Genomic DNA, 102,113 nt, shown 5'->3' with positions numbered 1-102,113 from the left:
GTAAGCGTCCGGCGAAGGCACTTGGCTGAGTTGGTCTACGACGATGATCAACTCGCGTCGATAGGCACGCAGCGCAAAGTCTTTGCCTCTGCGTAGGCAGAATCGTCGCAGCACGATTTCGCTTGGGCACAATTAGGGAATTCGACAGCCTGGCCTGCACGTGGCTGTTGTTGATTTTGATAGACGTCACACAGGGTGAATAATCGATTCCTATCCATGGAACTCAGAGAGCTTTTACTATATTCATCATGAGTGTGCGGATCCACCGATAGCCGGCGTCATGGTGCGTTCGTTCATGCCAGGCCAACATTTTGCTGAAGCCTGGAATTTCAACAGGCGGCTCCAGTACGGTTAACCCATCATCGTGTACTGCCAGTCGGCGGGGCACTACAGCTATCAGATCGCTGACCCTCAGAATTTCTGGCAACACCAGAAAGCTTGTTACCGATACCGTGACCCGTCGTGATTTACCAATCTTCCTCAACGCTTCATCTGTAACACCCTGAAACCTCCCTCCCGATGGAGAAACTAGGATGTGATCCAATGCGCAAAAGCGATCCAACGATAGCTTTTTTTTTGTGGCATCCGGATGATCAGATCGCATTACACATACATAGCTTTCCTCAAACAACAGTTTGGCGTGTAGCCCAGACGCAGCTGCCTCAACGGTAACTAGAGCCAAGTCGATATCACCTCGATCCAGCTGAAGCTGGAGTCCTTGGTTATCAATCGGAAGAACTGAAACCCGAATGTTCGGAGCTAGCTGCCTCAGCGCGCTTAGGAAAGGAACTACGATTGCTCGCAACGCATAGTCGGTCGAGGCAAGCTTTACGATCATGTTGGCAGTTAAAGGATCGAAGGCTTGGGGCTGAAGCATGCCTTCGACATCGGCGAGAAGTTGTTTGACCGGCATCGCTAGCTGTTCCGCACGCAACGTCGGCACGATACCGCGTTGGGCGCGCACGAAGAGGGGGTCATCAAAGCTTTCACGTAGTCTGTTCAGCATGCCGGTCACTGCCGGTTGGGTGAGCGCCAGGCGATCAGCCGCGCGGGTCACACTGCGCTCATCGAGTAAGGCATCCAGTGCCTTGAGCAGATTGAGATCCAGCTTTCTGATATCAGATTTCATGATGTCGTAAATAATTTATCACGATTGGAATTATTTCAAGCTACCACTCATTCTGATGCCAATCCATTACATCAGGTGTCAAATCCCATGAACGAGATATTCTGGCCCCAAGGCTATCTGCCCGGCTTTACCGAGAATTTTGTGTCTAATGAAGTAATCGTCGTTGGCTTGACCGCAGCGCAAATCTGGCCGCTGCTCAGCCAGGCAGCGAAGTGGCCGACCTATTACAGCAACTCGGCAAACGTCATTTTTCACGACCATACCGAATTGGATTTGCAGGACGGAGTGCGCTTTTACTTCGAGACATTTGGTTTTCCCGTCGAAGCACAATGCAATGAATATATCCCTCCTACCTCATCCACTCCTGGGCGGATCGCATGGCACGGGTGGGCAGGCCAAGGCGACACTCGATTGGATGTCCATCATGCATGGCTAATTGAAGATCTATCGCATGGCCGAGTCCGCATCCTCACCCAGGAGACCCAGAAGGGTAAACCGGCTGAAGATCTAGCAAAGGCCAAGCCCAATCCAATGATCAATGGACACCAGGATTGGCTTGATGGGTTGGTGAGCGCCGCTCGTGAGGCCAAGCAAGTATGATGGCGAGCTAACGACTTTGCGTAGCCGTGTCCTCTGTTAGTAGGGATAGAAGCGCTAAACGGCGAAAGCTACGGTAATCATGATTGACTGAACCGGGACTGTCGACCGTTCTAGCCAAGAACCCTGAACTGAGAGTCGGCTCTGCGCTGTATCTAGCAACCCATATGCAGCAGTGTTCGCTCAAACAGGCTTCCAATAATGCGGCAGTAATTGACCAATCTCACTTGCCCGCTGCGTCGGCAGCCGCGTTAGTACATCTTTGAGATAGGCATATGGATCATGACCATTCAGTCTCGCAGACTGGATCAAACTCATGATCGCCGCCGCCCGTTTGCCGCTTCGTAGCGACCCTGCGAAGAGCCAGTTCTTGCGTCCAAGAGCCCATGGCCGAATCTGATTCTCGGCCCAATTGTTGTCAATGGGAACGGCCCCGTCATCGAGGTAGCGCGATAGCGCTGCCCAGCGTTTCAGGCTGTAATCCAGTGCTTTGCTGATAGCCGAACCTTCGGGCACAAGACCACGCTGGGCGATCATCCAGGCATGCAGCATATCCATTACTGGCACGGCTTTTTCTTGCCGTATTCGGTGCCGTAAATCCGGCCCCAAGTTGCGCACTTCACTTTCGATTTCGTAAAGCAACTGGATGTAGCGCAGCGCCTGTTCGGCGAGCATGCTCTTGTTGGTGGCATGCAATTCGAAGAACTTACGCCGGGCATGGGCCATGCAGCCGATCTCGGTTACACCGAGTTCGAAGCTGGCCTTGTAACCGCCAAAATCATCACACACCAGCTTGCCCTTCCAGTCTTGCAGGAAGTTGCGAGCATGCTCACCGGCGCGGCTGGGGCTGAAGTCGTAGACGACAGCTGCTGTTTCGCAGAATTGGCTGGTGGCGTAGGCCCAGACATAAGAACGGTGGGTTTTCTTCGAGCCTGGCGCGAGCATCTGCACCGGTGTTTCATCCGCGTGGACGACCTCCTGGCCGAGCACTACGTCGCGCAACGCATCGAATAGAGGCTGCAACTGCACGCCAGTAACGCCAACCCATTGAGCCAACGTTGAACGTGGAATCGCCAAGCCAGCTCGACCAAAGATCGACTCCTGGCGGTAAAGCGGCAGATGGTCAGCAAACTTCGCGATTATGACGTGAGCAAGTAGCCCAGCAGTCGGGATGCCCTTGTCGACGACCTGCGCCGGAACCGGCGCCTGGATCAGCGTTTCGCAGTCATCGCAGACCCACTTGCCACGAACATGACGCTCGACGGTGAATACGCCGGGCGTGTAATCGAGTTTCTCGCTGACGTCCTCACCGATGCGCTTGAGTGCGCAGCCGCATTGGCAGTGAGTATTGCCCGGTTCGTGATGGATCAACGTGCGTGGAAACTCTGCCGGCAACGCAGTGCGCTTAGGCTTCCGCTTTTGCTCGGTCGGCGACGGATCGGCTTGCAAGGCTTGAAGCTCTGCTTCAATCGCCGCGATATCGGTATCTATCAGGTCATCGAGCAAGCTGGCCTGCTGCGGATTCAGCTGCTCGCTGCGCTTGGCAAACTTCAAACGCTTGAGTTGTGCGATCTCGTGGGTCAGCTTCTCGATCACCGTTTGGTCACGATTGATCTTCTGGCCCATCGTGTCAACCGTCTTACCCAGAATGTCGACTTGATGGTCGAGAGTCTCAACACGCTGCATCAACTGCGCCGCCAACGCGCGCAGTTGTTCAGGATTCAGGTGGTCGAGATAGGGGAAAGTCATGGTGCCGATTTTGCCAGAGCAGACAATTCGCGGCGATAGAGCGATAGGCTAATGGCAGCCGTTAAAGCAGTGTGATCGCGCTGCCGGAGCCCGTGCGCTGCCATGGCAGGCCCAATACCAGGGCATGTAGTTGCTCGGTATCCAACTCCATTTCAGAGCCATAGCGAATGCCTGGCCAGTGGAACTTACCTTGGTTCAATCGGCGAGCAGCCAGCCAGATACCGAAGCCGTCATGCACCAGAACTTTCATACGAGTGGCCCGGCGGTTGGCGAACAGATAAGCACAGTGCGGCTTCGCCGCACCGAACACCGCGATCACTCTGGCCAGCGCAGTCTCGGTGCCAGCGCGCATGTCCATCGGCTCGGTGGCAAGCCAAATGGAGTCAATGCGGATCATCGCAGCAGGTCTCGAAGAAAGTTTACGCAGGCAGCAGCACTTTCGGTCGGCCAATTCACTTTGACGGCGCCGCGCGGGTGTGGAATTTCGAGATAGATAATGGCTGGGGTGACATCCGGTCGTGACGCCGACGACGGCAATGTCATCGGAATAAAGGCAGGTTGCACGACAACACTATTTTGCGATTGCAGCCGAATCCACTTATGGACGAGGTTCGCGTTGAGGCTATGGCTCAACGCGACACTGGCAATTGAAGCGCCAGGCTGGGCACATTCTTGAATGACCTGAGCCTTGAAGGACTTGGAGTAGGAACGGCGTTGTGGCTGCATGAAATACCCGCTTAAAAGGCTGGAACTGGTGCCCACTTAAATTTAAGTGCACACCATGTCCTGGCTTCGAGGGGTTGGGTAGATGACTTGGCCGGACGCATACACCGGCAGTACTGGGGAAGTAATAAACACCATAAAAAAAACCGCTCATTGGCCTGAGTAGCTGTTAGCGCGGCCTAGTTGGGGTTAGCGAATTTCGCCCCTCGACGAACCAAAAGGTAAGTCAGCCCAATTCACCACTGACAGTGATGTTAAGCAAACTTTATGCACTGGCTGACAACGCGCTGGCATCGCGCCTTGCGTGACAAACAATCAAAGGAGGGCGCGATGTAATTCCAAGAGGACGGCGACCAATGTCATAGGAGCCTTACTCCAGAAAGCTGGAGCCTCGCCACACCTCTATGTACTTCGCTGCCAGATGCTCTATTGATTGGAAATCACCGCTGTCGTCGGAGTTTCCTAGCGCAGCGCCATCCAAAGCTAATGCCGAGCATCAGAAAGCCACGTTGAATGCCCAAGCCCCGAATGGAAAATCGAGCCTTTACCGCCGTGACGACTCTGTACCAAAATACCCGGGGCAAAGCCCAAGGCGTCGACTACCGTGGTAGCTCACCCAGTACGGTAACTTTGGGCATCGATAACTGCATCGCCCTCAGGCACCTCGCGCGCGCTGCTCAGGCCTGGCTGCACATTGTCCGTTGTAGCCGACAATACCAGCGGTGAAGGAACGTTACAGTGCAGTCATCTAGTGGATGACTAAATGAAGAGCCGTCGCCGTCCTCATCAGCATGACGATCAACTTGAAAAGAGATGAAACCTAAAGGACGGACTTGTAGTAGAAATGATATTACGCTCAAGGCTGCTACCATGTAGAGCAAGCAGAACGCGGACGCCGTTTGACCCGATAATTTTTTGCGTCGGCTCCAATTAGTTGGGGAGCGACATTCCGCTGCTGTGAGCAGCACTCGGAGTACGCACGAGACCTGCAGAGTATGAGTACCAGTAGGCTCGTGAGGAGCGTGATGGAGGCGATTTAGCTGGTGGGCTTGGGGGTAAAACGTACACAGAGCACATTGGCGGGAGGGATGATGATCGCCATGCCCACGATGTAGTGGGCCGACCAAAGCGAGCATCTCATACCCATCGTATACGCTGTAGATTCACTCGATGATCATATCAGACGTCCTCAAACGTTAAATGCGGCTGAACCGCTAACAGCGACCTTCTAGAACCAAATATCAACGGGTTTTCGAAATGAACTAGAAGCAATAATTTCTCACTCCGAGAACATGAAGTGCGAACCACGAAATGTCGACAAGACGTCCATAGCTAAAATGTTTTCATGCAACGCCCAACTTAGTTCAAAGAAAGGAGACCCAGAACTTCCTATGTGAAGGGGAATCTGAGTCGAGCTGAGTATGAGTTCCTGTGGAATAATCGCCATAATTTCGAAGGTTAACAGATTTAGCGAGCTCGCCAGCCTTTCAACCAGCGTATGAGATTCTTGATCATCTAGCGCCTGTAACCGAAAGCCTGTCAGTGATAATTCGTCATCTGGCGAATGCATGGCGGGCTTAAGTAAAAGCAAGCCAGCTACCATCCTTATTGAAAAGTGAAGTGCACGGCACCGGTTAAGTAATCCATCCAGCTCTGTCGACTTATCAACTGCACCATCGGAAAAGCATCGTAACTGAGCCATCAGCTTCCTACGGCCTCCTAAAAATAAACAAAATTTTGGCATCAATATCGGTTTAAAGTTATACCCAATGCACCTAACACATCTTCTTCAATTGCACAGCACGCAACCAACCTCGTATAAACTTCATCGATATCTTGTTGACTTTCTATAAGCGCCGGCATGAAGCACTCAAAGGTTTCATGCATTAACTCATGCACGACTTGAATAGCCTCCCTTGCGCCTTTAAAGCGTAGGCTCAACTCACCCAGCGCCAACAACATGGCCTCGTCAGCTGTAACATCAAGATCGAGTGCTGACTGCTCGAGAAAGTATAGCTCGTTCAACAACTCGGCCTTCTCAGGAACATTATTTGGCATCCGCATTATAACCATTTTAAAACTGGCAATATTCATGTGATACAAGCGCAGACTTACCCGCACCTCCTCGTAAGCGAAGATAATATTGTTAGCTAACGCCACGCAACCATCTACCCTTTTGAGGTAGTTAGCCACCGCTTTCCGAAAGTCATTCTCTGATTCAATCATTCTGATTAGTAAGTTCTAGGCTTGAGAAGACAAAGCTACACCATATCTAACAATGGATGTATATACGCCCGAAATATTCATCGCTTTCTTCGCATAAATTTCGTTTTTTTCTGCATCTAAACGTAAAAGCCATGTAAAGCCTCGCCCGATCTCTAAACCACGCCCGACTATCAAGTCCTACGACATACCTTTTGCTTTATACTGCGCCTGGAAAGGTGTTGCCCCGTATCTATCTTTGTAATATCGAGAAAACAGCCCTATATCTCCGAATCCCCATCGCATAGCGATTTGCTGCCAACTGCTGCAAACACTTTCGTCGTGAAGATCCGCGTGAGCGCCAGCTAAGCGTATAATCCGAAGATACTGAGTCGGCGATACTTGTTTGTGGGCCTTGAATAAAAGCTGAAGATTTCTCACACTCGTGCAAGCATAGATTGCCACCTCACTGATAGAAATATCTTCACCGGCGTGAGAATGCATGTATTCGATGGCTCGCACTAGATGACGAGGTGCAAGCGGTACGGGGTGGAGTTTTTGTGTAGAACTATAGTTGTGAGGAATATACTCTAACAAAGTTGATATCAATGCCTGCTTCATGTAACCCAATGCCAATGGAGATTGTAAGACCTGATGACAGTGCATTCCATTTTTGATAGATCCAATTATGGAATTAAGCAAAGGCCAGATTCTGCGATCATTATTTAGAATAGGTTGAAACTCCAACCGATTCGTGCAATAAATGCCATGCGCAACCTCTAACTCCTTCATCAGAAGCTTAGCGTCGATCATGATGGTATCCGTATGCGTGCCACGTGCAAACTGCCCTTGGACTAGTCTCGAACTATCAATAACACATAACTGCTGACTCGCACGAATTGTGCCTTGTTTATTCATCTCCCATATAGATTCGCCACGATGAGTAAATGTCACAAAAAAAGAATCAGTTTGCTGCTGCTTTTCAAAACCCCAGCCGGAACTACTTGCTGTGGAGCATATAAACATACTGCCTAAGCTGTAAGTAATTTTCTTATAGTCTAATGGAGAGCTATCGGTGAGCCTCAGCGCTGGTGAAAGCCCGCAATTATTATAATACATCCATAATGATTCTTCATCTTTAAGATGCACTTTAGATATTGAAAAATTATTCACAGCAAGCCCATTAATAGAAGATTAATAAAACCGACTTTTACAACCGATCGAAGCTATTGGTTCAAATCCTTCCTACCGCTTGAGGTCATCCATTTCTACGACATACAAATGACCAAAGTAAATAGAAAAACGAAACGATAGCAGAAAAAACGAAAATCTTTCTGCAAATGCTTTCGACATAAGGTTCTCCTGTTGCGCAATTTTCAGACGGAGGCATTCGTGAATAATGATCGAATAGCCCATCAGGTCGCGGTACCAAAAAAAACGCACTAAACGAAAAAAAAGTGAATAAAACGACAACTGAAACTATTTTAGGTGATTTTATTTGCCTCTTCAGCTTTAAAAATTTAGGCTGTAAATTGTTGATCGCGAGGAATTATTATTCGAAGGAAAACACAAGCTAATTAGCCACAAAGCTATCCAGTTCGTGCGCTAGCATTGCAAATGCAGCTCATTAATGAATTCAGCTATTCATGGCAAAGGTGATCTTGATGAATAAAAACGATGAGTTTCGATACACCCTTCATCATGCCTTAGTAGCGTTAGACTGCGCAACAGTGGAAATGATGAAGCTTGTGTGCCGCGGTGTTTCACTTGATAGTTCTGAGTGGTCAAAGGTGTTAAGCCTCCATTCTGAACGCTACAAAATATTACAGGAAATGCTTTTTCCGCTCGAACACGCCACAAGTGAGCCTATCATGCCGCACGTGTGTGAATATGACTAAAACCTTTAAAACATCAGGCTCTGGATAGATACTTAATGATTCGCACAACGCATTATAAAATTGACTATTTGCTACACGATCAAAGCAAGTGCTTTTATATTTTTTGTGCTGACATGAATGAAGCAATCGCTTGGCATATGGCTGCTGCCGATGCGGGTTATGCAGAACTCCCAAAATTCAGAAGAAGATCGACCTCTATCATGAGTAGATTTCACGCGGAACAGCACGGAATTTCTTCCGTCACTTGGAAGGCCGCGTGAGTCACACTGCGTTGCAGAGTGATTATTAAAGTTTCATGTTCTCTTTTTTAGACTACCAGACGTCCAAGGAGCCTTCGCACCTAGATGGGTTGTACGGAAAATTAGCTACACCACCTTAATGAGACATATTGTATGGCGTTCATTTCAAGAGAGACGGTAGAGTTTCTTACCTATGTTGAGATTTCCCTGTTCAAAAATTGCGAATGGAACACTTTATACAAGCACGACGGAGTGGCGCCGGTCGCTGGAATTTATCGTTGCCAAGGCTGTGGACACGAATTTGCAACAAGTCAAGGTCTGCCTTTTCCCCAGTCGCATGAACATCCTAGTGATAATGCACGTAAAATCCAATGGCGCTTAATTATTAAAGCCAATCAGAAAAGGTTTTTTTGAATACACCAGGCGAAACGTTTGAAGTCAGTAAAGAATTCAGCCCCGGTGCTAATTAGAAACACAGAAAAATACCGACAATTTTTTTACTCGCGACGCTTAGGTTAATCGCAACAACTCGGTAGTGAAGCGCGTTGCCTGTTTTCGAACTCTCTGCACTATCCGCTCCTAGACTGGATAGGTCAGTGCTCAACTGATACGGGTGACTACGGCAGGATGGGGTTGGAAGCGGTGTCCAGCTCCTATTACCAACCCCATCAAGAGTAGCCATGACTTGGCAGCTAGTCTGAGAAGGACTGGCTCCTAGCCTACCCAGCTTATTGCAGTTTTCGGAATGACCTCCGACTCGTCGAGCTTCGAAGCGAACATGCTCACCGCCTCAACGGCGTCGCTGGTGCCGCTGCGTATCTGAAGAATTACTGAGCCTGCTTGATCTGCAAGACCTACGCCGCGCTGTGCTCCCTCTTGAGTGGCGTTCATGCTGGCAACTGCATCACGGGTTTCAGATAGGATCTTCCCGATCATTTCGGCAATTTCTGCTGTTGAGCGGCTCGTACGCCCGGCCAGTTGCCGAACTTCATCGGCCACGACCGCGAAACCTCGACCCTGGTCGCCCGCCCGAGCTGCTTCGATCGCGGCGTTAAGGGCCAGCAGATTGGTCTGATCAGCAATCGCCCGAATAGTATTGACGATGGTTGAGATTTGGTCTGAGCGATCACCCAACTGACTAACAAGCCGCGCGGACGCACCAATGCTTTCCGCTATCTGACGCATCTCTCTGGCTGTCTCGTGAATGACTTGGGCGCCCTGTTCGGCTACTTTCTCTGTTTCCGCTGAAATGTGGTAAGCCCGAGACGCACCGCGCGAATCTTCCTCAAAGCGCTCGATCCGCTCGGAGATATCACTGGCAAATTTGACAATCTTCAGCAGCTTACCGTCAGCGTCGTAAACCGGATTGTACGTCGCTTCTAGCCAAACCACCCTGCCGTGCTTGCCGACACGTTTGAACTGTCCACCGAAGAACTCACCTGCATTCAATCGACGCCAGAACTCGCTGTACTCGCTACTATTGATCAGACTTGGCTCGCAAAAGAGCCGGTGATGCTTTCCCTTAAGCTCATTTAGCCCATAACCCATGGTGTGTAGGAAATTGGCATTGGCTGAAAGAATATTGCCATTAAGATCAAACTCAATAACAGCCATGGCACGATCCAATGCTGCCAGCTTACCCCGAGTCAGTGCTTCTTCAGCGACTTTACTCGTCACATCCAGGGCGTATTTGACGATCCTATCCACTTGACCGAAATCATCAAACACCGGGTTGTAACTGGCTTCGAGCCAGACGATCTGTCCTATAGCGTTAACTCGTTGGAAGGCGCCCGAGACGAATCTACCCCTGCGCAGTTGCGACCAAAATTGATTGTAATCTTCGCTACTAGCCAATGTAGAGGTGCAGAATGCGCGATGCGATTTACCGACCAATTGCTCCGAGCTATAGCCCATGACGGTGAGAAAATTTTCGTTGGCTTGCAGCACCTTACCGTCAAGGTCAAACTCGACTACCGCCATGGAGCGGCCCAGTGCTTCAATCAATCCCTTGTAACGCACCATTTCGGCCCTCGTGGCCTCTAGTTCTTTTTTGATAGATTTGTTGAACATGGACTGACCCTCGGTTGCTGACAACGGACGCTGAAATAATCATCGGCAAGCGATTTAAGAACTTAATGGATGAGCACGAATATAATTTGAAGTCAATTTTTTTGCCTTTACTACCGGTTAAGCAAAATAAAGGCAATGAACCATAATAAATAGGCCGCAAACTTATACTTTGCTGACTGTGAACGTAAGGATACCGCGGGCTTATTAGACCATCTGCGGCTAGTATATTCTGGAGACATTTGGCTTCTTGCTGGGCGCCTCCCTTTTTCGTGCCGGCTAAGGCGCAAAAATATATCATGGAATTATAAATGAATATTGCAGCGCGCCCCAACTCTATAAAACCCAAAGTAGAGGCGCGTTGCATATACTGCAAATCAAAAGTCTTCTCCTAGACTTTGAACTGTTTAACCAACTCAGTCAAGCGAATTGCTAATTTTGAAAGTTCGTTGCTGGCGGTCATAGTTTGATGAGCCCCATCGCTGCTTTGGATAGCCAGATTACGAATACTGATCAAACTTCTATCGACATCCCGCGCGACATAAGCCTGTTCTTCAGAAGCTGCCGCGATTTGAATGTTTCGGTTGTTAATCTCTAATACAGAACTAGCTATCAGACGCAATGAGTCACCAGCGCCTTCAGCGGTAATACGAGTATTTTGCACCTCATCGGTGCTTTTTTGTATGGCCTCCACGGTGATGGACGAGCCAGATTGAATCGCCGCTATCATTTGCTCGATTTCTTGGGTAGATATTTGGGTTCTATGAGCAAGTGCACGCACTTCATCCGCAACGACAGCAAAACCTCTACCCTGCTCACCTGCCCGTGCCGCTTCAATTGCAGCATTCAATGCCAAAAGATTAGTTTGCTCGGCTATCCCACGAATGACGCTCAAAACCTTGCTAATATCTTGGGCTTGTTCCGCCAACGCTAAAACTTGCACCGATGAGTTTTCGACATGACCCGTCAGCACTTCCATGGCAGCCAATGTCTCAGCAACACGTTCGTTCCCTATATCTGCGGACGCACTTGAACCTCGCGCCGCTTCAGAAGTTGATGCAGCGTTACGTGCGACCTCCTCTATAGCAGAAGTCATTTCGTTCACTGCGGTGGCAGCCTGCTCAATCTCGCTGTTCTGCTGCTGAAGCACTCTGTCCGCATCCTCAGTAACGGACATCATCTCCACAGCCGCAGTGCTCAACTGCATAGATGCGCCAGATATCTCTTGAATTGTAGATCTGAGATTGGATGCCATCACGTTGAGTGCTACCATGAGTCGAGATGCTTCATCATCGCCAACAATCATTAACTGGCGTGACAGATTTCCTGACGCTATCTCCTCTGCAAACTCAAGCGACTCAGTGATCGGTTTGACGATACTGTGGGTTAAAGTAACAGCGAGAAAAACCGTCAATACAAGTGCGCTGACGATAACAACTATTAGCACTTGCAAGCTCCGCTGGTAACTTGCCGCAGCTTCAGAACCTAGCTCTTTGGCTTGCAGCGCGATAAACTTCCTGATGATCGTGAGCTTTTCTTGAAAAGCACTCGCTCGCTCAGCTTGTTCTGTATTAGCAAAAACCAGAGCTTTTTCATGATCAGTCTCATTCATATTTAAAAGCTTAAATAATCCATCAATATAAGCATTCATCTTGTCTTCCGCTTCAGAAAACTGAGCTCGGTCTTGCTCACCATAAATCAAATTTGAACGATAATAATCGCTGTTTTTCTTCATGCTTTCGAGCGCGGCCCTCACTTTTGACTCAGCAGCTTCTTTCGCTAGTTCATTAGTATTTGCAAGTAGCCTGATGCTTTCGAGTCGAGCGCTTAGTAATGCAATTTGGATATCGTCGATAACTTGCGTGCTAGGTAGAGCGTTCTCCTCTAATACCTGACTGGCCGAGCGGAGATGTCCCAATTGCAAATAAGAGAACACGCCTATACCGACAAGTATTGATACAATGACACCGAAGAAAAGTGAGGCTCTACCAGAGATTTTGAGATTTCTAATACTCATGTTAACACCTGAAAAACACGTATGAAGATTAATTATACAGACCACTACTTACGCACCTAGCTCTTGCATTCACATAAATCACCTTACCTATGCACATCACAATCTTGAACCAACTATTTAGATCCCCTACCACCCAAGCTTAACGCAGGGCTATTAAGGGCCTATCTTACACACTGCTCTCATCCAAGAGACATTAAGAATCAACGAACATATGGGCCGTAACATCATCAAATTTTACGCAGCTCCAATGTCCCTCCCTTTTCCAACTCAAAATTTCTTTAAAAAAATCAGGTTTATTTGAAACCCCGCACACAAAACAGTTTTTATAATTTAGCAATATGCATGACTGGAAAATCTCCAGCTCCTCGCTGGGTGAATGGACTATAAAGCGCTCGCTCAATAAGCTCTAGGCTTCGAACAAGATAAAAATGCGTTTTTTTATATCTAGTGCGCATTTCTTTAAAAGGTATCTTTTTTCTGGCACCCAGCGAGCCAAGCCTTTAGCGCGCTCTTTTAGAGCCTGCACTTCCGCTTCGTCGGCCGCCACTGCCGTTCGGCCACATCGAAGCTCCGCGGAATTCTTCTTATCTCCAAGCTTGATGCACCGGCACTCGCCCTTCAAAGAGGCCCCGAGAACAACCGGATTGTCCGTCTACTTCCTCTCACGGTATAACGATTATCAAAATTGATTAGATTTTCCATAGCTTTAACAAATCACAATTAAGCACATAATAGAGCGCGTCGATTACGTTGAAATGTCGTGATTTTTTTGAAATTTTAAAGAACAGGCTTGGTCGATAGACCTGTGGGGTACTATCTATCAAGCTATCGAGAGTGACGTATGGAAATTTATATCGCTTCAAACCTCCTAATAGCACATGTAGATGAAGCTTCTGAGCATTTTAAAAATCATGACAACGACATGATAATCCACGAAGGTGAAGGTTCTAAATTTCACTATGCCAAAAAAGTATGTATTCTGGGTACTTCGTTCGTGAGCGTTTCATCAAGCAATTCCGGTTGGGGATACGCAACCAAGAACGAAGTTGATGGCTTTCTAATTTCCATTCCACACCACGGTTCAATTGAATGGAAAACAAACAACGGCAGGCATAGACTTACGGCGGGTGGAATTGCTATAACTGATCAGCGCGACGTGTTTTTAGGCAGCTACTCCCCTGGCATTCAATATACGACCATTTATATTTCTAACTTAGACATCACTAGGTATTTGACCTTGCTTTTAGGAAAGCCTCCAAAAACAAGGGTTTACTTTATGACTTACCAAGCCTCACCACCTCAAATTTCGTTCCTTCAAAATTTAGTAGGGACGATATTGAGCTTCGTTACTAATACATTACTATTAATCCAGAGCATTGCAGAAAGCTTGAAGGAAAGCTTAGTTGGGTTCGTGCTTTACAATTTTCCGAATAATTATAGTCGAACACTGCTTGATGTTAACAGTGTGGTACTTCCCACGCCACACTCCATAAAGATAGCAGCGGAGTTCATGAGGCATAATACCGATCCGCACTTGACGGTCGGTGAGGTCGCAGCGCATGCGGGCATGAGCATCCGGGCCCTACAAGGGGGGTTCAAGCGATATAAGCATACGACGCCTATTTTGTACCTGAGAACAGTGAGACTAGATAAAGCCAGATTCAAGCTTTTAAACGAGCCCGGCATCTCACCAAAGTCTGTTGCGTATGAGTGCGGTTTTCCTAATTACCAGATATTTTGTAAATACTATAATCAGGCCTTTTTCGAGCATCCTAATATCACGTTTGCCAAAGGGGTGACACGGAGTAAAAGCGATCCATAGAGCGCTGCTCTTGATGGCAGGCACTTATGAGTCTACATCCATAGGTTCGAACACTCTAGACTGTACTATTGTTGAATCATTGTTCGAACCTGTTGCTGGGACTCGCTCTGGTAGCTGCTCCCAGACGAGTCAAAAAGCATAGTGATTGCACTTTTCCTTCTACACTAAAACCATGGGAGTTTCGGTAGGTGTGTTGAACGTCTGCTTACCCGACACGTGCTGGTGCAGAATGTGTTCCTCAGACGATTACGTTTCGGCGTCAAACGCTTCAAGCGGGTCGCTTCCCTGGCACACAGCACTGCTGCCGCGATTGCGGCTAGGTAAATTACTACAATGCCTTACAGCATCCATGGATTAGCTGCTGGGCGCATGTTTCTCACACACCCGGGGCATCCGGGGATCCTCCTGACTCGAGTCGATACTCAATCATTAGGACTTCTGGTAATGTATTGGCGTTTTTTTCTACACGCGGTCTCGATATGCGAAAACAGATACTCCTGGTAGAAGATGATCTTAAGGATATTGAGCTAATACTAATAGCCTTGGAGCGAGCGCAGCTGTGGAAAGAAGTCATCATCCTGCGAGACGGTTTAGAGGCTGTAGACTACCTGCATCGGCGCAACGATTTTATGGGGCGTACTGATGGCAATCCTTCAGTGATTTTACTCGACTTGAAGCTTCCGAAAATTGACGGGTTCGGCGTCTTGGAGGCAGTCCGAGCTGATGAGCAAATGCAAAGCATCCCGGTCGCTATGCTCACCAGCTCGAATACGGAAATAGATGTAGGCCGTGCGTATGAGCTCGGCGTAAATGCATACGTCGTGAAGCCCAACGGGTTTAATGAACTCATCTCAGCTGTCTGTGAGTTAAGTCAGTTTTGGGCCGTGTTAAACGAACCGCCACCAGGTTCAACTCGCGCGGCGTTTGACCCACGCTAACTACTACGCTTGGGATATGAACCACAAGAGTCTGAGTGCGTAAGGTAGACGCGTCACCCTTTCGCCCATCAATCCTAAATGCCTGAAAGTAATTCTCTCAGGCATTTGAGCATCCAGTTAAGCAACTCGTAACTCAGCTCACTTTGAACCGTCCGACCAACCCCTGCTGCTGTTCGGCGAGGCGGCCAGTTCGAGGCTGGTAACGGCTGTCCGTTGAGCACCAGCGCTGATCTGGATGACCACAGTGTTGATGTCGTTTACGTTGCGGTGGATCTCCTCGGCAACCTGACTCTGTTGTTCGGCCGCCGAGGCCACTTGTATGTTGCTGTCGCTGACGGTCGCTATGCCCTCGGCTATCTCTTCCAGCAACTCACCCGCACGCACTACGTTGCTTGCGCCCTCTTGAGCCTTACCAAGGGTTTCCTGCATGGAAGTGGCGGCACGGTCGGAGCCAAATTGTAGATTGGCGATCATCTTCTGAATGCTGACGGTCGAATCCTGAGTCTTTTTAGCCAGATTCCGTACTTCGTCGGCAACCACCGCAAATCCACGACCCTGCTCACCCGCACGGGCAGCCTCAATGGCAGCGATCTAAAGCCAGCAGATTGGTTTGCTCGGCGACGCCACGAATTACATCCAGAACCGAAGAGATTGAATAGCTTTCACCCTTAAGTTCCTCAATGATCAGGGATGTTTGTTCAGCTTGAACCTCCACGCGACCTAAAACCTCATACCTCATACCTCATACCTCAATGATCACAGCTCAACGTAAAACCGTTCCTCAGACGACGACCCGAGCGCTTCGGATCTCACCAAATCAGCTATGAGCGTTAGCCGCTCTTCACCACCTTGAAAGACCTGGATCATACGATGTATTGCCTGCGCGTCCGCTGAGTTGCCAGCCGCTTCAAGGCGATCAGCGATTCGCAAAAGCTCTACAGATGACCATTTGAGGTCAGAGCTAATCCCTACAAGATCACGCCTCATCTGAGAGTTTGTACCACCTGGTGCCATCCTAATTTCCCCTTCCATGTAAAACGGGCCTTAGGCATCCGTTCGGATGCCAAATAAAAGTGCTTGAAAAGTCGCGTTGAAAGGTCAGAAATCTAAGCCCGAGAGTACAAATTCCAGCTGCAGATGCGACCCGAATCGCCGGGAGTGTCGTCGCCATGAGCTCCTACTTCAAGCTCCGATCAGTTGGACTACTCATTTCGCATTGACTGTCCATAGCTGGTCGATTTTCGTCGTGAAACTGCTGCTCATGAGATCACGCCGCATCGCCCAATCCGGCGCCGCCGGCACACTTGCCGCACGGAGAGTCCCCCGCCCCCAGCGATCATTGATTTCATCCAGCACGCTCATGACTTTGTCAGCCGCAGCTGGCTGCGAATAGGCGAACAAGTCATCCGTAAACTCACCCGGTTGACGAAGATCCATCAGCAGCACTTCGGCCTTGCTGTACTTGAAACCTGGTCGAAACAGACGATTGACTGCTTCGGTGGCAGCCTTGGTCATCAGCCGAACGTCGTTCGTGGGGTACGGCAATTCAACCAGGGCGCCGTTGGCGTATTTGGCTTCTTCAGGATTGAACATCCCAGTACGGATGCTGACCCGAATTTTTTTGCAAAGAGAATTCTGCGTTCTTAGCTTCTCAGCGGCGCGTTGCGTGTAGGTGGCAACCGCCTCCTTGATAGGCTCAATTTCAGTCAAGCGATTGCCGAACATCCGGCTACAACAGATTTCCTGCTTCGGCGGCTCAGCTTCCCCCAGCTCAAGGCAAGGCGTACCAGCAAGCTCGCGGGCTGTCTTCTCGATCACGACACTAAACTTCTGCCGCAGCGTCCAAGGATCGGCCTTCGCTAAGTCCATAGCTGTCCTGATACCCATAACTTCAAGATGCGCTTTCATCCTTTTGCCAACGCCCCACACCTCACCGACGTCCGTGTTTCGCAGCGTCCAGTCCCGGTTAAACGGATCGCAGATATCTACGACTCCACCCGTCTTCTTCAGGAGACGTTTCGCCGTGTGATTGGCTAGTTTCGCCAGCGTTTTGGTTCGTGCTATTCCAACACCAACTGGAATACCCGTGCGCTGGTAAATGGCGGAACGGATGGTGCGACCGAACGCTGTCAAGTCCCCAGAAATACCTGTCAGATCGGCAAACGCCTCATCGATGCTATAGACCTCCAGGGCTGGCACCATGGACTCGATAATCGTCATCACCCGCTCGCTCATGTCACCGTAAAGCGCGTAGTTACTGCTGAACGCGACGACGCCATTGCGACGCAGGTGATCCTTAATCTGGAAGTACGGCGCGCCCATCGTCACAAACTCTTTCGCATCGTAGCTGCGCGCGATTACGCATCCGTCGTTGTTGGACAAAACCACGATTGGCGTCTTGGCTAAGTCAGGTCTAAAGACTCGCTCACAGCTCGCGTAGAAGCTATTGCAGTCAATCAGGGCGAAGACAGGTTCAGGCCTTGTCATGATCGCGCACGCTGTATTTGACTACTCCCCAGATTACTAGCTCATCGCCTTCCATGACATACCGAGCTGGATACTTAGGATTCTCCGACTTGAGGATGACGTCCTTGCCTCGGATATGGAGGCGTTTGCATACAGGCTCGGTATTAAGTGCCGCGATCACGATGTCGCCATGAACAGCATCCAGGCTACGGTCAACGATGACCAAGTCCCCGCAATAGATGCCAGCGCCCTGCATGCTGTCACCTTCGATCTTTACCAGGTACACATGCGGCGCCCGGATGTCGAAAAGCTCGTCCAGCGAGATGTGCTTCTCGATGTGATCTGCCGCTGGCGAAGGGAAGCCTGCAGGCACATGGAAAGAGTAAAGGGGCAGCTTCTCGCCGCCTGCCGACAACGGGCCAAGGATGGTGACACTCATAATGCGAGCCTTGCAGTGGGTAGCTGTATGTATATACAGTTAACGTTCTCAGCCGCTTGCGGTCAATCTCATATGTAGGAAATTTCGACGGGTGACACCATGTGCGGACGTTATTCGATCTATGAATCGATGGATCACTACCTGAAGGAGCTTGCTCCCAAGCAGCTCGTGATCAATGGCTATGACCTCTGGCCAATCGAGCGTTACAACGTCGCGCCGACGACCCGCGTCGAAATCATCCGCCCCACTGAACAAGGGCTAAGCATCGACAAGGTGAAGTGGGGATGGGCGCCGTTTTGGGCCAAGGGAAAACGTCCTGATCCAATCAACGCAAGGGTCGAGACGGTCATAACAGGGAAATTCTTCAATCAGCTATGGCCCAATGGCCGCGTACTTGCCCCGGCAAATGGCTGGTTCGAGTGGGTAAAAGACCCTGACGATCCTAAGAAGAAACAACCTTACTTCATTACGTTGAAAGACCAGATTCCAATGTTCTTCGCTGGCTTGGCTGAAGTGCATCACGACCTGGAACCAGATGAGCGGGACGGCTTCGTCATCATCACGGCAGACAGCGATCAGGGCATGGTTGATATCCATGACCGCCGACCAGTAGTGCTAGATCCCGAGCACGCCAGGGAATGGGTAGACCCGGAAACCTCACCTGAACGAGCGCGAGAAATCGCACTGGAACACTGCCGGCCCACTGAGGATTTCCACTGGTACAAGGTTGGCAAGGATGTAGGCAATGTTCGCAACCAAGGGCCGCACCTGATAGAGCCCCTGTCACTGCCTTCGGATGTGGATGACTGACCGGGAGTTCCGATGTCTTGGGGGTTGAGCATGAATCCTGTGACGCCTGATGGCCGTTAGTTTGTTGTCAAAAGGCAACTGTGGCGGTGTTCCTACGCGGGCATCGTCCGGTTTTGGTCTACGGCCTTGGCGGATGCCCTCCTTGAGCAACACGCGGTATGGGTGCACACCTTTTTCGATCCTCACCAAGGTGCCGAAGGCGTCAAAAATAACTGCCTTGATCGCCATATCAACTTCCTTGCCTAGGTGTGGAGATTTCGACGTTTGAGCACAGCGAATGCTTCGGCGGTGCAGAAATCGACGTTCTCGTAATTGATTACCGAGAGGTCGACCAGGGCCTGTAGGGCGGTTGGATCAGTGATGTGGGCATAGTCCAAGACGCTCCAGCTCTTGATTTCCGTCTTGAGGATATTGGCAGCTTTAAACGGCAAGGTAGACATGGCTTCGGTCGTGCCTACCCTTGGATTTTCCCATCGATCAGCAGTATCCAGTTTCAGAAAGTAGCAGTTCACTTCCGCGACGTAGAGCAGCCGCGCGGAAGCGCGAAGGTTGAGCGATGTCGTCAACAGCTGCAGAACCGCACCCTCCCCGCGCACGGCGGCTACTGCGTCAATGTAACGGCTGGCACACAGCGGTAATTCTTGGCGTTTGTCGGTCATTGCTAGATCTCCAGCGTGATCTTGGCGGCAGCTTTGTTGGCGTTAAGCATTTCCCTACCTGAACAAGGGCTCTGGGAGCGCGATTACGATCGCTTCGATCACGATGCCTTATCCTCTATCGCCACGGTGGTGATCACCAAAATGGTTCTTCTTCCCTACTGTTCCTCTCTTCCACGGATCACAGCTCGCTGTTCCCGGAGCTGGCGCAGCACGTTACAGGCCAAGCCGATCTGCTGCAGGGCGAGCGGATGTTCCGAATGCTGGGGCACATCAACCGCCTGGTGTTCCAGAACATGGGCGTGAAGAAACACGGGCGCAGGAATCTCAGCTATGCGATGTACACCGGCGCAGATGTTGCCGTTGCACTTGGTCTGGCCGAGCGCAGTGGTTCTGTTAAAAACAATGTCAGCGGTACCGGATGGGAAAATGGCGAAAAAGTCTCAGTCGGTTGTTCGTACAAAGGCCGGGTCTGGTCGCGAGAGCAAGGCTCCATTCCGGCATTCGTACGTTGGTGCACAGAGGTAGGTGCCAAGCTTCTGGACGACAGCATCGTGGTTGACGACATCATTGCGAATGTTCTGATTCCTACGGAAGTTACAGGGTTTCCGAGGGACAGGATCGTGCTCACGGTCGAGTGGCCAGCCGAGATTATTGGCATTGCTGAAGACCGAGTCGTGCTGACCACCCTAGCCTTTCCGGCCGGCCTCCCCATCACCTTCGTTGACTTGCGCTACATCGATGTTGCGGCTAACAACATGCGGTTTTCATTGGCCAGCGACGAAACGGGCGACTTCTCCGAGTTTACGCTCACGGTCGGAGGCGAAAATGGTTACTCCGTCACGCAGACTGCAGGGGACGTTGTCGAACTAACTATAGGTAGAAGTTCGGGGCCATTGAGTCAGTATCTGAGCGAGTACCCGCCCCTAGTACGTTTCGTCGACCTGACCGAGCTGGACGGCAACATGCTCATCCAGCCCCAAGACCCAAGGCACCTGCAGATCGGAGAAGAACGATTCGAGGCCTGGGATTGGACAGGAGTCGACATTACCAAGGAATCTTACTGGAAGGATGATGTTTCCCGAGTCGACTCTGTCCAGTGGAAGGCCGCTCAACATTTCATCCAAGGTGGGTTTCACATTGTATTCGATGACGACGGGGCCGGCGAGGCAGCTGACCTCGTATGCCTCAAGGAAGAAAATGATCGCATCCGCCTTACCCTCATACACTGCAAGTACTCGGGTGGAAAGACTTCTGGCGAACGTGTGAAGGATGTCGTTGAGGTCTGCTCGCAGGCGATAAGGTCGGCGAAATGGAAGTGGCGTTTCTCCGAGCTTGGGAAGCACATTCAAGGTCGTGAAGATCGGCTGACGTCATTACTGCGTCCTACCCGTTACCTCGCGGGCAATGGGTTGATACTCAACGATTTGATCAAAATGGCACGATTCAGACCGATCGAGGCGGAGATCGCGATCGTCCAGCCAGGCCTCTCGGTACGTGATCGCACTGCTGACCAGAATTTGGTGCTTGCCGCCGCGGTGGCCTATCTAAAAGAAACGATAGGGTGCGATATGGATATTGTGTGCAGTGAATGAGTCGTGAGACGTGTACCTCTGAAGTATCGACGCCAGAGGCAAGGTAAGCTTGAGCACCTTTCCCCATGGCGGTCACCCAAAATGCAGGACTTTCTCGAGCGCTTTACCACGAAGAGCTACGAGCCTAGGGCGGAAGACCGACATCTACTGTTGAAGGTTCTGGAGAGCCTCGCCGAAAGCAACGCATACCCGGCTCACCTTCGAAGTGTATTTGACTCCCTTGTGGACGCATCGGGCGATGCCAAGGATCCCGATCTTCTCCGGAGAGCCGTTGGTTTAGCTGACGCCGTTGCGCCCCTCTGTTCGCCAGCCGACGCGTGCCTCATTCAATATTCGTGTTCCAACGCCTGGGCTGATCTGCACGCGCTTGATGCTGAAGGAACTGACCCTCGGAGACTGGATCACCCTGCTCTGCTCAAGCAGCTTTATTTCCTGCACGCAGCGATCCAACACGATGGATTCAAGGGGTTGGCTCCTGCACTTCGTGCGCGGATTTACTGCAACCTAGGCAATGCACTGAGTGTCTGTGGCCGATGGATTGAGGCTCTAGCTGAGTGGCGCAAAGCCTTGGTCGAGCAGCCCATTCTCGGCATGGCGTTGGGCAACCTTGGGGTGGGGCTATGTCGTTATGGCGACGCGCTTTATGACCCTGGGCATACCCACTGGTTCTTCGTCCACGCACGACGTCATCTTGAATCTGCAATTGAAGGCGGTGTCGGCCGCGACGGCGCAACCTATCCTGAGGCGATTGAAGCGTTCCGGTGGTACCAGACCAAGCTTGCTGAACAGGTCGACGAGGAGGATGACTCGCATCTGTTCGGACACAGCCTCGGCTCCTCCAAGGAGGAGCGGCGCTATCGCCAGTGGTGCTTGGATGCACAACTGTTTCTGAACCCTATGAATGATCTGGGTGCCCTGCCCGTCGCCGCTTATGATGTCTTAAGACTGCCTAACCATGACGCTCAGGTTGGGATTACCTACCTGGCGTTTTTCAATCAAATGAAGCAGGAGTACGGCTTCGCCCGTCATTGCCTATACCAGGGAGAGCATTCCCGATCGGTTCACCTAGCCGACAAGGGTTTGTCATTGGCTCACAATTACGACTATGCCCTGTACTCGATGGGACTAGAGCAAATTAAGACCGCATTCCGCAGCGCCTACTCGCTCTTGGATAAGATGGCTTACTTCATAAATGCCTACTGGCAGCTAGGGATACCTGAGCGCAGCGTGAGCTTTCGAACGCTTTGGTTTAAGCCTGTCAAAAAAGGTGCTCCCGCCGCCGACGCATGGGCAATTCGCGACGAATTCAAATCCACACGCAACTCTGCACTGCGCGGCCTATATTGGGTGTCGCAAGACATCTACTCCAAGGTACTCAAGGACGTCGCCAGACCAGATGCCAAAGCGCTGGACGAGTTAAGAAATCACCTTGAGCACAAGTACGCCAAGGTAGTGGACGCTTTTCATTGGATTTCAGGCGCATCGGAGCGCCAGGTCGATGATCTCGCATTCGTCATTGATAGGGATGATCTGGTTGCCAAGACGCACCTGATCATGGCGCTGTGCCGAGCTGCCCTGATCTACCTCTGCCTCGCCATGCACCACGAGGAGTCACAGAAGGGGCGTAATGACGGAGCGCTCGTTGTGCAGCTTCCTGTGGACGATTATCCAGATGATTGGAAAATCTAACGGATTGTACACACGAAGCGGTCAGTCCCTTTAGAGATGCAGTTAGCCTTGGCGCATCAGCTTCGATCCAAGGCTCACAGCCCCTCGCTTCAGGGCATCTCCGCATTTTCAACATCCTGCCGTTACCCTCTGCATCTGCATCACTACTACGCGCCGACTGCCTCCAATAACGGTGATGCAGACATGGCGAGCACTTGACCTTGATGTGTGAACCTCTTAGGTCGACGCGCCTGGGCAATACCAGCGCTCAATCGCGCCTTGTTGACCGTGATGATATACAGGTCTGATTGTGCTCTGACCCCAGTCATCCCAGCCATGAACATAGTTACCGACCATGACCTCTTCACGTTTGACGATCAAGGCATCCACTGTGGGATGGCAGATTCGCCAACCTCGCCTAACACGATCGCAACGCTTTGCTGTGCCCTTGTCACAGCTACGTAGAACGCTGCTGCCGGCCCAGGCTCCAATGCAGTACCCCTTTGTAGGAATTGCGCAATGGGCCCCGTTGCGATGATAAGCACGCGCTCGTATGTGGCGCCCTTTGCAACCTTGAAGTTCACATAGTCCAGATCGAACTGTCTACCAGAGGCCGCACTGACGCGAAGGCAACGCGGGTTAAAAAGTTCTACGTAGTCCATCACATGCCGTGGTGCGATTAGGTACATCCCATCATGGCCTGTCTCGGTGAGATTGAGCGACTCCGTAGGCGGAAAACCCCACTCGGAGTCGAAAATCGTGTCGGAGAATGCAGCGATGCCGGGGCAGCAGCGCCAAGTTGTGGCTCGAAACTCGACCTCAATGCTTCCTTGCTTTTGCATCTCCACGAACCAGTTGATCGCCTGGCTGTAGGCGTACTGCTTGTTTTTTCTTGTCCTCGGGCTTGTTGACAGGACTGACTGCCTGACGTCTCCGACCATGCGAATATCAATTGGGGAGTCGAAAAGTCTTTTCAGAATATCCCAGTCCCAGCCGCTTAAGTCCTGTACTTCGTCCACAAGGATTTCGTCGTATAGACTCTGCAGTCGAAACAGCAACGCGCCTTCGCTCAGGTCAATCAGTTCATGCGCCAACCGGCTTAGCTCGCTGGCGTACACCGCTCCGGATCGGTTGAAAAAACGTGTCCAGCCCTTCGCGAAGCGGTGCGGAAATCCTTCATAATCGAAACCCAGTACTTTTCTCCCAGGAAACGCGAACGGCAGGAACGGCTTGGCGAAATGCCTCAGGAGCAGCGTGTACCACCCCATCACTTCTATATTGGTTTGCTGCCCGGCATAGGTAGAGAGTCGTTCATTCAGCTCGTGCTGATTCCGCTGGGTGAACGTCACCACCAGCACCCTCCTAGAGGCTGGCAGTGCGGAGCAATGCTCCACCAGCCCCTGAGTCTTCCGAGACCCCGCAACGGCCAAGGTGAGATGATTACCCATGAATAAACGCCGCCGCTTCAGCCATGTACTGAGGCGGAGTGATCACCGTTTCAGACGCTGCTATACGCAGGGCACCTTCAGTCTTTTCCCGCTGCATCCAGGTCGCCAGATCAGCATGCCCAGCAACTCCCAGAACTTCGCGAAGCACGGCTTCGCTGTTATGCGAAACCAATTGAGGCTCGAGTGTGCGGCCAAGCGCTACATCGCCAATGAACAGCTGACGCCTATCACCATCCAGCCACTGGTTCACTGAGGTTCTGAGATCCGCCGGTTCTATCCCGTCATTATCTCGAAGTACGGCTACAGGCTTGTTCAGGTTGGCGCAGAGCTCGAGACACCGCGCTAATGAAAGACTGCGCATACTGAGCACGTCGATGCCAAAGGCCATGGGACGCGCACCGTACATGTCGGTGAAGAAACGTTCGAAGACGATCTCATCTGACGGCCCTTCGACCAGCACCAGCTTCTGAGCCAATGCCATACGAAGCGTGTCGAAGCCGGGCAACTTCTGATAGTAGCCCACGGTCTCCGGATCGAGCCCTGTAATGGTTGCTACGGAATCCCGGTTGATCAGGAGCAGGGAATTCAATCCCAGCCTATTGAGCACATAAGCACTATGGGTGCTAATGAATAACTGCTGTTGCTCGCCGGCCAAGCTTTCAATCCGATTTAGAAGAGTCACCAAGCTGGTATGGGAGAGGTGGTTCTCGGGCTCTTCGATCATGATCACTTTGGTTCTATCAGCATGTCGCCCCATGGCCAATGAAATTTTGACCGCGGCCTGCTGCCCTTGACCTGCTAGCGAAAAAGGAACCTCATCAATGTGGGGAGATATGGCGGTTTCCCAAGATGTCCTTGATGTCTGGTCCATCGCGAGTTTCAAAGGCTGTTGCTGCAGCGACGCCTCAAGGGTACCAAGTCGCTGATTGAGATCAGCCAGGGCACCGTCCGACATACCTGCTTTGGCTTCCCGGTAGCGCAGAGAGATCAACGCTTTTTCCGGAGCTTCCAAATGATCGTTGAGAATCTGCCGTAAGTGGTAGTCAACACCGCCAGACGCCTTGATCGTGCGGGAGTCGATGATGGCAGTTGAAAGCTCCCGGGGCCGCCTAGTCAGCTCATTCTCGCCAAAATCGCGCCATTCCACCTTGTAGTACTCTACGGGAAGCAGGGCCGAGGGCGTTGCCAGCCAGGCCTGCAGCTCCTCCTCATACTCCGGGTTTGGTACCACGCTCAGTTTGACACCCGGACAAGCTAACGTCGGGATTGCGCTATTGTGCGCACCGCACAGACGCTGGAGCTCTGGTCTGTTGTCCAGGAAGAGCTCAATCGAGATGGTGGGCCATGCGGGTCGACGACCCACCTGAATATCGCTCAGAAACGCGCTGACCAAGGCGGTGTTAAACCAGTAAGGGTTCAGTTCTTCTGACGCTGCTCGCCCGCCAATACGGCCTGTAAGTCCAAGAGCTATCGCCTCCAGTAGTGACGATTTACCTGCGTCATTACCACCGACGAGCAGATTCATTTTCGCTTCAGGTGTGAGCTCGAAGTCGCGGTGGATCCTGTAGCCCTTGATCTTGATTTTGTTGATCATCGTACGTTCCTAGTACTGGGGGAGACACCCGCCGCGACCGAGGGCGGCTGGCGCAAGTGTTAAAGCACACGCGATTGATATGGCTGTGACGCATGACGACCGAGTCCCGGTATTAAGGTCTACCGAGGCCGGTATTCCTCTTGTATTTAGGCAAAAGCGATTTCAACTCTTCGACAAGGTAGGTGCACGGCCCGATCACCTGGCAGTCCAACGGTGTGTTCTTGGCGTCGGGTGTCACTTGAGAGAGCGGCCCCCCCTACCCGATCGTCTACCCAAATCTTGACCACCCGTGGTGAATTTCAGTGTCAGCCTGGGTCGATTTTCAATGGAGCCACCACAGTGGTTGGAACGTCGGATATGGCCACCTAATCGAGCCCATAACTCGGCGACAGCACCGTGGGTCGGCTTATTGGCTAGAGGCGTAAGAATGACTGAAATCTGATGTAATTCCGAGCCAAGGTTGGTAAGTGGTATAGGTAGGCCAGATAAAGCTTCAAGACCCTGGGAGCAGGAATACTACGTTCCTCACCGCTTTGCAGTTGCACGCTCAGCCGCAGTCCGCAGATCAAGCGTATCTGCGACGTATATCGTGTCCAGTAACCGCTGTCGATGATCGGCTCAAGCGTGTCTTCAGGGTCGAACTTGAATGTAAGCCCTTGACCCGGTTGAATCTTTTGTCCTGAAGCGTCCGAGCCTTTGGCATCCCAATGCAACCGGTAGGCGGGAGCGCACCACTGGATTTTGTTGAGGTAGAGGATTCTATTTTGACGATTTCCGATACGGAAAACGATCTCCGAGGGATGGATCATATTTAGTCTCAGGTCACCCCTCCATTGAAACTCGAGTTGCAAATGAGGCTGCGCGGGCTGCGGAGCCGTTATCTCTCGATATTCGGCAATGTGCCTTTTGAGTTTGTTGATAGCACGCCCGGCGGTGGCAACCGTTACGATCGACACCCCAATCGAAGCCGCGATCTTGATCAAAGCGCCCCAATCCATTCCCAGCCTCCGCTAACATTATCAAATGCAGACATTATCCCAGCGATGTAGGTGGGGCAATGATCACCAACGCGATCGGCGGGAAGCTGAAGCAATGATGCACGCGAAGGATTTATAAGCGGGTAGCCAACACAGTTTGTGTTGCGCTTATAGATCGTCATAGATTGAATCTAGCGTGATGGCACAAGACACTGGAAAATTTGGGAGTAAAGAGGCGAATGAGTGGAAAAAACGGGTGGGAAGTGCAACTGGCTGATGGGGATCCCATACTGCTGCATGAGCTCGTCTACCATAACGACCCTAGAGGTCATTTTTGGGTATGGGGTGGGGTCGATGACTACAATGATTGCCGAAGCGATCATTTCAGCTTCAACTCATCATATCTTGATGACATTTCCGATGACGAAGACCTTGCATGGCAGGTCGCGCACGAACTCCTATCGTTGCTTAACGGCGCAGTGGCGCTGTGCATGGAGGATGCATATCCGTTTCGTGTGCTGGCTGTTCTTCGCGATGGTTACAACACGAGCTGGGTAGAAAAGCGCAGTGCCTCCGGGCTGCTCGGCCCCCTCCCGCCTAACGCTGGACGGTCAAGAGACTCGGACGACAGCGCCTCGATTTTCCGAATACTTGCCCTTGCCTGCGAATATCCCGATGCATACCTGATCGTGAAAATGTTCGACCAGAAAGAAGGTTGGATCACTTACTACAAAATCCTCGAAACCATCGAATCCTACTCGTCGAAGTACAATCTCGACATCCCTGTGGACAAGGAAATCCACCGAAGCTTCAAGCTTACCGCCAACAATTTCTCTGTCAGTGGCCTCGACTCCAGACACGGATTCAAGGAGCAGGTAAAAGAGATCAAGACTCCAGCAATGCCCCTCGAATCTGCCTATGATTTCATCAGCAGCTACGCACACGCCTATCTGGTCACCCGGTATGGACGCTCCCTGAAGCAAGTACCGGCTGCAGTCTAAGTCGAACTGACCACGCTTCAAGTCCTCCAACGAGGTCAAGTTCAGGCAGAGGCAATCATGGCTCTTCAAGTGTTCGAGGCGATCTACGCACGTGCCCTCGACCATCAACCTTCGTGCTGATCTCCAAGAGCGAGTAACCGGTATCATGCAGGACTGGATTCAACGCAAATACAACGAAACATCCGCGTCTAACCTCTTTTATATTTTTTCCGTGACGATTTTCTTGCTGGGAATGGTGCTTTCACGCGTGCTCGGTGCCGTTGCGATGGACATTGCTGTAGTAATTGGTTCGGTCGGAGTTATAGGAGGTTTCATTTCGTGGTGTATGCCAGCGGTTCAATGGGTCAGCGCTGCATGGGAAAGTACGCTGGGGAAAACCGCTGTGACCCTTCTTCATTTTGTAGTCCTTCTGGTCGCCACGGTGATGGCTCGGTCGATTGTTTCCGAGTCGTTAGGTTTACCGCCACAAAGCTTTGACGTAACAGTCGGTTTTCTCATCGTCGCCTTCTATATCCCGGCATTGATGACAGTTGCGTCCATAGCGCTCCTTTTCTTTGCTATTGTAATGAGCATAGTCGGATCTATTCAGATGATGACGCTTAATTCGATACAGATGCTCACCCCCGTACTGGAAATGGTGGGCCTGAAAAATAAAATCCCCAGACCCTCCCCAACTGCAATGCTCCATTCGTTTGGTTCGTTGATGATGGTGGTTGTACTGGTGAGCGGCAGCTCATACATGTCGGGCCAGCATCGTTCATGGGTACATACAGTAGTAAAAGTGGTAGCAGTTCTAAGCGATTTTCAACTGGCAGTTAATTATCCGGGAGGAGAAAACGATGTGCGAATTCATCCTTTAGAGAACGGATTGGTAGCCTTTGCCAAGGTTGAAGATGACCGTAGCATTTCTATTCACATTCGAAAGCAGGGAGACGAAATCGGGTCGCATCAGATCGGCACCTCGATTCCTTCCGTCAAACAGATGACTAGCCCTTTGATTGAGAGCCTACGTTGAGCAACGTCATGGCGACGGAGAACAGCACGACCCGAAAGTCCAGGTGCAAACAGGAGGCGCTCGACATGTTGGAGAAGTTTCTTCGATGGAACGACGTCCAGAACAAGGCGTTTACAGAGCGCTACCAAGTGCTGTCTGTGGACATTGAGTCTGCCGTGCAGAAAAAAATCTTCTTGGGTGAGGGCGAACCCAGGATTTGTCGTTACTGCGGTGACGACTCCACCCGGACGACCTTCAAGGAGCAGTCGCACGCGATCCCTATATTTCTGGGCAATAAAACAGTCATCGATCTGCTGGAATGTGACCGCTGCAACCACCATTTTGGCGATCATTTTGAAAACAGTTTTGCCAATTACACATATCCCTTTCGCCCGCTTCAACGGACGAGAGGCCGTAATGGGATTCCAGTCTACAAGGACAAGGATTTACGGATAGCAGCAACGGGGCCAACTCAGTTGGAGATTTGGGCACATGGCGACCTTGATTACGAAGACCTGAAGGTAGAGGGAAAAAACCAGTTGAAGCTACCCACTAAACGGCAGCCGTACTATCCAACGGCTATTCAGAAGTCGCTAATAAAAGTAGCCCTGGCTGTCATGCCATCAGAGGATCACTCCAGGTTCATTGACCTCAAGAGATGGCTGCTCGAAAAAGATCACAGGCCGGGTTTTGGCGGATTTGGGCCAATCATGGAGTGGATCATCAACGGCCCCACAAATCCCGATCAGATTCGGTGCATTGTCGCTCGTGCAAAAGAGCACTGCAGAGACAATGTGTTTGAGTACCAGTTGATATTTCGCTTCGGAAACTTTCAGTACCAACTTGTCATTCCGCTTTCCGACGAAGCTGGCAAAGAAAAATATTATGTACGAGCACCGTTGCTGATGCCTGACGAGCATTTTCATATTTATGGTCTGTCGGATTTCAAGGATAAGAATTTCGAGTCCTGCGAACGGGTAGAAGATGAAGAGGTCTGTTTGCAAATACAGTACGAGAAAGATTAGTGAGTGATACGGGCTTTGTATCAGCTGATCGCGCGAACAGCTTTTGAGACTCGTGCCAGTAGATCAGATCATGCCTTTAGGCTTCGCAGTCGCGCTGATGACAGCGTCCTTCTCCGTTACAGTCTGGACAAAACCTCTTGCTTTAAGAGCGATGACCAGCCTCATGTTGAGATCGGTGTGTGGCACTTCAATTTTTTTGACATGTGGTGAAAGCTTTGTGAAGCCGCTCTCTCTCAGCATGCCAAGGATAGAGGCTGCTTCAGCCCAGCTGCACAATGGCAAGCATTGGATCAGCACTTCAGAGCGCTGAGCAGAGGTCAGCCCCTCCCCACCTGCGAACTTCTTGAGTGCGGGGATAAACGCCAGCGGAAAGCTTGTCGAGTGTCGATTAGCGACGCGGCAGGTTTCAGCGACCTCTTTGAGAACGCCAACAGGCCGACATCAACTCTCAGTCATTTCTCATCCATAAAATTCCATTTTCAGCCATGTGTTGCCTTACGCACTGAAGCACCTCAGAGTTAAATACTTCACTATACTTAAACATTATATGCTCCCCGATACACATCGGCAGAAAACCATTTAGAACAAAGCTCCTATCAGACCCATACTTTCTGATAAATGGAATGGTAAAGCTGCGGTAAGCACCCATTTTCACCTTAATGACAAAGCAGAGAAAGTCACCAATAAAATTAATCTCATCAGCGTCATCATCATCCGCTACGGCATACTTATGAAATTTTATTACCGGCGGAATCGAGAAGGTCCTATCGTGCCGCCTCTTATGGTACCCATCATCAGGATCAATCTCATTCAACAAGCTACGAATGACAAGATCTCCATTACGGTAAGTTGACTTCATGATGAATTTTGGCGGTTCGATCTGCAAAAACATATCTTCGTCAAGCTCCGCTTCGGCGAAAGCATAAACGATGTCAGAAACCTTCTGTATCTTGCCGTCATAATATGCCGCAACTTCAAATCCCGCACCGAAGTAATCACCAATACTCTCGGCAAACTCCTGATTGTCTACCTCATCAATGATGTGCTGTGCGTACTGCTTCAGTGCCAGGCATGTGCCTCGGACAACAATATCCTCATCTGGTACATCAAAATCTCCAAGCGAAAGATTCGAGAAATAGCCAATCGCATGCTCGGCTCCTGAACCTCCGGAAACTATATCAAAAAACTCATTACAATATTTCCCGATAGCACCGAAGTTCTTTATTAGCAGTCCCTCCTCTTCAGCGCTGAGGATGATCGCGCAAAAGTTTCCATCCCTTAGCTCCGAGTCCGACTCCAGCCCATTTAAATATCCATCCCCATTCAGTTCGGCGCCATCCAAAGTAAGCTTTTTGATAAGATGAACTGCGCTATGAATTCGATCCACTCGACCAGCAAATGCGACGGCGAAGTTATCGTTAACTATCAAGATTTTCTGTGCTAGCCCAGTTACTTTACTGTCCGGGAGTGGAAACCCCCCGTTTTCGTAGTTGTGATAGGTCGGAAACTGTGCATCCTCGACATCCGATTCCTTGGGGCTCGTCATCAACACATCTGCCTGGAGAAAGGCGCCGTACTTCAGGTGAAACCCAGTTATCATAGTCAAAGCAGTACTCCTTTACATAGTGACGGAAGTTTTGCGCCAAAGATTATCCAGACATTCACGTTTTTAGCATAATGCGACCGCACTTGGCCAAAAAGCATTCTTTTGAGGGGCGACAGGGAATGGACAGTCTCTTCCCTCCACCCCTAACCTTCAAGAAACTCCAACTACCGCGACCACAACACTTAGATCTCAACATTGATGTATGTCTTGACTCTGCTGCCCCGGAAGCCGTTAGGCCATTACCTCTAAGAAGCAGGAAAAGTCTGCCTCATCGCCCACATCGATCACGAATCTACTGTGGAGAAGCTCTACTTGACCATTTCACTCTCATTGCAAGGCTATGCCGTGCCCATTGAACGCAAACCAGTTTGATCGAGTTCGGCGTATTCGAACGCATCGAGATCGGTTGCGTACTGTATTCCTTAATAAGTCTAGTGCTCTTTGCACCAACTAGTGCTGCCTAATTGTGTTGCTATCAAATGCCTCAAGCCCTGCACCCGCAGGGCTCAAGACATTAAACTCACGCCTTAGATGGGATCTGTTTAGCTAGCTGATCCAAAAGAAGCTTGATGTCTTCACTCACCTCAAGGGAGCCAGCCTTCTCAAGCAGCTCCCTCACGTGTTCATTATTAATACGGAGGTGACCGAGACACATCGCCATTAGAAATTCCAACACGCCCTCACCTTGTGCTCCACCTGCACCTTCAATAACCGAAATCAAGAAATCCATCATCTTCTGACTAAAATCATCACTTATTGAGTAGTTGAGTTCCGATGATGTTGCTGCTCTAAGCAAGCACGCTTGAATCACACCATCGTTATACCTATCGAAGCACGCCGGGCTGATAACTGTGGAATGATACAGGCTAGCCAAACCTCCGCCATCAGGCTTTGCTCTCATGTCATGCAGAATCGATTGAATAGTCCAATACACATCAGCCTGAGTAGATTTTGTATAATCAATATCCAAGCCAGACCAGAATGCGAATGTATCTCTCAGTTTCAGAGGCTCACCTGATGGCGACGGCAAGAATAGATCGTTCGGATCAAATTCATCTTGACTAAGCATTTCCAGGCGAGCTTTTAGATAGCCAGGTAACTCAATGGGATCTTGTAACAATTGATCATCACCAATTTTTCTCAGGAAGTCATATTCCGAGTCCCACGAAGTTCTTGTGCTGCCGATTATACGCGGCATTTGACACTCGTTCATTACGACTAGCGTGCGCCCGCCCAGCTCCAAGTCCTTGCGTAGTTGTTCCAAGGCATCTTTGCTAGGAATCTTAGAAAAGCCAACCAAGTAAAGTATAGAAGACTGCTCACTAATACAGCGCAGCTTTCTGGAAGCGTCTAATAACTTCCTGCCTGATGTAATAGCACCAGCGATCACGACTACCGAGGAAGAGTCTTTTAGCCGTTGCTCATCAAGCTGAGACATGGTCAGCCAACTGACACCAGACTCCCCAGCTATTTTTTTTACTTCCTCCATCAAGGAGATAGAGCCCGGATCATCAAGAGCAATAACTTTTTCTACATCCCTAGAAACGTGCTTTTTTACCGACCAGTGTAATTTTTCTGAAAAGCCTTTCGGCATATCCCCCAGATACTGCTCAACATTGATGTAGAAATGTTCTTTTGCCTCCGCCCGAGGGTCGGATGTCACTCTCCACTTCAATAGATTTTTAGCTGCAAAATCTTTAAAAAACCTACCTCGTTCAGGTGAGAAATCAACTTTTTTGATCACTACCTGGCTATGACTTGGCGTTTCGGGCAAAAATTGATCGCCCACGATCTTGATAACTTTACTCCCTTTCAAACAATCGGAGCAGTCTTCGGGCGCGGAAGATTTTATGCTTTCAGAAACCAAGCAAGCAACATTGAAAATACCATACTGCGACGCCTGAAGCCTACTATAAAACAGAGTAACGACCTGTTCAGGGGTGAAGTTATTTTTCTTGAGGATCTCGGCAGCAAGGCCACCACTGGTAGTCGCTGATATTATTACAAAGCTGCTAGCCGACTCCACGAAATCGTAGCTCTTCTTAAGAGCAGTATATGATTCGAAACTCTCAATCAGCGGCAGTCGCCCACTGTAGCGACCAGACATCAGAGCAGCAACACTCACCAAATAAGATATTGACGATGTATCAACATAGATTCGGTCAGGGGCCAAGGAAAAATGTTCAAGCAAAGATATAGCTAAGAAGGCTACCTCTTCGCCAGCAACCAGCAGATTAGAAGCTCGAATAAATCCGCTGCAGTGATCCCCTGATGGTTTCGAGAAGTGAAAACTTGAGGAGGATGTGATCAGCCCTTGCCTACGCTTGAAAATATCAAGCATACCTTGAGACATCATCGCATCGCGAAGACCCTTGTCGATTGCCAAGTCAGTCTTTGCATCAATAATTTCACCAGCATTGTTATAAGTCAGCGAGACAAGCTTGTCTCTTGACCCTCCTACAAAAGATTCGAATTCCTCATTAAATGAGTCACAACAAAAAAGATTTAAAAAATCATCCTTATGGCTAGTCGGGCCTAACAAGTAAACGCAATCAGGAAGCAAATTGTTTTCAACGTCTGCCTTTACAGCCTTCACAATTTCATCTGAGGATACAGTCGTATTACAGCAAATTAAGAGTGCAGGCCTGACAGTGTTATATTTGAAACGAAACGCAAAGCCGCCGCTCATTGCTTAGGCTCCAGTGGAATTAAGAAAGTTATCGCCACACCAGAGACTTGCCCCAATTGAGTAAGTGATTCACTGGCTGGGAGTGCTGTCATCCAATCAGAAAAATCACATGAATCTCCAGAGGCATAAGGTTGGGAAATAAAATCCCTATACAGAGAAAGCCGCCCACTGCGAACCTTCATAAATGCCTTAAGCTTAGTTAGTCGATCCATAACGACCGGGAGCCCAAGCCCTTTATTATCCTTGCCAGACGACGTTTGACGTGTACTGAAGCACTTCTTGATTATCGAATACTCAAAATCAAGATCATGACCCTGAGATGACTGCTTGTGATCTGCACACCATCGCTCAAAGAAGCCAAGCCCGGAATCAATAATGCTAATCTCGACAAACCGGCTTTTTTCGACCTCACCTACTCGATGCGTTTGCAAATAGGTGGATAGCCCGCGCTCGCCTTGCGTTCGCTTTTCAAGTGCTTTATCGAAGAGGCTGATCCCATTGCTATAAATTACGCGCTGGCCTGGTCTGAGCCAAGCACTTCTGGAAGCACCTCTGGTTCCATGCTCGTGCGTGTTCAAGAAGAGCTCATAGAATATGCGACCTAGATGTTGCATATCATCGCTTGAAAGCTTTTGTGCAGCACCAAGGACATCAATGGACTTATCCACCATTGACTTTATAACGTTTTCAATCTGAGGAAGCTGCCTTGGTAAGGCACCCTCAGACGAAGACATGGTGTAAAAATTTTTGTCAAACCCTTTTGAGCTGTGATCCACAAAAGAAAACCAACACAATGCGCCTCTTTGCTGACCATGCTTGCTGCCTGCCTGGTTTTCTATCGCATCCCTCGCCGCAATGTTCACACTCCCGCGAATGTCCGCATCCGAGCTTGAAAGTGAAATCTTTTTTGCCAGCATTGCAGCACTGAATTTATGCGGACGATTCACAATTTCGTCTGCATACTCTTGAACCACTTCGGACTGCCCCCCGAGAATTATTTCCCTGGAACTGGAAAACCGTCCCCAAGTATTAACCGCCTGAATTGCTGCGGCGACACCACCGAATAGAGCATTGTTAAAATCAGATGGAAGATAGAGTGCTTCACCCCGTCTAACCTCTTGTAGACCATCAACAAACGATTCACAACTATCAATCGTAAGATCTGTGGGAAAATTTATCACCTTCTAATCCTTTACGTTTTTCGGGTTGCCCTTAGTGCAGATTATTCATGGCGCATTATCAAAGCAAAACTTTTAAAAGCCTAGACATTCGGATGCATCTCAACATCGACAGCAGCTTCCAATACCTACTCTGGATCCACTGGATTGCTGAAAATACACCATTAGCGTTGGTAATGGCCAAATGTAGCTATGAGAATTTCAGCGCAGCTCATCACATTCGATGTGAAAAACCGTAATGACGTGCTATGTCAGATATGTTTATCACTCCTGAAGCTATTCAGCAATCTGCTTTCGCTGCTCGCTTACGTTTTCTCCAATCAGCTTGAGTCTTACGCTTCCTAGCCAGAGCCGTTGGTTCAGGAATATCCCAACCATTTGGGACAATTGACCTTAGGTCATACCCCATCATGAAAAGCCCAGCCTCGAACCGATGGCAGCGCTCTTCAATTGCCCGCGCCGGAAAAATCTCAACATGGGTTTCCAGCAAGTGCCGGATAATCCAACCTAGCTGAAGCTGGCGGGCTGCCCATTCGTGTGGTTTACCGCGATTCAATCGCTGGGTCCCCATATATTGTGGGCCGAGCATTTGCGGGTTTCTCACCTGAATTCCTGGGCCTTCCTCCCAGGCGAACATCAGATGGTTAGCTGCAGGCGCGGTCTGATGGCAAACACCCGAGCGATATAAGTGATAAAGGTCGCCGCAGCACCAGCGACTCTTCCATCCAGAATGGGAGAGCCTGACTCATCGAAGATCGCGTGTATCTTAGTCATTCCGGAGTTGAACACCGGTACAGACTTGAGAGTGATATGGGACATCCGATTACTGCTATCCAGGCGCAGCAAAGCCTCAACGTCGATCAGATAACCAGGCAGCTCGCCGCTTGCCACCAGACCTTGAAGGAATGTGACGGAAGCGGGATTCAACACCCCTCCCCATTCGAGGGTCTCTTCGCATACGGTGTACGCCGCCGCCACGTCGTCACCCAGCGCGGCATCGCGCAGGCGTTCACGGAATGCTTTAAGGACTTTGCTTACATCGTCCCAGCGCCCATCCCAGTGGTAGGCCTGCTGGGCGCCCTGAATGCCAATGACCTTTTCCTTTAGCGTTTTTCGTACGTAATTACTGCGAGCAAAACGCAGATCGATGGTCAGGTTTGGCAGATTTCCCCCCATCCATCTCACAAAGCCTTGTACGTCGGGTTGCTGCAAAAAAGCATCTCGATCCATTCGCCAATCCTAAAGAAATTTATCGGAGGTCTCAGCGCTAGAATTCAAATTCAACGCCCAAGTTCTCGTGATATCCCATGATCCAGTCTCCCAGGGATATGCCCTCGCCCTCCCACTCCGTTTCCCAATACTGTCGGAGGAGTTCGGCGATTTCCGACCAAGACAATTCCGACAGATCCTTCTGCAGATATTTCATGACATCCTTGATTCGCTTGCCTACCAGCGAGAGCGTCCGGTTTTTCGCTGTCTCGACAGCGATGGACTCACACCAGGATCGGACAAACGCTTCCCAGGCCATCGTGTCTTGCCTGAACCGCGGCATCGCTGGGAATTCGTATCCGTTTACATACCGGCTTTTGAAATCCCCATCCCGTGCAAGCTGAAAATCCTGATCAAGTTTTTTGAGAAAGCGAAGTCGATATGAGGTTGGATTCACTTTGCCATTCCAACCCTCGATGTATTGCTCCGGCGCCACGCCAGCGGCTTCGAGTTCTCTCCATACCTGATTGAGCCTTGCCAGAAGCTGTTCAATCCGACTCTCTATCCACTTTTCGTCGCACCCATTCTCCAGAATGCGGGAGATGTTTCTATTTCGAGCAGCGAACGCCTTGGATTTCATGATTTTGCTGCGCTTGCGATGGCAGTCATTCGAGATCCAATCTCCCAAATGGGTCCACACTGCAAGGCGAGATTTCCAACGGGGTTGTTCACCCTCTGCTGCCTGGGCTTCCTGAGTGTCAGGACCATTCAGGTAGCTGTACCGCACAACGTTACGTTCACCCTTCTCCGTGAAGCTACTTCTGGCGAAGATCCGTGCAACCAGGTCCTGAGGCAAACTCTTCTTCAGCTGGATATTGAGCGTCGCAAATTGGGGGGCATTCCGATATTGAGCCGCTAGCATTCCTTGCTGCAACCATGCATCAAATCCCGATGGCAACTCACCTGGGCGTGCACTTCTGAGTGCAGGGAAGCGGATGAAAGGTAATTGGCTCATCCACGTTGAAAGCCCTGAGACGCTCTGCACCTCCGGCGAGTCGAATGTCGACAAGATATGAGAGAAATACGCTGCAACCTCCGAGTCTTCATTAATCTTTAGCTCAGATTCAGCGATCAACTCGGCGTTAATACCGCCACTAAACGCGGCGTTTGTCGCGTTTGCCGAGCCAAAAAGCAAGCGGCGCCTTCGCCTTCGAGGGGCTCCCTTGCGCACAAATTCGAAGTAAAAGGCCTTCATATGCATGAGGCCAACCGAGCGAGCAACCCGAATCTCGATTTTGAGCCCTTTACGCTGACAGTCGTGGATTTTCAGAAGAGCCTCGAGTTGTATTCCGTCATCTACCAAAAGGCAGAACCGGCCAGGCTTCAACTTAGTTGCCAGGTGATTTAAAAACACCGCGTCAACGTAGGGGGCGACGACTAACGCTACTTCCGTGCGATAGCCGTCCGGTACAGACAGTAAGTCATAGCTCATTAAGGAGTTGGATCCGTCCTAACACCCTAGGACCCTGCGCCCTTAGGTTTTTTTGGGGATCGATTTTAAGCGAGAGTATGGCTAAATGCTACCAAGTCGTTCAGTTTGCGCGCCAGACCCCTGGGTTGCCCTACTCCACGCTAGATATCAGAATTCTGGCGACACAAATTTGCCTGGAGCGAAGGATTTATCTCGGCAATCTGTAGGAAACTTCCCAGAGGCAGTCCAAGCGAGCTTGAAAAGGTGTCTAGTGCATCCAAGGCAATTCAGCTAAGAGCGGTGGGAGAAACGAAGTCTATGAACATCAATCGATGAACAGCGGCATGCATTTCAGAAGCAAGTCAGCAGCAGTATTAGGCTCGCGAGCGGCTTATGAACATCTGACATCGCCCATAAGTTAAATCACGAATCAACTTAGGGAAACCTTTGAGCGATAAACCTAGAACGTTAGTCTGGGTGCAGTAGTCGGATGTCATGTCTTCTGATGAGGTAGCCGGGATCATGTTCAACGCGCTGGTATTTCTCACAACTTTGGTCGGGATGGAGGTCTTCGCTTTTTTCGCGCATAAGTATGTAATGCACGGATGGGGCTGGGGATGGCACCGCTCTCACCATGAACCCCGCACCGGCTGGTTTGAAAAAAACGACCTATACGCTGTTGTTTTTGCGTTGTTTGCCATTGCGCTGATTGCACTCGGAAATCAAGGGGTGCACCCGCTGGAGTGGATCGGCGCTGGCATGACTGCATACGGATTGTTGTACTTCATGGCTCACGACGGGCTTGTCCACAAACGCTGGCCTTTGAAATACGTGCCAAGAAATGGCTATCTCAAACGCCTGTATCAGGCTCACTTGATGCATCACGCCGTCTCGGGAAAGAACCGATGCGTATCGTTCGGTTTTCTCTATGCCCCTTCTATCGAAAGTTTGCGGGCTGAACTTCGTGATTTGCACGGTGGGCCTCTGCACAAGGACGGCCGGGACGCCGCCACAAATTTGCAGGGCGCGCGGGCCAATGACGACCACGTGACATAGCGGCGCGCCAAAGGCCCTTTATAACCAACCGGAGTTTCTCCAGTTTTGATGTAGACAGCCTGGTATCCCAGGCGTGCTCTCCTCGCCGTTTGACCTTAACGCCGATCTCCCGATAAACGCCGGACGCAGTGGCAACCGCCCACGCAGAGCGCCAAGGTAAAGCGGTCAATCCAGCCTCTGCACTTTCATAGAAGGGCTCAGCCATGTCCACCAATCGGCCAGCCAGAATTGCGAGGCTTTGCCGGTACCTCGCATCGGCGAGATTTGCTACGGGTATTGATAGCTCATCAAGCCAATCACCAGGCAGATAGCAACGGCCGACCTGAGCGTCTTCGACGATGTCGCGGGCAATGTTTGTCAGTTGAAACGCCATACCCAAGTCGCAAGCACGATCCAGCGTTTCTTCCTTCTGCACACCCATGACCTGCCCCATCATCAGCCCGACCACCCCCGCTACGTGGTAGCAATAATCAAGGGTGTCATCAACGTGATGGTAGCGTCGCTCATGCACATCCATTGCGAATCCCGAGAGATGCTCCAGCGCATAGGTTTCAGCGATGCCGTGCAGCGTGACGACTTCCCTGAATGCTGCAAAAGCGTTGGTCTTGACTGGCAGTCCGGCGTAAACCGCCTGAGTTTCGGCAACCAACTTCCCCAGCCGCCGATTGACCTCTAGGGTACTGACCATCTTCGCCGAATGCCCTGCTTCCTGGCCGTCTATCACGTCGTCACAGTGCCGGCACCAGGCGTAGAGCATTACCGCGCTCCGCCGAGTTGAAGGGTCGAACAGACGAGAGGCGGCAGCGAAGCTTTTCGAACCGACGGCGATGCTTTGCATAGCATGATCCAGCACCCCTTCCTGATTTCTCCCTGCGCTGGTCATGTCTTGAGGTCCTTGATCATTAACGCTGCCGTGGCTTTTGCCGACCCAATCACGCCGGGGACGCCCGCACCGGGATGAGTGCCAGCTCCTACCAGATACATATTGGTCAGACGGGCATCTCGATTGTGCGGCCGAAACCATGCGCTTTGACGCAGGATAGGCTCAACGGAAAATGCCGAACCCAAATGGGCGTTGAGTTCGGTGCGAAAGTCATTCGGAGTGAAGATGCGACTCGTCACCAAGTCGTCGCGCAGGCCTGGCATGTAGTGCTTTTCCAGGTAAGCAAAAATCTTGTCTCGGTAACGCGGGCCCTCAGTCTCCCAGTCGATAGGTGCGTTACCCAGATGCGGTACAGGAGACAGGACGTAGTGGCTGGAACACCCCGGCGGAGCGAGGCTTGGATCGGTGATACAAGGTGCATGCAGATAAAGAGAAAAATCGTCCGCCAGTTCGGCACCGTGGAAAATTTCCTGAATCAGTTCGCGATAGCGCGGCCCGAAGCAAACCGTGTGGTGCTGAAGTTGTGGCTGCTTTCGTTTGAGCCCGAAATGAATGACAAACAGCGAGTTGCTGAACCGCTTGCCCTTGAGGCGAGCTGCTTCCCGTACGCCCCGGGGATGGCCACCTAACAACTGTTCATATGTGTGAACGACGTCCGAATTGGAGGCTACGCTGTCGGCATTTATCTGTCGGCCGTCCGATAGCCGCACGCCAGTGGCCTTTGCGTCATTCACCTCGATGCTGGCAACATCTGCGTTGAGTTCAATTCTTCCCCCGAGGTCTTCAAACAGCTTGACCATTCCTTGAACCAAGGCACCGGTACCACCTTTGGGGAACCACACGCCCCACTCCCGCTCAAGCGCATGGATCAAGGTGTAGATAGAAGAGGTGGCGAAGGGGTTTCCACCCACCAGCAACGAGTGAAAAGAGAATGCCTGACGTAGTTTTTCATTCTCGATGAAACCAGACACCATTGAATAGACGCTGCGCCATGCCTGCAACCGTGCAAGCTGAGGCCCGGCTTGAATCATGTCGCGAAAGGATAAGAAAGGTACCGCGCCCAATTTCAGGTATCCCTCGCGAAACACATCCTTCGAATAAGCAAGAAACCGTTGATAGCCTTGGACATCTTCAGGGTTGAGGGCCCGTATTTGGCGATCGAGTGAGGACTGATCATTCGCGTAGTCGAACTGCGTACCATCTTCCCAGCACAGTCGATAAAACGGCGACACGGGCAAAAGCTCTACGTAGTCGCGCATTGACTTACCGGCGGCCGTGAACAACTCTTCTATGGCGCTAGGATCGGTAATTACCGTGGGCCCTGCATCAAACGTGAACCCTTCATCTTGGTACACATAAGCACGTCCGCCCGCCTTGTCACGTTTCTCAAGCAGCGTTGTTTGGATGCCGGCCGCCTGGAGGCGGATGGCGAGCGCGATGCCGCCAAAACCTGCGCCGATCACAATCGCCTGTTTCTTTGGGGTCATAGTTGTTTCTCGTAATGCCGGGGTAGATATCGTAAGGCGGCTTGCATTGCCTCTTTGATGGGTACGGGCGGTTTGCCGATCAACACGCGCATCTTGTCTTGGAGACTGCTGTCACCTGAATAGAACCGGCTGATCAACCCTTTCGGCAAACCATAAAACCGCTGCATGACCCGCCATCGATCCTGCGGCTTTCCCGCAAGGAACAGCATCCGATTAAGCAAGCGGTAAAAGCCTTGCCTTTGCCAGGATTGATGAGCGAAAGCGCGAATGCCCTTGAATAAGGTGTCGGCGTTGAAGTCTTCTTGCTGGACGATCCAGTCGGCCAGCTGAACTGCATGGGGCAGCGAATAACCGGTGGTGTAATGGCACAGCCCTGCGCGCAAGCCGGAACGCGGCTGACCTTGAGTCTCGCCCCAGAACGCATCGAAGTCGCCAGCCAAAGTTATTGGCAACACGCCCTGCTCTTCACGCAGGCACTGCACAGTTATCCAACCCTGATCTTTTACATACTGGGAAATGCTCTTGCGGTGTTGCTCTGCGCAAATGCCATGGTGATCAATGTAGTGCGTATCCTCAACGAGCACAGTGTCGGCGGAGAATGGCAATACATACACAAAACGGTAGCCATTACCTTGGGCAACCCTGGCGTCCATGATGATGGGAGCCTCAAGTCCATGCGGCGCCTGAAGCTTTAACAGCTGACCCAGGAAGGCCTGCTGGCCGAGCACCATATGGTTGCTGTGCTCCACACCTCGACCATCAATGACAGCCTTGGCGTGCAGCTTCTCGCCACCCTCCAGCAACACAGTAGTTGGGCTGACCTGGGCTATGCTCTGCCCAAGACGCAGATCGTTGCGAAGGTCAGCTCCAAGCACCTGGGAAAAACGCTCGGACGTGATACTGGCGTAACCACTGTTCAACCGCCGTGACTGACCGGGAAAATGGACGTCATACGCTGGCCATTTCCGGACTACCAACGGCCTGATCCATTCGTGCTGAATAGCGCTGAGGTCATTGTCGTGAAATGACCAGGTGTGGTTGCCCCCCAGATGTAGTTGCTCTTCGACGCATAAAATCTTCAGCTCGGGACGGACTTGCTTGAGCCTCCAGGCAATCAGCCCGTTGGCAAGGCCTCCACCCGCCAGGATCAGGTCATAGTTCATGAGATGCCCCTGCCAGTACAGGCTTGCCAGTATGCGCAACTGCCTCTGCAATCTCTGCAGCCTTGGAGACCCCGCCCGCTCGAAGCAATTGGGCAGCCATGCGGTGTAACGGATCTACCGGATTCACCAGTAGTCGCTTGAACGTATCCTGAATCTGTGTAGCGCGAGCGCGATGGCTGAGTCGCATGCCCAGGCCTCGGTAGGTAACTCGGGCGGCGACCCCCGGTTGGTCGAACCCTATGGGCATTACAAGCGTTGGCGTACAAGCGCCAATTGCGTCCATAACCGTGTTTAGGCCTCCATGGGTCACTGCCACATCCGCCCTCTCCAGCGCCCATTGCTGTGGGGCGAAATCCGTGACCCAAGTCGCACCTGCATTTACAAGCGCACGCTCTTGGTTGGTATCCAGCCCACCGCAGTGAGCCACTAGCAGTTGCGCATTCAAGCGGCGACAAGCCTTCGCTATCTGACGGAAAGTCCCGATGCGCCCGCCTTGCATTGTTCCCAGGCTGGCGAAAACGAATGCCCTTCCCGCTTCGATTGGCCAGTGGCCCTGTATCGTTGGCCCCGGCGTTCGTAAAGGCCCAACGGCGTGAAAGAAATCTGGCTGACAGGCCCGAGAAAAATCGAACGCTTCAATCGTCTGACTGATTTGTGCATAAGGCGAAAGAAACTCATGTAGCCCGTGTCGTGGTTCTATCGCGAACCGACGACACGCGTCGTGTAATACGTTTTGTAACGGGCGCATTAGCCAGTCGTAGACACGCTGACTACCTTCATAGATCCGGATGCTTCGTTCATCCGTGCCATAAGCGAAGGGCATGACCGGAAGTGGAAGCCCGGCCTCGCGGTTGATCGGCAGCGCGCAGGCCACTGAGACATAAGGTAGTCCCAGTCCCTCGGCAACCAATCCGCCTGCAGCTTCCATTTGATCGCAAAGCAAAACATCGACACCTCGGAGCGCCAGCGCGGTGGGTAGTTCGGAACACAGCATAGTGGTGCTCTCGCACAAATCTCGAATGACCCGCCTCAATCCCAGCGGGTTATTCGAACAGGCAGCGCGCCGAAGAACAGCGTGCAGAGATTTGGGAGGATGGGTATTCGCGCCTACCGTGTGAAAGCCTATACGAGGGTCAGTAAGCCACCGGCGGGCATCTGCCTGCTGGAAGAACGTCACCTGATGCCCACGGTTTATAAGCTCTACTGCCAAAGCGTGAAATGCCTGGAAGTGGCTATAGAACGCAGGTGAAACAACGCCAAAATGACTCATGAGCGGAATACAGGCTTCAGGAAACGCGCGTTGCGTAATGCGGCAAGGTCGGACGAACCGGTGCAAAAGCAGGCGATTCGCAGTTGCCTGACTACTATCTCGAAATGCTCAATAACCGCTGCGGTCGAAAGTGTTGCATCACGAAGTACACCGGCCGCCTGCCCCACTAAGTCTGCGCCGAGACAAATAGCTTTGGCGGCATCAACACCGTTACGGATGCCGCCCGACGCTATTAATGTTGTGGCTGGAAGCGCCGCGCGTACCATTGCAAGACTAACGGCAGTCGGTATGCCCCAGCCGGCAAATGCCATGGCAACTTCTCTATCAGCGGGGCGCAAGGCCCGCTCTGCTTCAACAGCCGCCCAACTCGTGCCGCCCAGGCCAGCCACATCAATGATCTGCACGCCCGCGTTCGCGAGTGCGACTGCAACTTGCGCCGACAGTCCCGCGCCAACTTCCTTGACAATCACCGGCACTCCAACGCTTTCAACTGCCTGATGAATAGCGTCCAGAACGCCCCGCCAATCCCTATCACCCTCCGCCTGCACTGCCTCCTGCAAGGGATTGAGATGGATGATCAAAGCGTTCGCCTGTAACGCGTCTACAGCTCGTCGAGCTAAATCGAGGCCATCCTGCTCCAAAAGCTGAGCGGCACCAATATTGGCCAGCAATGGTACATCTGGAGCAAACCGTCGCAACTCGCGGGTCAGCCCGTGATCATGTTTGCTACGCAGGCTGACGCGTTGCGAGCCCACTCCCATGGCGATGCCCAGTTCCTGAGCCGCCTGAGCCAAATGCCTGTTAATAGCAGCAGAGCGTTCAGCGCCTCCCGTCATGGAGCTGATCAGTAGTGGCGCTTTAAGCCTGATTCCCGCGAGGCTGCTGCTTAAATCAATGCTAGCCAGATTTAGCTCGGGCAACGCGCAATGCTCGAACTGCAGCCAATCCAACCCCGAACCCTGACCCTGAAGCTCAGCCCGCCCATCGAGGACGATATTGAGGTGATCGTCTTTTCGCTGACTCAGATGGTTCTCGGACATGGAAGCTCCAATCGGGTTGAATCATTTTATAAAGCGCATGGTCATTTATCTGAGCAGGCTTGTACGAGTCGACACTGCGCGTACAACCTTAGTACATGGCTGCTGAAACTTGAGGCAGCTCGCGAGCGAAGTCGTTCACAATTTTTGACGCAATGATTGGACGGCCCAGGCGGACTGATCAATTCGATGAGAGGGGTAAGAACCAATGACAGTGGAGCTTGGCACAACCCTCGAACATGGGTTTACCGAACATCTGATGGGTGTGCACGCCGCTATTGAAAATCGCTTGGATGAGCTACTGCCCCGGTGCAGCGATGAACGCGACCTGGTTTCTTTAGCCATGCGTGAATCAACTCTTGCGCCAGGAAAACGTATGCGACCAGTGCTGCTGATACTTGCGGCCGAGGGCTTGGGGCATAACGGCACACAAGCGCTGGATTTGGGATGCGCCGTGGAGTTAATTCACGCTGCCTCGTTGGTGCTTGACGACATGCCTTGCATGGATAACGCGCTGCTGCGGCGCGGCAGACCCACTGTCCATTTGAAGTTTGGCGAAGACGTCGCCATTCTCACCGCTGTTGCGCTGCTGAGCAGGGCATTTGGTATTGTGGCAACGGTTGACGATCTCCCCCATGAGACTCGCACGCAACTGGTCAAAGTTATTGCGGACACCGTCGGTATGCAGGGACTTGTAAGAGGGCAGTTTCAAGACTTACGAGACGGGCGACAAAGCCGCAGTTCGGAGGAGATCGCTCAGACCAATGACCTCAAGACCGGAGTGCTGTTCGGCGCGATCATGGACATCGCCTGGCTGATCAGCAATGCGGTAGCCGAGACCAGACCCGTTTTGCAGAACTTCGCCATGGAACTCGGCCAGGCATTCCAGATGTATGACGACCTGCGAGACAACTCTCCAGACAGTGACAAGGATCAAGGCAAGGATCAGGGCAAGTCCACCTTCGTATCGCTTTACGGGGAACGCAAAGTTCACGAGCAGCTCCAAATACATCTCTCGAACGCTGAGCGCTACTTGTCTCAGGTATACGGTCGACGCTCGCCGATCACCCGTTATATGAGGATGATCCTGGAGAAAGCCATTGCCGCAGCCTGACTCAGCAAATCCCTTGCGCTACTGGCCCTTTTCAGCAATGGCTTTTTTCAATGTTGCTGCGTCAGCGAACCGCTGCTCATGAATCACTGACCCATTGCTCAGTGCCAGCCATTGGACGGTGTCCCTATCACCGCCATAGCGCGTGGCCACCCTGCCGTCCTGATCCAGCATTATTCGGTATTTGGCAGAACGCATCGCGGGCACCGCTACGAGTTTGATCAGCGAAGGCATTTTCTCAATGTCAGCGACATAAACGATGTGACGGGCTTCCAGGTAGCCTTCAGGATAGCCTTCAATGGCTGCGTCGAGCAGCTTGGCCGCTGACATGCTGCGGGCAATCAGCAATACCTGCGCGTTGTCATTCAACGTATAAGCCTTGTCGTTCTGATCGAGTAGCGTCCATTTCATCGCAGGCTGGGAAGCCTCTTGGGCGAAAGCGCTGGTGCTCAGCCATACTCCAATCAGGAGAATTAGACACCGCATTGATTTAAACCTCGGTCAGGACAGTAAGGTAAATGCATCCTACGCCAGCCCTGACAGACAGCACTAGTGGGTTAACGCTTTTCTTGCCGTATCTGCTCCGCCATTACCTCTCGGCGGACGTCTTGCTTTCTGCATCTGCGAAGCAGACGCTCGCGTGGGCCCGATGGCCGGATGCAGTGTCGGATGGCTGCGCTCAGGGTGCGCCAGTAGTGCAAAGGTGTTATCCACACATTATTAATATCGCGTATGAGCGCCCTTCTTTTCACTCGACACCTCTCTACAATGCTTGGCAGCGGTTTTCCTCGTCTGGAATTTTGGCTTTTAGGCGACCCACTTAGTTCACCTCGGATCTTTATTGCCCGACCAGAAAGCCTTAACAGGGACACAGCTAATAACTTCAGACGGCCGGAGTACTAGACGCGGTAGTGTTGATAGGGCTCGCGGCGCGCAGCAGAGTTCAGCAGTGAGCGGACCGACTCAAGGAGCTGACTTGGAGGCCATCAAACGTTTGCGACCAATCTGGGTGATGCCGTAGAGGAACGCGCCTACTAGCAACAGAGCTCCAGCCCGAAGCCATGTTTCTGAGTTTTGTTGGGTCATCAGCAGAAGGCAGGAAGCAATGGCCAGAACCGGTACCCAACCAGGCACCCGATAATGGTCGTGAGAGACAATATCATTACGCAACACCAGCACCGCCAGATTGGTACTGATAAATACAAACAACAAAAGCAGGACCACTGTCTGGGCAAGAATCTCCAATGAGCCCGTCAGCGTCAGCAATGCGGCGACCACGGTTGTGGCAAGTATGGCTGACCATGGCGTGCGCCGCTCTGGCAGTACTTTGAGCAGGACCTCAGGTAATAACTGCTGACGGGCCATTCCGTAGGTGAGACGACTTGCCATGATCATCGTTAACAAGGCTCCATTAGCGACAGCGATCAATGCAATGAAAGCAAAAAGCAAAGGAGGAATGCCCAGTCCTGATTTCTTGACGACTTCAAGCAGGGGCGCTGAAGAAGTTGTCAACTCGTCAACGTTCAATACGGTTGCGGCGGCTACTCCAACCAGTACGTAAACGACTCCGGCGATGAGCAATGCTCCAAACAGAGCCCTGGGATAGGTTTTACGCACATCGCGGATCTCTTCCGCCAAATTGGCAGAAGTCTCAAAACCGACAAACGAATAGAAGGCCAATAGAGCTGCGCCTAGAACCGCAAATGCCGGACTGACGCCCGGCTTGAATTCCAGTGCTCGGGACATGTCAGCTGCACCTGTGTTGAAGTACCAGCCAGCGGCGACCACTACGAGTAACAAACCGCTTACCTCGATCATAGTCATCACGATATTTGCTGACATGGATTCCTTGATTCCCCTGGCATTGAGGAGCGCAATGGCAACCAGGAAAATCAGCGCCGCCACGTGCGGATGGACATCTACGAATGCCGCCAGGTAATCACCAGCGAAGGCTAACGATAAGCCAGCAGCGCTCGTCACCCCTGCTGCGAGCATACAAAATCCAATCAGAAACGAGATCAATGGCGATTTGAATGCTTTGCCGGCGAACACGGCTGCAGCACCAGCATGAGGATATTTCGTCACTAGCTCCGCATAAGATCCTGCTGTCAGGAGTGCGAAACATAAAGCGATGAGTAGCGGTATCCAAATTGCCCCACCGACCTCACCCGCTATCGTGCCGGCCAGCGCATAGACGCCTGCGCCCAACACATCGCCCAGAATGAACAGCAACAGCATTGGCCCTGTTATGACCCGCTTTAGTGAAAGATTCGGCTCGTTTCCTGACAGATCCATGAAATGTTCCTGTGTTCTGACGCCGAATCTTCGGGTCATGTGGTGTTGGATAGCTGTTTGAACTGACCGGTCGGCGATAGTTGCGCCTGATTGATGGGAAACCTCCGCCAAGTGTCACACTCGCGGTACGCCCCAAAGGCTGATCCACCCGCTTATTCAACGGCCTCGAGCAGCATGGTAATCAGCGCGTCCCCAATTCCGCGACGCTATCGCCAGCCGGGTCCTCATAACCATTGTTGAACCAATCAAACCCAGGGAGTTCAATAGGTTAGGTCATTTAATAGAGGTGTTTTCCATGACAAAATTTCTTACGTTGCCGCTGCTCCTGGCCACCGCACTTGGCTTATCTGCATGTGACAAGACGTCTGAAGATCACGTACAAGATGCTAATGAGCACGTACAAGAGTCCGAGCAGAAACAAGCTGAAGGCAAACCCCAACAGGCCGCTGATGAGAAAGTAAAAGCGGAGAAGGATTATGCAGAGGCTCATAAAGCTCAAGCCACCGAAGATCGTCACCAAGCGCCTTCCTCAGCTGGGCTTGGCTATCTGAAGGAGCCAGAAAAAAACTGATTGAAGCATCAGGTCCAGGAAAAGGTCGTGCCGGGGATCGCGTAGCGCCATCCACCAAATCAGCGGCTGACAAACGGGATACTTTTGATGATTAGCCAACCCACGTCCCCCGCACCACTGTTGCGTACCAAGGAAACTGTTGTGCTGTTTGACGGTACCTGCAAGCTGTGTAACGGCTGGGCTAAATTTATCATCCGTCATGACCGCATGCGGCGCATCCGGCTCGCGACAGTACAGTCGCCGCCAGGGCAAGAGCTACTGGCCTGGGCCGGCTTGCCTACTGATCGATTCAACACCATCGTTCTGATCGCTGAGGGTCGGATCTTTGTCCGTTCAGAGGCAATGTTCGAGATTCTGGCCCGCTTGCCTCTTCCCTGGCCATGGCTCAATGCGGCCAAATTCGTTCCGCAGGCACTACGCGATTGGGTATACGACAAGATTGCATTGAACCGCTACAGGCTATTTGGCAGATACGACAGTAGCCGCACACCGGTAGCTGATCACGCTCAGCGTTTTCTGGAGCCATAAACAGGGTGCGGACGGGAAATGGTAGCGACATCGATCGGCTGCCGTTTCTCACCTACGCTGCGCGTTCAAAAGACGTTGCATGGACAACGCATTACCCAGCGCAGCGTCTTGCGCTGTGTTGTCGAAAATGCACCAGGCCGGAGAATCGTCGCTTTTGGCTTCCAGAATTTCCCGGGCTCTAGCTATCAGCCAATCCTGCTCATATTCGCTGTGATAGATCCTCGGCGAGCCGTGAAAGCGCCAATAACGGACTCCTGCCCATCCTGTGGGTACGCTGTCGATGTCAAAGCGCGACGGGTCAACCGCCGCTTGCGCGATCTGATAGTCACTCAACAAAGCCTGAGCATCGGCCCAAGAAGCATGGCGCGGCTCTATGACCACACAACCCGAATATCGAGCCCTGAGGGTTTCAAAGAAGTGGCCAGCGACTCTGGAACTGAAATCCAGAGAAGGCGGCAATTGAACCAGTAAGCACCCTAAACGATCGCCCAGCTCGCAGCATTCCGACAGGAAGGTGTCGAGGTGATCAGTGCATTTGAGCAGGCGGGCTTCATGAGTGATCGACTTGGGCATTTTCACTGAAAAACGAAAGTCCGAACTCACCGAGGATGCCCATTTTCTGTAGGTCGCCGGTCGATGCGAACGATAGAAGGTGCTGTTGATCTCGACCGTGTTGAGCTTCTCGGAATAGAGCTCAAGATGGCTCCCCTGCCCTGCAAACTGTCGCCGGTATTCACGTCCGACATTCCAGCCTGCGCATCCCACATACACTGGCGCCCGGCTCAAAAAAGCACTTCCCGAGCATCGCGCAGGAAAATTTCTACAGTTTTGGGGCCGATACCTTCGAAGTCTGTCAGCCGCTTTTCAAAATCCGCCCTGTCTGCACTGACTTCGCGAATCTTCATAATCTTGCCGCCGTATTCCTCGTTCAATTTTTTACTCAGTTTCAGCAATCGCTCAGCGGTGGATTCGTCATAGCGGGCATAGCCCCCCTCGCCCAGCATTTTCACCAGCTCACCATGTGTGCATGCGGCAAGTTTTCTCGGCGTGTCCCGCTGATGTTTATCGATGATGACCTTGTAGGCATCTGCGGCAATGCCCGAGCGGATCCGTTTGCCCATCAAAAAACTGGCTATCAACCATTTAAACAACGCATGTTCATCGTCTTTACCCAAATGAATATTCAAGTCCAAAGCACCGATGTTTTTGCTCATGGCTCACCTCTTATTGGTATGCAGACGTCCCTGTCTGCGTACTCCCCTTTCCTGCCACGCACCATTACGAATACCTCGGAGTCGGTAGCCTTAAATATGCATCCCTTCCTGGTTCAATAGGGAAGCGAGTTCTTAAGAAAAGTTCATCGAAAACTCTCCAGGTAACCGGCCGCCAAGCTCGTGAATATCGCCGAAGAACGACCCCGAAGCTCGTAACCTCAACGTTCTTAGGCGCGCCAGAGCACACAGCATCGCCAGCGAGGTATTGCGGATTGCGTTAGCCATTGCCTGCAGATCGAGCTGTGCGGCGGCTTTCGAGGGCTGAGAACACGTACATTCCGGCCAGCATGGCCAATATGAATATGAGAATTTTCCAGTGACCGGTTAGCAGAATTGCAACTGCTGGCCCAGGGCAGATTCCCGCAATCCCCCACCCTACGCCGAACACCAGGCTGCCGCCGATCAAGCGGGCGTCGATCGCTCTTTTCTCAGGTAGCTGCATGCGTGCACCTAGCAAGGACAGCCTATTCGCGCCCATTGCAGGGGGATAACTGCCACAGCGATTGCGCCTGCCATGACCAGAGCAAGTGAAGGATCCCAGGCCCCGGCAAGATCAAGAAAAGCCAACACCTTCGCGGGGTTCGTCATCCCTGCCAGTAGCAGACCCAGACCAAAGATCAGCCCTGAGGAAAATGCAGTCAGCTTGATCATATTCAGGCTCCCAGCGCATGACGAATGACGTACACGGTGGCAAATCCGGCGAGCATAAAACAAAGCGTTGCCACAATTGACCGGGGAGACAACCGGGACACTCCACACCCCCCGTGTCCACTTGTGCAGCCGGAGCCGTAACGTGTTCCCACGCCTACGAGCAGGCCAGCAATGACGAGGGCCGGCCACCCTGTATTGATTTCGATCTCCGGCAAGACGGCGAACACTCCCCACAACAACGGGGCAATCATCAGGCCTAGAAGGAACAACGTCTTCTCGCTCCAGCCTTCGCTGTCAAATTGCATCATTGTGCCAAGCAAGCCGCTGATTCCCGCGATGCGACCGTTCACGAGAACGAACAGACTTGCGGCCAGCCCTATCAACGCCCCGCCGCCTAATGAAGCCCAAGGTGTGAAGTGGAGCCAATCGATGCTCATGTTACATCTCCTGCGCAGCGTTACTGTTCGCCTGCTTGGGTCGCTTTAATCGCACCGGTCGAGGCCACAATCAGGCCGGCTTGTATGCCACTTGCCTAGGAGTTCCAGGCGCGTCTTAGGATCAGAGTCATGTCGGTTATTTTCAGGGCCATTGGGGGCCCGGCCGCTATCGGGAAGATAGTCAGAACCTACAATCTCAAGCGCTTAGGAAAAAGCCGCATCAGCCGATACTGTCTACTGAGAGTTCTGCTCTTGTCATATCGCTTGGAGTCCTATGCTGAATACCCCGCCTCTCGCTGCCATCATTCCGGTCAAGCACCACTCAAGTGTGGCTCTGATTCGTGTCTCGCTGCTTAAATTCTCAGGGTTATTGGCAGCTGTCTTCGTACTCGCCATTTGTCTGCTTATATATGTGGCGCAAGACCTCGACAGGATTGAAGAAGCTGAAAGCGTTTTCTACACGGAAAAAGCGGTAGATTCGCTGGAAAAATCCGCACGTATGACGCTCAAGGATTACGCCTTCTGGGGTGATGCCTATCGGCACTTGCACATTGAGGTGGATACCGACTGGGCATTCGTTAGCCAGAACGCAGGGCCGACGCTGTATGCGGACTTCGGCTTTCAAGGAGTTTTCGTAGTCGACGGCACAGGTCACACCGTTTACTCGGTTATCGAGGGCGAGCTGAAAGCCGTGGCGATTGAAGACTGGCTGGGCCAAGCGTTTGATGGACTTGGCAATCAAGCTCGGGAAGCGGCAAAGAACGAAACGCCTGTGACCGCTTTTCTTAACGTCGGTGGTGTACCCGTTCTGGTCGCAGCCGCAGCACTGACACCGGGCACAGATCCGACAATTGAGGTAGATGAAGGCCCAGCATCAGTGATGGTCTTCGTAATTTTCCTGGACAACTCAAGACTCGAAGCGATTGGGGCTGACTACGGTATCGAAGGGCTACGAATATTGTCGGCCTCCGAGTCTCCTCCCAACGCAACATTGCCCCTGGGCAAAGACGGTTCCGCTGGCATTTTGCACTGGAATCCAGAGACACCGGGGCAGAGATTGTTGGGTTTCATGCTGCCCTTGCTCGGCGCTGCTGCGCTGCTCGTCTTGATAATGACACTCGTTATTTTACGTCGGACAACCCTCGCAGCCAGAGCGCTTGATCATAGCTATACATCACTTCAGCTCAGTGAGACGACGCTTGCAGCCAGCGAAGAACGTTTTCGCGATGTCGCAGAGGCCAGTTCCGACTGGATTTGGGAAATTGACCCGGATGGAAGTTTCACTTATCTCTCAGAAAGGTTTGAAGAGGTCACAGGCCTGTCGAGGGAAGACTGGATCGGAGCGAGTATAGACAGTCTGCTGTACACCGACTCGTGCCTGATATCTCACTGGTTGGCGATGCGCAAACGGCGAATCAACGATAGCGTGCAATGCAGTTACACAGACTTGAAGGGTCAACAACGCATTACTCGACTCTCTGCCCGCGAAATGGCAAACAATGGATTTCGCGGAACAGCTACTGACGTTACAGAGGAAGTCGAAGCCCGTCGCCGCATAGAATATCTTTCGCAGCATGACGCACTGACCGGCCTGCCTAACAGGACGCGCCTGCAAGAGTTTCTGGATGGGAAGCTGGAGGCGGCTCCCACTCATGAGCAGCCACTGGTAATGCTGAGCGTTGACCTGGACCGTTTCAAACCGGTGAATGACCTTCTCGGTCATGCCGCGGGCGATCATGTGCTTACTGAGGTATCGCGCCGTTTGGCGGAGTGCGTGCGCAGCGGCGACCTGGTCGCACGTGCTGGCGGCGACGAATTCGTACTCATTCTCACGGATATCGGCTCTCAAGAGCAGATTGAAGCTTTCTGCCGTCGCCTGATCAATTCGATCGAAAAGCCGTTTGCAATCAATGACCAGGAAGTTTTTGTCAGCGCCAGTATCGGGATTGCGATAGCGCCCAATGATGCAATTCAGGCCACCGAACTGCTGCGTTACGCCGATATAGCCTTATACGAAGCTAAAGCGGGAGGACGCAATACCTGGCGCTTTTACGCGGGCGGTATGAACGCGAAGATCATCGAGCGTCGTCGGCTAGAGAGCGACCTGCGTTACGCCATTAAACATGGCGAACTGCGGCTGCACTTCCAGCCCCGCATTCGCATTTCTGATGGTCAAATGGTCGGTGCGGAGGCTCTAGTGCGGTGGCAGCACCCTGAACGTGGAATGATTGCTCCGGATATATTCATACCTATTGCCGAAGAAACCGGACTTATCGTGCCTTTGAGTGACTGGGTACTCCACACCGCCTGTGGCACAGCGAGTAGCTGGCAAAAGGATGTGTTCGTGTCTGTGAATTTATCTCCAACTGAGTTCCAGCGTGGCAACCTGATAGCGCGCGTTCAGAAAATACTTGCCGATACCGGATTTGATCCTGCTCGTTTGGAGCTGGAACTAACCGAGAGCGTGATGCTGGACGATGCCGCCAGTGCGCTTGACGTAATGATGGGGTTAAAAGCCCTCGGCGTGCGCTTATCCCTGGATGATTTTGGTACGGGATATTCTTCCCTCAGCTATCTGCGCTCTTTTCCATTCGACGGTCTGAAAATTGACCGCAGCTTCGTTAATACCTTGGGTGAAAACGAGAACGACAAATCAATCATTCAAGCCATCGTCGAGCTTGGCCGCGCTTTGTCACTCACTATCACGGCTGAAGGGATTGAGACGGTTGAGCAGTTGGCATTGCTCAAGGCAGTACGTTGCGATGAAGGTCAAGGCTACTTTCTAAGCAGACCACTCGATAGCGAAACGTTCAATGCGTGGGTTGAGGCGGCGAAGGTGACACAGGCATGCACAGTGATTTGATGTTCTGGATACGGGCGTGTCACTCGTGCTTTAGCTATCAAGCAAATCCTGCGAGATAAGTTTGGACTTGCTTGACCACATCCCGGGCGGTACGGGTCACCCCGATCAATGTTGCGGAGGCGAGGCCCGTCCAATCGCCGTAGCCCACCAGCCACAGATTGGGTAAATCAACACTCCGGCTTTCGTTCACGATGACTATGCCGTCTTGGCCCACGATACCAAGGTTGCTCAAGTGGTCGAGCGCGGGAGAGAACCCGGTACACCAGATCACGGCATCGATCTTCGTCTCGGCTCCAGATGGCCACATAACACCTGTCGAAGTGAACTGCGTGAATGGCCGTACCGCTTTGAGCACACCGCGGTCGCGGGCCTCCTTCACAGCTGGCACCATTACGATGTCGCCCAAACCTGCTTCCGGCTGTTGACCCTCTAGGCCTGCTTGCTGCGCTTTTAACCGAGCGGTGGCTCTCTCGAACAGGACACGGCCATCGACATCATCTGGAAGATATTTTGGAGGGTGTTGAGTGACCCAGGTTGCGTGAGCCATTTTTGGAAACCTCGGCATAAATCTGGGCACCTGAATTGCCACCGCCGACGACAAGAACCGCCCTCCCCTCGAACTCACTCGGCCCAACATAATGGGCGGAATGGATCTGCTGCCCCTCGAACAGTTCCTGTCCTGGATAGGTTGGAATAACCGGGCGGCTCCACGTGCCTGTTGCACTGATGACCGCTCTGGCATCCCAGAAAGTATTCCCGGAGAAAACGCGCAACCCGCCTTCGATGCTCTCGACACGGGTTACCCGCGTGGAGCGAATAATGGGGAAGTCATATCGGCGCTCATACCGAGTCAGGTAATCGACAACATCGTCCCGCCCGGGAGTGCCCTCGGAGACATCAGGCATAGGCCAGCCGGCAATTGAGCTCCATGCAGACGGGGAAAAGAGTCGCAGCGAATCCCATCCATGCCGCCATGCGCCTCCGGGTGCAGGCTCGGCATCGAGTAATAGGTAGGAAAGGCCTGAACGCCTCAGAAAATAGGCGACGGTCAGCGCGGATTGACCTCCGCCAATGACCACGACATCAAGTATTGAAGAATTCACCGCCATCCCTCCTGACCCATTTGCTTGTACCCAAGGCCTCCATCGATGCGTAGCTAAATCGAGCGCTGATTGACACGTTTGGACAGCTCTTCGGCGGTCTCTTTACGCTCGGAGTAGCGATCAACCAGGAATTCCTGGCGATCCCTCAACAGCAACGTGAACTTCATTAGCTCTTCCATCACGTCCACGAGTCTGTCGTAGTACGAGGACGGCTTCATACGCCCTGCCTCGTCGAACTCGGTGAACGCTTTGGCTACCGATGATTGGTTTGGGATGGTGAACATCCGCATCCAGCGACCCAGCACGCGCAATTGATTAACCACGTTGAATGATTGCGATCCTCCACAGACCTGCATGACTGCGAGGGTCTTCCCTTGCGTAGGTCGAACGGCACCAATCGCCAGCGGGACCCAGTCGATCTGCGCTTTGAAGACCGCGCTCATGGAGCCGTGTCGTTCGGGGGAGCACCACACCTGCCCCTCAGACCATTCCATCAGTCCACGCAACTCAGCGACCTTGGGATGTGTGTCGGGAGCATCGTCTGGCAGCGGTAAACCTGAGGGATCGAAGATTTTCGTTTCTGCGCCAAACGCTTCCAGCAAACGGGCGGCCTCCTGAGTGACCAAACGGCTGAAAGAGCGCTCTCGCGTCGATCCATACAGAAGCAAAATCCGCGGTTTATGAAGTGATGGTGTGCGCGGCTCGAGTCGCTCAAGGGAAGGAATGTCGATCAGGTTGCTGTCAACGTTTGGCAATGTGTCCTGCATTAGAGCTCCTAAGCTTGCGCCAAACAGGCACAGCCTCAATTGTTCTTGCATACGGCCATTGTCAGCCCATGCTTTTAAGATTACCTTTCACAAAACCTATACAGGCGATTAGTTATGTACAAGAAAGGGAAATGGCCGCTGACGTTGTACTTCGACGGTGAGTGTCCACTCTGCGCTAGAGAAATCAAGATACTTCGTGCACGAGCTGAACCGGATCACCTTCATTTTGTGGACATTAGTGAAGAAACCTTCGATGCCAAATGTCTGGGATTCAGCCTTGGGGACATGCAGTCATCACTGCATGCCAGGTTAGCAGACGGGACTTGGGTCAAAGGCTTGGACGCCACGCTTTGGAGTTGGCGCGCAGCGGGTCTCGGTATCTGGGCTGCACCTTTGTCATGGCGGTTGACCAGGCCGTTACTCAACGTTGGCTATCGGCTTTTTTGCCGCTGGCGTCCACATTTGGCATGGTTGCCTCACCCAGACGGCAGTGCTCGCTGTCGGGGCGGGAGCTGTGCGGTTTCGGAGGCCGACGTTGTGCCAGGCAAACCGAGGCTGCCGACAGAAAAACAAGTGTAGGAAACCTGTAATTTCCCCTTGATTCCGTAAGCCCCGCGCGGGGTCACCCCCATTCGATAATTGCCCTCCAGGCACATAAAACTATGAGGGATATCATTTAAATGAAGAGTTCTAAACGGCTGCATCTGGTCTTGGGCGACCAGTTATCTTTTAATCTGTCGTCACTGCAGGGGCTAGATAAGGAAAGCGACACGGTTCTCTTAGTCGAAGTGATGGAGGAAGCCAGCCATGTCCCTCATCACCCGCAAAAAATAGCCCTGATCTTTAGTGCCATGCGTCATTTCGCTGAGGCTCTACGCCAGCGAGGAATGCAGGTGCAATACGTTGAGCTGGATGATCCAAAAAATACTGGGTCAGTGGCGGGCGAGTTACAGCGCTGGCAGGCATTGATACAGCCCGATGAAATACGAATCACAGAGTGCGGCGACTGGCGTCTGGAGCAGTCGATCAAGGATTGTGGCTTAGCGATCCAATGGCATTCCGATAGTCGCTTTCTCTGCACACGTACTGAGTTTTCTGACTGGGCAGAAGCCAAAAAACAGCTGCGCATGGAGTTCTTCTACCGAGAGATGCGGCGCAAGAGTGGCCTGTTACTCAATGGCGATTGCAGTCCGGTCGGAGGTGCCTGGAACTTTGATGCAGAAAACCGCAAGGCAATGCCCAAGGGGGTTAGACCCCCTTCACCAGTGCGCTTCACGCCAGATGCAATCACTCAAGATGTGCTTGCATTGGTGGCTAAGCACTTCTCCAGCCACTATGGCGCCCTTGATACGTTCAACTATCCGGTTAGTCACGCCGAAGCTCAGGCCCTATGGGATTACTTCCTCGATTGGGGCCTTGCAGCTTTCGGCGACTACCAGGACGCCATGGCTAGCGATGAGCCTTTTCTGTTCCATGCGCGCATAAGCGCTGCCCTTAATATTGGCTTGCTGGATCTTCGTCAGCTTTGCAGCGATGTGGAATCGGCGTACTACTCAGGCAGGATTCCCCTCAACGCTGCCGAAGGCTTTATTCGCCAACTGATCGGTTGGCGGGAATACGTGCGGGGCGTCTACTGGCTGAAGATGCCTGACTATGCCAATGGGAATGTGTTTGGTAACACCAGATCACTTCCAGAGTTCTACTGGACAGGCAAAACGAACATGAACTGCATGCGCCAGGCAATTGGCCAAAGCCTTGAGCATGCCTACGCTCACCATATCCAAAGACTGATGGTGACCGGCAATTTTGCATTGCTGGCCGGTATCGCACCAAGCCAAATATGCGAGTGGTACCTGGCAATCTACATGGACGCCTTCGAGTGGGTTGAATTACCTAACACACTGGGTATGGTGATGCATGCCGACGGTGGCTATCTGGGCTCTAAGCCTTATTGCGCGAGCGGCCAGTATATTAAGCGCATGTCTGACTACTGCCGTGACTGCGCCTATAAAGTGAGCGAAAGCACCACTGACGACGCCTGTCCTTTCAACTCGCTCTATTGGCACTTCCTGATGCGTCACAGTGACGCTCTGCGTGGTAATCAACGCATGAGCATGATTTATAAAAACCTCGACCGCATGCCTGAATCCAAGCATAAGGCGCTCTGGCGGCGTGGGCAGTTCTTGCTCGCAAAATTAGACGACGGTGAGTCACTTTGAAAAAGACTGAGCTGCCAGTAAAAACCTGCGTGACCTGCACCCTTCCATTCACATGGAGGAAGAAATGGGCTCGCTGCTGGAAGGAAGTGCGCTACTGCTCGGAACGCTGCCGGCGCAACAAACCGTAATAACGATAAAGCCAGGAAACCATCAGAAATAGCTCTTTTCGTAGGTTATGAGTTCTAATTCCTGGTACTTCTGCGACCGCCGTTAAAATTCAGCAGGCTTCATCGCATTACACTCCTCACAAACAGCGAAAAGAATCTCTGCTCAGCCATTCACCAAATGAAACCGATACTGCCCCTTACCCCGATGCTTGGCCTCGTACATCGCCGTATCGGCAGCACGCATGATCTCCCCCACGTTGTCGCCACTTTCAGGAAGGCAAGCAATCCCGATGCTGACACCCAGGGCAAAGCGATCCTGATCGGCGGAGACTTGCCTGACCAGTTTCTCGGCCACTGCGGCGATGTCGTCTCGGCCGTCGACGCCTTCAATGATGACCGTGAACTCATCGCCGCCGATTCTGGCCAATTGATCGTAGGGTCTCAGGCACATCTGCAATTGACTGCTGACCCAACGTAAAGCCTCGTCGCCACGATCATGGCCGAATTTGTCGTTGATCTGTTTGAAGCCGTCCAGGTCCAGGAACAGTAATGCGCTCAGGCGTCCGGTACGCTGGGTGCGGGAAATTGCAGCCTGGAGTGAATGGATGAATCCGCGGCGGTTAAGCAACCCCGTGAGCGCATCGGTGATAGTCATGACTTCTAGTTTGCGATACAGCTCGCGTACCGCTGACATATCCAGCGCCAGTAGCGTCATGGCTTGTTGTCCATCGGGCAGCGGCGAACATGAGACCGCAACCGGGATGCTTTTACCGTCGCGACTGCGCAAACTGGCGTCGTGCAGACGAAGGCTTTCGCCTCGTGCCATGTGGTCCATCCAAACCGAGTTCTGCCAGTTCTCCTCATAGGGCGCCTCGATCCAGGCGATCAACTCAGTGCCCTGCAGTTCATCACTGGGACACCCGAGCATGCGAGCCATTGCTGGGTTGGCGAAACGAATGCGACCATTGTCACCGATCACCAGAATCCCCTCAGCAGTGTTGTCCAGAATCGACGCATTGAAAGCGCGTTCGCGTTCCAGCTGTGCACTGGTGTGTAACAAACCACGCCGATAGTGATCGAGCTCCAGAAGCGCCCTCGCCTTATGCAGCAACAGGGTTGGATGCACGGGCTTGGTCATGAAGTCCACCGCGCCAGCGGCATAGCCCTGATCCAGCACTGAGTCGGTCTGACGCATACCCGATATGAAGATAATCGGAGTGAAGCGAGTATTTGGATCAGCGCGCATACGGCGAGCAACTTCGAAACCATCCATTCCGGGCATCTGAACATCCAGAAGCACCAGGCCAATTTTGCCTGTACTCAAGGATGCTAGAGCTTTAATACCGGAATCGACGCAGCGAACGGTTTTGCCAAGCGCCTCGAGCAACTCTTCCATTTCCGTCAGATTGTCCTCCTGATCATCAACGACCAGGATTTCCAGCGCCTCGTCTTCAACTTGCAATGCACACCTCCATGTCTATAAAGCTTGCTGCGATAGCATAGCCGTGGAATGGCCTGCTACTGAAACAACTACCCTGCCCTGTGATCCTTCAGTTGAGAATCCGCGAAGCCTTCACACAATAGAGCGAAAATAATCGTGCGCCATGCGCAGAAACGGTTGCAGCGCGGGGTTGTCATTGTCGTTTCTGGAGACCATGTAAATCTCGGCCAACGGCTGCGCATCCTCAAGCCGCCGAAATTGCAGGTGTCCGAGGTAGAGCTCCTGTGCTGCGGCAGGCACGATAGCGATGCCGAGCCCAGCCCGCACGAGGCCAAGGATTGAGTGGGTTTGCCCAAGATAATGCTGATAATGCGGAGCGACTCCTGCCATCGCAAACATGCCGACAATACAGTCGTAGAAATATCGCCCCTCATCCGGTGAATACATGATGAAAGGCTGGCGATCCAGATCGGATATTTTTATCGTTGCCTGCTGAGCCAACGGATGGGTGCTGCACATAGCCAGCAGCAGTGGCTCACTGACAATCAACTCGCCGTCAAAACCAAGGTGGGGCATCGCGCGTCGCACAAAGCCGACATCAATCATGCTTGCGCCCAACGCTTCGGTTTGCGCGCCAGAGACCATTTCATGGAGTTCGAATCCTACGTTCGGCAGTTGCTCAGCACTGTGACCGAGTAAACCAGGTATCAGGCTGTAGCCGCTGACGGCGGTAAATCCCAGGTGCAAATGCCCCGCCTCCCCTCGCGCCAGTCGACGAGCCGCCATGCCCGCCTGCTCGGTATAGGCCAGTACATGCCGGGCATCGCGCAAGAAGTGCTTGCCGGCAACCGTCAACTGCACCGACTTGTTGCTGCGCTCCAGCAATGTGACGCCCAAGGACCGCTCCAGCATCTGGATCTGCCGACTGAGTGGCGGCTGGGTCATGAACATGCGCTTGGCAGCCTTACCAAAATGAAGCTCTTCAGCAACCATTACAAAGCAGCGAAGTTGATGCAGTTCCATGATTCAAATCTTGAATTGACCGATACAGTATCAATGTTAGACCGGCATCGTTGATTTTCCTAATCTTAGGGTACAAGCATGGCTCACAGGCATTCGTATGTCGGTGTCCGGCAGAACAAAAATAAAGAAAGGAACATAGATGAAGATCAATATTTTACTGACCCAGCCTGTGCCGGATTTGATCGACGCCAGGCTGTGCGCCCTTTACACAGTGCACCGACTGTATGAGGCCGCCGACCAGGAAGCGTTTCTGACTGAGGTCCAGGGCAGTATCCGCGCGGTGGTCACCGGCGGAGCAAAGGGCCTCTCCAACAGCTTGATGAATCGTCTTCCGGCGTTGGAAGTCATCGCGATCAGCGGCATCGGTACTGATGCAGTCGATCTGGTCAATGCCGCCAAGCGAGGCGTACAAGTCACCACAACCCCAGGCGTGCTGACCGACGATGTGGCGGACATGGGGATGGGCTTGCTGATCATGGCCCTGCGAGATCTGGGCGTTGGCGATCGTATCGTGCGTGACGGCCAATGGGGCAGCGTAGCCCAGCCGCTGGCGCGCAAGGTTACGGGTATCCAGCTGGGTATCGTCGGCCTGGGCCGTGTCGGGCACGCTATTGCCAGACGTGCGCTGGCATTCGACATGACAATCCATTACACCGACTTGCACGAGCAGCCGCAAAGCGGCTACCACTTTGTGGCGGATCTGATCGAACTGGCCAAACGCAGTGATGTGTTAATTCTGGCCGCTTCTGCTGACCAAGGCAGTGCAATCATCACCGCCCCGGTACTGGAAGCGTTGGGGACCAACGGCTACCTGATCAATGTCGCGCGGGGCAAGCTGGTCGACGAGCAAGCACTGATTGGCGCCTTGCAGAGCGGGGCCATCGCCGGTGCGGGTCTCGATGTCTTTGCCGATGAGCCCCATGTGCCTCAGGCATTGCGTCAACTGAACAATGTGGTTCTGCAACCGCACCGTGCCAGCGCTACCGGGCAAACCCGGCTGGCCATGGGCGAGATTGTGCTGGCCAATTTACAGGCCTGTTTTGCCGGCACCTCCTTGCCGACCGCTGTTGCTTGCTGATGCACTACTGATACACCGACATAACGACCCATTCCAACAATAAAAACTTCCCCATGAGGGAAGCTGGGGAGCTCCATGACCTCCAAGACTGCATCGCTAGCTGTCCCGCTTGAGAAAGCTCACGTGGGACGCCGCCGGTTTGTCATTCTGGCGCTAATCTTCATTGTCACCGTCCTCAACTACGCCGACCGGGCCACCATGTCCATCGCGGGCACGGGGGTAGTCAAAGACTTGGGGCTGGACCCGATCATGCTAGGCATGATCTTCTCAGCCTTCGCCTGGGCCTATGCGCTGGGGCAGATTCCAGGGGGCTGGCTGCTGGACAAGTTTGGCGCGCGCAGGGTCTACGGCTGCAGCCTTTTTCTTTGGTCACTGTTCACTATGATGCAAGGCACGGTGGGCTGGATCGGCCTGGTGGGTTCAACCGCGGCAATCGCACTGTTCGGCATGCGCTTTATGCTGGGGCTTGTGGAGTCTCCCGCTTTTCCGGCCAACAACAGAATTGTCTCCTGCTGGTTCCCGACCAGCGAACGAGGCACCGCCTCCGCCCTCTTCAACTCGGCGCAATACATGGCCGTGGTGGTATTCGCCCCGCTCATGGCCTGGCTGACTCACTCCTGGGGCTGGGAACACGTGTTCATCTGGATGGGTGCGTTGGGCCTGATCGCCACGGTGTTCTGGTTTGCCCTGTATCAGGAGCCCCTGAGCGACTCGAAACTTACCGAGCAAGAACTCAAGTACATGAGGGACGGAGGTGCGCTGGTGGATCTGGAAGCCACGCGCAAATCTGAAAAGCCGAAGCTGAAGATGAATGAAGTCATGCAGCTTTTCAACAACCGCACGCTGTGGGCGATTTATCTCGGGCAGTACTGCATCACCGCACTGACCTACTTCTTCATCACCTGGTTCCCGATCTACCTGATCAAAGGCCGGGGCATGACCATCATGGAAGCGGGCTGGGTAGCCGCGATGCCGGCGATCTGCGGATTCTCCGGCGGTGTGCTGGGTGGCGTGGTGTCGGATTACCTGATTCGTCGTGGAGTACATCCCTCCAAGGCACGCAAGACTCCGTTTGTCATCGGCATGGCACTGGCTTCCAGTCTGGTTTCGGCCAACTACGTAGACGCCAACTGGATGGTGATTGCCCTGATGGCTCTGGCGTTCTTCGGCAAGGGGCTCGCGGCGGTAGGCTGGGCTGTGCTGTCCGATACCGCGCCCAAGGGCATGGTCGGTTTGAGTGGCGGGGTTTTCAACGGCATCGGTAATGTCGCGGGGATTATCACCCCGGTAGTCATCGGTTACTTCGTGGCCACAACCGGCTCGTTCAACTCGGCGCTGTGGTTTGTGGCGGCGCACGGTTTGATCGGGATTTTCAGTTATCTGGTCCTGGCTGGACGCTTCGAGCGGGTGGTTATCAAAGATACCGAGGCGACCCCAAGCGCTGGGATATAAGTGATAGTGGAATGCTTCCTGTAGGCGCTCACCAGCACCCCGAGGCCGCGATGGCGATGTATCAGACAGATCCGCTATCGCGGCTTCGCGGTGCTCGTGCGCTCCTACAGGGTTTTAATTTCGCGCGTGAAGGATGGCGGTACAACACACCTACCGCCATCGTTGCCTTGCTCGTCAGCCTTTGGGAATACAATCCTTCACTTGAGCTGCAGGACCTCGATCCACAGCGCCCCTTTGCCCGACTCAGCTTCACTGGCGCGTTTGAGAGCGCCTTTCTCCCCTACTGCGTAAACCCCGACTTTATCGGCCTTCTCTCCCGTCACCAGCAACCACTTGCCGTTTGGTGAGAACGCGATATTGCGCGGTTGTTTTTCTTCCACCGGGTAGTTGTCCAGGAAACTGACCGCGCCGCTTGCGCTATCAACCGCAAAAGCCGAGACCGAGCTGGTGGTGCGTTCAGTCATCAACAGCAGCTTGCCATCCGGTGACAGGCGCAAATCCGCGGCCCAGATGCGAGGGGTCGGGTCATCCTTCAAGTCATTGTTGCTGGCGTCGCGCGCTTCACCGTGGACCAGCTTGAGGCGATCAGGAATACCGTTGGCGACGCTCTTCTGCGTCAGCGCACCGGTTTTATCGTCAATGGCGAAGGCGGTCACGGTGCCGCTCATCTCACCTACGACATAGAGGTAATTGCCGTCCTGAGAAAACGCCAGATGCCTCGGCCCGGTTTTCGTCGGGACGCTGACAAACCCGCTGCCAATTGGAGTCAGGGCGCCAGTTTTGGCATCCAGGCTGTATTGCAGCACATGGTCAGAGCCCAGATTGCCAACGTAGGCAAATCGATTGCTTGGGTCAGTTCTGACTGAGTGGGCATGAGGGCCGGTTTTGTAGGTCTGGATCTTCTCATCCGGCTTGTAGGTCTTGTCGATAGCCTGGACCGTAACGGCGTCCGCACCATAAGAGGCGCCCATCAGGTAATGCCCGCTGCGGTCGGTGGACAGATACGCCAGGCTTTCGGCCAAGGGGCCTCTGGATCGTTCTGACAGATGTCCGTTTTCAGGATCAATGCTGAAGCCGACCACTTGGAACGGCTTGACCCGCAATGCGGCAAACAACACTTTGCCGTCGGGCGTGATAGCCATCGGGTTGACCATATCCCCTGCTTTGGTCTGTTGCACCAGGCTCAACTTGCCACTGGCTTCATCGAGCTGATACTGGGAAATCATCCCGTCGCCCGGGCTGGATATGTAGGCGAAAGTGGTTGCTTGTGCTTGCATGCTGAGACCGTAGACGATTGCTGCTGCCATTAAGAGAGGTTTGCTCACGTGTAATCCTTATTTTTATGGTCGTGATCAGACATCCTATGACCACTCAAAAAATACAGCAATTGCTGATTGCGGCGTTGGTGAAGATTAGATCGTTAGCGTGCTTTCTTTTGTCTTCTGCAATTGCCATGATGGGGGCACTCCCCACCGCCCGCCAGCGAAACGAGCCCATGTCAGCCGCCACCCCGCCCCCGCATCTCGCCCAGCCCAGCTCCATGACGGTCACCTTGCAGATCGTATCCATCGTCTTCTACACCTTCGTTGCCTTCTTGTGCATCGGCCTGCCGATTGCTGTGTTGCCAGGCTATGTCCACGATCAGTTGGGGTTTAGTGCGGTTGTCGCAGGTCTGACGATTGGCTCGCAATACCTGGCAACCCTGCTCAGCCGCCCCATGGCCGGGAAAGTATCGGACACCATCGGCACCAAGCTGGCGGTGGTCTACGGGCTGTCGGGCATTGTCCTCAGTGGCGTTCTCACCTTCGCGGCGGCTATGCTCGAGCACCTGCCCGGCACTAGCCTGACCATCCTGATTATTTCGCGCCTGGTCCTCGGCGTGTCCCAGGGATTGATCGGCGTCGGTAGCATTAGCTGGTGTATCGGCAAAGTCGGCCCTGAACATACCGCCCGGGCGATTTCCTGGAATGGTATCGCCTCGTATGGCGCCATCGCGATCGGCGCGCCTCTGGGTTATGTCATGAGTCACGAGCTGGGCTTTTTCACGCTCGGCATCGCCCTGGCGCTCATGGCTTCCCTGGCGTTGCTGGTCATTCGCAAACAACCTTCGGTGCCCGTGCTCAAGGGCGAGCGCCTGCCGTTCTGGTCGGTGTTCGGGCGGATTGCGCCGTATGGCCTGAGCCTGACCCTGGCATCCATTGGTTACGGCACCATAACCACGTTCATCACCCTCTTTTATGTCAGTCGCGGCTGGGAAGGCGCGGCATGGTGCCTGAGCGTGTTTGGTGTGTGCTTCATCCTGGCGCGACTGTTGTTCATCAACGCGATCAATCGGCTCGGTGGTTTCACTGCAGCGATCCTTTGCATGGGGGTAGAAACCCTCGGCCTGGTTTTGCTGTGGGTTGCACCCAACACGGGATTTGCCCTGACGGGGGCCGGGCTCACTGGCTTGGGATTGTCGCTGGTTTACCCGGCATTGGGCGTCGAAGCGATCAAACAGGTCCCGCCCACCAGCCGCAGCGCGGGCCTGAGTGCCTATGCGGTATTTTTTGATCTGGCACTGGCGATTGCAGGCCCGATCATGGGCGCGATTGCGCTGGGCCTGGGTTATTCGTGGATCTTCTTCTTTGCATCCTTGTTGTCACTGGCCGGATTGGGCTTGACGGTACTGCTGTCCAGGCGCCCCAGGCTCTGACTCACCACACGGGAAAAAAGATGAACTGCCATTGCCGGTGTCAGTCCGACGTACATACCCTGTGAAGGAGAATGTACGTGCCTGCTCACCCCGCTGGCTCCAACGCCGATGTAGTGGATATGACAGATCTGCCGGACATTCATCGTCTGCGAGTCCTGACGGTCAATACGCACAAAGGCTTCACGGCATTGAACCGGCGCTTCATCCTGCCGGAACTGCGCGAAGCCGTACGTGCCACCAGCGCTGATCTGGTTTTTCTGCAAGAGGTCCAAGGCAGCCATGACCGACATGCATCACGTCACCATGACTGGCCGGACACCCCGCACTATGAGTTCCTTGCCGACAGCATGTGGAGTGACTTCGCTTATGGCCGCAATGCGGTCTACCCGGACGGGCACCATGGCAACGCGTTGCTCTCCAAGTACCCGATTCTGCACCACCGTAATCTGGATATTTCAATTACTGGCCCTGAGCGACGCGGTCTGCTGCACTGTGTTCTGCAGGTACCGGGGCATGACGAAGTCCACGCGATTTGCGTGCATTTGAGCCTGTTGGAAAGCCATCGCCAGTTGCAATTGGACTTGCTGTGCAAACTCCTGGACTCCCTGCCCAGCCACGCGCCGGTAATCATCGCCGGGGATTTCAATGACTGGCAGCTTCGCGGCAATACCCGTCTTGCCCGGTGTGAATACTTGCATGAAGCCTTCGAGCGGCATCACGGTCTACTGGCCAAGACCTACCCTGCCCGCTTCCCGATGCTAAGGCTGGATCGGGTTTATCTGCGCAATGCCACCAGTCATGAGCCGCGAATTCTGGGCAATAAACCGTGGACACACCTCTCAGATCACTTGCCTTTGGCGGTTGAAGTGCATTTGTAATCGCGACTGCTTATTAAAAATCGATCACCTGCCCATCGGTCGGTCAAGTTCTTGACGTCGTACTGACTTGAACCTTCACTTGTATCGTTAGTTGTTGATGCAACAGGGAAACCGAAGTGACTGATTAATCAGCCCTTCGGTTATCGCGCGGTCATCTGGCACAACCCGCCCCGTCGGAGAGCCTTCCTGACCCCGCTTCAGGGAGATTCGCTCGTGAAAACAATAATGGCCTTCTTTGCTGTGGGATTTATCTGTACTCAGACCCACGCAGCCTGCGACCCAAACTCCTCCCCGGCCGGTGCCGTACAGGTTTGCGACAGTGGCAGCAGTGCTTCGGTCGTGCGTACAACGGGCGATAATGTTCTGCACTTTCCCGCCAACGGCACCGGGTCGATACTTGGCAGCGTGACCTACGGTGCAGGCAATGACCGGGTCGACATGAACTCGGGCAATGTTACAGGCAGCTTCAATCTCAACGACGGGCTCGACAGCTTTACCATCACCGCTGGCACAGTGGCTGGCGACGTCAATCAGGGGTCTGGCCGCGATGATTTTGTGATGTCCGGCGGCAGCCTCCGCGCCCTGGCACAAGGTGACGGCCTGGACACGTTCCTAATGAGCGGCGGCACCATCAGCAATGCATTCGAAGACGGTGACAGTGCCCGAATGACCGGCGGCACCATCGGCCGGGTGGACATGAAACTCGACGATAATCTGTTCGACATGTCCGGCGGCACGATTGTGGGCAACCTGGTGACGGGCTTTGGCAAGGACACCATCATCTTGTCAGCGGGTCGGATTGGCGGCTTCATCAGCGTCAGCGGTGGGGACGACAGTGTCAGTGTGAGTGGCGGCGAAGTGGTGGGCGAAATTCGCACCAGCTTTGGCAACGACAGCTTCAATTGGTTGAACGGCGGCACCCTGCGTAGCCAAATTTTAATGGCTGACGGCGATGACACCGCGACATTGAGCAACCTTGATGAAGCGATTCTTGGGCCCAATCCACTGCTTGATGGCGGAGCCGGGATTGACCAGCTGACCTTAAACACCGTCAGCACTGCCCTGCCCGGCCGCTACGCCAATTGGGAAACCTTAAACCTTAACAATGGCTCGCGCATGGATCTTGCGGCGGGGAATCTGGTTCTGGGCGATACCGCCAGTAGCACCGGAGTCTTCAATATAGATCCCAGCAGCACGGTGACATCGACGGCAGGCGCTGTCAGGCCTTTTACCAGCGGCGAGTCAGTCACGCTGAACAATGCCGGAACGCTGGATCTCACCGCCGGCAACAGCACCAGCGATACCCTGACCGTTCAGGGCAACTATGTCGGCAACAATGCGCGCCTGTTATTGCAGTCCGTATTGGGCGACGACTCATCACCCAGCGATAAGCTGGTGGTCTCTCAAGGTGCGCTATCCGGGACGACGCAAGTCAATGTCAGAAACCTCGGCGGCCTGGGTGCCGCGACGCAATTGAACGGAATCGAAGTAGTCCAGGCGGTCAATGGCGCAGTCAGCGCCGACACGGCATTTTCCCAAGGCAATTCGTTGTCCATCGGCGCTTATGAGTACTACCTGTTCAAAGGCGGGGCAACTGCAGGGTCGGAAAACAGCTGGTTTCTGCGCTCGACGGTACTCTCTCAGCCGGCAGCCCTGGCCATCCCCGAGGCTCCTGCCGAGCCTGTCCCACCAGTGGAGCCTGGCGCACCTGAGGAACCCGCACCGCCCGTTGCGCCCATTGCGCCTGGGGTTCCGTCAGCCCCGGTAGCCGTACAACCGGCTGCTGTGGCCCCCGTGCCCGCCATCGGAACCCCGCCTTTACCCGCGCCCGTACGCGGGGCGGCACCCATCCCTCTGTACCGGTTGGAGGTGCCCAACTATGCGGTCGTGGCGCCGGCCGCTTCGACCTTGGCACTTCTCTCCCTGGGGACTTTTCACGATCGTCAGGGTGAGCAGAGTTTACTGACCGAAAACGGTTGGGCTCCCGCAGGCTGGGCCAGGGTGTTCGGCAATGATTTCAAACGCAGTTGGTCCGGCACCGTCGCCCCGAGCCTGGATGCCTCGCTCAAGGGCTATCAAGTCGGGCACGATCTCTATGCCTCACAGCTCCAATCAGGCCAGAACCAGCGGCTTGGCCTGTTTGTTGGTCACAGCCGTCTGGACGGCCATGTCGATGGCTTCGCCGAGGGCTTCAAGGACAGACGTACCGGCAAGCTGAAACTTGAAGGTGATAGCGTCGGGCTGTATTGGACGCTGACGGACCCGATGGGTTGGTATTTCGACGCTGTGGCCATGGGCACACGACTGGATGGCTATAGCCGTTCGGACCGGGGCGTACGGATCGATACCGAAGGACATGCTGTTACGGTTTCTGTGGAGGCTGGCTATCCTGTTCAGGTTTCGACCAATTGGGTGGTAGAACCTCAAGCGCAACTCATCAACCAGCACATCAACCTGGATAGCCAGAACGATGGTATCTCCGCAGTCTCTTTTGACTCCCAGGCGTGGAACACAGGCCGTCTTGGGGCGCGTCTGAAGGGGCGCTACATAGCGCGGGGCATGCCACTCGAACCTTATGTCAGGGCCAATGTGTGGCGCAGTTTCGGGGGCTCGGACACCGTCACCTTCAATCACACGCAGAGCATCAAGACCGAGCATCGCTCGACCACTGCTGATCTGGGCTTAGGTTTGGTAGCCAAAGTTTCGAAGAACGTGAGTGTCTATGTCAGTGCCGACTACAGCAGCAACCTGGACGACAATGATCTGGAGGGCGTGGTTGGCAATCTGGGTGTGCGGATGAGTTGGTAAAACGCAGGTTTCGGCAGCTTCAATTGCAGGTTTGAAAGGCTAGCGCCAGATGTGTGGGAGCGAGCTTGCTCGCGAAGAGGCCAGTACAAACATCGCAATTGCATAGCCTGGCTTATTGCTTTCGCAAGCGAGCTTGCTCCCACAATTTCGAGGTGGCGCGTTAATCACACCACCTCGAAAACCCTAGGTATCAACCCTCGCTAGCCTTCGGCTTGAGAATCAGCACGGCCAACGGCGGCAGATTCAGCGCCAGAGACACCGGCATACCGTGGCTCTTGATTTCGTCGGCATGCACGCCGCCGCCATTGCCAAGGTTTGAACCGGCGTACATTTCAGCGTCGCTGTTGAGCAATTCCACCCAGTTGCCGCCGTACGGCACGCCCACTCGGTAACCTTCCCGCGGCACCGGCGTCAGGTTGGCGACCACCAGTAGCGGCTCTCCTTCCTTGCTCCAGCGCATATACGCAAACACGCTGTTGGCTGCGTCATCGCCAATCACCCACTGAAAACCCATGGGCTCGGTATCGCGTTCATGCAAGGCCTTTTCTTCGCGGTAGATCCGGTTCAGATCACTGACCAGCTTCTTGACGCCGATGTGCTCAGCGTATTGCAGCAAGTACCAGTCCAGTTGCTCGTCATGGTTCCACTCGCGCCACTGACCAAACTCGCAGCCCATGAACAGCAACTTCTTGCCGGGATGGGTCCACATGAACGTCAGGTAAGCACGCAAGTTGGCAAACTTCTGCCAGCGATCGCCGGGCATCTTGTCGATCAGCGAATGCTTGCCATGCACTACTTCATCATGGGAAATCGGCAGGATGAATTTCTCGGACCAGGCGTACATCAGCCCGAAACTCAGTTCGCTGTGGTGATGGGCGCGATGGATAGGGTCCTGCTGCATGTAATGCAACGTGTCATGCATCCAGCCCATGTTCCATTTGTAAGAGAAGCCCAAACCACCCTGTTGGGTGCTCTGGCTGACCCCAGGCCAAGCCGTGGACTCTTCAGCAATGACCAGCGCGCCAGGCACTTCCAGAGCGACAACGTCATTGAGATGGCGCAGGAATTCGATCGCTTCCAGGTTCTCGCGACCACCGAAACGATTCGGCACCCACTCGCCGGCTTTACGGGAGTAGTCGCGGTACAGCATTGACGCCACCGCATCCACCCGCAGACCATCAATGTGGAAATGCTTGAGCCAGTGCAGACCGGAGGCCAGCATGAACCCGTGAACTTCAGTGCGACCCAGGTTGTAGATCAGCGTGTCCCAATCCTGATGGAAACCTTCCTGGGGGTTGGCGTACTCATACAACGCCGTGCCATCGAACTGCGCCAGGCCGTGGGTATCGGTAGGAAAGTGCGCGGGCACCCAATCGAGGATCACGCCAATTTCAGCCTGGTGACAGGCATTGACGAACGCTGCGAAATCCTCCGGCGAACCGTAGCGTGCCGTCGGCGCAAACTGCGCCAGCAACTGGTAGCCCCATGAGCCCCCAAACGGGTGCTCCATGATCGGCATCAGCTCGATGTGAGTGAAACCCAATTCCTTGATGTACGGAATCAGCCGGTCACCCAATTCGCGCCAGTTGTACTGCCGCCATTGAGTGCCATCTTCGTTCTGCTCCATCTGCCAGGAGCCTGCATGCAACTCGTAGATCGATAGCGGTGCACTGGCGCTGTGACGCTCGGCACGGGATTGCAGCCACTCATCATCCTGCCAGTCGAATTGCAACGGACCGGCAACTTTCGACGCGGTGTCTGGCGGCATGGTCGTCGCCAGCGCCATCGGGTCGGATTTCAGTGGCAGGATGCCATGAGCGCCAAGGATTTCGAACTTGTACAGTTCGCCAGCCTGCAAGCGCGGAACGAAAACTTCCCACACTCCAGTCGGGTGGCGCAGGCGCATTGGGTGACGGCGACCGTCCCAGTTGTTGAAGCCGCCGACCACAGAAACCCGGCGGGCATTGGGTGCCCACACGGAAAACCGCACGCCATCAACGCCATCGACGCTTTTCAACTGAGCACCCAGGCAACTGCTCAAGTCCCGGTGATTGCCTTCAGCGAACAGATATAAGTCCATTTCGCCGAGTAGCGGGCCGAAGCTGTAAGGATCTTCGGTGATCTGCTCGCCGCCCGCCCAATTGATCTTCAGTAGGTACGGCTGCACTTCAGGGAAGCGGCCGACGAAGAAACCGGGTACTTCACTCATTTCCAGCGGGCCCAATTCGTGACCGCCATCGCGGGCCAACACAGTGACACTCAACGCGTTGGGCAGATACGCACGGATGATCTGGCCGTTGGCACCGTCGCCATGGGGGCCCAGGATAGAAAACGGATCATGGTGTTCGGCACGGATCAATGCATCCATGTCTACAGTGGCGGGCATCAAACGTGGGCCCGCACCGGTTTTGTCAGGCGCATTCATCAAGACTCTCCATCAGACAGGTTCAGCAGTCCACGCAACCCTTGCAACGGCACGGCTAACCAGCTCGGGCGGTTTCTGGCTTCGTAGACTACTTCGTAAGCGGTTTTTTCCAGGGTGAATAATTCAAGCGCAGCGCTTTCACCCTTGGCGTCTTTCCAGGCATGTGGGATTTCGACCGTGACCGAACGATAACTTTCAATAAATGCTTCGCGAGCCTGGCTTAAATAGGTATCAGCAACCAGCCGCCGTGCAGCGCTGGCCTCCGGCGAGGAGTCCACGCTCTGCGCACTGCGCACGGCCATGGCCGCAGCGTAGTCGAAAGAGCGCAGCACACCGCTGACATCCTTGAAGGGGCTGTACTTCGCGCGACGCTCCTGAACCGAGCGAGCCGGCTCGCCCTCGAAGTCGATCAGATAGGCATCGCCCTTGACGACCAGCACCTGACCGAGGTGCAAGTCACCATGGACTCGAATACGCAGCCCACCCACCGAACGCTTGGCCAGTGCCTGCACGTGAGCCAGAACCTTCTTGCGATTGGCCAACAGATCATTGACCAGTTTCTGGTCAACGGGCTCCAGCGAAGCTTTGTTCTGCTCCAGCAATTGCAGCGCGTATTCCATTTGCTCGGCCACACTTTTGCCGGACGCCAGGCTGTCCTTGGCGCTGGTGACTTCTACGGCAAAATCCGGATTGTCGGTAGACGCCGCCAACACCTGATGCATTTCGCCAAGACGTTTGCCAAGGTTGGCGGCGAAATCCGCGAGTTCCAGCAAGGCGTTGTAATGCTGCTCCTGGCCGGAGACGCCGTGGGACATCTCATCCCGCACGGCGCGTTCCAGGTTGTTCTGGGTCCATTCCCAGGCATCGCCCTGATTGCTCAGATAACCTTGGGCAATCATCAGCAGGTTGTGCTCGCCATCGTTACCGACCCGAACTACTGATCCCAGCAGAGGCGAAATATGCTGATAACCGGCGTCAGTCAGGAACGCGCCCATTTCCAGCTCCGGGTGAATCCCCGGGCTGACCCGACGCAGCATTTTCAGCACCAGACTGCCGCCTACCACTACCGAACTGTTGGACTGCTCGGCGGACAGGTAGCGCACTTCTGACTCATTGCTCAGGGCCAATGGCTCTAGCAGCGCAGTGTGCTCAAAGCGCAACTCCCCTTCACTGCTCGGCAGAACCGTTTGCACCTGCATCCCATGAATCACCGCACGAATGAAGGTCTCCAAGGTGAACGCATCAGTGATCAGACCCACCTGACGCCCACGACGAACCCTCGCCAGCGCCAATTGTTGAGGCAATGCGCTGCTGATGTCATCTTCAGCCAGCAACCCGAACGGCAGTTGATAGCGCGCGCTCTGGTCGCCCGTCGTGACTTCGATTTCGCTGAGCAGCACCGGATGTGCGGCGTCACCGAAGCGCACTGCGTAGGCGATGTGAACCTTGTCGATAGCCTGATCCTTGGACGCGAACCAGCGACGTTTCGGTAAGTAAACCGCCAGGGAGTTTTGTTCCATGGTGCTGCGCAGCGGTTCATCAAGGAGTTCTTCGAGGCGTTTTTTCAGGACCATGGTCGGGAAGTCCGGCATGCTCTGGGCAGGTTCCACGTGCCAACTTGGCATTTGGTTTTCCGACGCCAGCAGGAACCAATAAAAACCATAAGGCGGCAACGTCAGCAGGTAATTCAGCTGCCCTATGGGCGGGAACGCGCTGCCACCGAGCATTTCCACCGGAACCGTTCCGGCATAGTTGGAAAGCTCAAGCTCTGCAGCTTGCGAAGCGCTGGAGACGTTGGCTACGCAGAGAATGATCTCTGTGTGGCCATCGGCCCCGGTGTATTCACGGGTGTAGGCAAGAATCCGGCGATTGCTCGGCGATAGCATTTTCAATATGCCGCGTCCGAACGCCTTCTGCTGCTTGCGCACGGCCAGCATGCGCCGGTTCCAGTTAAGCAGGGAATGCGGATCATTGTTCTGGGTTTCAACGTTAACCGACTGGAAGCCATACAGCGGGTCCATGATCGGCGGCAGCACCAGGCTGGCCGGATCGGCGCGGGAGAAGCCACCGTTACGGTCGATGGACCACTGCATCGGGGTGCGAACCCCGTCGCGGTCACCAAGGTAAATGTTGTCACCCATGCCGATTTCATCGCCGTAATACAGGGTCGGTGTACCTGGCATCGACAACAGCATGCTGTTGAGCAGTTCGACACGACGCCGGTCGCGTTCGACCAGAGGGGCCAGACGACGACGAATGCCCAGGTTGATCCGGGCGCGGCGGTCTGCCGCATAGTAATTCCACAGGTAATCGCGCTCGCGATCGGTGACCATCTCAAGCGTCAGCTCATCGTGGTTGCGCAGGAAAATCGCCCACTGACAGTTCTCCGGTATTTCCGGGGTCTGGCGCAAGATGTCAGTGATCGGAAAACGATCTTCCTGGGCCAATGCCATGTACATGCGCGGCATCAAGGGGAAGTGAAACGCCATGTGGCATTCATCGCCGTCCTTGCCTTTGGTATCGCCGAAGTACAGCTGAGTGTCCTCTGGCCATTGATTGGCCTCGGCCAGCAGCATGCGGTCCGGGTAATTAGCATCGATTTCCGCGCGGATCTTCTTCAGCACCGCGTGGGTTTCGGGCAGGTTTTCGTTATTGGTGCCATCGCGTTCAATCAAGTACGGAATCGCATCCAGACGCAGGCCATCGATGCCCATGTCCAGCCAGTAGCGCATCACTTCAAGCACCGCCTCCATCACCTGCGGGTTATCGAAGTTCAGATCCGGCTGGTGGGAATAGAAGCGATGCCAGAAGTACTGCTCTGCCACCGGGTCCCACGTCCAGTTGGACTTCTCGGTATCGAGGAAAATGATCCGCGTGCCGTCGTACTTATGGTCAGTGTCCGACCAGACGTAGAAGTCGCGGGCCTTGGAGCCCTTCTTCGCCGCCCGCGCTTTCTGGAACCACGGGTGTTGGTCCGAAGTGTGGTTGATGACCAGTTCGGTGATAACCCGCAGGCCGCGTTTGTGGGCCTCGGCAATGAACTTCTTGGCGTCAGCCATGGTGCCGTAGTCGCTGTGGACCCCGCGATAGTCGGCAATGTCATAGCCATCGTCGCGCCGGGGCGACGGGTAGAACGGCAACAGCCAGATGGTGTTGACGCCCAGCTCCGCAATGTAGTCAAGCTTGGAGATCAGGCCAGGAAAGTCGCCGATACCGTCGTTGTTGGAATCGAAAAACGACTTTACGTGAACCTGATAAATCACCGCATCCTTGTACCAGAGCGGGTCCTTGATGAAAGCCGCGCTCTTGGGTTTCTTCGCCATGGTTCGTGCCCTGCTGCTAGATCGTGGACTGGATACGCCAGATGCCAAAAGGCTGGTACGACGGGTCAATGCGCATGAACTGATTTTTGCCGTACCAGGTCCAGCGGTGCCCGGTCATCAAATCTTCACCAGTTGTTGCCGCATCGTCTGGCAAGCCCATTTCCCACAATGGCAGCTCGAAGCCCGCTTCCTGAGGATTGAACGGGTCAAGGCTGACGGCGACCAGAATGAAGTTGCTGCCGTCGGCACTGCGCTTACCGAAATACAGAATGTTGTCGTTCCACGCGGTATAGAGCTTCAGGCCCAGGTGAGTCTGCAGGGCCGGATTCTGCCGTCGAATTCGATTGAGCTGGGCGATCTCGGCAATGATGTTGCCGGGAGCGGTGAAGTCGCGCGGGCGGATCTCGTACTTTTCGGAGTCCAGATACTCTTCCTTACCCAGCACCGGAGCCGACTCGCAGAGCTCGAAGCCCGAATACATGCCCCACAATCCAGAACCCATGGTGGCCAGCGCGGCACGAATCAGAAAGCCGGCACGGCCGGAGTCATGCAGGAAGTGCGGATTGATGTCCGGCGTATTGACGAAGAAATTCGGCCGGTAGCAATCGCGCCATGGGGTCTCATTGAGCTGAGCGAAATATTCCGACAATTCAGCCTTGGTATTGCGCCAGGTGAAGTAGGTGTAGCTCTGGGAGTAACCGACCTTGCCCAGACGCGCCATCATTGCAGGCTTGGTAAACGCTTCAGCAAGGAACATCACTTCCGGGTATTGGCTGCGGATATCGGCAATCATCCACTGCCAGAACGGCAATGGCTTGGTGTGCGGATTATCGACGCGGAAGATCTTTACACCCTCTTCGACCCAGCCCAGCACGACGTCGCGCAACTCCAGCCAGAGGCTCGGAATGGCATCAGGGGCGTAGAAGTCGACGTTAACGATGTCCTGATATTTCTTCGGAGGGTTCTCCGCATAGCGGATGGTGCCGTCCGGGCGCCATGAGAACCAGCCCGGGTGCTGCTTGAGCCACGGGTGATCCTGGGAGCACTGGATGGCAAAGTCCAGGGCGATTTCCAGTCCATGCTCGGCGGCTGCGGCCACCAGGTCGCGAAAATCTTCCCGACTACCCAGTTCCGGGTGAATGGCTTCGTGACCGCCATGCTCGCTGCCAATGGCATATGGGCTACCGACGTCATCCGGGCCTGCCGTCAGAGAATTGTTCGGCCCTTTACGGTGAGCACGACCAATGGGGTGAATCGGCGGAAAATACAGGACGTCGAAGCCCATGTCCCGAATCATCGGCAAGCGGTTATGCACGTCGTTGAAAGTGCCATGGCGCTTGGCATCGTCGGTGATCGAGCGCGGAAACAGCTCGTACCAGCTGGCAAACTGGGCCAGCTCACGCTCCACATCCAGCGGGAATTCAATGCTGCTGCTCAAAAATGCATGATTGTCTGCCTGGCTCATCAAGCCCGACGTTTCGCTGTTCAGCAAAATTTCGACCTTGCCCTCACCTTCGGCACGCTCCAGTTCGCCAAGTACCTGCTCAATCTGCTGCTTCAGCTCACCATGGCTTCGCGCGGCCGCATGCTCCAGGTGGATGCGGCCCTCGGTCAATTCCAGCTCGATGGACACGCCCGCACCGAACTTTTTCTCCAATTCATAGCGATAGCTGCCGAACTGATCGATCCAGGCTTCGAGCTGGAACACATAACGGCTGACGCTGTCCGGCGTGAACTCGCCAATCCAGCTGTCGTTACCCAACTCCTGCAATGGAGCGGTGTGCCAGTGTTGTTCGTCGGCTGCGCGCCAGCGGACCTGTACGGCCATCTTGTCGTGTCCGTCGGCGAACACCTTGCTGGTCACGGTCACGGGCTGACCGACTATTGCCTTGGCTGCGAACAAACCGTTATCGATCACCGGCGTGGTGTCTTCGATCACGATACGCGGCAGCTGCAAGGCTTGGGTCAAGGTTAAAGGCTGAGTCGGGTGTGGAACTTCACTGGCCAGGGAATCCGGGCCGTATGGCTGATCAACAGTATTCATCGAGCATCACTCCTCACGCCCCAGGGACGCTCCTGTGCAATCCATGCATTGATTGATGTTGGGCAGCCATCGAAAGCCCGCTGCCTGACAAAATGGTGCGACCGTATCCCGTCCACACGGTAAATCCGGCCTACTGGTTTCCGAGCAGTGGCGCGGGTGAAAAGTTCAAAGAGGTTTTGTGCTCTCGCAGCATAGGTCAGGGTTAGTGGCAGTTGGCAGCGAAAAAGCAGAATCAGTACCGCAATACCAAATCTGTGGGAGCGGTACTTGCCCGCGATATGGGCGACTCGGTATTGCAGATATACCGCGCCTTCGTTTATCGCGAGCAAGCTCGGCTCCTACAGGGATAGGGCTGATATGCCTGTTGATGCCTAGGAATCGTCATTTCTCGACGAGGCTGAGGACCAGCAGCGTCTGGCGCCAGTCATCTCGTCACCTAGCCACGGCGATGATTTGAATTATTCAACAGCGAACCAAGTCAAAATCCTCAGCAACCCACTGAACGAGGTGAAGCTGATGAGTATTCCAATCCCCGCAGAAACGCCCGATCCGATGATTGATGATCCCGCGCTACCAGTGCCCAAGCCTGATGAGGACCCGCCACCGACCATGCCGCCGGTGATTCCGCCCCCTCAGGGTGATCCACCGTCACAGGAGCCTCCCGCTATCCTGGGCGATGAGCTAAAACATGAACAAGGCCGGGATCTGCCCGCCTGAGCCTTGAAGGGCTTTCACGGTTTTTCCGAACCGTCCTTCTTGTTCTCGTTGTCTTCAGGCGGATCCAGCTTGCCGACAATCAGCGGCATCAGACTGAGAATCCCCAAAGCCAGCACGGTGCTTAGCACAGCCGTGGCTTCGCGCCCCATCCCCGCCGCAATGCCAATTGCGGCGGTCATCCACAAGCCTGCCGAGGTGGTCAGGCCTTTGACCTGGTCAGTGTGACGCGCCCGGTCTTTGAGGATGGTGCCAGCGCCGAGAAAACCGATACCCGCTACGATGCCTTGAATGACCCGACTGAGTGCAGCGTCGTCGGCGCCGGCCATTCGCGGCGTCAGCACGAACAAGGCCGCCCCCATGGCTACCAGCATGTGAGTCCGCACCCCTGCCGCTTTGCCTTTTTGCTCCCGTTCAAAACCGAGAATTGCACCCAAGACGGCAGCCAGAACCAGCCTTACCGTCACACGGGTGAGTTGTGATGCATCGGTGATATCGGAAAATTCCGACTGCAATGTTTCCCAGACTTCTTCCCACCATGGACTCATCATTGCTCCTTCGTGAAATGACTGCAGAGTCTGGGTTCGACGCGCTACTCACCGGTTAGTGCCGCGCCGGTTACCGCCCCTTGAATACGGGCTCACGCTTGTCAATGAATGCCGCCATGCCCTCCTTCTGATCTTCGCTGGCAAAGGCAGCGTGAAACACCCGGCGCTCGAAGCGGATGCCTTCTGCCAGGCTGACCTCGAAGGCTCGATTGACACTTTCCTTGATCATCATGGCCACCGGTAGCGATTTCTCGGCGATGGACGCGGCAACCTTAAGGGCTTCGTCCAGCAGTTGATCAGCGGGAATAACGCGGGCAACCAGGCCAGCGCGCTCTGCTTCGCCGGCATCCATCAAGCGGCCGGTCAAGCACATCTCCATGGCCTTGGCTTTGCCCACTGCGCGAGTCAGGCGCTGAGTGCCCCCCATCCCAGGCAATACACCCAGCTTGATTTCCGGCTGACCGAACCGTGCATTATCGGCTGCCAGAATGAAATCGCACATCAACGCGAGTTCACAGCCGCCACCCAGTGCGAAACCAGCCACCGCTGCGACCAAAGGTGTGCGGCGATTAGCGACCCGGTCACTCTCGCTGAACAGATCATCAAGGTAAATCTGTGGGTAAGTGAGCTCGGCCATTTCCTTGATATCGGCGCCCGCTGCAAACGCTTTGCTAGAACCGGTGAGCACGATACAGCCGATGTCACGACTGGCATCGAACTGAGCCAGCGCCTGGTTCAACTCACTGATCAATTGCGCGTTCAAGGCGTTAAGCGCATGGGGTCGGTTGAGAGTGATCAGCCCTACTCTCCCTCGAATCTCTGTGAGAATAGCTTCATAAGTCATTGATATTAATCCTTAATCTATCGCTCTATAACTTGATAAATCACTTTAAGAGACGACTTTAAACCTGCAGGTTTAAAGCTAGTACATGACCTCTACAGCGATGGCCGTTGCCTCCCCCCCACCAATGCAGATCGCCGCCACTCCACGACGTAACTGTTTGCGGCGCAGCGCATTGAGCAGGGTTACCAGAATCCTCGCCCCTGAGGCGCCAATAGGATGGCCCAATGCACAAGCGCCTCCGTGAATATTGACTTTCTCATGTGGCAAATCCAGTTGCGACATGGCGACCAGAGTTACGACCGCGAAAGCCTCATTTATTTCATATAAATCAATATCTTGAAGGCTCAATCTCAGGTCTTTTGTGAGCTGCTTTATGGCGCCGATGGGCGCTGTTGGAAACAGCCCCGGCTCATCAGCGAAATCGGCATGTCCGTGGATGATTGCCAAAGGCTTGAGTCCCCGTTGCTGCGCTGTGGAGCGACGCATTAACAACAACGCAGCGGCCCCATCGGAAATGGAGCTGGAATTGGCGGCGGTAACGGTACCCCCCTCGCGAAATGCAGGCTTAAGCGTAGGGATCTTGTCTGGCCGAGCCTTGGGCGGTTGTTCGTCCTGGCTGATCTGTTCTTGCACCTTACCGACCATGACGGTCAGCGGAACGATCTCCGCGTCGAACCAGCCCTGGCTGATGGCTTCTTGTGCGCGGGTCAAAGAACTCAGGGCAAATGCGTCCTGAGTTTCCCGACTGAAGTTATGGGTTTGCGCACACTGCTCGGCGTAGGTGCCCATCAACCGACCAGGCTCATAGGCGTCTTCGAGGCCATCTAGAAACATATGGTCCAGCACGCGGCCATGGCCCATGCGATAGCCACTACGGGCACGATCGAGCAGGTAAGGCGCATTGGACATGCTCTCCATGCCGCCCGCCACGACGATCTCGGCACTGCCGGCCAACAGCATGTCATGCCCCAGGATGACCGCCTGCATGCCTGAACCGCACATCTTGTTAAGGGTGGTGCAACGGGTGGACGTTGCCAGCCCGGCACCCAGCGCCGCTTGCCGCGCAGGGGCCTGGCCCAGGCCTGCGGACAGCACACAACCAAACAGCACTTGCTCGACATCTTCAGGTGCGATCCCGCCGCGCTCTACGGCTGCTCGAATCGCGGCAGCGCCCAGTTCCGGGGCTGACAGGCTCTTCAAGTCGCCTTGAAAGCCGCCCATTGGGGTGCGGACGGCACTGACGATCACTACCGGATCATCGCGCGTCATTGAGTTTTCGTTCGACATGACCTCCTCCTTGGCCTTGCGGCTCATCTGGCTGCCATACGCAAGGCGCCGTCGAGTCGGATGACCTCGCCGTTCAACATGGGATTTTCAAGAATGTGTCGGACCAGCGAAGCATATTCCTCTGGTTTGCCCAGTCGGGGCGGAAATGGCACGCCGGCCGCCAGAGATTCGCGCACTTGAGGGGTCATGCCCGCCATCATCGGGGTTTCGAAGATGCCTGGGGCGATGGTCATCACCCGGATGCCAAAGCGCGCCAGCTCCCGGGCGGCTGGCAGGGTCATGCTGACAATCGCGCCTTTGGAGGCCGCATAGGCCGCCTGACCAATCTGGCCGTCATATGCAGCCACTGAGGCGGTATTGATGATCACGCCACGTTCGCCCCCATGATCGGCTGCGCCTTCGGCCATGACGGCACTGGCCAGGCGCAGAAGATTGAAGCTGCCGATCAGGTTGACGTCGATGACCTGACGAAAGCTCATCAGATCATGAGGGCCTTCCTTGCCAAGAATTTTCTGCGCGCCGACGATGCCTGCGCAGTTGATGAGCCCGTGCAGTCCTCCGAATGCCTCGACGGTTGCGTCCACTGCGGCTTGCGCCGAGGCTTCCTGGCTGACGTCAGTGACTGCCGCGCGGGCGCTTGAACCGAGCTTGTCGACCTGCAAGGCCAGCGCATCGGGATTGATGTCCGCCAGCATGACCCTTGCGCCCTGCCCGATCAGCATCTGCGCGGTAGCAGCGCCCAGACCAGACGCGCCGCCGCTGACCAGAAATACCTTTCCTCGAATATCCATGAGTGCCTCTAACTATTTTTATCGTTGTTTTATTGTTGCAGCCCCGCAATAGTCGCGCCGTCGGTGGTCTCAGGCAAGGGGCAACGCTGGTTCGCCATCCGAGACTCACACCACCCCCTGTAGGAGCGACCGGGGTGGCGCTCCACCTTGCTCGCGATAGCGGTATTTCTGTCGATAATTAGCGCCTGACCAAACGCTATCGCGAGCTAGCTCGCTCCTACAGGAGGGGGGGCGCATTTCAATTCATGGGTGAGCTAAAACGAATATCGGCGCAGGCGGTCCGATCAGGTATTACCGCAAACAGCCCACAGGAATCATGCGCATGTCTTCACGCCCTCTTCGCGCTCTACTGCTCAGTTTGCTGATGGTCACGCTGTCGGCCTGCGCGCTACTCCCCAACCGCGACCCGCTGAATATCAACGTGGTGGGCATAGAGCCGCTGCCGGGCCAAGGACTTGAGGTGCGCATGGCGGTCAAGCTGCGCTTGCAGAACCCTAACGAGACCGCGATCGATTACACCGGCGTCGCCCTGGATCTGGACGTCAACGGCAAGTTGCTGGCCTCAGGGGTCAGCGATCAACAAGGCACTATTGGGCGTTTTTCCGAAGGGGTACTGGTCGTGCCTGTCAGCGTCTCGGCGTTCGCCGCTTTGCGCCAGGCGGTGGGCCTGACGCAAACACAAAGTCTGGATAACCTGCCCTACACCTTGCGTGGCAAGCTCGCGGGCGGTCTATTTGGGACCATGCGCTTCAGCGACAGTGGCGTGCTGAGCCTTCCCCAGCCTGCTGGGGGGACTTGGTAGGGCCGGTACCAGAAAGGTACAGGTCTAAACTTACTTGCTGGCGGCCATCAGGCGATTAACTTCGCTGCGGACCATATTGGCGTATTCAGGCGGATTCATGCCGTCTAGCTCGGAGCGGACCCACTCCGACCACTTGCCTTTGCGCTTGGCTCGCTCGCCGAACAGACGCGCGGCATCGCCCTTGGCCTTGCCCAGATTGCTCTGCCACAGATCAAAAAGCCGGGACTTCTCGTCTTCAAGAGCTGCGCGTTCAGGGAGCGGCCGGTTGGCTAGATTGAAACTCATAAGGGTCACCTGTGACTAAAAACCGGGTGCATCTTACACCTGTCTGGCGAGGTTTCCGGTCATTTCCTCGACGCAAGTAACTTATGTCCTACAGTGCACTGCAACTTTTCCCAATGCTCACGACTCCATTGGTCACTGCCATCATCATTGAAAGGAAAACATCATGGCTCGTAAAACTGCCGCTCAAACTTCCGCAGAACAAATCAAGGATCAGGCTTTCAGCGAGCTTCAGGCGCTGATTGAAGAGTCCGACAAGTTGCTTAAGGACAGTGCCGCACTGGTGGGCGAAGACGCAGAGACCCTGCGCGCCCAGTTGAGCCTGAAATTGAAGCAAGCTGCCGATTCGGTAGCTAGCGTGCGCGAGCGCACCAAGCCAGTGGTTGAAGCCACAGAAAGCTACATCGGTGGTCATCCATGGCAGACCGTGGCGATCTCTGCCGGTTTCGGCCTGGTGGTTGGCCTGTTGCTGGGTCGTCGCGACTGATTAGCTTCCGACTGTCCCCTGAACACGGGGACCTGTAGGAGCTGCCGAAGGCTGCGAAAGCGTTATTTCTCATATACCGCGATTCGCAGCCTTTATAGGATCGCCCAGACAGCGCGCCATTTTAGCCGGGAGGATGTCAGTACATCCGCTGCAGCTCATTCGTCAGCAACGCTGCACTCCCAACTAAGGCCGGTCCTACTCGCCTTCGTTTCTAATAAACTCACACGCTATGCATCGGCACCAACGCCTGCAGCTGCTTGGCGAAATAATCCGCCGTAAACGGCTGGGCGTCGGACTCTTTTACGCCGATTCGCTTTTTCTCCATCCATTGCTTGCCCTGAGTCGCGTCAACGCAGCTTAGTGAGACCTGCTCCTGGCCATGCAGACTCAATCCGGTAGCCACAATCGAAACCAGACCCTTTGGCCCCATTGCATCCGGGATGAACACGACCTGTCGCCCGGCGATGGTCAACGTCAGACGCTGGGTGCGAAACGGCGAGTTTTCGTCGGGGTAACCTTTGCTTTGTGCCAGATGCGGCTCGTACTCGGTCACGATCTGACCGCTGGCGATCAGCGGCGCCAACCACTGTTCGATCTGCTCATAAAGTGTGCGAATGCTGGTTTCCCACTGTGCCAGGTCAGCGTGGAACTGCTGGTGCTTATGTTCTTCATTGCGTTGATTGGCGCTCAGCAACTCGCTCAACCGTTGAATTTCGTCCATAAAAGCGTTTCCCGGGTTCACGCGTCGAATGATTCGAAGCACGTGATCCGAGGGTGGCACAGTGGCGAGCGGGTGTCGCTGTACATTCGTGGCCAAAAGCCCGACAGGACCGTCAGAATGTGCGTTCGATGACCACCGGTGCGGCCTTACGGTGGGATTTGGCCAGTTTGGCCATCAGTTCGGTTCGGGTCTGCTCGGCCTGGGCCTCACTTGCGTAAGGACCAATCAATAATTGCTGCTTGCCGTCGATGTTGACCAGATACGGAGGGTAGCTACGCTCCAGCAGCCAGGCGCTGATATCACTGAGCGCTTCATTCGCGTTGATCTGGATTTCCCACTGAACAGTCGCAGCCTGAGAGGCTTGCACGGGAGCGACCGCCTGCACCTTCGGGGGTGGCGGGGTTGTTTTGCCGACATCACAACCAGCCAGGGCCAACACCGCCATCATCATTGCCAAATTGCGCACGTCTGCTTGCTCCTTTTCAAAGTGGGCGCAAGTTTACCACTGCCTTCACACATAACTGTTCATTCGGCGCGGCGACACTTCGTCGCTCTGCGGCATCAGCGTATTGACCATATCTCGCCCCACAGCCACGCCTGCATGGCGCGCCTCGTCCAAAGACTGGTAGCCGCGGTTACAAATTTTAACGATTGGAATAGGTGTCTGGCACTCCAGTGTCACCTTTACGTGGATCACGAACTCGTCCACTTTCGGCGGCCCTGGAGAAAAAGCGACCAAGACCTCTATCATCTGCTCGCGATATACGTCCGTAAAAGTTCTATTCATTCCGATAGCCCCAAACAGTACGTGAACTGTTTTGACAACATGACCACCCGAACGTTGTTTATATCTGCCCGGTGAGCGGGCGGAACATCACGCCGCCAACTGTTGCCCAAAGCAAGCTGATCACTGAAATCAATCAGGAGAACTTTGCGCATGTGCGAACGTCATCCGCTGCAGTGCTTCATCCCGCCTTACATCATGGAGCACATGGCGCAATCGTCCCATGCGCGTATCAGAGCCCTGGCAATCACAAACCTGGCAAGCAGCTCGGCGTTTGTCGCGTTCCGCACCTCGGCGCAAGCGATGCCCACGCTATTGGCGCGCAAGTCGCCTGATGGCGGCAAGAACCGACTGGTCTACGACGCCAAAAACACCAATACCTTGCCAGGTACGCTGGGCCGGGCCGAAGGTCAGCCAGCTACCGGTGATCCGGCGCTGGATGAGGCCTACGACGGCTCTGGGGATGTGTATGACTTTTATGAGCAGTTGTTCAAGCGCAACTCCCTGGACGATAACGGCATGACCCTGATCTCTACAGCCCACGTCGCGGAAGTCGATTTTCAGGGCGAGTTCGTGCCCATGAACAACGCCTTCTGGAATGGCCAGCAAATGGCCTATGGGGATGGCGATGGAGAGGTGTTCAAGCGCTTCACCGGCAGTCTGGAAGTCATCGGCCATGAGCTCACTCATGGCGTACAGTCGTTCACCAGCAATCTGACCTATCAGGGGCAATCGGGTGCGCTAAACGAGCATTTTGCGGATGTTTTCGGGATCCTGGTGCGCCAATGGAAAGAAGGCACCAATGCCCAGGATTCAAGCTGGGTGATTGGCAAGGAACTGCTGGTGCCCGCCCCTACACGACGAGGCATTCGCGACATGGAGCATCCCGGCACTGCCTATGTCAGCGATCCGGAACTGGGTGACGATCCACAGCCCGCGACGATGGCTGATCTGTATACCGGGCCCAAGGACAGCGGCGGCGTGCATATCAACTCCGGCATCCCAAACCGCGCCTTCGTGTTGACGGCCAAGGCGCTGGGCGGCAATGCCTGGGAAGTGGCAGGACGAATCTGGTATGAGACCCTGCTGCAACTGCACAGCAGCAGCCAGTTTGTCGACTGCGCCCGCATCAGCGTACAAATCGCCGGCGGCAAGCAATTCGGCACCGGAGCGAAAAAAGCAGTGAAAGCGGCCTGGAAGACTGTCGGAATCACTGTTTAGCGGCTACATGACGACAGGAGCTGAACGATGAAAGTGTGTTACGTGCAATCAGGCGGTTTCATTGGCGCGCTGAAAAGCTGCGAGGTGAATACTGCTGAATTGGGGCAGGAGGAGGCAGAACAGCTGGAAAAACTGGTTCGTGACAGCGGCCTGAGCCAGTCCGCCAGCTTTCGTTCGGAGCAGGCACGCGACCTCAAACAGTATGAGATCACCATCGAAGACGATGCCCATGCAATCTGCGTGGAGTTCGATGATCAGAACATCCCCGAATCGGCGCGCACCTTATTGGGATTTCTGCAGAAGCATGCGAGGGCTGGCTGAGCGGTCGACGTTGTTGGAGCGAGCGGGCGGCGATTCGACTTGCCCGCGAAGAACGATGACGCTGAGCATCTGACAGATCGCAGCGTCTGATTTGCGGGCAAGTCGAATCGCCGCCCGCTCGCTCCAACAAGTTCAAATAATGGCGCAATGACATGTGAACGTCGCCGCACCCTCGCGGTCAATGCATTAATGGATTTATAAACAAAAACCATCGATAAAATGCAGTCATATGTGTGCCAAGAAGGTATCTTTCCGCCCTTCTCTTTAGATGACTGACTCTTTCCCCATTACGGCGCAGATGAATTCGACTTTGCCTGAATCCAGTCCCCCAGCAGATCTCATCATTTGCGAGCATTGTGACTCGCTCTATGAGGACCATCCCCTGCAAAAAGGCGAAACGGCCACGTGCATGCGTTGTGGCGCCGTATTGGGCCGCGCTCACCGCCTGAGCATTGAGCAATGGCTGGCGCTGACCATCGCGGCAGCCGTGTTGTTCGTGTTTGCCAATATCTTCCCGGTCATCAGCATCAGCATGAAAGGCCTCAGCAACGAGGTCACCCTCTGGGCCTCTGTTGAAGCCTTGGCCCAAGGGCGGATTACGCTGATTGCCCTGGTCGCCGGGCTGTCGATCATCCTTGCGCCAATGCTGCAGATCTCGCTGCTGTTCTGGGTGTTGATCCATGCGCACAAGGGCCAAGTCGCCCCAGGCTTCAAGAGCTGCATGCGCGCCCTTGAGCATTTGCGTCCCTGGAGCATGCTGGAGGTGTGCATGCTCGGTATCCTGGTGGCCATCGTTAAGCTGTCCGGCATGCTGGATGTGCATCCGGGGCTGGGCTTGTGGGCCATGGCGATGCTGATGGTGCTGATCGTGTTGATTGCCGGCAAGAATATCCGTCGGCTATGGACCGAATTGGGAGTTCAGCCCACATGAGCAGCATTCCTTATGCTCACCAGCATGGGTTGGCCCTGTGTCATATCTGCGGGTACGCCTGCCCCGACACGGTGCACCAGTGTCCTCGCTGCGAATCCGCAGTTCACGTGCGCAAACCCAACAGCATTATTCGGACCTGGGCGTTTCTGATCGCCGGATTGATTTTTTACATACCGGCCAACGTCCTGCCGGTGATGTACACCACGATGTTCGGCAACAGCAGCCAGAACACCATCATGAGTGGCGTCATCGAATTCTTCAAAAGCGGGTCGTGGGATATTGCCCTGCTGATTTTCATCGCCAGCGTGGTGGTGCCCTCTATCAAGTTTCTCGTGCTGGGCATGTTGCTGATCACCTGTCAGCGGCGCAGTACCTGGGCCATGCACGAGCGTTCGCGGCTCTATCGTTTCATCGAGCTGATCGGCTACTGGTCGATGCTTGACGTGTTGGTGGTGGCACTTGTGGCCGCCCTTGTGCAGTTTCATGAGCTCAGCACCATCGAGCCCAAAATCGGCATCCTTTTCTTTGGTTTGGTAGTGGTGATGACGATGTTCGCCGCCATGAGTTTCGATCCCCGGCTTATCTGGGACGCAGAGGTTGAAGATGTCTGACAATACCCTTCCCCCATCGCCATCGGCCCCCGCGCGCCCCGACGTCAAGCGCCGCCGGATGCGTATCTCCCTAGTATGGCTGGTGCCGATCGTGGCCGGTGCCATTGGCTTGTCCATGGCGCTGCATGACTGGATGTCCATTGGCCCGAAGATCACCGTGAGTTTTCTCACCGCCGAGGGTCTGGAAGCCAACAAGACCCAGGTCAAGTACAAGAACGTAGTGATCGGGGTGGTTACCGACATTTCCCTCAGTGAAGACCGTACCCACGTTTTGGCCACCATCGAGCTCAATAACAGCGCCAGCCCGTTCACACGGGAAGACAGCCAGTATTGGGTCGTGCGGCCGCGTATCGGCGCACAAGGCATTACCGGGGTCGACACCCTGTTATCCGGAGCCTTCATCGGCGCGGATGCGGGCAGCTCGGAACAGACCAAAGGCGACTTCCAGGGCCTGGAGACACCTCCACCGGTGACCTTCGGCGACAAGGGCAAACGTTTCAAACTGCACACTGATGACCTGGGTTCCTTGGATATCGGCTCGCCGGTTTACTACCGACGCATTCAAGTGGGCCAGGTGGTGTCTTTCGAGCTGTCTAAAGACGGTAAAGGAGTAGACATCGAGATCTTCATCACCTCCCCCAACGACCAGTACATCACCACCGACACCCGCTTCTGGAACGCCAGTGGCGTGGATGTCACGGTTGGCGCTTCTGGCCTGAAGATCGACACCCAGTCGATGACTTCCATCATCTCCGGCGGTATCGCCTTCCGCGAGCCTAACTGGAGCCCGGACGCCAAACCTGCCCAGGAAAATGCCGAATTCCGGATTTTCGACGACCAGACAGCGGCCCTGGCGCCACCGGATGGTGAGCCGCGTTACATCCGCATGCGCTTTGCCCAATCGCTACGCGGGCTGGTGGTCAATGCCCCGGTAGACTTTCTCGGCGTGAACATTGGGCGCGTGGTCTCGGTTGACCTGGACTACGACCCTGCCACCCAGACCTTTCCCGGCCTTGTCGGCGCGGTCATCTACCCAAAGCGTCTGGGCGCTGCTGAAGAGAAACTGCAACAGCTCGGTGGTACCGGTGATCCGGATGAACAGTCGGCGCGAATCCTGAGTGCCTTCGTGTCCCGTGGCCTGCGAGCCCAGGCACGCACTGGCAACTTGCTGACCGGCCAGCTCTATATCGCCATGGATTTCGATCCGAAGGCGCCCAAGGTGGTATTTGATCCCAGGGCGCGGCCGCTCGAAATCCCCACCATCCCGGGTAGCTTTGACAAGTTGCAGGAACAGCTACAGGCATTCGTCGATAAACTCGGCAAATTGCCCATCGATGAGCTGGCGAAAAACCTCAATGGCAGCCTGAGCGAGTTGCAGAAAACCCTTAAACAGGTCAACAGCAACGTATTGCCGGAAATGCGCGGTACGCTGCAGCAGGCGCAAAAAACCCTCAATACTGCCAACGACAGCCTTGGTGAGGACTCACCGGCCCGCCAGCAGTTGGGCCAGGCCATGGACGAAGTCCAGCGCACTGCCCGCTCGGTTCGAGTCCTGACCGACTTCCTCAGCCGCCATCCGGAAGCGCTGATCCGCGGCCGTACCGGGGACGCCGCACCAGGTTCGTACAAAGCCCCATCCTCATCCCGCGCCATCGATCTGGAGCCACAACAATGACCTTGCGCCTGACACTGACGGCACTGGCCGCAACTCTGGCGCTGAGCGCCTGCTCGTCGACACCGACGCATTACTACACGCTGATCGCGCCCATGGGCGCCAATACTCCGGCGGCGTCGAGTGCAACGCCCTTGCAGTTCGAAATGCTGCCAGTGTTAATGCCCGTGCAAGTCGACCAGCCACCGCTGGTGGTGCGTCAGGGTAATGGCAGCCTGGCAATACTTGACGCAGAACGCTGGGGCTCACCTCTGGGTGACGAGTTTCATGACGCCCTGACCGGCCAGCTGGAACGCCGGTTCGGTAGCCGGGACATGGCCGGATTGCCTAAGAACACCGATCAACCGGTGTTGTCAGTGCGTACGGATGTACGCCGTTTTGAATCCGTTGCAGACAGCTACGCGCTGATCGATGTGGTCTGGACCTTGAGTCTGCGCAGCACCGGCACCAAGCGGCAGAACCTGACCTGCAGCAGCATCATTCGCGAACAGGCCGGTATTGGCATGGAGAATCTGGTGCTGGCCCACCAGCGTGCGCTATCGCGACTGGCAGACAACATCGCCAAAACGGCGGGTGCTTGGGTACCGCAGACGTCAACGCGGTGTCTGTAACTAACTTCCTGTAAGCGATAGAGCGGTGCTAACCGAGACCGCGCTGTCGTGCAGTAAACTCGGCCCCCTGTAGGAGCGCGCTTGCCCGCGATAAGGGCCGAAGGACCTTCATTCGGCAGTCAAAGCGGTCTGCTGCGCAGCCCATCGCGGGCAAGCGCGCTCCTACAGGGGTGGTATTGGACAGGCCACTTTTTATCGCCAAATCATCTACCCGCTCGCCCCGCCCTCCTTGCAAGCTGTCAAAGCAAAGCGGCTAATCTGAAAGCCCAATCAGCCAAACCTGCCAGCAAAAGACAGGAAGTGCGCCGCCATGAACGAAACCCTTGATCTACCTGCACTGAAATCCAAACAACAAACTGCCTGGGCCAGCGGTGATTACGCCGTGATCGGCACAACTCTGCAGCTAGTGGGCGAGCTACTCGCCGAAGCCTGCGACTTGCGTTACGACGAACAGGTGCTGGACGTCGCCGCGGGCAACGGCAATGCCACTCTTGCAGCAGCCCGACGAGGTTGCCGGGTGACTTCCACTGACTATGTGTGCGGCCTGCTGGAGCGTGGCCGTGAGCGTTCCCGCGCAGAGCACTTCGATGTCAGTTTTCAGGAGGCGGATGCCGAAGCCCTGCCCTTTTCTGACGCCAGCTTCGATGCCGTGCTGTCGACATTTGGCGTGATGTTCACCCCGGACCAGGTCCGCGCCGCTGGAGAATTGGCCCGGGTCTGCCGCTCTGGCGGTCGTATCGGCCTGGCCAACTGGACCCCGGAAGGTTTTGTCGGGCAAATGTTCAAAACCCTCGGCAAGCATTTACCACCGCCTGCCGGGCTCAGCCCGCCTTCGCTCTGGGGCACTGAGGAGCATCTGCATAAATTGTTTGCCGACACAGCCGCTGACATACAGGTGACCCGGCGGTATCACAATTTCCGCTATCGCTCGGCCGAGCATTTCATTGAAGTGTTCAGCGCCTGGTATGGGCCGATGCACAAGGCCTTCGCGGCGCTGCCAGGTGAAAGCGGCGCAGCCCTGCACCGGGACTTGAGCGAATTGCTCAACCGGATGAATCGCGGTGGTGATACTTCGCTGGTGGTGCCCAGCGAGTATCTGGAGGTGGTGATAAAAAGGCGCTGATGACTCAACCCTTCGTAGGAGCTCACGAGCATCGCGAGGCAGCGATAGCGGTCTGCCTGATACAACGCCTTCGCGGCCTCGCGGTGCTCGTGCGCTCCTACTGAACATTGTTTGATTCAGATGGTTATTCCGGGTTGTCATTAACCTACCGCGCCGCACTCACCATCGCCCTGAGCAACACCGCACACCCAGCTCCCAGATCCTCGGGCGTAGCATTTTCAATTTCGTTGTGGCTGATGCCGCCTTCGCAGGGCACGAAGATCATCCCCACCGGGCCCAATTCAGCAATGAAGATCGCGTCATGGCCGGCGCCGCTGACAATATCCATATGGCTCAACCCCAGCTGCGCAGCTCCCTGACGTACCGCATCCACGCACTCACTGGCGAAATCCAGTGGCGGGAAGTCTGCGGTGGGCGTCAGTTCGAAGCTCAAGCCATGTTGCGTGCAGGTCTGCTCAATGGTCTGGCGCAGATCGTCCACCATCGCCTGCAATTTGTCGGCATGCAGATGGCGGAAGTCGATGGTCATTTTCACCTCGCCAGGAATCACATTGCGCGAGCCAGGATGAACGTTCAGGCAACCCACCGTGCCGCACGCATGGGGCTGGCTTTGCAAGGCGATGCGATTGACCGCGCTGACCACTTTAGCCGCCCCCACTAAAGCATCTTTGCGCAGATGCATTGGCGTTGGACCGGCATGTGCCTCTACGCCCGTGAGGGTCAGGTCGAACCACTTTTGCCCCAGACAGCCCATCACCACGCCAATGGTTTTGGTCTGATCTTCGAGAATCGGCCCCTGTTCGATATGCGCTTCAAAATATGCTCCCACAGGGTGGCCCAGCACGGCCCTGCTGCCGGCATAGCCGATGCGCTGCAATTCCTCACCGACCACCAGGCCTTGTTCATCCTGCTTGGCCAGGGTTTCAGCCAGGTCCAGCTTTCCGGCAAATACTCCCGAGCCCATCATGCACGGCGGGAAGCGCGAGCCTTCTTCGTTGGTCCACACCACCACTTCCACCGGCGCCTCGGTTTCCAGGCCAAGGTCGTTCAGGGTACGAATCACTTCCAGCCCGGCCATGACTCCAAAGCAGCCATCAAACTTGCCGCCGGTGGGTTGAGTGTCGATATGGCTGCCGGTCATCACTGGAGCGCGGTTGGAATTGCGCCCGGCGCGACGGGCGAAGATATTGCCGATGGCGTCCACACTGACTGTGCAGCCCGCGTCTTCGCACCATTTGACGAACAGATCACGGGCCTGGCGATCCAGATCAGTCAGCGCCAGGCGACAGACGCCACCTTTGACCGTGGCACCCAATTGGGCGAGGTCCATCAGTGACTGCCAGAGGCGTTGGGTGTTGATGAGGGGGGTGTTGGAATCAAATGGGGTGTACAAGGTAATTCTCCAGTCTGACTAGCGCTGACGGGTAGGAGCGCGCTCGCCCGCGATTCGATCTTCCAGCCAACACTGTGTTGATTGACCTGACGCTATCGCGGGCAAGCGCGCTCCTACCGATCTAATGGTTATTGCTCAGCAATCCGTACCGCCAGCTTCACCAGGCTCAAGTCACTGCCCACCGGCCCCATCAGCGAGATACCCAGTGGCACGCCGTCTTTTCTGACCAGAGGCATGTTCAGCTGTGGCGTGCGGCACAGCACGGAAATCGCCAGCAGGTGATGGGAAATGCGCCGGGTTTCTTCGATTTCTTCGTCCAGAGCGCTGAGCAATGGTGCGATATCAGGCACGGTGGGCATCACCAGTACCTTGTCACCGAGCAGCTTTTTCCAGCGGGTGGCGAACCGTTCTCGCAGGGCACAGGCGTCGTTGTACTGCTCGTCAGTGACGGCCTTGCTCCAGGCGAAACGCGCAGCGACATCAGGCCCGAGGGCCAGGCCGTTGCGCTCGATGAATTCACCCTGCGCCTGCCAGGCCTCGCGCCCCTGAATGTAACGGAACGCCCAATAGGCATCGGTCAGGGACGGCAACTCACCAACAAGCTTTTCCAGCGGGCCGCAGCAGGCGCTGATTTGCGCAAATGCCGGAGCCAGCGCGTCCATGGAGGCAGCTGGCAGCATGGCGAACAGTTCGTCGCTGATCAGCAGTTGCGGTGTTTCGGGCAAAGGTGTTGAGTCCTCGCCCAGCAGACACTCGCCTACCAGGCCAAAGACCTTGGCATCACGGGCGAAGTAACCGGCGGTGTCCATGCTTTCACACAGCGCCTGAGTCTTCTCCAGAGAAACTCGACCATGACTGGGTCGCAAGCCGAACAGTCCGCAATAGCTGGCAGGCGTGCGCACCGAACCGCCGGTGTCGCTGCCCATGGCGAAATCACACAGGCCATTGGAGACCGCCGACGCAGAGCCGGACGACGAGCCACCGGGAATTCGGTCATGGGCGGCGCCATTGCGGGGTGTGCCGTAATGGGCGTTCTTGCCGCTCATGGAGAACGCCATTTCGTTGGTGTGCGCCTTGCCCACCAGTTCGGCTCCGGCGTCCAGCAAGCGCTGAATGGTCGGCGCAGTGCCGGTTTTGATTCCGGACATGGCCAGCACATGGGGATTGCCGCCGCCTGTGGGATAACCGGCGACATCGAACAGGTCCTTGGCGGCGAAGGTATAGCCCGCCAATGGACCGTTTGCTGCACGCGGTACATCCACGTGGGGATAAGGCATGAAGGCAAAAGCAGAATCGGTCATGACAAAGACTCGCGAAGGGAGTGAACGGTGTCCAGGTTCCAGTGGTGACAACTCACGGAATGTTCGGTACGAATGTCTTCAATAGGCGGCACCTCACGCAGGCACACATCGCTGGCCCGCGGGCAACGAGGCGCAAAGGCGCAACCAGCGGGCAGATTGGCCAGGTCCGGCGGTGCGCCCGGAATGCTGGTCAAACGCTCGCTCTTGCGCAGACCATCCTTGGGGCGGGTGCCCAGCAAGACGCGGGTATAGGGATGCTGCGGGTTATCCAGCAGCTCGGCCAAAGGCGCCTGCTCGACGATGCGCCCGCCATACATCACCGCCACACGATCGGCGACTTCTACCGCCGCGCCGATGTCGTGGGTAACGAAGATGATCGACAGACCCAGGGCCTGCTGCAGCTCGCGCAACAGAATCAGAATCTGGATCTGCACCGTGGCGTCCAGCGCAGTGGTGGGCTCGTCGGCCAGCAAAATCTGCGGTTGGCAGGCCAGCGCCAGGGCAATCATCGCCCGTTGACGCATGCCGCCCGACATCTCGTGGGGGTACGCATCCAGCCGTTGCTCCGGGCTGGGAATGCGCACACTGCGCAAGGCTTCAAGGGCCGCCGCGCGGGCTTCGCTTTTGGACATCGGCTTGTGGCGGCGCAGCGCTTCGACGATCTGTTGGCCGATGGTGTAGACCGGATCCAGTGCCAGCAAGGGTTCCTGGAAGATCATCGCCGCCACTGGGCCACGCAATGCCTGCAACTGGCTGCGGGACAGCTTCATCAGGTCCTGCCCGGCGATATCGATCTGCCCTTCGATGGTCGTCGAGCGTTCCGAATGCAAGCGCATCAAAGCCCGCAGGGTCACACTCTTGCCTGAGCCGGACTCGCCGATCAGTGCCAGCACTTCGCCCCGCGCCACCTGCAGGCTAACGCCGTTGACCGCCGACAGGGTTTGACCGCCGCGTTTGAAACGCACTTTGAGGTCCCGCACCGCGACCATGGGTTGTTCGCTCATGTCAGTGCTCCTCTGTGAATCGCGCCTGTATGAATCGCCCCTGCATGGATCAACTGGGGTGAAGGGCTGCGGCTATGCCCTGCCCCCGGCTGCACCATCAGGCACGCGGCAAAATGCCGGGCGTCGGTTTCGGTCAGCTGTGGCGCGGTCTGCGCGCAGATGGCCTCTGCATGGGGGCAGCGGGTATGAAAGCGGCAGCCGGACGGCGGATTGATCGGACTGGGAGGATCCCCCGATAAGGGCGACAACAAGGTTCTGTTGGCCGGGTCCATGGACGGCATGGACGTCAGCAACGCCTGGGTATAGGGATGTTGAGCATCAGAAAACAACGCTTCGGCAGGGCCGATTTCAACGATCTCACCCAGGTACATGACCATGATCCGGTCAGAGAGATAGCGCACCACGTGCAAGTCATGGCTGATGAACACATAGGTCAGGTTCAGGCTGTCCTTGAGGTCCAGCAATAGATTCAGGACCTGGGCTTCGACTGATTTATCCAGCGCCGACACCGCTTCATCAAGGATCACCAGACGCGGATCGACCGCCAGCGCGCGGGCAATATTCACCCGCTGACGCTGGCCGCCGGACAGTTCATGGGCATAACGCCCGGCAAAGCGCGTCGGCTCCAGACCCACCCGGCCCAACAGGTCCCGGGCCCGCTGAAGGGATTCACGCTGGCTGACGCCGTGCACCGACGGCCCGAAGGCCACCGATTGCTCCATGGTCAGGCGCGGGTTCAGGGATGAATAGCTGTCCTGAAACACCATCTGCACCTGGCGCCGATAATCGCGTAATGGCAGTTGATGGCCGCCGACGGTCATGGCGTCGAAAACCAGTTCGCCGCTGTCATGTTCGATTAACTGCATCAGCAGGCGTGCTGTGGTGGATTTACCACAACCAGACTCGCCCACCACGCCGAGGGTCTCGCCCTTTTGGACTACGAAGTCGATACCGTCCACGGCACGTACCACGGCGCGTTTGCCCAATGCACCTTTGACCGGGAAGTGTTTGACCAGTTTTTCCACTGTCAGCAGTGGCTGCGCTGGACCGCCAATATCGCGCTGGGTCATCGTCAGCTCCTGATTGCCATGGCTGCGCGCAAGCGGTCAGCGAGGACATTGAAAGAGATTGAAGTGATGAAAATCATTGCGCCGGGCAGTGCCGACACCAGTGGTTGGGTGTAGATGGCGGTACGCAGGGTGTTGAGCATCAGACCCCATTCCGGTTCTGGCGGTGTCACGCCCAGCCCCAGAAAGGACAAGCCCGAGGCCAGGATCATCGATACCGAAATCAGGCCGGTTGTGAAGACGAAGATCGGCCCCAGCACGTTGCCCAACACCTGCGTACGGATGATCGTGAATGATCCCGCGCCAGACGCCCGCGCCGCTTCGATGTAATCCCGATTGCGCACCTGAGTGGTGACGCTCTCGGCGATACGCGCTACCTGTGGCACAAACACCAGAGTCAGGGACAGCAAGGCGTTATTGACCCCGGCACCCAGCGCACCGGAAAAGGCGATGGCCAGCAGAACTGAGGGGAATGCGTAAAACACGTCCACCGTGCGCATGATCAGACTGTTCAGCCAGCCGCCGAAGTAACCGGCAATTACGCCGATGGCGCCGCCAATGAAGAAGGCAAAGATCACCGGGGTGATACCCATGAACAACGACAGGCGAGCACCAAGCATCAGACGCGACAGCAGGTCCCGCCCCAGCTCGTCGGTGCCCAGCGGGAAGCCTTCGGTGCCAATCGGTTTCAAACGCTTGAACATTGAAGTGGTGAATGCATCGCCCGGCACCAGCCAGGGTCCGAACACCGCCAGGATCAGCAGCACAAGGATGATCGCGCCAACGGCCAATGCCACCGGGTCACGACGAACCCGGCCGAACACTTCACTCCAGTAACCTGGGGAGCTTTCAATCGGCGCAATGACCGGCGCAGCCGGTCGCAATATCGACAGGTTCATGCTCAGCCCCTTTTGATGCGTGGATCGAGCAGCGTCTGCAGGATGTCCACCAGCAGATTGAGCGCGACAAAGAACAGTGCCAGGACCCAGATCGTGCCCTGCAACAGAGGCAAGTCACGCTGAAAAATCGCCGAGTTGAGCAACAAGCCGGTGCCGGGCCATGCAAATACCGTTTCCACCAGAATCGAGCCGCCCATCAGGTAGCCGATCTGCAAACCCATGACCGCCATTGCGGTGGGCGCGGCGTTTTTCACCACGTGGCGGAACAGGCCCCACTCACCCAGGCCCTTGGCGCGCAGGCCAATGATGAATTCCTGAGACAGGGTTTCCGCCACCTGCGCGCGCACGGTACGGGCAATGATTCCGGTGGGGATTACCGACAAGGTGATGGCCGGCAGAATCATGAACTGAAAGTGTGCCCAGTCCCACGCCCACGCCGACTGGCCCATAGGCCCGCCGCCGGTGGCGGGCAACCAGCCCAGCTGTGAGGAAAAGATGATCACCATCAGCATGCCGAGCCAGTAATGCGGCACGCTGACCCCCACCGCTGAAATGGCCGAGGCCACGCGATCCAGCCAGCTGTCCTGAAAGTAGCCGCCGACAAAACCAAACAGGCTGCCCAGCACAAAGCCGATCAGGGTCGCCAGTAAAGCCAAACGCAGCGAGTAACTGACAGCGCCCATGACTTCGCTGGCCACTGGACGGCCACTGGCAATCGAGGTGCCCAGATCGCCCTGCACTGCGTGCCAGATCCACAGCCCGAATTGCACCGGCAGAGGCTTGTCGAAGCCATAAGCCTTGACCAATTGTTCACGTAAGGCTTCAGACGCATCCGGCGGCATCACTGAAACCAGCGGGTCGCCGGGTGCCATTTGCACGAGCATGAAACACACCAGTGCCACGCCCAGAAGGATCGGCGTCGCAAGCAGAATGCGACGCAAGATATAGGAAAGCATAAGGTCGCCTCACACGGTTCAAATACGCTGTTGGAGCGTGCGGCGATATGACTTGCCCGCAAACCAATCGACGCGGTTAATCAGTTACACCGCGTTATCGTTCTTCGCGGGCGCGCCCGGCTTCAACAGAAAATGCGGTCACCTGTGGGAGCGGTGCTTGCCCGTGAACCAGTCGACGCGGTTAATCAGTTACACCGCGTTATCGTTCTTCGCGCGCGAGCCCGGCTCCAACAGAAAATGCGGTCACCTGTGGGAGCGGTGCTTGCCCGCGATTCAGGCGACGCGGTTAATCAGTTACACCGCGTTATCGTTCTTCGCGGGCAAGCCCGGCTCCAACAGAAAATGCGGTCATCTGTGGGAGCGGTGCTTGCCCGTGAACCAGTCGACGCGGTTAATCAGTTACACCGCGTTATCGTTCTTCGCGGGCGAGCCTCGCTCCAACAGGTAAGCAGCATGTCCACAACAGGCTTCTTTAGTCCTGTTTGGAGACCAGACTCAAATCGATAAACCAACTCTGTGGCTGTACCACGCCCGTGACTTTCGGCGAGATGGCACGCGGGCCAACGTCGTGGGCAACGAACAGAAACGGTGTCTCATCGACAATCGCCGCGTGCAGCTTGCCGGCCGCCTCGTCCAACGCCTTGGAATCGAATGAGTTGCGCACGGTGGTGATCAGCTTCTCCACTTCGGGTGAAGCGAAATAACCCCAGTTGTTGGACACCGGTGGGTAGGCCTTCTCGCTGGCAAAACGCACCATGCCGAAGTACGGGTCCATGACCGCCGCGCTGACGTTGATCGCATTGGCGCCCTGAGCCGCCGGATCTTTGGCCCCCAGACGCCAGCCGCTGAACAAGGTGTTCCATTCGGTCACCGCGATGTCCACGTCGAAATAGCAGCCCTTGAGGCTTTGCTGGATGTATTCATTCATCGGCAACGGCTGCATCTGCCCGGAACCGGAGGCCGAGGTCAGGACCTTGACCTTGACCGGCTTGTCCTTGCTGAAGCCGGCCTCGGTCATGAGTTTCTGCGCGGCGGCCTGGTCGTACTTGATCTTGAATTCAGGGTTGCCATACCACGGCGAATCCTTCTCGTAGATGCCCGTCGCTTCCTGCATGTAACCGCCCAGATATGCCTTCAGTTCGCTGCGATCCAGACACAGGTTGGCGGCCTGACGCACGCGTTTATCCAGCCATGGCGAGCCAGGCGCGAAGGAGAACTGCCAAGGCCACAGATGCGGCTGGCCGTTGGAGTAGATTTTGAATTTCTTGCTCTTGATCTGCTCCACGGCATCCGGCGCCGGGGCCTCGATCCAGTCCACCTGGCCTGACAACAGCGCGGCGGTCCGGGCATTGGCCTCTGGCAGCGGGATCAGCACCACATGGTCAACCTTGGGAATGCGCTTGGGATCCCAATAGCCCGGGTTTTTATCCAGCACCAGTTCCTGGCGCGGCACCATGCGATCCATCTTGAATGGCCCGGTGCCAACCGAGTGGCTGGCGAACGCAGTCCAGGCTTGCTTGGAACGCTCGGCTGGATCGGTCGTGGCGGCAGGAACGGCGGCGAAGTCTTTCTGCCAGGCTGTTGGCGATGCCATGAACAGGTTGGTCAGGTTATACGGCAGCACCGCATCCGGTTCGCTGGTGGTGAGCTCGACAGTCAAGTCATCGATTTTTTTCGCGCTGCGCAGGGTCGGCATCCGGGATACGGTCATGCCAATCTGGCCCGGTGCGTATTGCGGAGCCTGTTTGTCCAGCACCTTGTTGACGTTCCACACCACCGAGTCCGCATTGAAAGCCGAACCATCGTGGAATTTCACGCCGGGGCGCAGTTTGAAAATCCACTTGGTGTGGTCGTCAGGGTTGACGGCCCATTCAGTGGCCAGACCTGGGATCAGACCGGCGGGTTTATCGGCTTGGGACAGGTCCCACTCCACCAGGGAGTCGAACATGGTGATGCCGGTGAAACGGTTGCCCTCATAGCCTTGATCCGGCTGACCGTGAGTCAACGGGATGTCCGCTGCAGTCATGGCGATACGCAAAGTGCTTTCGGCCATTGCCGCCAGCGGCGACAAGGCACCAATCGCTACCGAGCAGGCCAGTGCCAGTCGGGTAAAACTACGTGCGCGGGTTGCATAAGCATGCGTCATGGCGAGTTTCCCATCAGTCAGGTAAGGAGAGCTGAAGGGTGCAACGCAATGCCCATACCAACTTTTTCTCTGTCGCTCTGCAGCGATTCTTCAGAGGCCGAAAAACAGAAACGATTCAGCAAGTTACAGCGGATGAAAAATCAATCCGGAAAACTACCCAAACGTTTGGGTAGTGTTGCGCGCTCGTTCGTGCAATCTTTTGGTACGCGGCGCTCCATGGTGGCGCAAAGGCTTGGATGCCCCACTCACCGAGACCAGGCACCACTCATGAATAAACGACCGGCTACCCTTCGCGGCATCGCTCAGCAACTGAATGTGCACGTCTCGACCGTGTCACGCGTACTGAACGGCACGCTGGATCACGCCGGTCGCGCTGCGTCCAAAGACACCATCGAGCGCATTCGTGCGCTGGCCGCGAGCCTTGACTATCAACCCAACACCCACGCCAGAACCCTGAAAACCCGTCATAGCCATGAGATTGCGATTCTGGTGCCGAGGCTATCGGACATCGTCCTGGCCACGGTGTATGAAGGCATTGACGAAGCGGCCAGCGCCCGTCGCTATACCTCGTTCGTCGCCAATACCCTGGACCGCCCGGAGCGCCAGCGCGAACTGGCCGAGCGCGCATTGGCGCGCAACGTCGAGGGCTTGATCATCAGTGATGTGCACTGCACGCCGGAGCCTGGGTTTCTTGAGGAACTGGCCGAGCGTCGGGTGCCGTTCGTGCTGGTCAGCAGGCGGCGCGCGCCCCATTGTTCGGTCACCTCGGATGACGAAATGGGCGGACGTCTTGCCGCTGAACACCTGTTCGCCCAAGGCCATACCCGCGTTGCAGTCATTGCCGGCGAACCCCACAGCAGCAACGCCCGGGAGCGCACCGCCAGCTTCGTCGAGTATTACCACCAGCGCGGCATCCAGATCGAACCTGAACGCATCATCCCCGGCCATTTCGATACGGCAACCGGCTTCACGATCGGCGAGCAATTGTTGGCCCACCCGCAGCCGCCCACGGCAATTTTTGCCGTGAACGACTTTCTCGCCATTGGCCTGTTTGGCGCTCTACGCAATCGGGGGATGGAAGCCGGACGAGACATTGCGGTGGTGGGCTACAACGACACCCCCCTGGCGGCGCATCTGCAGCTGACTAGCATCAGCACCAGCATGCATGCCCAAGGCGTGCGGGCCGTTGAAACCCTGTTGCGAGTGATTGCCGGGGAAGCAGTGCAGTCCCACCGGTTCCCGGCAACCCTGGTGGTGCGGGGCAGTAGCGGCTACAAAGTCTAATCAGGCAAAACGGAACTTATTAAATCAAGGTGATTTTGTGGGAGCGAGCTTGCTCGCGAAGGGGCCAGAATTCCTGAACATCCCTTGAAATCAGGACACCGCCTTCGCGAGCAAGCT

88 protein-coding genes and 7 pseudogenes are annotated in these 102,113 nt (G+C 54.6%); 36 read left to right on the top strand and 59 right to left on the bottom strand.

The features are described from left to right. Nucleotides 1-223 precede the first annotated feature (223 nt). Nucleotides 224-1,129, bottom strand: coding sequence for a LysR family transcriptional regulator (locus IV01_RS15780; protein WP_032627766.1), 906 nt, complete (start codon nucleotides 1,127-1,129; stop codon nucleotides 224-226). 87 nt (nucleotides 1,130-1,216) lie between these two features. Between IV01_RS15780 and IV01_RS15785 the strand changes: the two genes are divergently transcribed. Then, the gene (locus IV01_RS15785; RefSeq protein ID WP_032627765.1) at nucleotides 1,217-1,729 is read left to right on the top strand and encodes a polyketide cyclase; all 513 of its coding nucleotides are present in this window, start codon (nucleotides 1,217-1,219) and stop codon (nucleotides 1,727-1,729) included. A gap of 180 nt (nucleotides 1,730-1,909) precedes the next feature. Here IV01_RS15785 and tnpC read toward each other — a convergent pair whose 3' ends face one another. The 6 genes from tnpC to IV01_RS0124920 all read right to left on the bottom strand — a co-directional run bounded on the left by tnpC (nucleotide 1,910) and on the right by IV01_RS0124920 (nucleotide 7,573). Then, entirely contained in the window at nucleotides 1,910-3,475 is a 1,566-nt protein-coding gene (gene tnpC, locus IV01_RS15790; RefSeq protein ID WP_032627764.1) for an IS66 family transposase, read from the bottom strand. 61 nt (nucleotides 3,476-3,536) lie between these two features. After that, nucleotides 3,537-3,872, bottom strand: a complete 336-nt coding sequence (gene tnpB, locus IV01_RS15795; protein WP_032627763.1) for an IS66 family insertion sequence element accessory protein TnpB — start codon at nucleotides 3,870-3,872, stop codon at nucleotides 3,537-3,539. Beyond that, nucleotides 3,869-4,201, bottom strand: coding sequence for an IS66-like element accessory protein TnpA (tnpA, locus tag IV01_RS15800; protein WP_032627762.1), 333 nt, complete (start codon nucleotides 4,199-4,201; stop codon nucleotides 3,869-3,871). The genes tnpB and tnpA overlap by 4 nt, the downstream gene beginning before the upstream one ends. Before the next feature lie 1,276 nt (nucleotides 4,202-5,477). Beyond that, nucleotides 5,478-5,900, bottom strand: coding sequence for a hypothetical protein (locus IV01_RS15805; protein ID WP_032627761.1), 423 nt, complete (start codon nucleotides 5,898-5,900; stop codon nucleotides 5,478-5,480). A gap of 41 nt (nucleotides 5,901-5,941) precedes the next feature. After that, entirely contained in the window at nucleotides 5,942-6,391 is a 450-nt protein-coding gene (locus tag IV01_RS15810) for a hypothetical protein (RefSeq protein ID WP_154232206.1), read from the bottom strand. A 210-nt stretch (nucleotides 6,392-6,601) separates the two neighbouring features. Continuing rightward, nucleotides 6,602-7,573, bottom strand: a complete 972-nt coding sequence (locus tag IV01_RS0124920; protein WP_154232205.1) for an AraC family transcriptional regulator — start codon at nucleotides 7,571-7,573, stop codon at nucleotides 6,602-6,604. Nucleotides 7,574-8,064: 491 nt separating this feature from the next. Between IV01_RS0124920 and IV01_RS15815 the strand changes: the two genes are divergently transcribed. The 3 genes from IV01_RS15815 (at nucleotide 8,065) to IV01_RS26630 (ending at nucleotide 8,951) form a co-directional block, all read left to right on the top strand. Continuing rightward, a complete protein-coding gene (locus IV01_RS15815) occupies nucleotides 8,065-8,298 on the top strand; it encodes a hypothetical protein (RefSeq protein ID WP_154232204.1) in 234 nt (77 codons plus the stop codon). 35 nt (nucleotides 8,299-8,333) lie between these two features. Continuing rightward, a complete protein-coding gene (locus IV01_RS27410; RefSeq protein ID WP_418903519.1) occupies nucleotides 8,334-8,558 on the top strand; it encodes a DUF6555 family protein in 225 nt (74 codons plus the stop codon). A gap of 132 nt (nucleotides 8,559-8,690) precedes the next feature. After that, a complete protein-coding gene (locus IV01_RS26630; protein WP_154232203.1) occupies nucleotides 8,691-8,951 on the top strand; it encodes a hypothetical protein in 261 nt (86 codons plus the stop codon). Between the two features lie 300 nt (nucleotides 8,952-9,251). Here IV01_RS26630 and IV01_RS27405 read toward each other — a convergent pair. From IV01_RS27405 to IV01_RS27390, 4 genes and pseudogenes are all read right to left on the bottom strand, one after another. Beyond that, nucleotides 9,252-9,728 (bottom strand): annotated as a pseudogene (locus IV01_RS27405) (methyl-accepting chemotaxis protein); the annotation flags it as partial. Nucleotides 9,729-9,839: 111 nt separating this feature from the next. Then, a pseudogene (locus tag IV01_RS27400) lies at nucleotides 9,840-10,559 on the bottom strand (PAS domain-containing protein); the annotation flags it as partial. Between the two features lie 436 nt (nucleotides 10,560-10,995). Beyond that, the gene (locus IV01_RS27395) at nucleotides 10,996-11,781 is read right to left on the bottom strand and encodes a methyl-accepting chemotaxis protein (RefSeq protein WP_418903520.1); all 786 of its coding nucleotides are present in this window, start codon (nucleotides 11,779-11,781) and stop codon (nucleotides 10,996-10,998) included. Nucleotides 11,782-11,853: 72 nt separating this feature from the next. Further along, nucleotides 11,854-12,621 (bottom strand): annotated as a pseudogene (locus IV01_RS27390) (MCP four helix bundle domain-containing protein); the annotation flags it as partial. Between the two features lie 841 nt (nucleotides 12,622-13,462). Here IV01_RS27390 and IV01_RS0124915 point away from each other — a divergent pair. Both IV01_RS0124915 and IV01_RS15830 read left to right on the top strand, forming a co-directional pair. Then, nucleotides 13,463-14,443 carry a helix-turn-helix transcriptional regulator gene (locus IV01_RS0124915; RefSeq protein WP_050507419.1) on the top strand — a complete coding sequence of 327 codons (981 nt, stop codon included), beginning with the start codon at nucleotides 13,463-13,465 and terminating at the stop codon, nucleotides 14,441-14,443. Nucleotides 14,444-14,922: 479 nt separating this feature from the next. After that, a complete protein-coding gene (locus IV01_RS15830; protein WP_032627755.1) occupies nucleotides 14,923-15,381 on the top strand; it encodes a response regulator in 459 nt (152 codons plus the stop codon). A gap of 133 nt (nucleotides 15,382-15,514) precedes the next feature. On the opposite strand, the pseudogene IV01_RS15835 reads toward IV01_RS15830, so the two are convergent. From IV01_RS15835 to IV01_RS15850, 3 genes and pseudogenes are all read right to left on the bottom strand, one after another. Beyond that, a pseudogene (locus IV01_RS15835) lies at nucleotides 15,515-16,015 on the bottom strand (methyl-accepting chemotaxis protein); the annotation flags it as partial. Between the two features lie 572 nt (nucleotides 16,016-16,587). Beyond that, nucleotides 16,588-17,868, bottom strand: a complete 1,281-nt coding sequence (locus tag IV01_RS15845; RefSeq protein ID WP_032627752.1) for a Y-family DNA polymerase — start codon at nucleotides 17,866-17,868, stop codon at nucleotides 16,588-16,590. Continuing rightward, complete coding sequence (locus tag IV01_RS15850; protein ID WP_032627751.1) at nucleotides 17,855-18,286, bottom strand: LexA family protein; 432 nt, start codon at nucleotides 18,284-18,286, stop codon at nucleotides 17,855-17,857. The genes IV01_RS15845 and IV01_RS15850 overlap by 14 nt, the downstream gene beginning before the upstream one ends. Before the next feature lie 99 nt (nucleotides 18,287-18,385). Here IV01_RS15850 and IV01_RS15855 point away from each other — a divergent pair, with 99 nt between their 5' ends. Next, nucleotides 18,386-19,096: an SOS response-associated peptidase gene (locus IV01_RS15855; RefSeq protein WP_032627750.1), complete on the top strand. Its 711-nt coding sequence runs from the start codon at nucleotides 18,386-18,388 to the stop codon at nucleotides 19,094-19,096. Nucleotides 19,097-19,195: 99 nt separating this feature from the next. Here the strand turns inward: IV01_RS15855 and IV01_RS27015 are convergent. Together IV01_RS27015 and IV01_RS25885 are read right to left on the bottom strand one after the other, a co-directional pair. Continuing rightward, nucleotides 19,196-19,324: pseudogene (locus IV01_RS27015) on the bottom strand (HAD family hydrolase); the annotation flags it as partial. Between the two features lie 14 nt (nucleotides 19,325-19,338). Further along, complete coding sequence (locus IV01_RS25885; RefSeq protein ID WP_050507417.1) at nucleotides 19,339-19,755, bottom strand: hypothetical protein; 417 nt, start codon at nucleotides 19,753-19,755, stop codon at nucleotides 19,339-19,341. Nucleotides 19,756-20,012: 257 nt separating this feature from the next. Here IV01_RS25885 and IV01_RS0124905 point away from each other — a divergent pair, with 257 nt between their 5' ends. Both IV01_RS0124905 and IV01_RS15860 read left to right on the top strand, forming a co-directional pair. Next, nucleotides 20,013-21,347 (top strand): hypothetical protein, encoded by a 1,335-nt coding sequence (locus IV01_RS0124905; RefSeq protein ID WP_229636107.1) that lies wholly within the window; start codon nucleotides 20,013-20,015, stop codon nucleotides 21,345-21,347. A gap of 81 nt (nucleotides 21,348-21,428) precedes the next feature. Next, entirely contained in the window at nucleotides 21,429-23,036 is a 1,608-nt protein-coding gene (locus IV01_RS15860) for an LA2681 family HEPN domain-containing protein (RefSeq protein ID WP_032627749.1), read from the top strand. Nucleotides 23,037-23,392: 356 nt separating this feature from the next. On the opposite strand, the gene IV01_RS15865 is transcribed toward IV01_RS15860, so the two are convergent. The 3 genes from IV01_RS15865 to IV01_RS15875 all read right to left on the bottom strand — a co-directional run bounded on the left by IV01_RS15865 (nucleotide 23,393) and on the right by IV01_RS15875 (nucleotide 27,055). After that, a complete protein-coding gene (locus IV01_RS15865) occupies nucleotides 23,393-24,463 on the bottom strand; it encodes a UvrD-helicase domain-containing protein (RefSeq protein ID WP_032627747.1) in 1,071 nt (356 codons plus the stop codon). Next, nucleotides 24,456-26,057 (bottom strand): ATP-dependent nuclease, encoded by a 1,602-nt coding sequence (locus tag IV01_RS15870; RefSeq protein ID WP_032627746.1) that lies wholly within the window; start codon nucleotides 26,055-26,057, stop codon nucleotides 24,456-24,458. The genes IV01_RS15865 and IV01_RS15870 overlap by 8 nt, the downstream gene beginning before the upstream one ends. Nucleotides 26,058-26,470: 413 nt before the next feature. Beyond that, nucleotides 26,471-27,055, bottom strand: coding sequence for a hypothetical protein (locus tag IV01_RS15875; RefSeq protein ID WP_032627745.1), 585 nt, complete (start codon nucleotides 27,053-27,055; stop codon nucleotides 26,471-26,473). A gap of 218 nt (nucleotides 27,056-27,273) precedes the next feature. On the opposite strand from IV01_RS15875, the gene IV01_RS15880 reads away from it, so the two are divergent. From IV01_RS15880 to IV01_RS0124900, 3 genes are all read left to right on the top strand, one after another. Beyond that, a complete protein-coding gene (locus tag IV01_RS15880) occupies nucleotides 27,274-28,035 on the top strand; it encodes a hypothetical protein (protein ID WP_032627744.1) in 762 nt (253 codons plus the stop codon). A gap of 91 nt (nucleotides 28,036-28,126) precedes the next feature. Continuing rightward, nucleotides 28,127-29,050 (top strand): hypothetical protein, encoded by a 924-nt coding sequence (locus IV01_RS15885; protein ID WP_154232202.1) that lies wholly within the window; start codon nucleotides 28,127-28,129, stop codon nucleotides 29,048-29,050. Between the two features lie 65 nt (nucleotides 29,051-29,115). Continuing rightward, nucleotides 29,116-30,054, top strand: coding sequence for an HNH endonuclease (locus IV01_RS0124900; protein WP_195758773.1), 939 nt, complete (start codon nucleotides 29,116-29,118; stop codon nucleotides 30,052-30,054). Nucleotides 30,055-30,502: 448 nt separating this feature from the next. Here the strand turns inward: IV01_RS0124900 and IV01_RS15890 are convergent, their stop codons facing one another. The 6 genes from IV01_RS15890 to IV01_RS15905 form a co-directional block, all read right to left on the bottom strand. Then, the gene (locus tag IV01_RS15890) at nucleotides 30,503-31,660 is read right to left on the bottom strand and encodes a hypothetical protein (protein ID WP_154232201.1); all 1,158 of its coding nucleotides are present in this window, start codon (nucleotides 31,658-31,660) and stop codon (nucleotides 30,503-30,505) included. A gap of 520 nt (nucleotides 31,661-32,180) precedes the next feature. Then, nucleotides 32,181-34,349 (bottom strand): hypothetical protein, encoded by a 2,169-nt coding sequence (locus tag IV01_RS15895; protein WP_032627740.1) that lies wholly within the window; start codon nucleotides 34,347-34,349, stop codon nucleotides 32,181-32,183. Further along, complete coding sequence (locus tag IV01_RS15900) at nucleotides 34,346-35,530, bottom strand: hypothetical protein (RefSeq protein ID WP_032627739.1); 1,185 nt, start codon at nucleotides 35,528-35,530, stop codon at nucleotides 34,346-34,348. The genes IV01_RS15895 and IV01_RS15900 overlap by 4 nt, the downstream gene beginning before the upstream one ends. Nucleotides 35,531-35,807: 277 nt before the next feature. Continuing rightward, the gene (locus tag IV01_RS26845; RefSeq protein ID WP_195758772.1) at nucleotides 35,808-36,131 is read right to left on the bottom strand and encodes a hypothetical protein; all 324 of its coding nucleotides are present in this window, start codon (nucleotides 36,129-36,131) and stop codon (nucleotides 35,808-35,810) included. 32 nt (nucleotides 36,132-36,163) lie between these two features. Next, nucleotides 36,164-36,757 (bottom strand): hypothetical protein, encoded by a 594-nt coding sequence (locus IV01_RS25875; RefSeq protein WP_050507412.1) that lies wholly within the window; start codon nucleotides 36,755-36,757, stop codon nucleotides 36,164-36,166. A gap of 37 nt (nucleotides 36,758-36,794) precedes the next feature. Then, nucleotides 36,795-38,228 carry a hypothetical protein gene (locus tag IV01_RS15905; protein ID WP_032627738.1) on the bottom strand — a complete coding sequence of 478 codons (1,434 nt, stop codon included), beginning with the start codon at nucleotides 38,226-38,228 and terminating at the stop codon, nucleotides 36,795-36,797. 501 nt (nucleotides 38,229-38,729) lie between these two features. Between IV01_RS15905 and IV01_RS26245 the strand changes: the two genes are divergently transcribed. Then, on the top strand, nucleotides 38,730-39,263 hold the full coding sequence (locus IV01_RS26245; RefSeq protein WP_080290269.1) for a sterol desaturase family protein: 534 nt from the start codon (nucleotides 38,730-38,732) through the stop codon (nucleotides 39,261-39,263). Here IV01_RS26245 and IV01_RS15915 read toward each other — a convergent pair. Genes IV01_RS15915 through fni form a run of 5 tightly spaced genes read right to left on the bottom strand, consistent with a single transcriptional unit; the run spans nucleotide 39,145 to nucleotide 45,106 of the window. After that, entirely contained in the window at nucleotides 39,145-40,146 is a 1,002-nt protein-coding gene (locus tag IV01_RS15915) for a phytoene/squalene synthase family protein (protein WP_032627736.1), read from the bottom strand. The two genes, IV01_RS26245 and IV01_RS15915, sit on opposite strands and share 119 nt — an antisense overlap. After that, the gene (locus IV01_RS15920) at nucleotides 40,143-41,633 is read right to left on the bottom strand and encodes a phytoene desaturase (RefSeq protein WP_032627735.1); all 1,491 of its coding nucleotides are present in this window, start codon (nucleotides 41,631-41,633) and stop codon (nucleotides 40,143-40,145) included. The genes IV01_RS15915 and IV01_RS15920 overlap by 4 nt, the downstream gene beginning before the upstream one ends. Beyond that, on the bottom strand, nucleotides 41,630-42,796 hold the full coding sequence (crtY, locus tag IV01_RS15925; protein WP_032627734.1) for a lycopene beta-cyclase CrtY: 1,167 nt from the start codon (nucleotides 42,794-42,796) through the stop codon (nucleotides 41,630-41,632). Before crtY ends, IV01_RS15920 begins: the two co-directional genes overlap by 4 nt. Further along, nucleotides 42,786-44,066, bottom strand: coding sequence for a glycosyltransferase (locus tag IV01_RS15930; RefSeq protein WP_032627732.1), 1,281 nt, complete (start codon nucleotides 44,064-44,066; stop codon nucleotides 42,786-42,788). Before IV01_RS15930 ends, crtY begins: the two co-directional genes overlap by 11 nt. After that, on the bottom strand, nucleotides 44,063-45,106 hold the full coding sequence (gene fni / locus IV01_RS0124890) for a type 2 isopentenyl-diphosphate Delta-isomerase (RefSeq protein ID WP_032627731.1): 1,044 nt from the start codon (nucleotides 45,104-45,106) through the stop codon (nucleotides 44,063-44,065). Before fni ends, IV01_RS15930 begins: the two co-directional genes overlap by 4 nt. Nucleotides 45,107-45,311: 205 nt before the next feature. Between fni and IV01_RS15935 the strand changes: the two genes are divergently transcribed. Continuing rightward, nucleotides 45,312-46,217, top strand: coding sequence for a polyprenyl synthetase family protein (locus tag IV01_RS15935; protein ID WP_032627730.1), 906 nt, complete (start codon nucleotides 45,312-45,314; stop codon nucleotides 46,215-46,217). A gap of 18 nt (nucleotides 46,218-46,235) precedes the next feature. Here the strand turns inward: IV01_RS15935 and IV01_RS15940 are convergent, their stop codons facing one another. Together IV01_RS15940 and IV01_RS15945 are read right to left on the bottom strand one after the other, a co-directional pair. Beyond that, entirely contained in the window at nucleotides 46,236-46,700 is a 465-nt protein-coding gene (locus tag IV01_RS15940; protein WP_032627729.1) for a hypothetical protein, read from the bottom strand. Between the two features lie 477 nt (nucleotides 46,701-47,177). Next, nucleotides 47,178-48,509, bottom strand: a complete 1,332-nt coding sequence (locus IV01_RS15945; protein ID WP_032627727.1) for an APC family permease — start codon at nucleotides 48,507-48,509, stop codon at nucleotides 47,178-47,180. A gap of 295 nt (nucleotides 48,510-48,804) precedes the next feature. Between IV01_RS15945 and IV01_RS15950 the strand changes: the two genes are divergently transcribed. Then, nucleotides 48,805-49,080: a hypothetical protein gene (locus tag IV01_RS15950; RefSeq protein WP_032627726.1), complete on the top strand. Its 276-nt coding sequence runs from the start codon at nucleotides 48,805-48,807 to the stop codon at nucleotides 49,078-49,080. Nucleotides 49,081-49,167: 87 nt separating this feature from the next. Continuing rightward, a complete protein-coding gene (locus tag IV01_RS15955; RefSeq protein ID WP_032627725.1) occupies nucleotides 49,168-49,608 on the top strand; it encodes a thiol-disulfide oxidoreductase DCC family protein in 441 nt (146 codons plus the stop codon). Between the two features lie 48 nt (nucleotides 49,609-49,656). Here the strand turns inward: IV01_RS15955 and IV01_RS15960 are convergent, their stop codons facing one another. The 4 genes and pseudogenes from IV01_RS15960 to IV01_RS15970 all read right to left on the bottom strand — a co-directional run bounded on the left by IV01_RS15960 (nucleotide 49,657) and on the right by IV01_RS15970 (nucleotide 51,970). Beyond that, nucleotides 49,657-50,394 carry a DUF72 domain-containing protein gene (locus IV01_RS15960; RefSeq protein ID WP_050507409.1) on the bottom strand — a complete coding sequence of 246 codons (738 nt, stop codon included), beginning with the start codon at nucleotides 50,392-50,394 and terminating at the stop codon, nucleotides 49,657-49,659. Then, nucleotides 50,391-50,822 (bottom strand): DNA methylase, encoded by a 432-nt coding sequence (locus IV01_RS15965; protein ID WP_032627723.1) that lies wholly within the window; start codon nucleotides 50,820-50,822, stop codon nucleotides 50,391-50,393. The genes IV01_RS15960 and IV01_RS15965 overlap by 4 nt, the downstream gene beginning before the upstream one ends. 277 nt (nucleotides 50,823-51,099) lie before the next feature. Continuing rightward, nucleotides 51,100-51,533, bottom strand: a pseudogene (locus IV01_RS0124885) (DUF6691 family protein). Nucleotides 51,534-51,535: 2 nt separating this feature from the next. Beyond that, nucleotides 51,536-51,970 carry a YeeE/YedE family protein gene (locus IV01_RS15970; protein WP_032627722.1) on the bottom strand — a complete coding sequence of 145 codons (435 nt, stop codon included), beginning with the start codon at nucleotides 51,968-51,970 and terminating at the stop codon, nucleotides 51,536-51,538. A gap of 274 nt (nucleotides 51,971-52,244) precedes the next feature. On the opposite strand from IV01_RS15970, the gene IV01_RS15975 reads away from it, so the two are divergent. Then, complete coding sequence (locus tag IV01_RS15975; protein ID WP_032627721.1) at nucleotides 52,245-54,833, top strand: EAL domain-containing protein; 2,589 nt, start codon at nucleotides 52,245-52,247, stop codon at nucleotides 54,831-54,833. Nucleotides 54,834-54,870: 37 nt separating this feature from the next. On the opposite strand, the pseudogene IV01_RS0124880 reads toward IV01_RS15975, so the two are convergent. Together IV01_RS0124880 and arsH are read right to left on the bottom strand one after the other, a co-directional pair. Continuing rightward, a pseudogene (locus IV01_RS0124880) lies at nucleotides 54,871-55,942 on the bottom strand (ArsO family NAD(P)H-dependent flavin-containing monooxygenase). 47 nt (nucleotides 55,943-55,989) lie between these two features. Continuing rightward, complete coding sequence (gene arsH, locus IV01_RS15980) at nucleotides 55,990-56,703, bottom strand: arsenical resistance protein ArsH (protein ID WP_032627719.1); 714 nt, start codon at nucleotides 56,701-56,703, stop codon at nucleotides 55,990-55,992. Between the two features lie 114 nt (nucleotides 56,704-56,817). On the opposite strand from arsH, the gene IV01_RS26240 reads away from it, so the two are divergent. The 3 genes from IV01_RS26240 to IV01_RS26235 all read left to right on the top strand — a co-directional run bounded on the left by IV01_RS26240 (nucleotide 56,818) and on the right by IV01_RS26235 (nucleotide 59,050). Further along, nucleotides 56,818-57,282, top strand: coding sequence for a thiol-disulfide oxidoreductase DCC family protein (locus tag IV01_RS26240; protein WP_080290263.1), 465 nt, complete (start codon nucleotides 56,818-56,820; stop codon nucleotides 57,280-57,282). Nucleotides 57,283-57,383: 101 nt separating this feature from the next. Next, nucleotides 57,384-58,922, top strand: a complete 1,539-nt coding sequence (locus IV01_RS15985) for a cryptochrome/photolyase family protein (protein WP_032627718.1) — start codon at nucleotides 57,384-57,386, stop codon at nucleotides 58,920-58,922. Beyond that, nucleotides 58,919-59,050 (top strand): DUF2256 domain-containing protein, encoded by a 132-nt coding sequence (locus tag IV01_RS26235; RefSeq protein ID WP_080290262.1) that lies wholly within the window; start codon nucleotides 58,919-58,921, stop codon nucleotides 59,048-59,050. Before IV01_RS15985 ends, IV01_RS26235 begins: the two co-directional genes overlap by 4 nt. Before the next feature lie 142 nt (nucleotides 59,051-59,192). Here the strand turns inward: IV01_RS26235 and IV01_RS0124875 are convergent, their stop codons facing one another. Then, a complete protein-coding gene (locus tag IV01_RS0124875) occupies nucleotides 59,193-60,491 on the bottom strand; it encodes a diguanylate cyclase domain-containing protein (protein WP_050507405.1) in 1,299 nt (432 codons plus the stop codon). 111 nt (nucleotides 60,492-60,602) lie between these two features. Then, nucleotides 60,603-61,493 carry a LysR family transcriptional regulator gene (locus tag IV01_RS0124870; protein ID WP_080290261.1) on the bottom strand — a complete coding sequence of 297 codons (891 nt, stop codon included), beginning with the start codon at nucleotides 61,491-61,493 and terminating at the stop codon, nucleotides 60,603-60,605. 139 nt (nucleotides 61,494-61,632) lie between these two features. Between IV01_RS0124870 and IV01_RS15990 the strand changes: the two genes are divergently transcribed. Both IV01_RS15990 and IV01_RS15995 read left to right on the top strand, forming a co-directional pair. Then, entirely contained in the window at nucleotides 61,633-62,571 is a 939-nt protein-coding gene (locus IV01_RS15990; protein WP_032627716.1) for a 2-hydroxyacid dehydrogenase, read from the top strand. Nucleotides 62,572-62,646: 75 nt separating this feature from the next. Beyond that, nucleotides 62,647-64,023 carry an MFS transporter gene (locus IV01_RS15995; RefSeq protein ID WP_032627714.1) on the top strand — a complete coding sequence of 459 codons (1,377 nt, stop codon included), beginning with the start codon at nucleotides 62,647-62,649 and terminating at the stop codon, nucleotides 64,021-64,023. A 197-nt stretch (nucleotides 64,024-64,220) separates the two neighbouring features. Here the strand turns inward: IV01_RS15995 and IV01_RS16000 are convergent, their stop codons facing one another. Next, nucleotides 64,221-65,348 (bottom strand): lactonase family protein, encoded by a 1,128-nt coding sequence (locus IV01_RS16000; RefSeq protein WP_229636106.1) that lies wholly within the window; start codon nucleotides 65,346-65,348, stop codon nucleotides 64,221-64,223. A 170-nt stretch (nucleotides 65,349-65,518) separates the two neighbouring features. Between IV01_RS16000 and IV01_RS16005 the strand changes: the two genes are divergently transcribed. The 3 genes from IV01_RS16005 to IV01_RS16015 all read left to right on the top strand — a co-directional run bounded on the left by IV01_RS16005 (nucleotide 65,519) and on the right by IV01_RS16015 (nucleotide 70,404). Further along, entirely contained in the window at nucleotides 65,519-66,718 is a 1,200-nt protein-coding gene (locus IV01_RS16005) for an MFS transporter (RefSeq protein WP_032627710.1), read from the top strand. A gap of 119 nt (nucleotides 66,719-66,837) precedes the next feature. Then, complete coding sequence (locus IV01_RS16010; protein ID WP_032627771.1) at nucleotides 66,838-67,596, top strand: endonuclease/exonuclease/phosphatase family protein; 759 nt, start codon at nucleotides 66,838-66,840, stop codon at nucleotides 67,594-67,596. A gap of 225 nt (nucleotides 67,597-67,821) precedes the next feature. Then, on the top strand, nucleotides 67,822-70,404 hold the full coding sequence (locus IV01_RS16015; protein ID WP_050507403.1) for an autotransporter outer membrane beta-barrel domain-containing protein: 2,583 nt from the start codon (nucleotides 67,822-67,824) through the stop codon (nucleotides 70,402-70,404). A gap of 190 nt (nucleotides 70,405-70,594) precedes the next feature. On the opposite strand, the gene glgB is transcribed toward IV01_RS16015, so the two are convergent. The 3 genes from glgB to IV01_RS16030 are packed head-to-tail and all read right to left on the bottom strand — an operon-like array spanning nucleotide 70,595 to nucleotide 78,196. Continuing rightward, complete coding sequence (gene glgB / locus IV01_RS16020) at nucleotides 70,595-72,829, bottom strand: 1,4-alpha-glucan branching protein GlgB (protein ID WP_032627708.1); 2,235 nt, start codon at nucleotides 72,827-72,829, stop codon at nucleotides 70,595-70,597. After that, nucleotides 72,829-76,152 carry a maltose alpha-D-glucosyltransferase gene (treS, locus tag IV01_RS16025; protein ID WP_032627706.1) on the bottom strand — a complete coding sequence of 1,108 codons (3,324 nt, stop codon included), beginning with the start codon at nucleotides 76,150-76,152 and terminating at the stop codon, nucleotides 72,829-72,831. Before treS ends, glgB begins: the two co-directional genes overlap by 1 nt. A gap of 16 nt (nucleotides 76,153-76,168) precedes the next feature. After that, entirely contained in the window at nucleotides 76,169-78,196 is a 2,028-nt protein-coding gene (locus tag IV01_RS16030; protein ID WP_032627705.1) for an alpha-1,4-glucan--maltose-1-phosphate maltosyltransferase, read from the bottom strand. 516 nt (nucleotides 78,197-78,712) lie between these two features. On the opposite strand from IV01_RS16030, the gene IV01_RS0124865 reads away from it, so the two are divergent. Continuing rightward, nucleotides 78,713-78,913 carry a hypothetical protein gene (locus tag IV01_RS0124865; RefSeq protein WP_050507422.1) on the top strand — a complete coding sequence of 67 codons (201 nt, stop codon included), beginning with the start codon at nucleotides 78,713-78,715 and terminating at the stop codon, nucleotides 78,911-78,913. 14 nt (nucleotides 78,914-78,927) lie between these two features. Here IV01_RS0124865 and IV01_RS16035 read toward each other — a convergent pair whose 3' ends face one another. The 4 genes from IV01_RS16035 to IV01_RS16050 form a co-directional block, all read right to left on the bottom strand. After that, nucleotides 78,928-79,458, bottom strand: coding sequence for an MgtC/SapB family protein (locus IV01_RS16035; RefSeq protein WP_032627703.1), 531 nt, complete (start codon nucleotides 79,456-79,458; stop codon nucleotides 78,928-78,930). A 70-nt stretch (nucleotides 79,459-79,528) separates the two neighbouring features. Continuing rightward, entirely contained in the window at nucleotides 79,529-80,302 is a 774-nt protein-coding gene (locus IV01_RS16040; RefSeq protein ID WP_032627702.1) for an enoyl-CoA hydratase, read from the bottom strand. A gap of 78 nt (nucleotides 80,303-80,380) precedes the next feature. Continuing rightward, complete coding sequence (locus tag IV01_RS16045; protein WP_032627769.1) at nucleotides 80,381-81,571, bottom strand: acetyl-CoA C-acyltransferase; 1,191 nt, start codon at nucleotides 81,569-81,571, stop codon at nucleotides 80,381-80,383. 41 nt (nucleotides 81,572-81,612) lie between these two features. Further along, complete coding sequence (locus IV01_RS16050) at nucleotides 81,613-82,380, bottom strand: 3-hydroxyacyl-CoA dehydrogenase (RefSeq protein WP_032627701.1); 768 nt, start codon at nucleotides 82,378-82,380, stop codon at nucleotides 81,613-81,615. Nucleotides 82,381-82,702: 322 nt separating this feature from the next. Here IV01_RS16050 and IV01_RS16055 point away from each other — a divergent pair, with 322 nt between their 5' ends. After that, the gene (locus IV01_RS16055) at nucleotides 82,703-83,182 is read left to right on the top strand and encodes an LEA type 2 family protein (protein WP_032627700.1); all 480 of its coding nucleotides are present in this window, start codon (nucleotides 82,703-82,705) and stop codon (nucleotides 83,180-83,182) included. Between the two features lie 30 nt (nucleotides 83,183-83,212). Here IV01_RS16055 and IV01_RS16060 read toward each other — a convergent pair whose 3' ends face one another. Further along, nucleotides 83,213-83,467: a hypothetical protein gene (locus IV01_RS16060; RefSeq protein ID WP_032627699.1), complete on the bottom strand. Its 255-nt coding sequence runs from the start codon at nucleotides 83,465-83,467 to the stop codon at nucleotides 83,213-83,215. A 163-nt stretch (nucleotides 83,468-83,630) separates the two neighbouring features. Between IV01_RS16060 and IV01_RS16065 the strand changes: the two genes are divergently transcribed. Beyond that, nucleotides 83,631-83,951, top strand: a complete 321-nt coding sequence (locus IV01_RS16065; RefSeq protein WP_032627698.1) for a DUF883 family protein — start codon at nucleotides 83,631-83,633, stop codon at nucleotides 83,949-83,951. Between the two features lie 220 nt (nucleotides 83,952-84,171). On the opposite strand, the gene IV01_RS16070 is transcribed toward IV01_RS16065, so the two are convergent. The 3 genes from IV01_RS16070 to IV01_RS16080 form a co-directional block, all read right to left on the bottom strand. Continuing rightward, complete coding sequence (locus tag IV01_RS16070) at nucleotides 84,172-84,672, bottom strand: hypothetical protein (RefSeq protein WP_032627697.1); 501 nt, start codon at nucleotides 84,670-84,672, stop codon at nucleotides 84,172-84,174. A gap of 112 nt (nucleotides 84,673-84,784) precedes the next feature. After that, complete coding sequence (locus IV01_RS16075; protein WP_032627696.1) at nucleotides 84,785-85,138, bottom strand: SPOR domain-containing protein; 354 nt, start codon at nucleotides 85,136-85,138, stop codon at nucleotides 84,785-84,787. A 45-nt stretch (nucleotides 85,139-85,183) separates the two neighbouring features. Further along, nucleotides 85,184-85,459 (bottom strand): hypothetical protein, encoded by a 276-nt coding sequence (locus IV01_RS16080; protein WP_032627695.1) that lies wholly within the window; start codon nucleotides 85,457-85,459, stop codon nucleotides 85,184-85,186. Nucleotides 85,460-85,609: 150 nt separating this feature from the next. Here IV01_RS16080 and IV01_RS16085 point away from each other — a divergent pair, with 150 nt between their 5' ends. The 7 genes from IV01_RS16085 to IV01_RS16115 all read left to right on the top strand — a co-directional run bounded on the left by IV01_RS16085 (nucleotide 85,610) and on the right by IV01_RS16115 (nucleotide 91,946). Continuing rightward, nucleotides 85,610-86,677 (top strand): M4 family metallopeptidase, encoded by a 1,068-nt coding sequence (locus IV01_RS16085; RefSeq protein WP_032627694.1) that lies wholly within the window; start codon nucleotides 85,610-85,612, stop codon nucleotides 86,675-86,677. A 27-nt stretch (nucleotides 86,678-86,704) separates the two neighbouring features. After that, nucleotides 86,705-86,998: a protealysin inhibitor emfourin gene (locus tag IV01_RS16090; RefSeq protein WP_032627693.1), complete on the top strand. Its 294-nt coding sequence runs from the start codon at nucleotides 86,705-86,707 to the stop codon at nucleotides 86,996-86,998. Nucleotides 86,999-87,296: 298 nt separating this feature from the next. After that, nucleotides 87,297-87,929, top strand: coding sequence for a paraquat-inducible protein A (locus tag IV01_RS16095; RefSeq protein ID WP_032627768.1), 633 nt, complete (start codon nucleotides 87,297-87,299; stop codon nucleotides 87,927-87,929). Next, entirely contained in the window at nucleotides 87,926-88,540 is a 615-nt protein-coding gene (locus tag IV01_RS16100) for a paraquat-inducible protein A (RefSeq protein WP_032627692.1), read from the top strand. Before IV01_RS16095 ends, IV01_RS16100 begins: the two co-directional genes overlap by 4 nt. Next, on the top strand, nucleotides 88,533-90,215 hold the full coding sequence (locus IV01_RS16105; protein ID WP_032627691.1) for an intermembrane transport protein PqiB: 1,683 nt from the start codon (nucleotides 88,533-88,535) through the stop codon (nucleotides 90,213-90,215). The genes IV01_RS16100 and IV01_RS16105 overlap by 8 nt, the downstream gene beginning before the upstream one ends. Further along, nucleotides 90,212-90,823, top strand: a complete 612-nt coding sequence (locus IV01_RS16110) for a PqiC family protein (RefSeq protein ID WP_032627690.1) — start codon at nucleotides 90,212-90,214, stop codon at nucleotides 90,821-90,823. The genes IV01_RS16105 and IV01_RS16110 overlap by 4 nt, the downstream gene beginning before the upstream one ends. A gap of 310 nt (nucleotides 90,824-91,133) precedes the next feature. Next, nucleotides 91,134-91,946: a class I SAM-dependent methyltransferase gene (locus IV01_RS16115; protein WP_032627689.1), complete on the top strand. Its 813-nt coding sequence runs from the start codon at nucleotides 91,134-91,136 to the stop codon at nucleotides 91,944-91,946. A gap of 145 nt (nucleotides 91,947-92,091) precedes the next feature. Here the strand turns inward: IV01_RS16115 and IV01_RS16120 are convergent, their stop codons facing one another. The 7 genes from IV01_RS16120 to IV01_RS16145 form a co-directional block, all read right to left on the bottom strand. Beyond that, nucleotides 92,092-93,339: a Zn-dependent hydrolase gene (locus IV01_RS16120; RefSeq protein WP_032627688.1), complete on the bottom strand. Its 1,248-nt coding sequence runs from the start codon at nucleotides 93,337-93,339 to the stop codon at nucleotides 92,092-92,094. A 128-nt stretch (nucleotides 93,340-93,467) separates the two neighbouring features. Continuing rightward, entirely contained in the window at nucleotides 93,468-94,640 is a 1,173-nt protein-coding gene (locus IV01_RS16125; protein ID WP_032627686.1) for an amidase, read from the bottom strand. After that, complete coding sequence (locus IV01_RS16130) at nucleotides 94,637-95,644, bottom strand: ABC transporter ATP-binding protein (RefSeq protein WP_032627685.1); 1,008 nt, start codon at nucleotides 95,642-95,644, stop codon at nucleotides 94,637-94,639. Before IV01_RS16130 ends, IV01_RS16125 begins: the two co-directional genes overlap by 4 nt. Continuing rightward, nucleotides 95,641-96,714: an ABC transporter ATP-binding protein gene (locus IV01_RS0124860; RefSeq protein ID WP_050507400.1), complete on the bottom strand. Its 1,074-nt coding sequence runs from the start codon at nucleotides 96,712-96,714 to the stop codon at nucleotides 95,641-95,643. The genes IV01_RS16130 and IV01_RS0124860 overlap by 4 nt, the downstream gene beginning before the upstream one ends. A gap of 2 nt (nucleotides 96,715-96,716) precedes the next feature. Further along, nucleotides 96,717-97,610: an ABC transporter permease gene (locus IV01_RS16135; RefSeq protein WP_032627684.1), complete on the bottom strand. Its 894-nt coding sequence runs from the start codon at nucleotides 97,608-97,610 to the stop codon at nucleotides 96,717-96,719. 2 nt (nucleotides 97,611-97,612) lie between these two features. Next, a complete protein-coding gene (locus IV01_RS16140) occupies nucleotides 97,613-98,566 on the bottom strand; it encodes an ABC transporter permease (RefSeq protein WP_032627683.1) in 954 nt (317 codons plus the stop codon). Between the two features lie 472 nt (nucleotides 98,567-99,038). Next, the gene (locus tag IV01_RS16145) at nucleotides 99,039-100,712 is read right to left on the bottom strand and encodes an ABC transporter substrate-binding protein (RefSeq protein ID WP_032627682.1); all 1,674 of its coding nucleotides are present in this window, start codon (nucleotides 100,710-100,712) and stop codon (nucleotides 99,039-99,041) included. A 267-nt stretch (nucleotides 100,713-100,979) separates the two neighbouring features. Between IV01_RS16145 and IV01_RS16150 the strand changes: the two genes are divergently transcribed. After that, nucleotides 100,980-101,996, top strand: a complete 1,017-nt coding sequence (locus IV01_RS16150) for a LacI family DNA-binding transcriptional regulator (protein ID WP_032627681.1) — start codon at nucleotides 100,980-100,982, stop codon at nucleotides 101,994-101,996. The last annotated feature ends 117 nt before the right edge of the window (nucleotides 101,997-102,113 follow it).

The organism is Pseudomonas syringae (assembly GCF_000737245.1).
Lineage (GTDB): Bacteria > Pseudomonadota > Gammaproteobacteria > Pseudomonadales > Pseudomonadaceae > Aquipseudomonas > Aquipseudomonas syringae_J.
This window is presented reverse-complemented; position numbering and strand designations above follow the sequence as displayed.

Coding starts and splice junctions, on each gene's coding strand:
- IV01_RS15780 (WP_032627766.1), bottom strand. CDS start 1,129: ATGAAATCTGATATCAGAAAGCTGGATCTCAATCTGCTCAAGGCACTG.
- IV01_RS15785 (WP_032627765.1), top strand. CDS start 1,217: ATGAACGAGATATTCTGGCCCCAAGGCTATCTGCCCGGCTTTACCGAG.
- tnpC (WP_032627764.1), bottom strand. CDS start 3,475: ATGACTTTCCCCTATCTCGACCACCTGAATCCTGAACAACTGCGCGCG.
- tnpB (WP_032627763.1), bottom strand. CDS start 3,872: ATGATCCGCATTGACTCCATTTGGCTTGCCACCGAGCCGATGGACATG.
- tnpA (WP_032627762.1), bottom strand. CDS start 4,201: ATGCAGCCACAACGCCGTTCCTACTCCAAGTCCTTCAAGGCTCAGGTC.
- IV01_RS15805 (WP_032627761.1), bottom strand. CDS start 5,900: ATGGCTCAGTTACGATGCTTTTCCGATGGTGCAGTTGATAAGTCGACA.
- IV01_RS15815 (WP_154232204.1), top strand. CDS start 8,065: ATGAATAAAAACGATGAGTTTCGATACACCCTTCATCATGCCTTAGTA.
- IV01_RS27410 (WP_418903519.1), top strand. CDS start 8,334: ATGATTCGCACAACGCATTATAAAATTGACTATTTGCTACACGATCAA.
- IV01_RS26630 (WP_154232203.1), top strand. CDS start 8,691: ATGGCGTTCATTTCAAGAGAGACGGTAGAGTTTCTTACCTATGTTGAG.
- IV01_RS27395 (WP_418903520.1), bottom strand. CDS start 11,781: ATGTCCGTTACTGAGGATGCGGACAGAGTGCTTCAGCAGCAGAACAGC.
- IV01_RS0124915 (WP_050507419.1), top strand. CDS start 13,463: ATGGAAATTTATATCGCTTCAAACCTCCTAATAGCACATGTAGATGAA.
- IV01_RS15830 (WP_032627755.1), top strand. CDS start 14,923: ATGCGAAAACAGATACTCCTGGTAGAAGATGATCTTAAGGATATTGAG.
- IV01_RS15845 (WP_032627752.1), bottom strand. CDS start 17,868: ATGACAAGGCCTGAACCTGTCTTCGCCCTGATTGACTGCAATAGCTTC.
- IV01_RS15850 (WP_032627751.1), bottom strand. CDS start 18,286: ATGAGTGTCACCATCCTTGGCCCGTTGTCGGCAGGCGGCGAGAAGCTG.
- IV01_RS15855 (WP_032627750.1), top strand. CDS start 18,386: ATGTGCGGACGTTATTCGATCTATGAATCGATGGATCACTACCTGAAG.
- IV01_RS25885 (WP_050507417.1), bottom strand. CDS start 19,755: ATGACCGACAAACGCCAAGAATTACCGCTGTGTGCCAGCCGTTACATT.
- IV01_RS0124905 (WP_229636107.1), top strand. CDS start 20,013: ATGCTGGGGCACATCAACCGCCTGGTGTTCCAGAACATGGGCGTGAAG.
- IV01_RS15860 (WP_032627749.1), top strand. CDS start 21,429: ATGCAGGACTTTCTCGAGCGCTTTACCACGAAGAGCTACGAGCCTAGG.
- IV01_RS15865 (WP_032627747.1), bottom strand. CDS start 24,463: ATGGGTAATCATCTCACCTTGGCCGTTGCGGGGTCTCGGAAGACTCAG.
- IV01_RS15870 (WP_032627746.1), bottom strand. CDS start 26,057: ATGATCAACAAAATCAAGATCAAGGGCTACAGGATCCACCGCGACTTC.
- IV01_RS15875 (WP_032627745.1), bottom strand. CDS start 27,055: ATGGATTGGGGCGCTTTGATCAAGATCGCGGCTTCGATTGGGGTGTCG.
- IV01_RS15880 (WP_032627744.1), top strand. CDS start 27,274: ATGAGTGGAAAAAACGGGTGGGAAGTGCAACTGGCTGATGGGGATCCC.
- IV01_RS0124900 (WP_195758773.1), top strand. CDS start 29,116: ATGTTGGAGAAGTTTCTTCGATGGAACGACGTCCAGAACAAGGCGTTT.
- IV01_RS15895 (WP_032627740.1), bottom strand. CDS start 34,349: ATGAGCGGCGGCTTTGCGTTTCGTTTCAAATATAACACTGTCAGGCCT.
- IV01_RS25875 (WP_050507412.1), bottom strand. CDS start 36,757: ATGGATCGAGATGCTTTTTTGCAGCAACCCGACGTACAAGGCTTTGTG.
- IV01_RS15905 (WP_032627738.1), bottom strand. CDS start 38,228: ATGAGCTATGACTTACTGTCTGTACCGGACGGCTATCGCACGGAAGTA.
- IV01_RS26245 (WP_080290269.1), top strand. CDS start 38,730: ATGTTCAACGCGCTGGTATTTCTCACAACTTTGGTCGGGATGGAGGTC.
- IV01_RS15915 (WP_032627736.1), bottom strand. CDS start 40,146: ATGACCAGCGCAGGGAGAAATCAGGAAGGGGTGCTGGATCATGCTATG.
- IV01_RS15920 (WP_032627735.1), bottom strand. CDS start 41,633: ATGACCCCAAAGAAACAGGCGATTGTGATCGGCGCAGGTTTTGGCGGC.
- crtY (WP_032627734.1), bottom strand. CDS start 42,796: ATGAACTATGACCTGATCCTGGCGGGTGGAGGCCTTGCCAACGGGCTG.
- IV01_RS15930 (WP_032627732.1), bottom strand. CDS start 44,066: ATGAGTCATTTTGGCGTTGTTTCACCTGCGTTCTATAGCCACTTCCAG.
- fni (WP_032627731.1), bottom strand. CDS start 45,106: ATGTCCGAGAACCATCTGAGTCAGCGAAAAGACGATCACCTCAATATC.
- IV01_RS15935 (WP_032627730.1), top strand. CDS start 45,312: ATGACAGTGGAGCTTGGCACAACCCTCGAACATGGGTTTACCGAACAT.
- IV01_RS15940 (WP_032627729.1), bottom strand. CDS start 46,700: ATGCGGTGTCTAATTCTCCTGATTGGAGTATGGCTGAGCACCAGCGCT.
- IV01_RS15945 (WP_032627727.1), bottom strand. CDS start 48,509: ATGGATCTGTCAGGAAACGAGCCGAATCTTTCACTAAAGCGGGTCATA.
- IV01_RS15950 (WP_032627726.1), top strand. CDS start 48,805: ATGACAAAATTTCTTACGTTGCCGCTGCTCCTGGCCACCGCACTTGGC.
- IV01_RS15955 (WP_032627725.1), top strand. CDS start 49,168: ATGATTAGCCAACCCACGTCCCCCGCACCACTGTTGCGTACCAAGGAA.
- IV01_RS15965 (WP_032627723.1), bottom strand. CDS start 50,822: ATGAGCAAAAACATCGGTGCTTTGGACTTGAATATTCATTTGGGTAAA.
- IV01_RS15970 (WP_032627722.1), bottom strand. CDS start 51,970: ATGAGCATCGATTGGCTCCACTTCACACCTTGGGCTTCATTAGGCGGC.
- IV01_RS15975 (WP_032627721.1), top strand. CDS start 52,245: ATGCTGAATACCCCGCCTCTCGCTGCCATCATTCCGGTCAAGCACCAC.
- arsH (WP_032627719.1), bottom strand. CDS start 56,703: ATGCAGGACACATTGCCAAACGTTGACAGCAACCTGATCGACATTCCT.
- IV01_RS26240 (WP_080290263.1), top strand. CDS start 56,818: ATGTACAAGAAAGGGAAATGGCCGCTGACGTTGTACTTCGACGGTGAG.
- IV01_RS15985 (WP_032627718.1), top strand. CDS start 57,384: ATGAAGAGTTCTAAACGGCTGCATCTGGTCTTGGGCGACCAGTTATCT.
- IV01_RS0124870 (WP_080290261.1), bottom strand. CDS start 61,493: ATGGAACTGCATCAACTTCGCTGCTTTGTAATGGTTGCTGAAGAGCTT.
- IV01_RS15990 (WP_032627716.1), top strand. CDS start 61,633: ATGAAGATCAATATTTTACTGACCCAGCCTGTGCCGGATTTGATCGAC.
- IV01_RS15995 (WP_032627714.1), top strand. CDS start 62,647: ATGACCTCCAAGACTGCATCGCTAGCTGTCCCGCTTGAGAAAGCTCAC.
- IV01_RS16005 (WP_032627710.1), top strand. CDS start 65,519: ATGTCAGCCGCCACCCCGCCCCCGCATCTCGCCCAGCCCAGCTCCATG.
- IV01_RS16010 (WP_032627771.1), top strand. CDS start 66,838: ATGACAGATCTGCCGGACATTCATCGTCTGCGAGTCCTGACGGTCAAT.
- IV01_RS16015 (WP_050507403.1), top strand. CDS start 67,822: ATGGCCTTCTTTGCTGTGGGATTTATCTGTACTCAGACCCACGCAGCC.
- glgB (WP_032627708.1), bottom strand. CDS start 72,829: ATGAATGCGCCTGACAAAACCGGTGCGGGCCCACGTTTGATGCCCGCC.
- treS (WP_032627706.1), bottom strand. CDS start 76,152: ATGGCGAAGAAACCCAAGAGCGCGGCTTTCATCAAGGACCCGCTCTGG.
- IV01_RS16030 (WP_032627705.1), bottom strand. CDS start 78,196: ATGAATACTGTTGATCAGCCATACGGCCCGGATTCCCTGGCCAGTGAA.
- IV01_RS0124865 (WP_050507422.1), top strand. CDS start 78,713: ATGAGTATTCCAATCCCCGCAGAAACGCCCGATCCGATGATTGATGAT.
- IV01_RS16035 (WP_032627703.1), bottom strand. CDS start 79,458: ATGAGTCCATGGTGGGAAGAAGTCTGGGAAACATTGCAGTCGGAATTT.
- IV01_RS16040 (WP_032627702.1), bottom strand. CDS start 80,302: ATGACTTATGAAGCTATTCTCACAGAGATTCGAGGGAGAGTAGGGCTG.
- IV01_RS16045 (WP_032627769.1), bottom strand. CDS start 81,571: ATGACGCGCGATGATCCGGTAGTGATCGTCAGTGCCGTCCGCACCCCA.
- IV01_RS16050 (WP_032627701.1), bottom strand. CDS start 82,380: ATGGATATTCGAGGAAAGGTATTTCTGGTCAGCGGCGGCGCGTCTGGT.
- IV01_RS16055 (WP_032627700.1), top strand. CDS start 82,703: ATGTCTTCACGCCCTCTTCGCGCTCTACTGCTCAGTTTGCTGATGGTC.
- IV01_RS16060 (WP_032627699.1), bottom strand. CDS start 83,467: ATGAGTTTCAATCTAGCCAACCGGCCGCTCCCTGAACGCGCAGCTCTT.
- IV01_RS16065 (WP_032627698.1), top strand. CDS start 83,631: ATGGCTCGTAAAACTGCCGCTCAAACTTCCGCAGAACAAATCAAGGAT.
- IV01_RS16070 (WP_032627697.1), bottom strand. CDS start 84,672: ATGGACGAAATTCAACGGTTGAGCGAGTTGCTGAGCGCCAATCAACGC.
- IV01_RS16080 (WP_032627695.1), bottom strand. CDS start 85,459: ATGAATAGAACTTTTACGGACGTATATCGCGAGCAGATGATAGAGGTC.
- IV01_RS16085 (WP_032627694.1), top strand. CDS start 85,610: ATGTGCGAACGTCATCCGCTGCAGTGCTTCATCCCGCCTTACATCATG.
- IV01_RS16090 (WP_032627693.1), top strand. CDS start 86,705: ATGAAAGTGTGTTACGTGCAATCAGGCGGTTTCATTGGCGCGCTGAAA.
- IV01_RS16095 (WP_032627768.1), top strand. CDS start 87,297: ATGAATTCGACTTTGCCTGAATCCAGTCCCCCAGCAGATCTCATCATT.
- IV01_RS16100 (WP_032627692.1), top strand. CDS start 87,926: ATGAGCAGCATTCCTTATGCTCACCAGCATGGGTTGGCCCTGTGTCAT.
- IV01_RS16105 (WP_032627691.1), top strand. CDS start 88,533: ATGTCTGACAATACCCTTCCCCCATCGCCATCGGCCCCCGCGCGCCCC.
- IV01_RS16110 (WP_032627690.1), top strand. CDS start 90,212: ATGACCTTGCGCCTGACACTGACGGCACTGGCCGCAACTCTGGCGCTG.
- IV01_RS16115 (WP_032627689.1), top strand. CDS start 91,134: ATGAACGAAACCCTTGATCTACCTGCACTGAAATCCAAACAACAAACT.
- IV01_RS16125 (WP_032627686.1), bottom strand. CDS start 94,640: ATGACCGATTCTGCTTTTGCCTTCATGCCTTATCCCCACGTGGATGTA.
- IV01_RS16130 (WP_032627685.1), bottom strand. CDS start 95,644: ATGAGCGAACAACCCATGGTCGCGGTGCGGGACCTCAAAGTGCGTTTC.
- IV01_RS0124860 (WP_050507400.1), bottom strand. CDS start 96,714: ATGACCCAGCGCGATATTGGCGGTCCAGCGCAGCCACTGCTGACAGTG.
- IV01_RS16135 (WP_032627684.1), bottom strand. CDS start 97,610: ATGAACCTGTCGATATTGCGACCGGCTGCGCCGGTCATTGCGCCGATT.
- IV01_RS16140 (WP_032627683.1), bottom strand. CDS start 98,566: ATGCTTTCCTATATCTTGCGTCGCATTCTGCTTGCGACGCCGATCCTT.
- IV01_RS16145 (WP_032627682.1), bottom strand. CDS start 100,712: ATGACGCATGCTTATGCAACCCGCGCACGTAGTTTTACCCGACTGGCA.
- IV01_RS16150 (WP_032627681.1), top strand. CDS start 100,980: ATGAATAAACGACCGGCTACCCTTCGCGGCATCGCTCAGCAACTGAAT.